At 69.7% G+C, this 112,479-nt stretch carries 111 protein-coding genes and 1 pseudogene (1 of these 112 only partly in view); 47 read left to right on the forward strand and 65 right to left on the reverse strand.

Annotated features, from left to right (window positions below):
* A partial coding sequence (locus V7S47_RS20795; protein WP_336563358.1) for a translation initiation factor IF-2 N-terminal domain-containing protein occupies positions 1-464 on the reverse strand: 464 nt, incomplete at its 3' end.
* Between the two features lie 103 nt (positions 465-567).
* Positions 568-957: a YlxR family protein gene (locus V7S47_RS20800; RefSeq protein WP_336563359.1), complete on the reverse strand. Its 390-nt coding sequence runs from the start codon at positions 955-957 to the stop codon at positions 568-570.
* 78 nt (positions 958-1,035) lie between these two features.
* Between V7S47_RS20800 and V7S47_RS20805 the strand changes: the two genes are divergently transcribed.
* Positions 1,036-1,800, forward strand: coding sequence for a glycoside hydrolase family 16 protein (locus V7S47_RS20805; RefSeq protein ID WP_336563360.1), 765 nt, complete (start codon positions 1,036-1,038; stop codon positions 1,798-1,800).
* Here the strand turns inward: V7S47_RS20805 and V7S47_RS20810 are convergent.
* The 3 genes from V7S47_RS20810 to rimP form a co-directional block, all read right to left on the reverse strand.
* Positions 1,786-2,991 carry a S1C family serine protease gene (locus V7S47_RS20810; RefSeq protein ID WP_336563361.1) on the reverse strand — a complete coding sequence of 402 codons (1,206 nt, stop codon included), beginning with the start codon at positions 2,989-2,991 and terminating at the stop codon, positions 1,786-1,788. The genes V7S47_RS20805 and V7S47_RS20810 overlap by 15 nt on opposite strands.
* A gap of 148 nt (positions 2,992-3,139) precedes the next feature.
* Complete coding sequence (nusA, locus tag V7S47_RS20815; RefSeq protein ID WP_090852588.1) at positions 3,140-4,123, reverse strand: transcription termination factor NusA; 984 nt, start codon at positions 4,121-4,123, stop codon at positions 3,140-3,142.
* Positions 4,123-4,617, reverse strand: coding sequence for a ribosome maturation factor RimP (gene rimP / locus V7S47_RS20820; RefSeq protein WP_336563362.1), 495 nt, complete (start codon positions 4,615-4,617; stop codon positions 4,123-4,125). Before rimP ends, nusA begins: the two co-directional genes overlap by 1 nt.
* A 99-nt stretch (positions 4,618-4,716) precedes the next feature.
* Here rimP and V7S47_RS20825 point away from each other — a divergent pair, with 99 nt between their 5' ends.
* Both V7S47_RS20825 and V7S47_RS20830 read left to right on the forward strand, forming a co-directional pair.
* Entirely contained in the window at positions 4,717-5,214 is a 498-nt protein-coding gene (locus tag V7S47_RS20825; RefSeq protein ID WP_336563363.1) for a hypothetical protein, read from the forward strand.
* A complete protein-coding gene (locus V7S47_RS20830; RefSeq protein WP_336563364.1) occupies positions 5,211-5,627 on the forward strand; it encodes a DUF4439 domain-containing protein in 417 nt (138 codons plus the stop codon). Before V7S47_RS20825 ends, V7S47_RS20830 begins: the two co-directional genes overlap by 4 nt.
* A 178-nt stretch (positions 5,628-5,805) precedes the next feature.
* Here V7S47_RS20830 and V7S47_RS20835 read toward each other — a convergent pair whose 3' ends face one another.
* Positions 5,806-6,465, reverse strand: a complete 660-nt coding sequence (locus tag V7S47_RS20835) for an HNH endonuclease (RefSeq protein WP_336563365.1) — start codon at positions 6,463-6,465, stop codon at positions 5,806-5,808.
* Between the two features lie 95 nt (positions 6,466-6,560).
* Between V7S47_RS20835 and V7S47_RS20840 the strand changes: the two genes are divergently transcribed.
* The 4 genes from V7S47_RS20840 to V7S47_RS20855 all read left to right on the forward strand — a co-directional run bounded on the left by V7S47_RS20840 (position 6,561) and on the right by V7S47_RS20855 (position 9,968).
* Entirely contained in the window at positions 6,561-6,821 is a 261-nt protein-coding gene (locus V7S47_RS20840; RefSeq protein WP_336563366.1) for a helix-turn-helix domain-containing protein, read from the forward strand.
* A 725-nt stretch (positions 6,822-7,546) separates the two neighbouring features.
* Positions 7,547-7,861, forward strand: a complete 315-nt coding sequence (locus tag V7S47_RS20845; protein WP_336563367.1) for a hypothetical protein — start codon at positions 7,547-7,549, stop codon at positions 7,859-7,861.
* On the forward strand, positions 7,858-8,271 hold the full coding sequence (locus tag V7S47_RS20850; protein WP_336563368.1) for a hypothetical protein: 414 nt from the start codon (positions 7,858-7,860) through the stop codon (positions 8,269-8,271). Before V7S47_RS20845 ends, V7S47_RS20850 begins: the two co-directional genes overlap by 4 nt.
* A gap of 137 nt (positions 8,272-8,408) precedes the next feature.
* Entirely contained in the window at positions 8,409-9,968 is a 1,560-nt protein-coding gene (locus V7S47_RS20855) for a hypothetical protein (RefSeq protein ID WP_336563369.1), read from the forward strand.
* A 48-nt stretch (positions 9,969-10,016) separates the two neighbouring features.
* Here the strand turns inward: V7S47_RS20855 and V7S47_RS20860 are convergent, their stop codons facing one another.
* On the reverse strand, positions 10,017-10,577 hold the full coding sequence (locus V7S47_RS20860) for a hypothetical protein (protein WP_336563370.1): 561 nt from the start codon (positions 10,575-10,577) through the stop codon (positions 10,017-10,019).
* Positions 10,578-10,652: 75 nt separating this feature from the next.
* On the opposite strand from V7S47_RS20860, the gene V7S47_RS20865 reads away from it, so the two are divergent.
* The 4 genes from V7S47_RS20865 to V7S47_RS20880 all read left to right on the forward strand — a co-directional run bounded on the left by V7S47_RS20865 (position 10,653) and on the right by V7S47_RS20880 (position 14,386).
* A complete protein-coding gene (locus V7S47_RS20865) occupies positions 10,653-10,817 on the forward strand; it encodes a hypothetical protein (RefSeq protein WP_336563371.1) in 165 nt (54 codons plus the stop codon).
* A gap of 2,076 nt (positions 10,818-12,893) precedes the next feature.
* Positions 12,894-13,307 carry a hypothetical protein gene (locus V7S47_RS20870; RefSeq protein WP_336563372.1) on the forward strand — a complete coding sequence of 138 codons (414 nt, stop codon included), beginning with the start codon at positions 12,894-12,896 and terminating at the stop codon, positions 13,305-13,307.
* 47 nt (positions 13,308-13,354) lie between these two features.
* Positions 13,355-13,927 (forward strand): hypothetical protein, encoded by a 573-nt coding sequence (locus V7S47_RS20875; RefSeq protein ID WP_336563373.1) that lies wholly within the window; start codon positions 13,355-13,357, stop codon positions 13,925-13,927.
* Between the two features lie 141 nt (positions 13,928-14,068).
* Positions 14,069-14,386 (forward strand): hypothetical protein, encoded by a 318-nt coding sequence (locus V7S47_RS20880; RefSeq protein ID WP_336563374.1) that lies wholly within the window; start codon positions 14,069-14,071, stop codon positions 14,384-14,386.
* 738 nt (positions 14,387-15,124) lie between these two features.
* Here V7S47_RS20880 and V7S47_RS20885 read toward each other — a convergent pair.
* Positions 15,125-16,063: a hypothetical protein gene (locus V7S47_RS20885; protein ID WP_336563375.1), complete on the reverse strand. Its 939-nt coding sequence runs from the start codon at positions 16,061-16,063 to the stop codon at positions 15,125-15,127.
* A gap of 52 nt (positions 16,064-16,115) precedes the next feature.
* Here V7S47_RS20885 and V7S47_RS20890 point away from each other — a divergent pair, with 52 nt between their 5' ends.
* The 6 genes from V7S47_RS20890 (at position 16,116) to V7S47_RS20915 (ending at position 21,276) form a co-directional block, all read left to right on the forward strand.
* On the forward strand, positions 16,116-16,385 hold the full coding sequence (locus V7S47_RS20890) for a hypothetical protein (RefSeq protein WP_336563376.1): 270 nt from the start codon (positions 16,116-16,118) through the stop codon (positions 16,383-16,385).
* A gap of 1,208 nt (positions 16,386-17,593) precedes the next feature.
* Positions 17,594-17,848, forward strand: coding sequence for a hypothetical protein (locus V7S47_RS20895; protein WP_336563377.1), 255 nt, complete (start codon positions 17,594-17,596; stop codon positions 17,846-17,848).
* On the forward strand, positions 17,845-18,204 hold the full coding sequence (locus V7S47_RS20900) for a hypothetical protein (RefSeq protein WP_336563378.1): 360 nt from the start codon (positions 17,845-17,847) through the stop codon (positions 18,202-18,204). The genes V7S47_RS20895 and V7S47_RS20900 overlap by 4 nt, the downstream gene beginning before the upstream one ends.
* A gap of 99 nt (positions 18,205-18,303) precedes the next feature.
* Positions 18,304-18,762, forward strand: a complete 459-nt coding sequence (locus V7S47_RS20905; RefSeq protein ID WP_336563379.1) for a hypothetical protein — start codon at positions 18,304-18,306, stop codon at positions 18,760-18,762.
* A 400-nt stretch (positions 18,763-19,162) separates the two neighbouring features.
* Positions 19,163-20,344 (forward strand): tyrosine/phenylalanine carboxypeptidase domain-containing protein, encoded by a 1,182-nt coding sequence (locus V7S47_RS20910; protein ID WP_336563380.1) that lies wholly within the window; start codon positions 19,163-19,165, stop codon positions 20,342-20,344.
* A 254-nt stretch (positions 20,345-20,598) separates the two neighbouring features.
* Positions 20,599-21,276 (forward strand): hypothetical protein, encoded by a 678-nt coding sequence (locus V7S47_RS20915; RefSeq protein ID WP_336563381.1) that lies wholly within the window; start codon positions 20,599-20,601, stop codon positions 21,274-21,276.
* Between the two features lie 4 nt (positions 21,277-21,280).
* On the opposite strand, the gene V7S47_RS20920 is transcribed toward V7S47_RS20915, so the two are convergent.
* Positions 21,281-22,933 (reverse strand): helix-turn-helix transcriptional regulator, encoded by a 1,653-nt coding sequence (locus tag V7S47_RS20920; RefSeq protein ID WP_336563382.1) that lies wholly within the window; start codon positions 22,931-22,933, stop codon positions 21,281-21,283.
* Positions 22,934-23,257: 324 nt separating this feature from the next.
* Here V7S47_RS20920 and V7S47_RS20925 point away from each other — a divergent pair, with 324 nt between their 5' ends.
* The 4 genes from V7S47_RS20925 to V7S47_RS20940 all read left to right on the forward strand — a co-directional run bounded on the left by V7S47_RS20925 (position 23,258) and on the right by V7S47_RS20940 (position 28,223).
* Positions 23,258-23,479, forward strand: a complete 222-nt coding sequence (locus V7S47_RS20925; protein ID WP_336563383.1) for a hypothetical protein — start codon at positions 23,258-23,260, stop codon at positions 23,477-23,479.
* 1,209 nt (positions 23,480-24,688) lie between these two features.
* On the forward strand, positions 24,689-25,591 hold the full coding sequence (locus V7S47_RS20930) for a hypothetical protein (RefSeq protein ID WP_336563384.1): 903 nt from the start codon (positions 24,689-24,691) through the stop codon (positions 25,589-25,591).
* Between the two features lie 467 nt (positions 25,592-26,058).
* Positions 26,059-27,579, forward strand: a complete 1,521-nt coding sequence (locus V7S47_RS20935; RefSeq protein ID WP_336563545.1) for an RNA-directed DNA polymerase — start codon at positions 26,059-26,061, stop codon at positions 27,577-27,579.
* Between the two features lie 209 nt (positions 27,580-27,788).
* Positions 27,789-28,223 (forward strand): hypothetical protein, encoded by a 435-nt coding sequence (locus tag V7S47_RS20940; protein WP_336563385.1) that lies wholly within the window; start codon positions 27,789-27,791, stop codon positions 28,221-28,223.
* Positions 28,224-28,311: 88 nt separating this feature from the next.
* Here V7S47_RS20940 and V7S47_RS20945 read toward each other — a convergent pair whose 3' ends face one another.
* Entirely contained in the window at positions 28,312-30,258 is a 1,947-nt protein-coding gene (locus V7S47_RS20945) for a ThiF family adenylyltransferase (protein ID WP_336563386.1), read from the reverse strand.
* Positions 30,259-30,448: 190 nt separating this feature from the next.
* Here V7S47_RS20945 and V7S47_RS20950 point away from each other — a divergent pair, with 190 nt between their 5' ends.
* On the forward strand, positions 30,449-30,685 hold the full coding sequence (locus V7S47_RS20950; protein ID WP_336563387.1) for a hypothetical protein: 237 nt from the start codon (positions 30,449-30,451) through the stop codon (positions 30,683-30,685).
* A gap of 99 nt (positions 30,686-30,784) precedes the next feature.
* Here the strand turns inward: V7S47_RS20950 and V7S47_RS25705 are convergent.
* A pseudogene (locus V7S47_RS25705) lies at positions 30,785-31,252 on the reverse strand (SMODS domain-containing nucleotidyltransferase); the annotation flags it as partial.
* Positions 31,252-32,277 (reverse strand): CBASS cGAMP-activated phospholipase, encoded by a 1,026-nt coding sequence (locus V7S47_RS20955; RefSeq protein WP_336563388.1) that lies wholly within the window; start codon positions 32,275-32,277, stop codon positions 31,252-31,254. The gene V7S47_RS20955 and the pseudogene V7S47_RS25705, both read right to left, overlap by 1 nt.
* A gap of 479 nt (positions 32,278-32,756) precedes the next feature.
* Between V7S47_RS20955 and V7S47_RS25710 the strand changes: the two genes are divergently transcribed.
* Both V7S47_RS25710 and V7S47_RS20960 read left to right on the forward strand, forming a co-directional pair.
* Complete coding sequence (locus tag V7S47_RS25710; protein WP_442945370.1) at positions 32,757-33,017, forward strand: helix-turn-helix domain-containing protein; 261 nt, start codon at positions 32,757-32,759, stop codon at positions 33,015-33,017.
* 354 nt (positions 33,018-33,371) lie between these two features.
* A complete protein-coding gene (locus V7S47_RS20960) occupies positions 33,372-33,920 on the forward strand; it encodes a GNAT family N-acetyltransferase (protein WP_336563389.1) in 549 nt (182 codons plus the stop codon).
* A gap of 11 nt (positions 33,921-33,931) precedes the next feature.
* On the opposite strand, the gene V7S47_RS20965 is transcribed toward V7S47_RS20960, so the two are convergent.
* The 4 genes from V7S47_RS20965 to V7S47_RS20980 all read right to left on the reverse strand — a co-directional run bounded on the left by V7S47_RS20965 (position 33,932) and on the right by V7S47_RS20980 (position 38,352).
* On the reverse strand, positions 33,932-34,435 hold the full coding sequence (locus V7S47_RS20965; RefSeq protein ID WP_336563390.1) for a DUF4411 family protein: 504 nt from the start codon (positions 34,433-34,435) through the stop codon (positions 33,932-33,934).
* A gap of 3 nt (positions 34,436-34,438) precedes the next feature.
* Entirely contained in the window at positions 34,439-35,605 is a 1,167-nt protein-coding gene (locus tag V7S47_RS20970; RefSeq protein ID WP_336563391.1) for an XRE family transcriptional regulator, read from the reverse strand.
* A gap of 681 nt (positions 35,606-36,286) precedes the next feature.
* A complete protein-coding gene (locus tag V7S47_RS20975; RefSeq protein ID WP_336563392.1) occupies positions 36,287-37,054 on the reverse strand; it encodes a hypothetical protein in 768 nt (255 codons plus the stop codon).
* Positions 37,055-37,641: 587 nt separating this feature from the next.
* Positions 37,642-38,352, reverse strand: a complete 711-nt coding sequence (locus tag V7S47_RS20980) for a hypothetical protein (RefSeq protein WP_336563393.1) — start codon at positions 38,350-38,352, stop codon at positions 37,642-37,644.
* A gap of 236 nt (positions 38,353-38,588) precedes the next feature.
* Here V7S47_RS20980 and V7S47_RS20985 point away from each other — a divergent pair, with 236 nt between their 5' ends.
* Complete coding sequence (locus V7S47_RS20985; RefSeq protein WP_336563394.1) at positions 38,589-39,983, forward strand: tyrosine-type recombinase/integrase; 1,395 nt, start codon at positions 38,589-38,591, stop codon at positions 39,981-39,983.
* Between the two features lie 350 nt (positions 39,984-40,333).
* Here the strand turns inward: V7S47_RS20985 and V7S47_RS20990 are convergent, their stop codons facing one another.
* Together V7S47_RS20990 and V7S47_RS20995 are read right to left on the reverse strand one after the other, a co-directional pair.
* The gene (locus V7S47_RS20990; protein WP_336563395.1) at positions 40,334-41,269 is read right to left on the reverse strand and encodes a zinc metalloprotease; all 936 of its coding nucleotides are present in this window, start codon (positions 41,267-41,269) and stop codon (positions 40,334-40,336) included.
* 130 nt (positions 41,270-41,399) lie between these two features.
* Positions 41,400-42,104, reverse strand: a complete 705-nt coding sequence (locus tag V7S47_RS20995) for an HAD family hydrolase (protein ID WP_336563396.1) — start codon at positions 42,102-42,104, stop codon at positions 41,400-41,402.
* A 23-nt stretch (positions 42,105-42,127) separates the two neighbouring features.
* On the opposite strand from V7S47_RS20995, the gene V7S47_RS21000 reads away from it, so the two are divergent.
* Entirely contained in the window at positions 42,128-42,814 is a 687-nt protein-coding gene (locus V7S47_RS21000) for a hypothetical protein (RefSeq protein WP_336563397.1), read from the forward strand.
* Positions 42,815-42,821: 7 nt separating this feature from the next.
* Here V7S47_RS21000 and V7S47_RS21005 read toward each other — a convergent pair whose 3' ends face one another.
* From V7S47_RS21005 to V7S47_RS21045, 9 genes are all read right to left on the reverse strand, one after another.
* Positions 42,822-44,606, reverse strand: coding sequence for a proline--tRNA ligase (locus V7S47_RS21005; protein ID WP_336563398.1), 1,785 nt, complete (start codon positions 44,604-44,606; stop codon positions 42,822-42,824).
* A gap of 44 nt (positions 44,607-44,650) precedes the next feature.
* On the reverse strand, positions 44,651-45,016 hold the full coding sequence (locus V7S47_RS21010) for a DoxX family protein (RefSeq protein ID WP_336563400.1): 366 nt from the start codon (positions 45,014-45,016) through the stop codon (positions 44,651-44,653).
* 12 nt (positions 45,017-45,028) lie between these two features.
* A complete protein-coding gene (locus V7S47_RS21015; protein WP_336563401.1) occupies positions 45,029-45,874 on the reverse strand; it encodes a GNAT family N-acetyltransferase in 846 nt (281 codons plus the stop codon).
* A gap of 55 nt (positions 45,875-45,929) precedes the next feature.
* Positions 45,930-46,409: a hypothetical protein gene (locus V7S47_RS21020; protein ID WP_336563402.1), complete on the reverse strand. Its 480-nt coding sequence runs from the start codon at positions 46,407-46,409 to the stop codon at positions 45,930-45,932.
* 49 nt (positions 46,410-46,458) lie between these two features.
* Positions 46,459-47,610, reverse strand: a complete 1,152-nt coding sequence (ispG, locus tag V7S47_RS21025; RefSeq protein ID WP_090852622.1) for a flavodoxin-dependent (E)-4-hydroxy-3-methylbut-2-enyl-diphosphate synthase — start codon at positions 47,608-47,610, stop codon at positions 46,459-46,461.
* Positions 47,611-47,647: 37 nt separating this feature from the next.
* Positions 47,648-49,072, reverse strand: coding sequence for a polysaccharide pyruvyl transferase family protein (locus V7S47_RS21030; RefSeq protein WP_336563404.1), 1,425 nt, complete (start codon positions 49,070-49,072; stop codon positions 47,648-47,650).
* Between the two features lie 78 nt (positions 49,073-49,150).
* Positions 49,151-50,512 (reverse strand): M50 family metallopeptidase, encoded by a 1,362-nt coding sequence (locus tag V7S47_RS21035; protein WP_090852629.1) that lies wholly within the window; start codon positions 50,510-50,512, stop codon positions 49,151-49,153.
* A complete protein-coding gene (dxr, locus tag V7S47_RS21040) occupies positions 50,509-51,603 on the reverse strand; it encodes a 1-deoxy-D-xylulose-5-phosphate reductoisomerase (RefSeq protein WP_336563405.1) in 1,095 nt (364 codons plus the stop codon). The genes V7S47_RS21035 and dxr overlap by 4 nt, the downstream gene beginning before the upstream one ends.
* Complete coding sequence (locus tag V7S47_RS21045; RefSeq protein ID WP_336563406.1) at positions 51,579-52,175, reverse strand: hypothetical protein; 597 nt, start codon at positions 52,173-52,175, stop codon at positions 51,579-51,581. The genes dxr and V7S47_RS21045 overlap by 25 nt, the downstream gene beginning before the upstream one ends.
* 45 nt (positions 52,176-52,220) lie before the next feature.
* Here V7S47_RS21045 and gabT point away from each other — a divergent pair, with 45 nt between their 5' ends.
* From gabT to V7S47_RS21065, 4 genes are all read left to right on the forward strand, one after another.
* Positions 52,221-53,567 (forward strand): 4-aminobutyrate--2-oxoglutarate transaminase, encoded by a 1,347-nt coding sequence (gabT, locus tag V7S47_RS21050; protein ID WP_336563407.1) that lies wholly within the window; start codon positions 52,221-52,223, stop codon positions 53,565-53,567.
* A gap of 45 nt (positions 53,568-53,612) precedes the next feature.
* A complete protein-coding gene (locus V7S47_RS21055; protein WP_336563408.1) occupies positions 53,613-55,430 on the forward strand; it encodes an N-acyl-D-amino-acid deacylase family protein in 1,818 nt (605 codons plus the stop codon).
* A complete protein-coding gene (locus V7S47_RS21060) occupies positions 55,427-55,876 on the forward strand; it encodes a nuclear transport factor 2 family protein (RefSeq protein WP_336563409.1) in 450 nt (149 codons plus the stop codon). The genes V7S47_RS21055 and V7S47_RS21060 overlap by 4 nt, the downstream gene beginning before the upstream one ends.
* 71 nt (positions 55,877-55,947) lie before the next feature.
* Positions 55,948-56,823, forward strand: coding sequence for a hypothetical protein (locus V7S47_RS21065; protein WP_336563410.1), 876 nt, complete (start codon positions 55,948-55,950; stop codon positions 56,821-56,823).
* Positions 56,824-56,858: 35 nt separating this feature from the next.
* Here the strand turns inward: V7S47_RS21065 and recQ are convergent, their stop codons facing one another.
* Positions 56,859-58,685 (reverse strand): DNA helicase RecQ, encoded by a 1,827-nt coding sequence (recQ, locus tag V7S47_RS21070; protein WP_336563411.1) that lies wholly within the window; start codon positions 58,683-58,685, stop codon positions 56,859-56,861.
* Between the two features lie 127 nt (positions 58,686-58,812).
* On the opposite strand from recQ, the gene V7S47_RS21075 reads away from it, so the two are divergent.
* Positions 58,813-59,463 (forward strand): DUF5701 family protein, encoded by a 651-nt coding sequence (locus V7S47_RS21075; protein WP_336563412.1) that lies wholly within the window; start codon positions 58,813-58,815, stop codon positions 59,461-59,463.
* 3 nt (positions 59,464-59,466) lie between these two features.
* Here the strand turns inward: V7S47_RS21075 and V7S47_RS21080 are convergent, their stop codons facing one another.
* Entirely contained in the window at positions 59,467-60,378 is a 912-nt protein-coding gene (locus tag V7S47_RS21080) for a homocysteine S-methyltransferase family protein (protein WP_336563413.1), read from the reverse strand.
* A 136-nt stretch (positions 60,379-60,514) separates the two neighbouring features.
* Here V7S47_RS21080 and bglX point away from each other — a divergent pair, with 136 nt between their 5' ends.
* Positions 60,515-62,800 (forward strand): beta-glucosidase BglX, encoded by a 2,286-nt coding sequence (gene bglX / locus V7S47_RS21085; protein ID WP_336563414.1) that lies wholly within the window; start codon positions 60,515-60,517, stop codon positions 62,798-62,800.
* Between the two features lie 12 nt (positions 62,801-62,812).
* Here bglX and V7S47_RS21090 read toward each other — a convergent pair whose 3' ends face one another.
* From V7S47_RS21090 to V7S47_RS21100, 3 genes are all read right to left on the reverse strand, one after another.
* Positions 62,813-63,049, reverse strand: a complete 237-nt coding sequence (locus V7S47_RS21090; protein WP_336563415.1) for a hypothetical protein — start codon at positions 63,047-63,049, stop codon at positions 62,813-62,815.
* Positions 63,046-64,260 (reverse strand): saccharopine dehydrogenase family protein, encoded by a 1,215-nt coding sequence (locus tag V7S47_RS21095; RefSeq protein WP_336563416.1) that lies wholly within the window; start codon positions 64,258-64,260, stop codon positions 63,046-63,048. The genes V7S47_RS21090 and V7S47_RS21095 overlap by 4 nt, the downstream gene beginning before the upstream one ends.
* A 157-nt stretch (positions 64,261-64,417) precedes the next feature.
* Positions 64,418-65,851: a gamma-aminobutyraldehyde dehydrogenase gene (locus V7S47_RS21100; protein ID WP_336563417.1), complete on the reverse strand. Its 1,434-nt coding sequence runs from the start codon at positions 65,849-65,851 to the stop codon at positions 64,418-64,420.
* Positions 65,852-65,959: 108 nt separating this feature from the next.
* Between V7S47_RS21100 and V7S47_RS21105 the strand changes: the two genes are divergently transcribed.
* Positions 65,960-66,352: a VOC family protein gene (locus V7S47_RS21105; RefSeq protein WP_336563418.1), complete on the forward strand. Its 393-nt coding sequence runs from the start codon at positions 65,960-65,962 to the stop codon at positions 66,350-66,352.
* Here V7S47_RS21105 and V7S47_RS21110 read toward each other — a convergent pair.
* Entirely contained in the window at positions 66,340-67,959 is a 1,620-nt protein-coding gene (locus V7S47_RS21110) for an amidohydrolase (RefSeq protein ID WP_336563419.1), read from the reverse strand. The two genes, V7S47_RS21105 and V7S47_RS21110, sit on opposite strands and share 13 nt — an antisense overlap.
* A 93-nt stretch (positions 67,960-68,052) precedes the next feature.
* On the opposite strand from V7S47_RS21110, the gene V7S47_RS21115 reads away from it, so the two are divergent.
* Entirely contained in the window at positions 68,053-69,441 is a 1,389-nt protein-coding gene (locus tag V7S47_RS21115) for an aspartate aminotransferase family protein (protein ID WP_336563420.1), read from the forward strand.
* Positions 69,442-69,585: 144 nt separating this feature from the next.
* Entirely contained in the window at positions 69,586-70,527 is a 942-nt protein-coding gene (locus V7S47_RS21120) for a hypothetical protein (protein WP_336563421.1), read from the forward strand.
* A gap of 41 nt (positions 70,528-70,568) precedes the next feature.
* On the opposite strand, the gene V7S47_RS21125 is transcribed toward V7S47_RS21120, so the two are convergent.
* Genes V7S47_RS21125 through V7S47_RS21140 form a run of 4 tightly spaced genes read right to left on the reverse strand, consistent with a single transcriptional unit; the run spans position 70,569 to position 74,516 of the window.
* The gene (locus tag V7S47_RS21125; protein WP_336563422.1) at positions 70,569-71,366 is read right to left on the reverse strand and encodes an ABC transporter permease; all 798 of its coding nucleotides are present in this window, start codon (positions 71,364-71,366) and stop codon (positions 70,569-70,571) included.
* Positions 71,363-72,223 (reverse strand): ABC transporter permease, encoded by an 861-nt coding sequence (locus V7S47_RS21130; RefSeq protein WP_336563423.1) that lies wholly within the window; start codon positions 72,221-72,223, stop codon positions 71,363-71,365. Before V7S47_RS21130 ends, V7S47_RS21125 begins: the two co-directional genes overlap by 4 nt.
* A 3-nt stretch (positions 72,224-72,226) precedes the next feature.
* The gene (locus V7S47_RS21135; protein ID WP_336563424.1) at positions 72,227-73,390 is read right to left on the reverse strand and encodes an ABC transporter ATP-binding protein; all 1,164 of its coding nucleotides are present in this window, start codon (positions 73,388-73,390) and stop codon (positions 72,227-72,229) included.
* Positions 73,374-74,516, reverse strand: a complete 1,143-nt coding sequence (locus V7S47_RS21140) for a polyamine ABC transporter substrate-binding protein (RefSeq protein WP_336563425.1) — start codon at positions 74,514-74,516, stop codon at positions 73,374-73,376. The genes V7S47_RS21135 and V7S47_RS21140 overlap by 17 nt, the downstream gene beginning before the upstream one ends.
* 214 nt (positions 74,517-74,730) lie before the next feature.
* On the opposite strand from V7S47_RS21140, the gene V7S47_RS21145 reads away from it, so the two are divergent.
* The 3 genes from V7S47_RS21145 to ddaH all read left to right on the forward strand — a co-directional run bounded on the left by V7S47_RS21145 (position 74,731) and on the right by ddaH (position 77,375).
* Positions 74,731-75,204 carry an Lrp/AsnC family transcriptional regulator gene (locus V7S47_RS21145; RefSeq protein ID WP_090852699.1) on the forward strand — a complete coding sequence of 158 codons (474 nt, stop codon included), beginning with the start codon at positions 74,731-74,733 and terminating at the stop codon, positions 75,202-75,204.
* An 89-nt stretch (positions 75,205-75,293) separates the two neighbouring features.
* A complete protein-coding gene (locus V7S47_RS21150; protein ID WP_336563426.1) occupies positions 75,294-76,589 on the forward strand; it encodes an NAD(P)/FAD-dependent oxidoreductase in 1,296 nt (431 codons plus the stop codon).
* 27 nt (positions 76,590-76,616) lie between these two features.
* Entirely contained in the window at positions 76,617-77,375 is a 759-nt protein-coding gene (ddaH, locus tag V7S47_RS21155) for a dimethylargininase (protein ID WP_336563427.1), read from the forward strand.
* A gap of 31 nt (positions 77,376-77,406) precedes the next feature.
* Here the strand turns inward: ddaH and V7S47_RS21160 are convergent, their stop codons facing one another.
* The 4 genes from V7S47_RS21160 to V7S47_RS21175 all read right to left on the reverse strand — a co-directional run bounded on the left by V7S47_RS21160 (position 77,407) and on the right by V7S47_RS21175 (position 80,189).
* Positions 77,407-77,838 (reverse strand): hypothetical protein, encoded by a 432-nt coding sequence (locus V7S47_RS21160; protein WP_336563429.1) that lies wholly within the window; start codon positions 77,836-77,838, stop codon positions 77,407-77,409.
* A 79-nt stretch (positions 77,839-77,917) separates the two neighbouring features.
* The gene (locus tag V7S47_RS21165) at positions 77,918-78,292 is read right to left on the reverse strand and encodes a hypothetical protein (protein WP_336563430.1); all 375 of its coding nucleotides are present in this window, start codon (positions 78,290-78,292) and stop codon (positions 77,918-77,920) included.
* 73 nt (positions 78,293-78,365) lie between these two features.
* Positions 78,366-78,707: a hypothetical protein gene (locus V7S47_RS21170; protein ID WP_336563431.1), complete on the reverse strand. Its 342-nt coding sequence runs from the start codon at positions 78,705-78,707 to the stop codon at positions 78,366-78,368.
* Between the two features lie 54 nt (positions 78,708-78,761).
* Positions 78,762-80,189: a M1 family metallopeptidase gene (locus tag V7S47_RS21175; RefSeq protein WP_336563432.1), complete on the reverse strand. Its 1,428-nt coding sequence runs from the start codon at positions 80,187-80,189 to the stop codon at positions 78,762-78,764.
* 103 nt (positions 80,190-80,292) lie between these two features.
* Here V7S47_RS21175 and V7S47_RS21180 point away from each other — a divergent pair, with 103 nt between their 5' ends.
* The 3 genes from V7S47_RS21180 to V7S47_RS21190 all read left to right on the forward strand — a co-directional run bounded on the left by V7S47_RS21180 (position 80,293) and on the right by V7S47_RS21190 (position 83,939).
* The gene (locus V7S47_RS21180; RefSeq protein ID WP_336563433.1) at positions 80,293-81,666 is read left to right on the forward strand and encodes an MBL fold metallo-hydrolase; all 1,374 of its coding nucleotides are present in this window, start codon (positions 80,293-80,295) and stop codon (positions 81,664-81,666) included.
* Between the two features lie 307 nt (positions 81,667-81,973).
* Positions 81,974-82,843, forward strand: coding sequence for a serine protein kinase RIO (locus tag V7S47_RS21185; RefSeq protein WP_336563434.1), 870 nt, complete (start codon positions 81,974-81,976; stop codon positions 82,841-82,843).
* 10 nt (positions 82,844-82,853) lie between these two features.
* Complete coding sequence (locus V7S47_RS21190) at positions 82,854-83,939, forward strand: LOG family protein (protein ID WP_336563435.1); 1,086 nt, start codon at positions 82,854-82,856, stop codon at positions 83,937-83,939.
* Here the strand turns inward: V7S47_RS21190 and V7S47_RS21195 are convergent.
* The 3 genes from V7S47_RS21195 to V7S47_RS21205 all read right to left on the reverse strand — a co-directional run bounded on the left by V7S47_RS21195 (position 83,926) and on the right by V7S47_RS21205 (position 87,241).
* Positions 83,926-85,071: an alpha/beta hydrolase gene (locus V7S47_RS21195; RefSeq protein ID WP_336563436.1), complete on the reverse strand. Its 1,146-nt coding sequence runs from the start codon at positions 85,069-85,071 to the stop codon at positions 83,926-83,928. The genes V7S47_RS21190 and V7S47_RS21195 overlap by 14 nt on opposite strands.
* 22 nt (positions 85,072-85,093) lie before the next feature.
* A complete protein-coding gene (locus V7S47_RS21200; RefSeq protein WP_336563437.1) occupies positions 85,094-86,221 on the reverse strand; it encodes a glycosyltransferase family 4 protein in 1,128 nt (375 codons plus the stop codon).
* A gap of 63 nt (positions 86,222-86,284) precedes the next feature.
* On the reverse strand, positions 86,285-87,241 hold the full coding sequence (locus V7S47_RS21205; RefSeq protein WP_336563438.1) for a hypothetical protein: 957 nt from the start codon (positions 87,239-87,241) through the stop codon (positions 86,285-86,287).
* A gap of 209 nt (positions 87,242-87,450) precedes the next feature.
* On the opposite strand from V7S47_RS21205, the gene V7S47_RS21210 reads away from it, so the two are divergent.
* The gene (locus V7S47_RS21210) at positions 87,451-87,990 is read left to right on the forward strand and encodes a YaeQ family protein (protein WP_336563439.1); all 540 of its coding nucleotides are present in this window, start codon (positions 87,451-87,453) and stop codon (positions 87,988-87,990) included.
* Positions 87,991-88,082: 92 nt separating this feature from the next.
* Here V7S47_RS21210 and V7S47_RS21215 read toward each other — a convergent pair whose 3' ends face one another.
* Positions 88,083-88,436 carry a hypothetical protein gene (locus V7S47_RS21215; protein WP_336563440.1) on the reverse strand — a complete coding sequence of 118 codons (354 nt, stop codon included), beginning with the start codon at positions 88,434-88,436 and terminating at the stop codon, positions 88,083-88,085.
* 288 nt (positions 88,437-88,724) lie between these two features.
* Positions 88,725-89,636, reverse strand: coding sequence for a hypothetical protein (locus V7S47_RS21220; RefSeq protein ID WP_336563441.1), 912 nt, complete (start codon positions 89,634-89,636; stop codon positions 88,725-88,727).
* A gap of 544 nt (positions 89,637-90,180) precedes the next feature.
* Here V7S47_RS21220 and V7S47_RS21225 point away from each other — a divergent pair.
* Both V7S47_RS21225 and V7S47_RS21230 read left to right on the forward strand, forming a co-directional pair.
* Positions 90,181-90,411: a hypothetical protein gene (locus V7S47_RS21225; protein ID WP_336563442.1), complete on the forward strand. Its 231-nt coding sequence runs from the start codon at positions 90,181-90,183 to the stop codon at positions 90,409-90,411.
* Between the two features lie 25 nt (positions 90,412-90,436).
* The gene (locus V7S47_RS21230) at positions 90,437-90,643 is read left to right on the forward strand and encodes a hypothetical protein (RefSeq protein WP_336563443.1); all 207 of its coding nucleotides are present in this window, start codon (positions 90,437-90,439) and stop codon (positions 90,641-90,643) included.
* A gap of 15 nt (positions 90,644-90,658) precedes the next feature.
* On the opposite strand, the gene V7S47_RS21235 is transcribed toward V7S47_RS21230, so the two are convergent.
* The 5 genes from V7S47_RS21235 to V7S47_RS21255 all read right to left on the reverse strand — a co-directional run bounded on the left by V7S47_RS21235 (position 90,659) and on the right by V7S47_RS21255 (position 96,909).
* Positions 90,659-91,450, reverse strand: a complete 792-nt coding sequence (locus V7S47_RS21235; RefSeq protein WP_336563444.1) for a GNAT family N-acetyltransferase — start codon at positions 91,448-91,450, stop codon at positions 90,659-90,661.
* Positions 91,451-91,455: 5 nt separating this feature from the next.
* Positions 91,456-92,601, reverse strand: a complete 1,146-nt coding sequence (rlmN, locus tag V7S47_RS21240; protein WP_336563445.1) for a 23S rRNA (adenine(2503)-C(2))-methyltransferase RlmN — start codon at positions 92,599-92,601, stop codon at positions 91,456-91,458.
* 198 nt (positions 92,602-92,799) lie between these two features.
* On the reverse strand, positions 92,800-94,518 hold the full coding sequence (locus tag V7S47_RS21245; RefSeq protein ID WP_336563446.1) for a glycerol-3-phosphate dehydrogenase/oxidase: 1,719 nt from the start codon (positions 94,516-94,518) through the stop codon (positions 92,800-92,802).
* Complete coding sequence (glpK, locus tag V7S47_RS21250; RefSeq protein ID WP_336563447.1) at positions 94,518-96,035, reverse strand: glycerol kinase GlpK; 1,518 nt, start codon at positions 96,033-96,035, stop codon at positions 94,518-94,520. The genes V7S47_RS21245 and glpK (V7S47_RS21250) overlap by 1 nt, the downstream gene beginning before the upstream one ends.
* Before the next feature lie 43 nt (positions 96,036-96,078).
* The gene (locus tag V7S47_RS21255; protein WP_244509294.1) at positions 96,079-96,909 is read right to left on the reverse strand and encodes an MIP/aquaporin family protein; all 831 of its coding nucleotides are present in this window, start codon (positions 96,907-96,909) and stop codon (positions 96,079-96,081) included.
* A gap of 138 nt (positions 96,910-97,047) precedes the next feature.
* Between V7S47_RS21255 and V7S47_RS21260 the strand changes: the two genes are divergently transcribed.
* Positions 97,048-97,806, forward strand: coding sequence for an IclR family transcriptional regulator (locus tag V7S47_RS21260; protein WP_336563448.1), 759 nt, complete (start codon positions 97,048-97,050; stop codon positions 97,804-97,806).
* Positions 97,803-99,317 carry a glycerol kinase GlpK gene (gene glpK / locus V7S47_RS21265; RefSeq protein ID WP_336563449.1) on the forward strand — a complete coding sequence of 505 codons (1,515 nt, stop codon included), beginning with the start codon at positions 97,803-97,805 and terminating at the stop codon, positions 99,315-99,317. The genes V7S47_RS21260 and glpK (V7S47_RS21265) overlap by 4 nt, the downstream gene beginning before the upstream one ends.
* Here the strand turns inward: glpK (V7S47_RS21265) and V7S47_RS21270 are convergent.
* The 9 genes from V7S47_RS21270 to rpsB all read right to left on the reverse strand — a co-directional run bounded on the left by V7S47_RS21270 (position 99,314) and on the right by rpsB (position 106,736).
* Positions 99,314-99,664, reverse strand: coding sequence for a hypothetical protein (locus tag V7S47_RS21270; RefSeq protein ID WP_336563450.1), 351 nt, complete (start codon positions 99,662-99,664; stop codon positions 99,314-99,316). The two genes, glpK (V7S47_RS21265) and V7S47_RS21270, sit on opposite strands and share 4 nt — an antisense overlap.
* Positions 99,661-100,056, reverse strand: coding sequence for a hypothetical protein (locus tag V7S47_RS21275; protein WP_336563451.1), 396 nt, complete (start codon positions 100,054-100,056; stop codon positions 99,661-99,663). The genes V7S47_RS21270 and V7S47_RS21275 overlap by 4 nt, the downstream gene beginning before the upstream one ends.
* 8 nt (positions 100,057-100,064) lie before the next feature.
* Entirely contained in the window at positions 100,065-100,934 is an 870-nt protein-coding gene (locus V7S47_RS21280) for a phosphatidate cytidylyltransferase (RefSeq protein WP_336563452.1), read from the reverse strand.
* A 27-nt stretch (positions 100,935-100,961) separates the two neighbouring features.
* A complete protein-coding gene (gene frr / locus V7S47_RS21285; protein ID WP_211752795.1) occupies positions 100,962-101,516 on the reverse strand; it encodes a ribosome recycling factor in 555 nt (184 codons plus the stop codon).
* Positions 101,517-101,574: 58 nt separating this feature from the next.
* Positions 101,575-102,288, reverse strand: a complete 714-nt coding sequence (pyrH, locus tag V7S47_RS21290) for a UMP kinase (RefSeq protein ID WP_170866962.1) — start codon at positions 102,286-102,288, stop codon at positions 101,575-101,577.
* Between the two features lie 86 nt (positions 102,289-102,374).
* Complete coding sequence (locus V7S47_RS21295) at positions 102,375-103,502, reverse strand: hypothetical protein (RefSeq protein WP_336563453.1); 1,128 nt, start codon at positions 103,500-103,502, stop codon at positions 102,375-102,377.
* A 31-nt stretch (positions 103,503-103,533) separates the two neighbouring features.
* The gene (locus tag V7S47_RS21300) at positions 103,534-104,649 is read right to left on the reverse strand and encodes an SPFH domain-containing protein (protein ID WP_336563454.1); all 1,116 of its coding nucleotides are present in this window, start codon (positions 104,647-104,649) and stop codon (positions 103,534-103,536) included.
* Positions 104,650-104,847: 198 nt separating this feature from the next.
* Positions 104,848-105,660 (reverse strand): translation elongation factor Ts, encoded by an 813-nt coding sequence (gene tsf / locus V7S47_RS21305; RefSeq protein ID WP_336563455.1) that lies wholly within the window; start codon positions 105,658-105,660, stop codon positions 104,848-104,850.
* 95 nt (positions 105,661-105,755) lie between these two features.
* Positions 105,756-106,736: a 30S ribosomal protein S2 gene (rpsB, locus tag V7S47_RS21310; protein WP_336563456.1), complete on the reverse strand. Its 981-nt coding sequence runs from the start codon at positions 106,734-106,736 to the stop codon at positions 105,756-105,758.
* Positions 106,737-107,146: 410 nt separating this feature from the next.
* Here rpsB and V7S47_RS21315 point away from each other — a divergent pair, with 410 nt between their 5' ends.
* Complete coding sequence (locus V7S47_RS21315; RefSeq protein WP_336563457.1) at positions 107,147-107,725, forward strand: murein hydrolase activator EnvC family protein; 579 nt, start codon at positions 107,147-107,149, stop codon at positions 107,723-107,725.
* 136 nt (positions 107,726-107,861) lie between these two features.
* Here V7S47_RS21315 and V7S47_RS21320 read toward each other — a convergent pair whose 3' ends face one another.
* From V7S47_RS21320 to V7S47_RS21340, 5 genes are all read right to left on the reverse strand, one after another.
* A complete protein-coding gene (locus tag V7S47_RS21320; protein WP_336563546.1) occupies positions 107,862-108,761 on the reverse strand; it encodes a tyrosine recombinase XerC in 900 nt (299 codons plus the stop codon).
* A 77-nt stretch (positions 108,762-108,838) separates the two neighbouring features.
* Complete coding sequence (gene dprA, locus V7S47_RS21325) at positions 108,839-109,984, reverse strand: DNA-processing protein DprA (protein WP_336563458.1); 1,146 nt, start codon at positions 109,982-109,984, stop codon at positions 108,839-108,841.
* The gene (locus tag V7S47_RS21330; protein WP_336563459.1) at positions 109,981-111,582 is read right to left on the reverse strand and encodes a YifB family Mg chelatase-like AAA ATPase; all 1,602 of its coding nucleotides are present in this window, start codon (positions 111,580-111,582) and stop codon (positions 109,981-109,983) included. Before V7S47_RS21330 ends, dprA begins: the two co-directional genes overlap by 4 nt.
* Positions 111,582-111,947 carry a YraN family protein gene (locus V7S47_RS21335; protein WP_336563460.1) on the reverse strand — a complete coding sequence of 122 codons (366 nt, stop codon included), beginning with the start codon at positions 111,945-111,947 and terminating at the stop codon, positions 111,582-111,584. The genes V7S47_RS21330 and V7S47_RS21335 overlap by 1 nt, the downstream gene beginning before the upstream one ends.
* Positions 111,948-112,065: 118 nt before the next feature.
* Positions 112,066-112,479 carry the final stretch of a pilus assembly protein TadG-related protein gene (locus tag V7S47_RS21340; RefSeq protein WP_336563461.1) on the reverse strand. The gene runs 1,326 nt beyond the window's last position, so only the last 414 of its 1,740 coding nucleotides appear in the window; its start codon lies off the right edge, out of view; its stop codon occupies positions 112,066-112,068.

The raw sequence follows: 112,479 nt of genomic DNA on the forward strand, positions 1-112,479 counted from the left end.
CGATGATGCCCAAGTCCCCGGCCGCCTTCGGTGGCGGCCCCGGCGGTCGTGGCCCCGGTGGCCCCGGTGCCGGTCGTGCCGGCGCGCCGGGGCGCGGGGGGCCCGGGGCCGGGCGGCCCGGGGGGCCCCGGCGCGGGGGGGGCGGCGGGGGCGGCCGGGGCGGCGGGCGCCTCGGCAGCAGCAGGGGCCGTCGAGGCCGGGGCCTCGGCAGCCGGGGCAGGCTTCTTCGCGGCCGGCTTCGGGGCCGGCGCGGGGGCTGCGGCGGGCGCGGGCGCAGCCGGGGCCGAGGACTGCTCGGCCTTCAGCTTCTCGCCGTACTCCTTGCGGAAACGCATCTCCGCCGGCAGCTCGATGGTCGAGCTCGCCGACTTGACGAACTCCCCCATCTCCTTGAACTTCTCGAGAACGAACTTGCTCTCGACGTCGAACTCCTTGGCGAGCTCGTGAACTCGGGTCTTGGCCACGCTTCTCCTTCTGGCCTCGAGACCCGCGAGCTCGGAAGTCCGGGGGTGTTGCTCGAGACCGTTAGTGGTTGTGCAAACTCATCGGGAAGTACTCATCGAGTGCTCATGAGCTGCTGCTCCAGTTTCTGTCGGTCGGTGGTGATGGATCGTGGTGCTGTACGTCGTGCTGTGCATCGCGCTCGGCGAGGTGTAGCGCCAGCGGCTCGGTGGACAGTCCCGCCCCGCCTGCGGTGAACCGCAGAGCACGGGCGAAGGCCTTCCTCCGCACCGCGAGCTCGTAGCACTCGGTCGTGGGGTGCAGGTGCGCCCCTCGGCCAGGTGCGGTGCCGCGTGGATCGGGCGAGACGGCTGGTCGGCCGTCCGCGTCCGAGCCGACGGTCACCCGCAACAACTCGCGCTTGGCGGCTCGCCCCCGGCATCCGACGCAGGTCCGGACCGGCCCCAGCGGGGTCGCGGTGTCCGGGCATGCCGAAGATGTCTGTTGGCGGGCCACTGCTCCTCCACCTTACCCGCAACCGGGGTGCTAGTCCGAACCGGGCGCGGCGTCGGTGGCCGACCTTAGGGTTCAACCGTGACTTTCTCGGACCGATTCCCGGGGCCCGGGCTCGACCGCGACAGGTGGTTGCCGCACTACCTGCCCGCGTGGAGCTCGCGCGCCGCGTCCGCCGCCGCCCACCGCGTCGGCCCCGAGGGCCTGGTGCTCGAGCTCCCCGTCGATCACCCGGTGTGGTGCGCCGGCGACCACGAGCCGCCGATCCGGGTCTCGGGCCTGCAGTCCGGCAGCTTCTCCGGCCCGGTCGGCAGCACGCTCGGGCAGCAGCCGTTCCGCGCCGGTCAGGTCGTGCGGGAGGAGCAGCCGCGCTTCGAGGGCCGGCTGCTGGCAGCGCCGGCGGAGGCCGCGATCCGCTGCCGGATGACGCTGTCGCCCCGCTCGATGGCGTCGCTGTGGCTGGTCGGGTTCGAGGACCGCCCCGAGCGGAGCGGCGAGATCTGCGTCTTCGAGGTCTTCGGACGCTCCCTGCGCACCGGACCGGACGGCGCCAGCGCCGAGGTCGGCCACGGGTTCCACGCCTTCCGCGACCCCGACCTGGCCGAGGACTTCGCCGCGCCCCGGCTGCCCCTCGACGTCTCCGCGTGGCACACCTACGCGGCCCGGTGGGACGGCGACGAGGCCGTCTTCAGCGTCGACGACCAGGAGGTACGCCGGTGCCCGCGGCCCCCGACGTACCCCCTCCAGCTGATGCTGGCCGTCTTCGACTTCCCCGCGTGGTCGGCCGGTGACGACGACCACCTGGTCCCGCGACTCGAGGTGCGCGAGGTCTCAGGCCGCGGGTGACGAGCCGAGGGTGACCGTGGCCTCCTGGGTCGTGCCGTCGGCGTCGAGCCAGGTGAGCGTGACCTCGTCGCCCGGCTCCAGGTCGGCCAGCACCTCGCTCAGCGCGTCCAGGTCGGCGACCGTCGTACCGTCGACGGACCGCAGGGTCGCGCCGGCCTCGATGCCGGCGTCGGCGGCGGCGGTGCCGGCCGCCACCGAGCCGACCTGGAGGCTCTGGTCCACGCCGACCCCCAGGTACGCCGACGCACCGATCCGCACCGTCCCGGACTCCTCGCCGGACTCGACCTGCGCGACGACGGCCAACGCGTCCTCGATCGGCACCGCGTAGCTCTCCGCGACCCGGGTGCTGCTGGAGGCAGCGGTGGTGATGCCCACCACCTCGCCCTCGTCGTCGAGCAGCGCGCCGCCGGAGTAGCCGCCCACGACGTAGGCGTCGGTCTGGATCAGCCCGGTCAGGTCCTCGCCCTCGATGCCCTGCTCGGCCGCGGTGGTGATCGACTCCCCGAGGGACGTCACGGCGCCCGTCGAGGCGGACAGGTAGCCCTGCCCCTCGGCGTTGCCCACGGCCGTGACGGCCTCGTCGACGCTCACCCCGTCGTCGTCCAGGTCGACGACCGCGAGGTCCTCGGCCCCGTCGAGCTGCAGCACGGCGACGTCCGACTCGGGGTCGGCGCCCAGCACCTCGGCCTGGTAGGTCGCCCCGGTCGTCGCCACCGTGACGCTGACCGCGGTCGCGCCCTCGACGACGTGGTAGTTGGTGACCACGACCCCGGACGCGTCCAGCACCAGTCCGGTGCCGGCGGCCTCGCCGGCCGCGGTGACCGTCTCGATCAGGACCAAGCCGGTCGACTGGGCGTCGGTCGCGTCGGTCTCCGTGTCGGTGGTCCCACCCACCGCCGCCTCGTCGTCACCGGACGGCCCGCCACCGGCGGCGCTCCAGTCCGGCCGCGAGCCGCTGCCGGGAAGCGGCCACGTCTCGGTCGTCGTCGTGGTCGCGCCGCTCGCGGTGGGCGAGACGGTCGGCTCGGCCGCCACCACCCGCCACGTCAGTGGTACGGCGACCGCCGCGGCGAGCACGCCGCCGGCCAGGCCGCCCGCCACGACCGAGCGCCAGCGGCGCCGGGCGGGAGCGGCAGGAGCGGTCGCGGGGACCGGAGCGGGAGCGGGGGTCTCGGGAGTCGTGGTGTCCATGGGGACACCTCACGTCGGGGACCTGCGGGATCTCGGTGTGCTGGCTGTGCGGGGACTGAGTCTGATCGCGAGACCAGGGTCGGTCTCGCGCGCCGGCTTCGGTCCCTTCAATACGACGCTCGTCCCTCACGTCACTCGGGACACCGCCTCAGCCGTCGCTGGCCGTCTCATCGTCCGAGCGGATGTCGATGCGCCATCCGGTCAGCCGCGCGGCGAGCCGGGCGTTCTGGCCCTCCTTGCCGATGGCCAGGGAGAGCTGGAAGTCGGGCACCACGACGCGCGCGGAACGCGCGGCCAGGTCGATTACCTCGACCGAGTGCACCCGGGCCGGGGACAGCGCGTGCGCGACCAGCTCGGCGGGGTCGTCGGACCAGTCGACGATGTCGATCTTCTCGCCGTGCAGCTCGGCCATCACGTTGCGGACCCGCTGGCCCATCGGGCCGATGCAGGCGCCCTTGGCGTTCACCCCGGAGGTCGTCGACTTCACCGCGATCTTGGTGCGGTGACCGGCCTCGCGGGCGATCGCGGCGATCTCGACCGTGCCATCGGCGATCTCGGGGACCTCCAGCGCGAAGAGCTTCTTGACCAGGCTCGGGTGGGAGCGCGACAGGGTGATCTGGGGTCCGCGCATGCCCTTGCGGACCGAGACCACCAGGCACTTGATGCGGGTGCCGTGGGAGTAGTTCTCGCCGGGGACCCGCTCGCTGACCGGCAGCAGCGCCTCGAGCTTGCCGAGGTCGACCATCACGTCGTCGGGGTTGCGACCCTGCTGGATCACGCCCGAGATGATGTCGCCCTCCTTGCCGGAGAACTCGCCGAAGCGGATGTCGTCCTCGGCGTCACGCAGCCGCTGCAGCATGATCTGCTTCGCCGTGGTGGCGGCGATCCGGCCGAAGCCCTGCGGCGTGTCGTCGTACTCGTCGCCGACGTGGTTGCCCTCGTCGTCGGTCTCGCGCACCAGCACGGACACGTGCCCGCTCTTGCGGTCGAGGACGACGCGCGCGGTCTCCTGCGCGCCCGGCGTCTTGTGGTACGCCGTCAGCAGGGCCTGCTCGATGGCCTCGACGAGCACCTCGAAGGAGATCTCCTTCTCGCGCTCCAGCATCCGCAGGATGCTCAGGTCGATGTCCATCAGTCAGTCTCCTCGGTGGCACGGTTGAACTCGATCTGGACCAGGGCCTTGCTGACCTCGGCGTAGGGCACCACGCGCTCGCTGCCGTCGACGTCGAGGGTCACGGCACCGGCCGGGTCCTCCTCGGACGACCGGATCCGGCCGACCAGGTCCGAGCCGTCGGTGAGCACGACCCGCGCGAGACGGTCGGCGTTGCGGCGCCAGTGGCGCGGGAGGGTGAGCGGGCGGTCGACGCCCCGGGAGGTCACCTCGAGCGTGTAGGGGTGCTCCCCCATCACGTCGGAGGCCTCCAGGACCCGGTCGACCTCGCGGGTCGCCTCGGCGACGTCGTCGAGGGTGACCCCGCCGTCCTTGTCGACGGCGACGCGCAGCACGCGACGCTTGCCGGCCGGGGTGATCTCGACCGCCTCGACATCGAGCTCGAGCGCCTTCAGGGGGTCGGCGAGCTCTGCCTCGATCCGGTCCCTGATGGTGTCCTGGCTGGGCCTGCTCACGGCTGCGCGACCTCCCTGTTCTGTTGTCTGGTGCCTGTCCTGGTCGCCCACCCTAGCCTCTGCGCGACGTGGTGACATCTCGGCGGATAGGGTCGCGCCGTGCCGCGTCGTCCCCCCTCCGTCACCCGTCGTACGACGGTCGGCGCGACCCTCGTCGGCCTGGCCGGGCTGGGGGTGCTCAGCGGCTGTGACCTGGACGACCTCGACCCCCGCTCGGACCCCGCGGACCCGGACGACCCGGCCGTCTCGGCTCCCCCGCAGGACGCCGACACCGTCCTCGTCGCGAGCGTCGTCGCCGACCTGACGGCCACCCTCGCGGCGGTCCAGGCGCTGCCGGCGACCGACCGAGCCGGCTTCCGGCCGCTGGTCCGCCTCCACCGGCGACACCTCGCCGAGCTGGACGCACCCGCGGAGGAGCCGACCATCCCGTCGGCCTCCCCGACCACCGCGCCCGTCGCCGCCGCCGAGGTCGTGCGCCAGGAGCAGCGCCTGCAGCGCCGGTTGGTCACCGCGGCCGTCGCCGCCGAGAGTGGCGATCTCGCCCGGGTCCTGGGCTCGATGTCCGCCGCCGTCGCTCAGCAGCTGGCGGTCCGGTGAGCGACGTCGAGGTCCTGCAGACCGTGCTCGCCGCCGAGCACGCGGCCGTCTACGTCGTCGGAGCCCTCGGTGCTCAGACCTCCGCCTCGGCCCAGCCGGCCCTGTACGGCGCTCTGCGCGACGCCTACGTCGCCCACCGCGACCGTCGCGACGAGCTGGTGGACCGGCTGCTGCGGCTCGACGCGGCCCCGGTCCCGGCCGCGGCCGCCTACGAGCTGCCGGCCGACCTCGGGACGGTCGCGGCGGTCACGGCCCGGGCCCGCGAGCTGGAGACCGGCTGCGCCGCGACGTACGGGTTCCTGGTCGGCAGCACGAGCGGTGCGCTGCGCCGGTGGGGCGTCGGGGCACTGACCGACGCCGCCGTGCGGGGGCTGGCCTTCGGGGCCGACCCCGAGCCCCTGCCCGGCACCTGAGCGGTCCGGACATACATCAGCGGCCCGGTGCTGGTCGGTTGCGGGGAACTCCCGAGATGCTCCCCGGTTCTGGAACAGAACTCTTCTAACGCTCCGTGTCGCCGCTGATGAGCGCCAGGAACCCTCGGTTTCCCTCGCTCAATCTCGATAAGTAGGACACGTTAGGACACACCGTGTCCTAACTCGTGACCTCGTGTCCACGCACCCATCGCTGCCAAGCACCCGGCTCACCCCACTGGGCGGCATCGGAGTCCTGGAGAGGCTCCGGGCTCACAACCCGAACCTCGATCTCAAGGATGAGTCGCTTCGTTGCGATGTCGTCGTCCGCGACCGGGCGGAAGTGTGATTCGGTGACCTTCTGATGGCACCGGTGGCACAGCAGCCGCAGGTTCTCGAAGTCGGGGCTCGACCCGTCGATGTGGTCGATCTCTTCGCCGGGCTCGCCGCAGTGGACACAGAGCCCACCGTCGCGTTCCCAGACCTCGGCTCGCCGGTCGTCAGACAACCGACGACCCTGTTGGTCGTAGCCAGTGGCACTCAGGGCGAACGCCATCTTGGTACGCACGGCCTCAAGGACGTCCTCGGGTGGGCTGTCGCCGAACCGCTCGGCGACGCTGCGTCGGTAGCGGACGGTGTCGGCGATCTCCTTGCAGCGGATCGAGCAGAACGCCTTGAGCCGGTGATGAGAAACGTGGACTTCGCAGTTGGCGCACTCGAAGGTCCGGTCAACCTTCGGGTTCGGAACATAGCGCGTGGGTTTGCGCGGTGACCTACTGCGCGGCTTCGGCTCGGGGCGCGACTGCTCGACGACGGAGAAGGTGAAGGCAGCACGCTCCATATATAGAGAGTGCCCTCCCCCGATGCTGCGGCGCAGCGCTTCAGTTAGACCCGGCGGTCCCCGGTCGTGCTCAAATCACGCCGATAGCCGCCTGCATGACTATCCCCTCCCCCTCCGCGACGGACGTGTCGCCGGTCGTCCTGCCCGCCTCGACCCTGCCCAACGGCCGAGTCCGACTCTCAGTCCAGCAAGCCGCCGACGTGCTCGGAATGGGCAAGAGCACCCTGGAGCGGCACATCAACGAAGGTGTCATTCAGAGCCGCAAGATCGGTGGCCAGCGGTTCATGCTCTGGCCCGACGACATCGACGCGGTACTCGACGCGGCCCTGCAACCAGCGTCCCGCAAGTCCAAGTAAGAACGAATAAGAAAGAGTAAGAAGGGCCCGGCACCACCCCCTCGGGGTGCCGGGTCCTCCTGGTCTCCGCAGCGCCTGCCCTTCACGCGCGAACCGTGCCGTGTCGTCAGTCAGACGCCCTCACCGGGGATGAGAATGAGGTCAGGCCGCCTGCGCCTGACGGGCTAGGGTCCGAGCCTGGGGCCCCCGTCGCACACCACGGTCGACGCGTGGGAGTCGGGGCACGACGCCGCCAGGAGCCCAGGCTTCGATGGTCTGAGGAAGCCAGTAGGGAGTGGCACCGAGGCGACCGTCGGCCTCAGGCATGCGGCCCTGAGAGAGGCGGCCTCGCAGGTTCTCGTGGGAGAGCCCGGTCAGAGCAGCGATATTCGCATAGGTCAACACGCTGTTTTCCATCGCAATCATGTCGTTTCTCTAACGGGTCGCAACACGTATCGGCATCGCCTTGGCCTATCTGAACCCTAGACGCAGCCACCGACAGAACGGGACCCGAACGAATCCTGAAAAATATCCTCACGCGCCGTACATTCTTCGATTCGGTGAGCCGATATGGAGAACACAGGCCGGACAGGTCATCCCCCGACTCCCCCGGCACCCCCTCTTGAAAGGCAAAACCATGCACGAGATCTGTGCACACGGCCTCCCCATGACACCCGGCACACTCCACGGCGACCACTGCACACCACTATCCGTCTACAACGCCGAGATGGGCTGGTGACTCGACGATGACTCAGCAGATCGAAATCAGCCACGACACGGCTATCCGAATCGACGAAAACGGCACCCTGTTCCTCGTCGATATGACCGATGCGCACGTGGACGCCGACACAGGTACCTACTCCTACATGGAGACACCCGTCGATGCCGACTTCGCCGCTCCGGCGATGAATGCAGCCTCGCCTGGCCTCGCCCGCCAGGTCCTCATTCCTGCTGCCCGCGACATCGAGACGGCTCGCGCAGGCTCACTCGTCGGTTTCAGGGCTGCCCTCAACACGCTTCACGCCGTCACCGAGATCATCGCGAAGGAGCAGGGACGATGAGTTGGGCAGAAGATGTCCTTTTTCGGTGGATCGAGGTCGATGACGAGAATCTCGGAATGCTGTGGACCGGCGCTGCGGAGCCGGACTTCTCCGGCGAGCCCGAGATTACGTTCCCGCGAGAATGGGCTCCGGAGATTCTCGCAGTGGTGCAGCCTCACAGGCCAGAAGACATCGACCGAAACGGGACTGTCTGGGAAGAGGACTGCGACTGTCTTCCGGTCGGTCACGACGACTACGTCGACTCGGATTCAGAGGGGCACCTGGACTGGCTGTGCATCGGCAACCGTGACGGTCACCCGATTCTCACGTGGCAGGGATGCCAAGCCCCATTCTCGGCCCGTGCCGCCATCCGTGACGCCGACCTTCTCACCTTGCAGATCTTCGCGGCGGCAGTCATACAGGCTGCGTAACCCGCCCAAACAGAGCGGCCCCCACCAGGAGTCAACTGGTGGGGGCTGTGGCGCTTTCCGGGGAATCGAGGACCCATCCAGCACTGCTCTCTGCGAACTCTATCGGCACCACCCACTGATGACTTGAGGTCTTCCTTGTGCGCGAGCCTGCCGATTCACAGAAAAACTACCCCCTCGGCCTCAAGGTGTTCATCACGAGCACCGAAGTGAATTCCCGGAGCACCTACTCCACCCGGCTAGTCACCGGGCAAACGCCCCAGAATCGAGATTCGCGCATGTCTGCACTGCCGTTCCCTGAGACACCTTTCGACCCGTCCGCAGCCGACGAGGATGACCTTCGGGCCATTCGTCGCGCTATCCACGCCCAGACAGTCTGGGTTGATAGGACGCTCGCTGCAGGTCACCTGCACCCCATGAACGCGCTCAAGGCGGTCGCTGGCCTGAGCCGCCGCGACAACACCACCAAGTCCCTGGTGTGGCGCAGCGCGGAGATCTCCGCACGCTGCGGCACAACATCCGCCAAGAACGGCATGCAGGTGCTGGATGCACTCGCCAAAGCAGGAGTAGTCGCGGCGTACAGCCAGTCGAACGCCGGTGCCCCCTACGACGTGACTTTCACCGACCCGGGCTATCGCCAGCGCCTCGAGATCCCCCAAGCGGCCCTCTGGGTCTACAAGTGGGTCCACGGGGCTGTTCAAGGCCCCCGCTACGGCGGTCGGGACACCGCCCAAGTGCTGCGGTGGCTTCTCGCGGTCGCCGCTGCTGCCGACTTCGAGCCTGGAAATCTGCGCTTCACTCACGACAGTGGCGCAGCGGACATCTGCGCTCGTTCTGGTCTCAGCCGGGAAGCCTACGAGCGGTGCTGGTCGGTGGTGCGCCGAGTCTGCAAGGAGAACCCGTGGATCACCTGGGAAGAGCAGTATTGGGAGGACGGTGGCGGCCAGGCCCCCTACATCATCACGGTCGATTGGACACTGCTCCCGGCATTGCTGGACCCGCCGGTAAGGGCTCGTGTGCTTCGCCGGAAGGTGAGCCTCATTAAGAAGACCCAGGTACTATCCACAGGTAGGGGGGTGGCACTTTCCGCAGGTACCCCGGTGACACTTTCGGTAGGTACAGGTGAACAGTTTTCGCGGAAGCCTTTTTATAAGGAAGCCAGTTCTTCAGAAGAGTTCTATTCCTCCAGTGCTGCCCTCCCACCCCCGGCGAGTAAGTCCAACGCAGCCGACGCCACGGCGGGGAGGGCCAATAGAGCCGAAGCAACCGTCGAAGAAATTCGCCTCCAGGACATTCTCTCCAAGGGCCTCGACAGTCAGCATGCAGGAGACGCAAGCACGGACAACTCGACGGCCGACTTCGAGTCCTGGGTTCACACCCTCGTCGCGGCGCTCGTGGACCGCAGCACCGCGAACCGTTTCCCGCTTCGACGCACTGACGTGCCCGAGGTCGCAGCCCTGGTTAAAGAGCAGTACGAAACAGGCTGGCAAGCCACCCTCCTCGCCGCGAACCTCACCAGTCGGCACTCGCCGACTATGGACGCAGTGGGTGCGCTGCGCTGGCGCATCGAGCACGACCTGACCGACATCGTGAACTTCGTGCCCGGGACAGCGTCCAAGAAGGCAGCAGCCGAGGAGAAGGCGTACCGCGCCCTCACGGGTGGACGGGACGCGGTAAGGTACACGCAGCGCGAGATGTAACCGCCAGGGGTGCGGACAGCGGCCTGACTGTCCGCACCCCTGGGCATGTCAGTCGTCGATGTCTCGGTGAAAGACTTCGATGACCCCGAGGTCGCAAAGCGAGTCGAGGAGATCCTCCTCCCCGCCGAGGCCCGGGTCGATGACCCAGACGTGCTTTCCTCGGGGCATCGGCCGGTCCAAGTAGCCTGTCGAAACGATCAGGAGCGGGACGGCGGCGGTCCACCAAGGCTCCCCGAAAAGGTCTTCATCGAGGCCTGCGGGCTGCTCGTGGCGGGGGCTGAGCAGCATCTCCTTCTCGGAATCGCGGAGACGGTCCCAGTCGCCGGTCTGCTGAGCAGCGTGAATGACCTCGGTCTGCACCTTGACGGAGATGCTAATGGCTGTACGGATGCGCTGGACGAGCCGCTCCTGCTCGCTGACGGCCTCGAGGTAGGCGTCGGGGTTGCCGGTGAGGACGGCGACGAGTTCCTCGACATCGTCAGCCCAGCACCACTTCCATCCGCCCCCGAAACGCATGGCAAGGGGCCACGGTTCGCCGGTCTGCGCGTTGAGAGGTGCGGTGGGTGCGGGCTCGTGCTCGCAGGAATTGCGGGTCAGTGCAAAGGCCACGGCTGGTCCTCCCGGTCGACGGACGGGGAGCCTAGAGGCGAGCACCGACAACTCGGTCGGGCTACGGTGACGGGTATGGACGAAGGAGAGCACGCAACCGGCCTGGGGCGGCTCGTCGACGCCCTGGTCACTGTCCACGGCATGCCGTCTGATGAGGCTCTCGAGCATGCTCGTCGGGTGGTGCATGAAGCGGTCACGGAAGACGGCGCACTGCCCGACCAGGAGCCACCGCAAGCCTGACCCCTTACGCCGATGCATATAGGGCCCTTACGCGACACGCGAGACGCGGTTCCGACCCTGACGTTGACGCGGGCGTAAGCCCTCCCCGCAGCATTGACGAGGCGTTTTCGCAGGTCAGGTCCCTTACGTGACCAATTCCCCGCATGCGGTTTAGTCGGCGATTAAACGTGGGGGGTGCCAGGGCGGCGTTCACGGTGATGGCGAATCTTGCGAGGGCCTGGTCGGGAGTCGCGAGCCCACAAATCCACATCTGGGGCCACTCACGCATTGAGCCGTTAGTGACGAAGCATGAGCACTTCTGCCCGCCTCTCGGTGGACTTGGACCGCAAAGTGCACCTGGCACTCCGCCGCGCCGCCCTCGACGCCGAAACTGACGTCTCGACAATCGTTCGAACCCTGCTCGGGCGATATCTCGCTGACCCAACCATTCTCGTCTCGGTCCCGGCTGTTCAGGTCAATCCAGTTCGTCCTGGCCTGCCTACCGCACCGCCCAACCGGGGTGCGTGATGGGTGTCCGTGTCACAGGGATGAGCAAGCCCAAACGGCTCCCTGGAAACCGTCCGGCGGTTAGCCCGTGGCCGACACGACTGATGATGCTGTGGGCAGGAGGCGGTGTCCTCTGCTGCCTCTCACGAGGCAGCGTCGAGGGCGTCATCGCGGCAATTCCGATGGTGCTCCTGGCGGTGCTGTGGATGGTGAGCAGCAGCGATGCCTAGGACCTTCACTGCCCGCTTCCCTGGGAGGTGCGGGACGTGCCGTCAGCCCATCTCCCGGGGCGACCGGGTAGCGAGCGGGACCTCGGGGGTAGTGCACGACCACTGCCTCCGGGTACTACCCGCAGCCGCCGCCCCTTCGGTGTGCTGGGACTGCCACCGGGAGCGGGAGTCTGATGGCTCCTGCGGGTGTAGGGACTGACGCGGGTGTCTACAGATGTGGACGGGGCGACCGGGTCGACCCCTTCCCTGCCCGCAGCCCAATCAGGCAGGTCATTGAGCGGGTTCCCCCTCGAGGGGGTCGACTCTCTCATTGACCCTGCCCCGCCCCTCGCTGGGGTTGAGGTGCTCCCCCTACCCGCGCGGGACCTACTGCCTGGGATGCAGATTATCGTGGAAGGCGGGCTTGTCCCCCTGGCGTCTGTGCGGCGGGGGCGCAGGAAGTCGGGTGTACCCGCTGTCCTCGTCACCTTAGAGGACTTCCATCTACCAGGGGACGAGGGAACTACCCACCGGGTAGCGGGTATGTCCCTCACCTTCGACGCCGATGACGTCATCGGCGTAGTCCCCCGGACGGGGCTCTCTTCTGAGCCGACTACCCCCTCCCGCAGCACCAGAGGGAGGGGGTAGTCGGCACGCCCGGACCACACCTCAGAAAAACGCCGAAAAGATTTTCTAACGCGGCGTTAAGTCGCCTGGAATCACTCCGATAACAACATTACCCCCGCCGAGTGGTCAGCACCCTCCACCTCCCGGAGGAGACCAATCCACACACCCCCACAGAAAGCCTTGGAAACCATGCTGCCAACAACAACTGCACCAGAGGGCGTAGACGCGCTACGCGAACTCCTCAACGCACAACCCATCCAAGAGACCAGCGAACAGTGGCTCGGAACTCCCACACCACACGGTGTCATTCTCGCGAACACAGCCGCCAAGGACGACAGCGGCCGAGGCCTCGAACTCTGGGTCGAATTCGTGCGCGCTATCAAGCACTGCCCCCGGAAACCCGACACCGGGCTCTTGCACGGAAACCAACTGCGCGTCTACTGCGCAGACCTTTTCGGTATCGACGACAAGCAACGACTAGCCTCCTTCTACACGCCCGCCGAACGAGCCGGTCTCATCCGCCGAGTAGACGAAGAGCAAAACAACCAGCCTGGCCAGGGCCGAAAGGTCGCCGGAATCTTCGAAGTCAACGAAGCCCTAGTCAACGCAGCCATCCATGAGCCCGAGCGATTCGCCCCCAAGGCAGTTCTTCCCCACATTCCGAAGAAGCGCCTGTCTGACACGGTCCGCGCGAGACCACGCCCCGTGTGCCGGTCACCCCGGACTACAACGAGTCCGAAGGAGCGCTGTTCTGATGAGCACGATCACCACTGAGCGCTTCCTGGGGGCACTCTCGGGCGCGGACCTCGCCATCGCCGCCGCCCACAAAGAGCACGTCACAGGGCTCTCACTGCACTGGGCCCAAGCACTTGCTGACACCTGCGACATCGTCGACGCGACCACATCCGCGACCGAGGTCGTGCAGGTCGCCCGCGAGGCCGCCGCCGCGCTTGCCTCGGACATTCTCGATGGCCGCGAGCACCACGCAGAGGACCTTCAGTGGGCTGACGCCGACGAATGCACGGACGACTACTGCCCCTACTGCTACCGCCTAGACCTCGACGAGGTGCGCGCGGCCCTCCTCGCCATCCTCGACACCGCTCGCACCACGTGCTCGACCTGCGACGGCCGGTTCGACGAGGCCCTGCGATGTGCCTGCGACGACTGACCACCATCCACTCGGCCCCACACCACGCGCACAGAGAGCCCACGACCATGAAGCGCACCATCGCCGCCCTCGCCACCACCATCGTCGTCACCATCAGCCTGCTGACGTCCTCGACGCCCACGGTCGCGGCATCTGCTGCGCCTGCTGTCGAGCCGTGCAGCATGGACACCAGCCTGCTCCCCGCAGCCACCCGCGCTCGCTTCAGCGACGCGACTCTGGACCGCATCCGGGCCGACGCACTCGCCTACATGACCGCGTTCACAGCGGGTCACGCCGGTGCACCTAGCCACCTGCCATGGAGTCCCGGGGTGACCCAGCACGGGCTCACCTACGCCCCATGGGAGACGACCTGGATGACGGAAGCCCGGCAAACCGGTCAGCAGGTCAACCTGACGCTCCTGACCTGCGAACGCATCATCTTCGCTGGCCTCGAAAGGGAGTCCGCTGCTGGGGAGGCCTACGTGAGCATTCACCCGAGACTGATGGCCGACACGGGCACGTACCGGAGCGTCGTCCTCCCCCGCATGCAGTACCGAGTCATCCCCGCTGCCACCAGCCAGGGGTACGCGGTCACCGCCGACGCCACGCTCTGGCAGCCCGGTCAAACCATCGCCCCCTGACCCGCCTCACCCCCTGTCAGACCAACGGTGCGGGGCTGACGCCGTTCGAGCCTCACCATGGCTTCCCCGAAGTCCCGATGCCCCGACTGCTGCGAGCCCGTGGGTGACTGCTGCTGCGACCTCGACGACTAGATTCCAGTCGTGGAATCGTCAGCCGTCTTTATCAAAGACCCGCCAATTCAACCCCCACCGGCCTGGGCCTGGCACCTGATGGACCTCTGGCGCGTTCCAATGCCTTCCCTGGGCAAGGGGGCGTCGATCAGCATCATGGTGTGCCCTGGGTGCGGGACTTGGCAGGTTGAAAACGAGCACGCCTTCTCACACGGCCTGCTCGTGACGCTCCAGACGCTCGACGCAGTAGACAACCTCATCCACGACCACCGAACCGAGTGCCCCGGACTGGACATGCTGCTCGGTCTCGCCGGGCTCACCCGCGAGGAAGACCACCAGCCCATCTAGCCACCCCGCAGCACGCCGATAACGCGTGCATGACCGAGGACTCCTTGCTCGCTGCCCACTCCGGGCTCATCGCTAAGACTGCCGCCTGCCTTCACCGCACTTGCGGTCATCACATCGAGCACGACGACCTCCTGCAGGAGGTGAGCATCTGCTTCCTCGAAGCGGATGCTCCTGGGACCCGACAGGTGGGGCCGCTCTCGCTAGCCATGCCCAGACTCGCATGCGAGGCCGAGTCCTCGACGAACTCCGCCGACAAGACCCTGCTGGCCGCCACCAACGCGACCGCATCAACGCCATCGCACGAGGCGAGACCAATGGATTGACCGTGGAGCAGGTCAGGGAGGCGCACGCAGTCGCCCAGCGGTCCCTTCCGGCCTTCACTCTCGACGGGCCAGCACCTGGCCAGACGGAGGCGAACGTGACCCTCGGGGCACTCCTCGAAGCCGCCGAGCGGCCGGTCGACGAGCAGGTCGAAGAAGACCTGGCGAACCGGGCACTCCAGGAAGCCATCGCTGGCCTCTAAGACCGCCACCGGGACGGTCCTGGCGCTCTACTACGAGCACGAACTCACCCACAAGCGCCATCGGGCTAGCGCTCGGCCTCTCGACACCTACGAGCAGCACCTCGACGAAGTCGCGGACCGTCCAAACGCGGCGGCTGCTGCGCAGGCCATCACGGCGCACGCCCTCGAATGCACGCCCTTCGCGGCTGTCGTCGCGATGGCCCCCTGACCTCACGTCAGGTCGACGCTCCACCCGTGTTGTCCCGCTCCGCCTGGTCATCGTGCAGCCCAGGGATGGACTCCAGTGCCTCGAAGACGTCGTCTGCTGGCGCGAACCCGCCCGTCGGGACATCCTGTTGGCCCCTGAAGGTCCTGAATACGGCGTCCTTCGAAACGCCTGAGACCACGACGCTGTGCTGGACACGGTTGGGCCCGTCGGGGGCCGCATGCCGCTCAACCGGCTGCCCATCGACTAGTTCGTCTGGCACGTCGAGTTGCAACACATAACCCCATGCGCCGCCCTCCGGGATATCGACCGGTTCACCGGTCCGCTTCTCCAAGTCGGTGATGTCCGGCGGCATCCACACCGCATCAGGGAGCGCCTCCACCTCCTCCGGAGTTAGAGCCTTCGCCTGCTCTAGAACAGAGGCACGCGTCCTCGCGATGAGGGTGTTCACGACGACAAGGAGTTCGGTCGCGAGGTCTGTCAGCAGCCGGAAGGTCGCAGGCGCGCTTGTCTGTTTGAAGACGCCTTCGTTGATGCCCCACACGCTGAAGTCCGGCCGGACCACGATGCTGGCGATGCCCGTCTCGTAGGGCGAAACGGCGTGCGCCAGGTGCTTATCCCGCGTCCGCATGAGCAGCCGGTGGACGTTCGCTGCGGCGTCCGCGTTGACCCCCGCTGCCTGACGGACATGCTTCACGTCGAGGCGCGTGCGGACCCCGCCCTCGAAGCACCTCGCATAGGTGATGAGCGCGGACGTCGTCAGCGCATAGAGCATCGTCCTGCCCCGGGCATCCAGGTGCACCGCGTTGTCCGGATTGCCCCCGATAAGCAGCGACCCCTCACGACAGAGGTCCAAGACGACGTTCAGGTCCTCCTTGACGCCCGCCAACCCGACCAAACGGGCCGCGCCACGCAGATGATTGCCGCTCTTGCAATCGAAGACAGGCATAGGGAGACGGTAGGCCGTTCGACGGTCCTACGCGGGCACTTAGGCTGCCCACGTGAGCGAGCCCAGCCCCTGGATCCTGAGGATAATGGTCGCGGCTGAGGACCTTGAAGACGGACACGACGCCTATCTATGCCCCGGCTGCGAGTCCTGGCAGGTGGAATACACCTATGACCCAGCCGACCATCCCGGCGATGGCGGCTTCGCGATGATGGTCTTCATGGGCACGGTGGAGACCGCTGAAGCCCTCGCTCGGGCCCATCGGGCTGAGTGCCCGCCGTTCGACCTGCTGGCTGGCCTCCGAGGCGTCCCGCTCGACGTCTGAGGGACACTGGCATGGTGCCCGCGTTCTTCCCACCCGGCGGTGGGTTGCTGCTCGCTCTGATGGACCAGCCAAAGGCTCCGGCTGGTTGCCAGGTTTTCCGGTGCCCCGGATGCGGCAGTTGGACGGTCGAGTACGACGACCGGCTCCCCACGGACATGGATTCCGACCCGCGCTTCGACGCGGCCTTCGAGGACTACGAGGAACTCGTTCGGTCGGCTGACGCACTCGCCACGGAGCACCGTGCCGAGTGCCCACCATGGGACATGGTCGTCGGGCTCTCAGCCGCTCCATGAGGGCGAACGACGGGACGGGCACCAAGGGACATCCGGTGCCGGAGCATGTGTGGATGTCGCCGGACGGGTGTTGGCATGAGCGGAGTCCTGGGGTGCTGCTGGACTGGCGGCAGCGAGGGGGCGGCTGGGAGGCGCTGGTCTTCTGGGGCTCGGGCGGCGGCAACGTGTCCGTGTCCGCGTGGCAGGCCTGGCTCCCGGCTGAACAGGAACGCCCCGCGACTAGCGCTCGCCGCGCTCCCGCAGCAGGTCCTCCGACGAGACGCCTGACTGAACCCGGTCCATGGCCTCGAAGTCGAAGGTTGTGCTCGCGGGCCGGTCTAGCGCCGGTGGGTGGTGCACGATGAGGTTTCCGTCCTCGTCGGCCTCCGAGTACGACTCCCCAGCCGCTCTGAAGGCCCGCTCGTAGTTGAGCGACGCCCTCAGTGCGGCCTCACGCTCACGCTGAACAGCCAGGCCCTCCGGGTCATGTCGCAAACCATTGAGACTAGGCCTCGGCCGTCCAACCAGCCAGGGCCACTGGAGGACTGAGCAGAGCGACCACGGGCGCGTCGCCGACGCCCTCAGGCCTGGCTGCTTCGCGGGCAGCAAACCAACTCCAGAGTCCTCACTGAGTTACGCATGGATTGCGTGGCCTCATCGACGACGAACTCCTCAACCGAGGCCTCGGTCTATGGGGTCGACGTGAGGAACTTTGCTGCGTCGCATTAGCGCCTCGCTGATGACCCAAGTTGAGTCGGCAGTGTGCCGACCACACTTCAATGTGGTTGAGGTAGACACACGTCGAGTGCACGAGCGCCTCGCGCTGGGCGGGGACTGTGAGCGCTGAGCCCAGTTCGCTGTGGGCACGTCAAGTGGCTCCCGATCGCACGGTTCCGCTGATCTACCGTCGTGGAACCCGAGGAGGTGAGCCCACCCGTGTACCGACCGAACCGCCGAGAAGAAGCCATCGCGCACCATCACATGGTCACCGCCATGGCATTGGCCGACACCAAGGCGCTGGACCTGCAAGCCGCCGAGATGCAGGAGCGTCAACGAATCAAGGGCAACGAACTCATGGACGTGGCCTTCAACCGTCAAGAGCGGACCGAGATGCGAGCGGCCGAAGCCGACTGGCGCTCGACCTTGTACCGCACCAACCATCCGCCTACCCAGCAAGGAGCCGCGTCATGAGCAGCATCGAGCCCGTCCGCCGAACGGCCACTCCCAGTACCTCGCCCATGCCGCTGTCGCGGGCATGGCGCGAAGAGCGCCAGGCGGTCGCGAACTTCGTGTCGAAGGAGATCGCGCACCGTGACGCCGTCGCCGACGTACAGCGCACCGGGGAGATCAACCAGGAGCGCGCGACGGCTGCGGGCAACCTCGTGGCTCGCAACGCCCAGATCGTTGACCGGCTCGGCCAGTTCCGTGAGCAGGTCTTCGCCGAGTCCGGTGACTCGCTGCGCAGCAAGGACGTCGACGACATTGTCGCCCAGGGAGTCCAGCAGATGGCCGCCCTGCAGGCACGCAGCATCCAGCGCCTGGGCTGAAACCACGGCGGGTCTGGGACACGGGCTCATTCGGTGGCCCAGACCCGCCTCACAGCATCGCCCCCAGTCGAAGTCGTTCAGTCGCGAAGGAGAGTTGGCATGTCACACCTGTCACCCGGGTCCGCCGGAGGAAACGACTGCGACCTCAACATCGACACCAACCTTGACATCGGTACGGGACTGAACCTCGGACTCGACGACCGCGAAGGTCCCGCGCGGCGCAAAGGACAGGAAGCAGCCGTGGATCGCGACGCACTCGACGAGTCCTTCGCTATGGCTCGGACCGTTGCCGAAGCAATGACCGGGGCTGCACTGATCGACGCAACTGTCCGAGCCGACATACGGCGAACGGTCCTCGATGACCACGCGCGCTACAGCCCTCTCGAGGACTTGCCGCCTGTTGTTGTCGCGCCGAGTGTTGCAGGGCCACCATCGGTGCGGCCTGCGCCGTCACGCCGCGACCGGTTCAACTCGCGGACCCGGGAGGCTGTGGACCGGCTGACTGACGCCCAGTTGGCCCGCCTGCGCGCAGTACGGGACATCCAGACCAACCGGTGACCATCCTCGACCTATCTCAGAACCCAACCCACTTCGGAGGCTGGGAACGATGGAAGAGCAGGAGACTCCCATGGGTCAGCCAACCCCACCCGAACAGCCGGACCAAGCAGCAGAGACCCCGGAGGTAACCGCGAGAGGCAAGGGTTACAGCGGTCGCTCCGTGACGATGCGCTCCACGACTCCGCGTGCGTCTACCTCACGTCTCGCGGTCTCTGGTCTCGCGGGCTCCGACCTGACGGCGTTCGGTATGACGCCGGGTGCCGCGTCTGACGAGCCGGAAGGACTCGGCGGTCGCGAGTCCACGTTGCACTCGCCTACGCATGTTCACTCACGTGACCAGTCGCGGTTAAACGCTCCACGGTTGAACGCTGAGGAATTCCGTACACGCGCAGGCCACGTAATGCGCACCCAGTGGTGGCTCGCGGAAGGATCGCGCGCCGATGCTCCGCTCGCAGAAGTCCGTCGGGCAGTCTCGACCACCTCGTGGCTCACTGTGCCCCACTACGAGCAGGTCATTAACGACCTCGCCGCCGGTCGATCCTTGAACAGGAAGAACTGGCACTACGAGCCAGCCTTCTTCGACCGCGCCCACGAGAAGATCCGCGAGGCCGCCGCCCAGTTGCACAACCTTGACCACCCCGCTGCCGACCTCGTCCACCACTACATTCAGCAGGCGACCCACGTCGTCGACACGTTCACGCACGTACGCACCGACAAGGTCCACCCCGCCGAGGCCAACCAGACGTTCACCGACTGGTCATCCACGAAGTTCGGCCTACCCGAGCAGTCAGTTATCCAGGAGGCTTACACCCTCCTGGAGGCCCACCCCGCCTCTGGAGTCATCCGCACAACCAGACGCGCCAAAGAAGCGGAAACGGCTGCCAGTGAGGAACTGGGGCAGGTCGTCGAGCGGTGCCAGCGTCTTCTCGACGAGGTGACGACGGATTGGACGGTCTCAGTGAAGCCGATGCTGCCGGACTCGGTGGTCTCGTCTGCCCGCAAGGTCGTCTGGCTCTCTCAGCACCTCCGAGACTGGCCGACCCCCGAGGTCGCTCGGACCCTCGTGCACGAGATCGGCACACACGCCTACCGCACAATCAACGCCCAGTCCGCCTCGGGCACCATCGCCGGAGTCTTCCTAGGTCCGGATGCTCACCTGACCCAAGAAGGGCTGGCTGTCTGGTGGGAGTACCGACTCGGTCTCGGGTCGGTTGCCGCCCGTCGCTACGCCGCGCGAGTCGTCGCAGTCGACATCGCCCTTCACGGGTCCATCTATGACGTCTTCAACGTCCTCAGCCGCTACCTGCCCTCGCGTCTCGCCGCGACAACCGCGCTACGCGTCAAGCGTGGGCTCGCCGACCCGACCCTGCCGGGGGCGTACACGAAAGACCATGTCTATGCCTCAGGCCATCGTCTTGTCCGGTCCTATATCGCCGACCACGGCGAGGGAGTGTTGCCGTTGCTGATGTCCTCGAAGTGGGGCCTGTCGTGTCTGCCTCTCGTGGAGCAGATGCACACCGACGGCATGTTTGAAGGTGCAACCCGCGCCATGCCGACCGAACGCCTCCGCAACGGACTTTAGAGACCCGCTCTCAACCAGGTCCCTCAGATGAGCCCGCCGACACTAAGCCGCGTGGAGTGCTGAGTAGTGCCTCGACGACAAAGTGACCTAAGAGGTGTCGAGCGGGCAGCAGCACGCGACGCCGTAGCAGTCGCTGCAATCGTCGCGGAGTACGTCTACCTGCGCACCCGAGTCGTCCGCAGCCCAGACGCGCGGCGACGTCTCAAAGAAGCCACCGAACAAGCCCTCCGCCGCATCGAAACAAGGAGCAGGTGATGGACTTTCAGACCACCCGTGACATCAACCGGCTCCGCGACGCCGCCACCCGCTCGCGCCGCGTCAAGAACACGATCCTCGTCACCGTGACCGTGTTGTCTGTGCTCGGCCTTGGCGTGACGGCGTTCATCATCGCAGCCGTCGAGCATCGCACCGGCGCAGTCTCAGAGGTCTTCGCCCCCGAGCCAGCCGAAGCCACTAGCGCCGCAGCCGAAGGGGACACGCTCCCCAAGGTCGGCGAGTCCTCGATTCGCATCTGGTCCTGGGCCTACAACAAGGATGACAACGAAGTCATTGCCAACGTCATCGTCCGACGCCCCCGCAAAGAACAAACATCCGCGCAGGCCGTTTGGGCGCTCACCCCGGGCGAAGGTAAGCGACAGGTCGTCATGGGCGACACCACCTATAGCGCCAGAATCGTCCGGTCGACCGTCCGGTGGTGGGGTGACAAGGAACCCCAAGCCGAGTTCGCCTACGGAATCACCTGCCACCCTCGCGGTGAGTGGGTCGCTTGCCAAGGACCAGTGCTCGTCAAGAACGTCACCGAGGACCAACTCGGCGACCTGCGCTTGGCCACCGGTACCGCACCGTCCGTACGACCGACCGGGGTGACCGCCAGCATCGGGCTCAACCCTGAACGCGAGACCACTCCCTGTGCGGTTGCTTACTGCCCCTAGAACGTCAGCGGATAATTAGGTCTACAACCCGAGCGCGTGGTGGGAGACTTCTAGGGTCCGGGCGTTGACCGAACTGCTGATTGCACTCGAGCCAGCCAGCCGGGTCCCTCCATAGTTCCCCGCCAGTGGCGGCCGCGAGGACGTCGCGGTACCGGTCTAGCACTGACGCGCGGTGAAAGGTCTCTCTCGCACCAGACCCAGTCACCGGACGACCACGGCGCAACGCGACAGCAATCTCGTAAGCGGTGCGCAGAATGGTGTCCCCGTTCACCGGGTGGATGAACCAGCGCGCCGGGTTGAGTTCGTCCTCGCCGACAGGTGCGCCACCATTGAGGTGAGTTGCTTGCACTTCGGCCATATACGAACCCGTAACGTTCTCCGCCAGGTCAACTAGTTGGCTCATCTGCCGCAGCGCGACTCTTTCAGTGGCTGACTCATGCGCCTGTGGCTTCCCCCGCCCGTACCGGATGCGGTCCTCCCACAATGCGCTCGACGCGTTCCCCCGGTCATGAGACAGCAGGACGGGCAACACTCCCGGCGACCGGAAGAGCATCTCCACGCCCGGCAACATGACCTGCTCCGTTTCCCCGGAGGGTCCGGGTAGAGAGGTGAACAGGTACCGGTAGTTGATCGACACCACCAAAGGTGGCGTCGTAGTCGGCAGCGCAGTCAGATAACGCAGAACACGCTCGTCATCCTGGGTTCGTCGAGCCACCAGTGACGACCGATGTCCCGTCAGCGCGTGCGAGAGAGTCCGGTTCGAGGCGTGCCGCCACCCCAGCGCTTCTGCGATACGTGTCGCCGTCCGAGTTGGGGACAACGACCCGGGTCCGACAACCAGGATGAGGTGGACGTCGGGTCGGGCCAATGCGAGTGGGTCCTCCGGCACCGACATTGTTGGAGGAAGCGTCATCAGATGACGGGCGTTGATGACGACCTTGTTCCGCAGAAGAGCCGTGCCCCCGTGTCCCCAGCCACCGATGAAGTCAGCCTGCGAGGCTCGCAACGGCTCGACGATCCTGGCGATAAGTTCCATCCGCTCCCAACGAAATGCGTCCCACCGCACAAGGCGCTGGGACTCGTCCTCCTCGTCTGGGAGGAACCCCGGCGGCGGAACCGCCTTCTGCAACTCCCCGCCTACATGCTTCTTCCATGCATCTTCCGGCCCAGGGATGGAGTCGAGAAAGTCGTGCGTGCGTCGCGGACGGCGGTCAACCAGGGCATTCGGGCCGTACCAGCGCAGGAACTCGACACCCTGCCCACCGAGGTATGGCATGTGCCAGCCATGCACGATGTCGAACACCCTCGCCCGCCACCTGCCGATGTCCCCCGACTCTCGACACGACTGCAGGAGGGTCCTCGTGAAGTCCAAACCGTCGGGCTCAGTCTTCGACGCATCGACGACCAGTTCGTTGAACTGCTCCACCAGACCCACCAGGGAATTGCGCGGGTGCCAGACCGGGACAACCGGCCGCAACTCCTCATCACCAATATCGCCGAGGTCCATGATCTGCTCGGCGATGGGATAGAGACCGGCCTGGTGAAGTCGAAGCAGAGACTCCACCTTGGGGGCGTCTGGTCGAGGCTTCGGTCCCACCCAGTTGCCGACCGTGTTGATGCTCACCCCGAGCAGGTCAGCCAGTTCCTTCTGCGTCATCCCAGAGCCCTTGACAACCTCCCGCAAGCGAAGCCGCCACCGAGCAATGCCGTCCTGGATATCCACTGAACCTCTCCCCAGGCTGACGCGCCAGCGAAGGCGACACCGTCAATCCGTGTGCCTCACAGCGTCCCTTTGCCCGAGGTGGTCCAGCGCGCTGTGGTCGGGAACCTAGTGCACACGCAGTCGTTCGCGCCGAAAAACCCAACAGTCTGGGGGTGCCGAAACTGGATCCCAGCAGGGCCTGTGACTACTTCTAATGTCCCTAGTGAGGGACCACCTCCGGGGGCCAGGCCCGGAGCCTCACACGAAGAGGAGAGCGTCATGACGATGCGCAACACCGGCAACAACAAGTTGAAGTTGAACGGCAAGTTGGAGACCAGCGGCCGTACCGGCGACGGTCAGAAGAGCAAGATCGTCACCAACCGCGCCGACAACCGCACCGACACCTATTGGGGCGGTAAGGGGAAGCCGGACGGCAAGGGCCACGGCCACACGTGGGACAACCGACGCGACGGCGAGTCCGGGACCCGCAAGCCGCGATGACCCCACGTGACTGAACACTGACTCAGGCTCAAGCGTCGGGGGGGGGGGGGGGGCCCGGGCCCCCCCCCCCCCCGACCTGCTGTCTCAAGACAAAAATGCAGGCTCCGGCGCATGGCAGGAACTGGGAGTGAGTGGTTCAGCGATTCGCTCGCGCGCGGAGCATCTCCTCTCCTGTTCGACACCTCGAAACCCGAAAGGCCCGCCCGACCTGGCGTCTAGGGCGTGGCCTTCAGCGGGTAGTGCGCGCTCGTGGTGACTGTCGCGGTCCTCTTGCGGCGCTGCGTGCCGCCGCCTCCTACCGGAGAGTCGAGCGGAGCCGCAACGGCGGGGGCTGGCCCGGCAGCAGTACCAGTGCCTCTCCGATCTGCGCTGCCGTTGTTGTCGAGACGTGCGGAACGGAACTGACCCTTGGCGCACGGTCGACAGGTTCGCTCACGTGGCGCGCGGTGGGACGAGATGCGGAAAGTCGTACAGGCGAGGTGCTAAGAACCTTCTGTGCAGACTCCGGCTATAAAGCAGGCTCAGGCAGCCGGTCAAAGGTTGCGCTCATTGGTGCAGCGCCTCCTGTCCTGGCGTGCTCCGGCGCAGAGCGCACAGCCCGTCGACGGAGGTGTACAGAGGCGGCCTGTATGTGTGACGTACGCAGATGATGGGGTGCGCACAGTCTCGTGGGAGGTCAAGACGGACTCGGGCACGACGGTGACCGTCAAGCATCAGTATCCGGACGCGTTGCGCCACCACTATGCGCCAACTGGGACGAACCAAGACGTTCCGCTGTACGCCGGGCCTTTCAGGGTGGACGACGACCCGGATTCATTGATGGGCGTCGTCCAGTGGCGGTGGGGTCCGCGTCCGCGCATAGAGGCGTCCGGCCAACGAACCACCCGCGTCAAGGACATCAAAGACTTGCTCTCTGGGGCGAGCAGCGGTGACATGTGGACATCTCAATCTGTCCTCGATATCGACATGCCAAACGGCGTGCTGCCACCGACGTCGGGAGGAGATGAGCGCACTGAGGTGCCATCCTTGCCTGGCACGACGTCAACCCGCGTACAGGTTGAGCAAGAGGTTGGCCAGCAAACCCAACTAAGTCGGGCCACATTCGTCGTACCAAATGGATGGTTTGGTTTGGACGGCGGAAGGGTCTGTGACGCCCTAAGCCGAGAGGTTTTCTGGCGGGGGCGAACGACATGCACAGGCGCGGGGTGGGTGGTGACGCTCGACCGTGTCGGCGCGATGTCTGGCGACCAAGGGTTCCAAGCCCTCAAGGATGAGCAGGGGTTTCAGTTTACCCATGTCGGTGAGATCCGCCGGGCGGATGGTTCGTTGTTCGAGTCCGCTGATGTGTTCGGTGTGCTGGAACGCGTTCGGATCGGCCTTGACTTGGCCCTAGGAAGACGAGTCACCTGCGCGCTCCCCGTCGGCTACGTCGCAGACAAGCCTGTTTGGGCTCGGTGGCGGACCACGCTGCTGCACCCTTACCGCCACGTCGGGCAGGTTCTTGACGACACTGTCGCCGACGCACAGATCGCGAGCATCGTGAGTCTGATGCTCGAGGCGACCTCCGACGCCGTTGCGCTAACGGCCTTGAAGGCGGCCGTCGGCTACTACACCTCAGCGAACAATGATGTGACAACCGACCTGAGCGTTTCATTACCTGTCTCAGGTTTACAATTGATGGCTTACTACCATTTCGTAAGCAGCAACGCTGCCACATACTCGAGATCCCAATGGCGGACGGCTACTCCGAAAACGTCCGACGAGATCGGGCTCTTACTCGATGACCTCAAGGTCGATAGGGCAATACCGGCACACTTTCAGAATCTGATGGCGGCGCGCGCATCTATGTCTGCGCCGAAGCAATCCGGGGACGCACTGTCCACTATAATCGAGATGCGGAACGTCGTCACGCATCCCACCCGAGACCTGCCTGCCGAAACGTATAACCCGTACATGTGGTTTGAAGCGTCGACGCTCGCGCGGTACTGGTTGTGCCTTTCGGTGCTAAAGGAGATCGGCTACGCCGGTCCGCTAGCGAAGATTCATCAGAAGGGGCCGAGGTGGACCGGCCAGATTGTTAATCCGCCTTGGGCACCTTCACCGTCACCTTGACTTGGCAACGCCTGGACCCGTTCGTAGAGACGCCCCTGGTCGCGGCGGCGCGGCGAGTCGAGCGACCCACCCTCACCTCCGTATTGCGATGGTCGCGCTGGCGCGCGAAAGCGCTGCCCTCATGTAGGGTCAACTTCTCGAATCGAAGAGTAGGTGGCGTCTTCAGGCGCAGTGGGCAGATCTGGAGGCCTGGACACCACAGTCTCTGGTGGCCTGTGAGCACGCTGGGATTCCCACCCGCTCCTACGGTATCGCTGGACCGCTGGACCTGCATTCGTCGAAGGAGTGAGTGGATGAAGGTGCCGTCAGATCTCTTGTTGGAGATCGACTTTCAAGCCGTAGTTCGGGCAGAGTTGAGGGTGCGCAACAGATATCTTCCACCCAATGTCGCGGACGGCGCTTTGCGTGCTCATATAACTGAGGTCGCGCAGTGGCTCCGCACGGTACTTCGTCGTGAATTCATCCCCATGCAACAAGACATCGTACTCGCAAGGAAGGTCGGGGGTGGGTCACGCCCACTTCCGTTCTTGGGCTTGCGGGAGCGACTGGCGTATCGCGCGTTGATTGGCCTAGTCACTACTGTGGGCGACGGGTCTCGCGGCGATCATGGAGCATTCAGGAAGGCTCCGCTGGAGGTGGAAGATTGTCGGTATGTCTTGAAGACCGACATCGCAGCGTTCTATCAGTACATCGACCATGAGCGGCTGGTCGACGAAGTCGTGGCGCAGACCGGTGACGATCTGGCGATCAGTACGGCGATCGAATTGATGCAGGCCAGCAGCGGACGACGTTTCGGACTCCCCCAGATGTCGGTTGCCTCCGACGCACTAGCGGAGGTCTACATCGATCCGATGCGCCGCGACTTGGTTCGCGCTGGATATTCCGTCTGGCGCTTTGCAGATGACTTTCGAGTGGCGTGCCCGAACTACGGCTCGGCCCTCGCAGCACTCGAACTCTCGGAGCGTTCGGCCTATTCACTGGGCTTGGTGCTGAATGAATCAAAGACGTCGACGCCTGGACGCGATACGTACGCGGAAAGCCTGTCCGAGGTTGATCGCGCCGAGCGCGAACTGTTTGCCCTCGCGCACGGGGAGACGCCGTCCGCTGCAGATACCGAAGGCGAAGACAAAGACGAAGAAGACGACCAAGAGAGCGAAGTTCTGAGTATTGAGAACTTCTTCATGCTCGCTCTCCAGGACTACGACGATCTTGAAGACGATGAAGAGGAGTCGCTCGGTGACGTCGGCGGCGACGACGAGGACAAGGGCGTAGACACAGAGGACGCTGACGAAGAGGAGGCGGAGGATCCGGAGCCTCCATCCGAGCGTCAAGTGAGAGCAGCCCAGCATCTGTTGGAGTTGTGGGCCGACCGCCAAGACGACGGAGAACTTGCTTCCGAGATCGACTGGAGTCGCGCTGCCTGGTCGGTTCTGCTACGTAAGGCGCTCGCTGTCCTAAGCGATGCAAAGGATGAGGTCGGCATCGAGTACGTGTCGTCCCTGTTGGTTTACGAGCCAGACATAACGCCTCAAGTGTGTTCGTACATGAGCGCACTGGCCGACGCCTTTCCAAGCAGTGTGTCGTCAATCTTGGACGAGGTGTGTGAACGGCAGGTCGTGAGCGCATGGCAGTCCGTGTGGATCGCGTATTGCGCGGGCGCGGTGTCTACTCCCCGGGGCGGGGATCAACCAGGTCACGTCAGTTGGTTGCGAACACGCCTCAACGACTCTCATGGCTCAGTCGCCGCACAGGCTGCGCTGACACTTGCACAGCGTCGGCTTCTGGACGTCACCGAGGCCACTGAGACCTACGCGAGAGTCCCGGCCGTGCACAAGCAAACTGCGTTCCTCGCAATGGCAGCGGCGTCCGGTCAGGTCGGAAAGGAAGCGCCTAGCAACGATAAAATCGAGGCACTCCTCGCGGCGTGGGTGCAGAGCCAGCAGTGGGGTAGACCCGTCATTCCACGCACCTCGAAGAGGCGGAAGTAGGTCTAGCGTTGACCGCTTCCCCGCCCGTCGTAGTCAACCCTGATTGCGAGCGAGTCATCCGACTCATCATGATCACTGTCGCTCAACATACGAGGGCCGAACAAGCACTTGCAAGCAGCCTTCCAGTCGTGGGACGCCTAAGTGTCTTGCCCGCAGCGACTCAGTCGCAGCGAATTCGACGAGAGAGCGTCCTAGTCCGGCTCACCTCCTTGACTGAGGCGTTCACCTACGGACAACTGCAGGAGCGACTCGAGCGGTACGCTCCAGAACCTCGAAACAAGTTCGTTGACGGGTTGTACGCAGACGAAGAGCGCAAGGCCACGGGCAGTTGGGACGCGGCAAAGAAGGCGTTCAACACGTGGGGGCCCGGAGTGCAGTTGGGAGAATTCAAGCGCTGGAATGAGGTACTGGCCGTGATCGACGCGAGGAACGCCGTCGTGCACGGATTGGGTCAGTTCACCCGGCTGCAACGAAGAAAGCACTCCGCTCTGGCCGAGAGCAAGAAGCGTCTAGTGAAACTCGGCTATGCGATCGACGAATCGGACAACCGACTCATCACGACCTCGGTAGCGCTCCGCAACACTGGCGATCTTCTTCGTCAGTTCCTCGAGCATCTCGACGGGCAACTCACTGCCCACCCCTAGGTGACCTTCCCCACGCCAGGTCGGTCCTTCCGCGCTCACGTCTGCATTGCCCTCTCGTAATCCCGCTGCCGCCGTCGGGTCCGGTTGATCAGGTGCCAGCCCCAGCGACGTCCAACGAGGCCTCCCCGAACACGTCCATGGCGAGGTACTTGTGGCTGGGTTGGACGTCGGAGTGGGGCAGCGCGATGAGGTGTGCGCCGTGGGCGCGCAACGTGAGGTGTTTGGCGATGAGGGTGGTGAGACTGCCGCTGAGGGCTGCGAGGTCTGCTGCTGAGCCGTGGAAGGTAGGGGTGGAGCAGCCCCGTGTGGGGACGAGTTCGTCTTGGGGGTCGGGTTCCTCCCAGAAGTATCGGTAGCGCTCGAGGGTTCCGTCGGCACGGACGGTGTCGCGTAGGTGGTGGTCCATTTGGGTCATGGTGCGGGTGTCGCCTGGCGGGTTGATGGTGGCGTAGCCGAGGGTCCCTGTTCGTGCGTCGGTGGCGACTTGGGCGATGACGGCTGTGCGGTTCGGGTTGGCTGCGACGATGTTGAGTTGGTTGGTCATCTTGAGGCTGATGGTGGCGTCGATGATGAGGTCGCAGGTTGTGGCGAGGTAGGTCATATCGGCGATGGTGAGTGCTCCGGCCATCTCGATTTTGACGGTGTCGCTGATGGCGTCGAGGCGTTTGGCGAGGCCCGTGATTTTGGCGGCTCCGTCGTCTGTTTCGACGTAGTTTTGGCGAACGAGGAGCCCGCCTGTGACGCGGCCGTTGTCGCTGATGATGACCTTCTCGGCTCCGGCGCGGGTGGCGAACTCGGCGATCCAGGAGCCCAGACCTCCGCAGCCGAGGACTGCGATGGTCTTGTTGAGTAGTGAAGAGACGGGGCGGCTGGTGTCGCGTCTGGTGGTGACGTCGGTTCGTTCGTCCGAGACGTAGCACCACTGGATGGGGGCGCGTCCTTCGATGTACTCGGGGACGTACTCGATGAGCGGTTCGGTCCGCAGGGCTGCGAGTTGTCGAAGTTCGTCGGCTTGTTCCGGTACGAGTTCGAGGGCTAGCAGGTGCCGGGTCTTTCCTATGGGGTGTGGGACGGCGAGGAGTAGCCGTTGGGGGGTGCCGGGCGGGTTGCGGGTGGCGCTGGCGATGAGTGCGGTGACGAGTGCGGCGTCGGGTGTGGTGATGTAGGGCCTTGGTGGGCGCGGGAGGTTGTAGGTGGGTGGCCACTGCTCGCATGTGTAATGGCGTGCCTTGACGCGCGCTTGCTCGTACGGGCTCGGCCACTGGGTCAGGCTCGGGTCGATGGGTGGCTTGGCGTAGCGGTCGATGCCGAACGGTCTCGGGTTCTTGATGAGCGTGAGGAGTTGGCCGAGTGCATGGTGTCCGGCTCCGAGTGGCATGTCGGAGTCCATGAACAAGACCGGCACATGGGTGGTCTCGGTGGTGTCGCTGTCGTCGGCGGCGTTGTTGATGGTGAGGTCGAGCCGGGTCGGTGTGCGGCGATGTAGATAGGCGGTGGCGACGCGTGCTTTCGGGGTGGGTAGTCGTCGGACGACGATGGCTTGGCTCCGCAGCGTGACGTGCGGAACGCCCCCGACTGCGTGATAGAGGGCTGTGGTCGGGTTGAAGTCGTTCTGGGTCGCCTTGGTCATCCAGTCCCAGAGACGGTCTAGGACGCCGTCTTTCCCGTTGATACCCACGTCGGGGTTCCACTCGCGGGAGACGTCTAGGTAGAGGCAAAGGTAGAAACCGGAGAGGACGTGCGGCGTCCCCATGAACCGGTAGTGGTCCATCGTGACCGTCGGGGGCTGATCGTCGGTCGGAGCGATGAGAAGGACGAACTCCTCTACGGGCTTGAACGTGAACCCATCTGGCTTGGGGGCAGGTAAGTCGCCTGTCGCTAGCGAGAACTGGACCCAGAGGTTGCCGTCGGGGTCTGGGTGTTGGGCACCGACTGTGAGGAGGTCGGGTTGGTTCTTGGCTTGGGCGCGCAGGTCTGCCAGCGCTCGCCGTTGCCAGTTGGTGAGCGCTGGCTGTGTGTTCTTCTTCCTGGTCACCCGGCTTTTCCGCTGCGACCGGACGAGGTCTCGGCAGCCCCGGCACCTGCTGCGCCTGCGCCGGTGCTGGGGACTTGGTGGACTCCGTGGAGGTCGAGGACGTGGCCTTGAATCCGGTGCCGAACAGTTCTCGCCAGAGGTGGAGGCTCCAGGTCTCGTCGGTCTCGTCGAGTGCTTTCGAGACCTTGGCGTGGAGGTTCTGGATGTCGGTGCAGAATTGCTGGTACTCGTGGTCCTTCCACCGGTGCTCGAAGGTGGTGCCTTCGTTGGCCTCGACGACCGGGATGGTGGGGTTGTTCTTCGTCCAGGCGGCGAGGTCGGAGACGACGCGGGCGAGTGTGACGGGGATGTTGGAGTAGCAGTCGGCGTCGTCGAGGACGTTGTCCTCGGTGATGGTGTTGCCGACGATGGTGGTAAGGATGATTGAGACGGTGTCCTCGTACCAGCCCTTGTGGTCGCGGAGGTACTTCAGGAGTCGGATGACTCGCCGCATGTTGCCGTTTGCGAGTTCGTCCTTCTCCTTCATCCAGGCGGTGAACCCGTCGGAGTCGTTGGCTTCCCACTCGTCGGTCTCGGCGTTGATGATGTGCTCCCCGCCGTCTTCGAGGTTCACGTAGGGGACGACGTCGACGTGCATGTCGTTGGCGTAGGTAACGCGGACGCACCGGTTCTTCGCCTGGACCATCGATCCGTAGACGGCGTGGTCAGCGAGGGCCTGGTGGGCTGCGTCGTTGTAGTCGGCGGGTGACCAGCCTTCGATCTCTTCGAGTTCGAGCATGAAGTCCGCGTCGAACTCGACGTCCTTGGGCGGGTTGATGATGGTGCGCTGCGCCCACGACCCCTGCCGCTTCTTGCCGAGCACCGTCGCATCCGTGTCGGCGGCCTTGATGGCGGCGAAGATCGCGTCGACGCGGGTGCCGAGCAGTGCCAACTTTCCGTCGGGGAGGTTGACGGTGTCTTCGAGGAGGGACTTGAACTTCCCGGGGTGTTCCATCAGAGCGGCTCCTTCGTGAGGGTCGGGGCGCTTCCGTCGCGCCCCGGAGGGGCCGTATAGGTGGGTGCGACGTGGTCAGCGAACTTCGCGTCGAACTCTGGGCTGAGGTTTCTGCTCGCGCTTCCGGCGTGCCCGGCGACGTCGTCGGGGTCGATGCGGTCCAGGGCGAAGTCGCCGGGCGGGACAGTGACGTCGAGTTGAACGTAGTTGTCGAAGCCGATGAGGTGTCGGGCGATCCCGGTGGCGCTCGCGCTGCTGGCGGTGAGGATCATCGGCGTAGCGACCGTGGCCCACCGTCCGAGCCCGGCGTTGTCCAGTCGCTTCGAGTGATCGTTGAACGGCGTCATCGTTCCGACGTTCAGGACGCGGATCGCCTCGAGTGGGACGCCGAGCATGCTGCGCGCTTCGGCGATCGCGAGTACGGATGGATTATTCGCGAAGACGCCGCCGTCGACCAGGCGACCTCCGTCAACCTTCGCCGCCGGGAAGTACGTCGGCGCAGCCGACGTGGCGAGCGCGACGTCGACCATGGGGACTCGCCAGTCGCGGGTCAGGCGTGGACTGTGTGGGGTCTTGAAGATGTGAACCTCACCAGCCTGGACATCCCAGGACGGGATGAGCAGCCGCTTGACGCTCTGCCCGAGGATCTTGTCGCCCAGCACATTCGCGAGAGTCCCGCGCAGGACCTCACCGGAGTAGGCGGGGCGGGCGAGCCGACTGAGCCGCCACTTGCGCTGTCTCCGACGCGGGAACACCTGCCCGACCAGGTCGCCGTAGTGCTTGGCGATGTCGGCCGGGCGCAGGCCTGCCCCGAGTCCGAGCGCAATGATGCCCCCGGCCGACGTACCGGCGATGAGGTCGAAGTGGTCGACCACGCGAACACCGAGGTCTTCCTCGAACCTGGCGAGAACGTGAGCGGTGAATAGCGCCTTCGCTCCCCCTCCATCCAAGGTGAGGATCTGGAAGCGGTCACCTTCGAACGGCTCGGGAGCAGGACCAGTGGATGAGTGCCTGGGAATGGTCACCGATTCTCCTTTGCTTCGTCGGCGTCACTTGGAAGGTAGGGACTGCCACCGACAGTTCTGCGTGCCATCGGCATGCTCGGGTTGTGGTCGTACCGCGTGTCGGCGAGGTCGAGGCGCGGGCTGTCGCTAACGTTTGATTCGTCCCAGACGAGGCGCTGTCGCGGTAGTTCAGACATGCGGGCTCCCCAAGGCCGATGGCGTGGGGAAGAGACGCCTACGTCAACGACGCGATCGCGTCATCACCTTCGATGACAGCATTTCCGACGCGCGAATCTCGGCGACACGCCGACAGACGGTTCATTGAGGACAGTCGGGGATGTGGTTCCCACCGCGCTGCCACGTAGGAAGCGGCTGCCCGCAACGACCACACGTACTGCGGCCCTCGCGATCAACGTCGGCTGCTGTTTCTGGCTGGTTCCGAGCGCTTCTATGCGGTTTCGTCTCTGGCTCCTTGAGGCTCAGCCACATGGGGTGTGCTCATGGTTGCTACCGAAGCAGACGACGACGCCGCCTTCGCGGCTGCACGTCAAGAGTTCGGACGACGCGTCAGAGTGGCACGGCAGGCCAAGGGCGAGTCCTTGGAGAGGTTGGCCGAGGGCAGCAAATTGCTCTGGTCGTTCGTTTCCCGAGTCGAGCGCGGGCAAGGCAGCGTCACTCTGCGCAGCCTTCTCCGGCTCGCCTCAGCACTCGAGGTGGACCCTGCCGTGCTTGTTGAGGGACTTGTGGGCGCTCAGGATTGAGACTGGTGCCAGTGAGACGTCGCGGGTGATTCCAGAGCCGAGGCGGCGCTCGCCGCCGAGGCAACGGTTGCCCGGGGTCATGAAGGCCGAGGTTGATGCGACCCGCCGAGCGAGACGTCAACTTGACCTTCCTAAGTGGCTGTTCGGGTTTGGTCTGAGATGGTGTGGCTCGCCCGCTGGGATGCCCCGGCAGACGGGTCCACTTCCTGTCGTCGTCGAGTGCAGAGTGGAACTCACGACCCCGCTGATCAGGACATCGACGCCGTCCGGACCATCCACGACCACATCTAGCGCCGCATCGAGGAACTCATCAACTCCGTCACCAAGCCCAACGTCACACGCAAGACTGACCTCATGGCTGACACCAACCCTGCTGGGCCGCTGCGTGACGACGAGTTCGTCGTCATGGCGCTCACCGAAACAGACTGGCCCGCTGTCACGGCGATCTACTCGGCCGGGATCACCACCGGGCACGCGACCTTCGAAGCAGAACCACCCAACTGGGAGAACTTCGACCGCACCCGCCTACCCGACCACCGACTCGTCGCCATCGACGCAACGGGAACGGTCCTCGGTTGGGCTGCTGTCGTCGCAGTGTCCGACCGTTGCGTCTGCGCCGGAGTCGTCGAGCACTCCGTCTACGTCGCGCCAGGCTCCCAAGGCCGGGGCCTGGGAAGGCAACTCCTCGAAGCGATCGTGGAGTCCACCGAGCAAGCGGGCATCTGGACCATCCAGTCCGGCATCTTCCCGGAGAACAAGGCGAGTCTCGCCATCCATGCCGCAGCGGGCTTCCGAGTCGTTGGCACTCGGAGCCGGGTCGGCAAGATGACGTACGGCCCCATGGAGGGTAAGTGGCGTGACGTCGTCCTCGTTGAACGCCGCAGTGAACGCGTCGGGCTCTGACGGCGGCGGGATCAGACGCCTAGTCGCAAGGTCCAGTCCTGGGCATCAACGAACTGCGGGAGCGTCATCCAGGGCACACCCATCTCCTCACACACGTCAGGGATCCTCGGTTTGTTGATATTGCGAGGGGTCTCTTGAGTCACGACGGTGCCGTCGCGGGCGTAGGCCAAGGCGATGACGAACGGGTCGGCCCCGTTGCGGGGGCCGCCGCCGCTACCTAGAAGCCGGGGGTGTCTAGCGAGGATGTCGCGGGTGGCGAGTTGGATGTCGCGTGAGAGCGGAACGAACATGTCGGAGCAGCGCTTGGCCCAGACGGTGGCCTCGTCTGACTTCCGTTTGAGTTCGCGTTTGACCTCGTCGACCGCGCGTACCTGGCCGGTGTGGATCATGCCTTCGATGGCGTCCCAGATGGGCCCGAAGGTCGTAGGGATGAAGATGTCGCGGCGTCCGTTGATGATCGCACTCGTGTCGAACGAGTAGGTCTCGAACAGGGTCGGGGTGTCGTCCTCCGGCAAGGGCTAGATCCTTGCCTTCGCGGCGAGATCGGGGATCTGGTTGACCTTCACGTCGAGATAGGTAGCAGCAGTTGTAGAGTCGATGAGGGCGCGGCGGTGGGCTCCGGTGACGGTTCGGACGTAGCCCTTGCCGAGGTCGCGGGCCTTGTTGATGTAGAAGTTCCCGCCGCCGGGTTTGGCGCGATGGATCTCGTCGCGGCGGTAAGTGTCGCGGAACCTCTGGTACTGGGTTGCTGGGACCCGGCCGAGGGTGACGAGCCGCCGCAGGAACGACTCGGCGCTGACTCCATAGGGCTTGGCGGCGTCAACGAGGTCGGCGAGGGTCCAGGGCTCGCCGGGAGAGTGGTTGGCGACGAGGTCGGACGCGAGCACCGTGGCGGCAGGCATGAGAATGTCGGCAGCGATAGCGTTGCAGCGGGCTTCGACCTGGCGGTTCTCGCTGACAGCCCGCTGGTCGGTGCGGGTGTCGCAGAGTCCGGCTGTGTGGAGCAGGAGATGGGCGTACTCGTGCAGGAGTGAGAACAGTCGACCGCGCGGGTAGTCAGCCCCGTTTAGGACAATGACCGGGATCTCGTCGAAGTAGAGCGAGAAGGCACGCATCTCGTCCGGGGAGACGCGCCCACCTGCGGTGTGCATGACGAGCACGCCGGTCTCTTCCAGTGCGGCGGTCCAGTAGCCGAGGTGTGTGTACTCGTCGGCTGAGGGGCGCGGGTAGGTCAGCGGCGCTCCCCCCTCAAGGAGGTCGCGGGCCTCGCGGGCGATGGCTGTGTTGTCGGCAATGTTGTCGGCAATTGTGAGCCGCCACGCCCGGGAGGCGGGCTGGTGGTCAAGTTCGGCGATCTCGAGCAGGGCGTCGCGTTGATCGTGAGCCCGTCGGTATTCGGCGTGCAGGTCGGCCGACCATTCGCCGGATGATCCGAGCGCCAAGCGTCGGAAGTCGCGCAGCGTCTCAAAGCCCTGCGGCGGCTCAGGCAGAAAGAACACCCCGAGCGGCCGGTTGTAGACCTCACAGGCGCGACGCAGTTCGGCGATGGTGGGGGCGCGTTCGCCTGTCTCCCACTGCTCGACCCGCCCATCGGGCACCCCGATCTTTCGGTCAGCAGCCTTGGGCTCGAGGTTCGCGGTGCGGCGAGCCCAGATCAGCAACTGGGGCTCGACGAGTGCCTTCACGGACGCCACAGGATGCATCTTGGGCACAAGACGGAGCCCTGTCTCAGGATTTCGGCGTCGTGGTTCTACGCGTCGTAGAGATTCGGGACGATGAAGAACGTCGTTTGTCTTCGTACGACGGTCGAAGAACTCACTCCCCCACCCACGGCCCCCAGGGCAGGCCCTCCGCTGGAACTGTTCCCAAGCGCGACAGTCGGCTTACCCGCACCAACTTCTGGCGTTGGAACTGACCGACGTAATGACCAGGGCTCCGCCGGACATCGTGACGCCGTGGGTGAGGGTGATCGCTCGGACACAATATGGATGGAAACTCTTCCTGGAACTCCGCCCGAGCCAGTGGTCAAACAGGCCATTGATTGGCTACTTCGGGTTCTTCCTGTCCGCTAGGATCGGCTCTACGTCCCATTCGATGCAGGACCGTTGCCACCGGCCAACATCGCCGCCCTCCGCAGGGACAAGCCAGAATTCTGGGTGCCCGAAGGTTGTGCGGCTGTGGGTCGCGATGACCTCTTTGATGTCGTCGCTGTCCTGGGCTTCGCTCGGGTCGATGAATCCCGGGCGCGGTTGCCAGATGCGGAACGCGGTGCGCCCACGGCCCTGCCGCCTGAGTGCGTGAGCGTGGGGTTCCCGCTTGCCCGCAGGTGAGTCTGTCGGCTGCGCGTGGTTCATGGTCGTGTCCCTTCAAGACGCGTTGCGGGCGCGGAAGACGTCAACGTAGGCGTCAGGGCTCTCGCACGTCACAATCGCTGGCACGGTGCGCCACACGACATCCGTCTGGATGGCTCCGGTGGCGAAGTCGATGCTGGTCACCTTCACCGTCTTGACGCGTGCTGTGCCGGTGGCTGTCGTGGTCCGCTCCACAGTGAACGGGAAGCCTGGCGCTCCTGCGTGCTGGTAGGCGAAGCCCCACGAGCGCACGTCACCGTCGAGCCACGACTCGAGCCGGTGCTCTGAGACGAAAGGTTGGTCACCCGCGCTGGCGCTACTACCGCTCCGGTATGGCGACCCCTCCTCGAAGCGCATCTTGGACTCCACGCTGCTGATGGATGCAAACCCGCTCGGCTTGAAGGGCGGATACCGGAACGAACGCGGCTTGCCATCAGCGAAGGTCTGCGCCGGACGGTCGGGATTCGTCGCGTCTCCTCCCGCGTAACGAACGGCGTCATCGGCTGTGCGGCAACGGATGGGACCGGTGTTTTCCTGTGCGCAGGCATCCCAGGTCCAGAACGGGCGGGTGCTGGTCGCTCCCGCCCCGGTCGTCCATCCCCAGCCTGACGGAGGCTGGCAGAAGACCGAGCCGAGGATGGTCTTAAGGTCATCTTCGGCACCGCCACAGCGAACGATTCGGTCAGGACGGTCTGTGCCGGGGTAGGCGCGTGACACGCACGGCAGCCGACGCGAGAGCAGGTCGACTACGTAGAGCCCGAGGTTATTCATCACCGTGTCCACACGCAGCGCGTCTTCGCTTCGTGCACAGGCAGCAGCGGAGCCCTCGCCGTACCGGTCGCCCGCCCAAGCGGTAGTACGGGACTTCGACACCATGAGTCGCGTCGCCGAAGGTCCCTCGGCGTTGGTGATGGTTCCGGAGACCTTTGCGCTGCACCAGACGGGGGTGTCGACTGGCCGTGGAGGGTAGTTGCAGCCGGTTGTGATGGTGCCGGGGACGAGAGCACCGTCGGCGTCTACGGCGGCTTGCCACCATGCTGCTGTGGCGTGCCAGTCGGCTTGCCCGCCGACGTTCCGTGGTGGGCATGAGAAGTGGACCCATTGGCCGAGAACCATGCTGTCTGTCGCCCAGCCGCTGTGCTCGATGAGGAAGATGCTGCCCAACCGCCAGGCGCAGCCGTCGCAGGGTGGCGCGGTGGGTGCCCCGCCACCCCGCCTGGTGGTGGTTGCCCTGTTCCTGGATCTGGCGTGGTGCCGGTGCCTCCACCGATGGGCGGAATGCCGCCGTCAGCGTTCGCGGGCGTGGTGAGGCCTGCGAGGAGCAGAATGGTGAGCAGGGTGACGATAACGGTCTTGATGGTGCGCATCGGTCAGCCCTCCACGGTGTCAGCAGGGCTGACGGAGTAGTTGACGACGTACCAGGGAGCAGCCTTGTCGCCGGAGGGCAGCACCCACAGCAAGACGTCCTGGGTTAGTGCCTGCTCGGCTGTGGCTCCGGCTTCGGTGTAAATCCAGGTCGCGGTGGCTTGGAAGGCGAGCCGGATGGCCGGTGCACCGGCGTGCGTGCTCATCTCGATGTCCGGCGTGGTGACTGAGTTGAGCACCGCACCCGTGCCCGTGATGGTCTTGGTCCGCAGGTTGTCAGGCATGACCTCGAGAGCCGGGCACATCTCGACGGTGACGAGGCCAGCCGCCTCGCACTGGGCCTTGCGGGACACCTTCTTCATCAGTGCCTCCGAAAGAGGCAGGGCCGCGACAGCCTCGAAAGGCTCCTGGCGGCCAGCGACCACGTCGCCGTTGCCGAGGGTCAGGCCGCCCCAGCGCAGCGCCAGGTCCTCGAGGCCCTCGGTCGTGCCAAAGACCTTCTCGACCTCGGCGTCAACGACAGCGGTCGGAGCAGGCTCAGGAGTGGTGATCGGTTGTGCACCCGGGGCCGGAGTGCTGTGCACCGGTGCGGGCGTGCTCGGCGCGGCCTCGACTGGCGGAGTCGTCGGGCTGGTCAAAGCGACGCCTGCGACGAGAGCCGCAACGACGCCCGGGATGGCAACGACTGCCGCCACCAGGCTCTTCTTCATCTTCACGGGGGTTGCCTTCCTAGGCGGTGACCAAGATGCGAATCATCTTGTGTGCACAAGATAAGTCAATTCACCGACAGGTGGTCGACACCGCTTCGGACGCCTACAGCGCTAGACCTGCAGGCGTCCGACACCGCCAGGACGCCGTGTCCTGTCGGTGTTCCCCGGTACCGTCCCGGATCTGCCGATGACCAGGTCAGACGCGCTGGACAGGTCAGCGCAACCGCCCTGAGGACAACCCCATGACAACGACGAACACGAACGAGCCCACGAAGGCGCGCACTCCGCGCTCCCAGTCGAAGGGTGTCCAGGAACTCAAGTCGGGGCGCTTCCGCGCGCGCTATCTCAATCCCGACAAGACTCGAATCACGCTCGGAACCTTCGACACTCGCAAGGAGGCCGAAGACGCAATCCTGCTGCGGAAGGCCTCTCACCTGCGGGGTCAGTGGACTCCCAATCGGGGCACCGAGGTCCCCCTGTCCGCCGTGTGGACCACCTACCTCAGCGACGAGGAGAACGACACGGAGTCAGGGGCCGTGCACCGCAAGCGCGCTCAGTTCGAGCGCCGCGTCATCACCGGCGAAGGGCTAACCCGAGCCGAGAAGGCCGCAATCAAGGACGCTCGCGAGAAGGCAGAGGCTGCCGGGCGAAGATTCGACCCCGCCTCCGTCAAGCACAAGCGCACCGTGCTCGGCGACTACCCGATCACGACAATCACGCTGCCGACAGTTCGCGCCTGGGTCCGCGAGATGATCACGGAGGGTCTCGCGACCAGCACCATCGAGTCTCACTGGGACATGCTCTCGGCGCTACTGAAGTTCGCAGTCGAAGAGGGGCACCTCCCCGAGCACCCCCTGGAGGGACGAACGCCCAAGATCTCGTCCAGCAAACGCCGCGACGATGAACGAGCACCGTTCTTCCTGACGCTGCGGGAGATGGTCGCGATGACCCAAGCGGCGCTTCCGAGAGACGCCCTGTTCATGGAGACGATCTTGTGGAGTGGTTGCCGCCAGTCCGAGGTTCTAGCCCTCGATGGCCCCGATGTTCAGGTCCGGGCAGGACTCGTCCGCATTGACGAGGCCACCACCACCGACAAGGCCGACCGCAACAAGGTCGTCTTGAAGAACACCAAGACGAAGTCGTCTACTCGGAGGGTTCCACTCCCCCGGCCAATCGTGGAGGCCCTTGCTCGTCGAGACGATGGGCCTGGCATGCCTCTCTTCCCTTCGAGGAAGGACCCGGCGAAGCACTGGGACGACCGACGCGCGAGCGATGCATGGACCTACGCCCGGACCCGAGTCGGAGGGGACTTGGTCGGCAACCCGGACCACGACGACCTCGGGCGGCAGCGGCCTGCTCGGGAGCATGACGCTCGCGGCACTGTCACGTCCCTCCTGTTTTCGCTGGGGGCAAGCCTGCCGGAGGTTATGACCTTCGTTGGCCACGGTGACTCGAAGACGACCTTGGAGACCTATGCGACCGTCCAGGAGTGGGACCAGTTCGACCCGCTGGTGCTCGAAGTGAAGGCCATGGGCCTTCCTCTTGCTGAAGCGTGGACGATCCTCTACACACGCGCATGGGAGACTTACGGAGACGACGCGTGGACCCTCGTCGGGGCTGCCGATGAAGGCGAATGACGGTCTAGACCGCCACTCGCTCCGGGGGCCTTAGGACACGTTAGGACACGCGGCCCCACTGGGCACTCAACAAAAGTGGCCCCTGGCCTGCGAACACGCAGGTCAGGGGCCACTTTTGAAGTTGACAACGGCCCGGTGCTGGTCGGTTGCGGGGAACTCCCGAGATGTTCCCCGGAACCGACAAGCACACGGACCGCTGGCGGCCTGGACACGTAGGCCTTCGAAGGGCCGCCCGATGTGGGGACCGACGGCTGATCCTTCTTGCACAAGTCTGCAACACGGGTCCGGTCAGCGCGACCAGGGGCCGTCCTCACAAATGTGCATTGCACAAACCTGCAGTCGAGACGGGGTCAGCCCCGGTAGGCCGACCACATCTGGGAGGCCCGGGAGCTCTGCCCCTCGGTGAACATCGTGTAGCAGCTGTCGTAGCTGTAGTCCATGAAGTTGTGGATGGGGTCGAGGCCGGGCAGTGAGCAGGAGTCGCGGCCGGCGGGGCAGCCGGAGGTGGAGCTGGACTGGGCCGGGGTGTCGGAGACCTCGTCGTTGGTGCTGGTGCATCCGCCCTGGAACGTGTGGTAGAGCCCGAACCAGTGTCCGGCCTCGTGGGTCGCGGTCTCCCCGAGGTTGTAGTTGGTGGCCGAGCCTCCGGGCAGCGACGAGTACTGGACGCGGATCCCGTCGATGTCGGGGTCCGAGGAGTAGTCCCACGGGAAGGTCGCGATGCCGAGGTAGTCGAAGTCGACCAGCCAGATGTTCAACGCGTTCGCGCCCCCCTGGCGGGTCTGGGCCCGGTAGATCTCGCTCTGCTGGTCCTGGTGCCACGCGGTGTTGGAGTACCGGTCGGTGCCGGCGAGATAGAAGCTGAAGCCGGTGTCGGCCGCCTCCGCGGCCTTGCCGCCGGCGAAGCTGACGTTCATGACGTCGATCTGCTCGGCGATCTGCGCGTCGGTGACGTCGCCGTTGCCGGACGCGTCGCGCATCACGTGGACGTAGACCGGCACCGACGCGGCCGCCGCCGACGCCCCGCGACGCGACGTGCCCTGCGCCGCCAGCCGGCCGGCCACGTCCTCGCGGATCCGCTCCTGCTCGAGCGCGCTGATCTCGCGGTGGTCGTGGGCGTGGCCGCCGCCCCGGGCCGCGGCCGCGTCGTCGTGGGCGTCGCCCGCGAGGCACGCACCCGAGCTCTCCGAGGGCACGAGCGCGGTGGCGGACGGTGCGGAGAAGGCCAGGACGCCGACGCCGAGGGCGGCAGCGGCGGCGAGACGGAGGGGGCGGTGGTAGCGCATGCAGAGGGTCCTGTTCCCGAGAGATGCCGCCCCCGGACGGGCGGCGACCGCACGATCGTGCCCTAGCAACTGGTCTAGACGGGAGATCGTCCGGCGTGCGGGTTCCTGCATTGCAGGAACCTGCACGGACTCAGGCCCAGCCGCGGACGACCCCCAGGACGTCGAGCAGCCGGTGCACGACGGCGTCCGGCGTGCCCTCGGTGTGCCCGACCTGCTCGGGCGGGATGACGCTGTGCGGCACGTGGATCGCCCGCAGGCCGGCGTTCTGGGCGCCCCAGACGTCGTCGAAGAGACGGTCGCCGACGTACACGCAGCGGGCCGGGTCGGTGGCGCCGACCGCGGCCATCGCCGCCTCGAAGGCGTGGTGGGACGGCTTCGTCCACGGCACCTCGCTGGTGTAGACGGCGCCGTCGACCAGGTCGAGGACGCCGTCCCGCTCGAAGAAGCCCTCGTGCCACGCGCGCGGCCAGATCGTGTTGGAGAGCACGCCGACCTTCACCCCGTCGGCGCGCAGGGCCTCCCACAGCGGGCGGACGTCGGCGTCGGTCTCGGTGTGCGGCACCCAGAAGTCGTAGTAGGCCTGGAGCAGGTCGGGGTCGTGCGGGAGTCCGGCCTCGGTGAACAGGTCGGCGATGGTGGCGCTCTGCTGGTGGTCGCGGCTGCGGCCCCAGACCGCCTGGTTCGCCGCGTGCAGCCGGACCTGGGAGACCTCGAGGGGGTGGTCGACGTCGACGACGGCCTGCGCGAGCGCGAGCGACTCGGCGTGGAAGTCGACGTCGTGCCAGCGGGTCAGCGTGCCGCCCCAGTCGAAGATCACCGCGTCGATGTGTCCCATGGGCAGCACCTTAAGGTGAGCCGGTGACCGGCATCGGGACCCTCGCCGAAGGCCCGCTGCACGCTGCCGTGAAGCAGTGGCTGGCCCGGCCCGGCGATCGGTTCGAGGTGCCGGTGGACCGGTTCGTCGTCGATCTGGTCCGCGCGGACGGGGAGCTGGTGGAGATCCAGACGGGCGGCTTCGGGCCGCTCGGGCCCAAGCTCGACGCGCTGCTCGACAGGCACCGGATGCGGATCGTGCACCCGGTGCCGGCCGAGCGCCGGATCGTGCGCGTCGACGCCGACGGGGTCGTGCTGTCGGAGCGCCGCTCCCCCAAGGCGGCCTCGGTCCTGGAGGTCTTCGACCGGCTGGTGGCCTTCCCGTCCCTGGTCGGGCACCCCCACCTGGTCATCGAGGTGCTGCTGTGCCGCGAGGACCACGTCCGCGGCCCCGGGCCCACCCGGACGACCGGCAACCGGCGCCGTACGAAGGATCCGGGGACCCGCCACCTGGACGCCGTCCTCGCCCGCCACGAGGTACGACGACCGGAGGACGTGCTCGGCCTGCTGGGGGCCGAGCTGCCCGGCGCGCCGTTCACGACCAAGGACCTCGGCGCCCTGCTCGGCGCGCCGACCGTGCTGGCCCAGCGGGTGGTCTACTGCCTGCGGCTGATGGAGCTCGTCGAGCCGGCCGGCAAGGAGGGCCGGGCCCCGCTCTACGTGCGGGCGTGACCCTCGCTCAGTGGCGGACCAGCCGCACGAGGTGGTCGACCACGTGATCGGCGGAGACGTCCTCGCGCTCGCCCGAGCGGCGGTCCCGCACCTCCACGGTGCCGGACTCGGCCAGGCTCTTGCCGACCACGACGACCGTCGGGACACCGATCAGCTCGGCGTCCTTGAACTTCACGCCGGGGCTGATCCGGCCGGCGCGGTCGTCGTAGAGGACCTCGATGCCCTGGCCGGCGAGCTCGTGGGCGATCCGCTCGGCGGCGGCGAAGGTCGCCTCGTCCTTGCCGGCCGCGACCAGGTGGACGTCGGCGGGCGCGACGTTGCGCGGCCAGCACAACCCGACCTCGTCGAGGGTGCCCTCGGCGATCGCGGCGACGGCTCGCGAGCAGCCGATGCCGTAGGAGCCCATCGTGACCGTGACGAGCTTGCCGTTCTCGTCGAGGACCCGCAGGTCGAGGGCGTCGGCGTACTTGCGGCCGAGCTGGAAGATGTGGCCCATCTCGATGCCGCGGGCGGTCTCGAGCACGCCGCCGTCGCAGTTCGGGCAGGGGTCGCCGTCGCGGACCTCGGCGGCCTCGATGGTGCCGTCGGGGGTGAAGTCGCGGCCGGCGACCAGGTCGATGACGTGGCTGCCGGGAGTGTCGGCGCCGGTGACCCAGCGGGTGCCCTCGACGATGCGGGGGTCGACGAGGTAGCGGATGCCGGACTCGTTCTTCTCCCCCAGCACGCCCGGGCCGATGTAGCCCTTGACCAGGCTCGGGTGCTTGCGGAACTCGGTCTCGTCGAACGGCTCGACCTCGATGGGCTCCAGCTGGCCCTCCAGGCGCTTCTGGTCGACCTCGCGGTCGCCGGGCAGGCCGATGGCGACCGGCTCCCGGGTGCCGTCGGGGTGCTTCAGCATCACCAGGACGTTCTTCAGCGTGTCGGCGCCCGTCCAGGCGCGGTCGGACCGGGGGTACGACGCGTTCAGGTGGTCGACCAACGTCTGGATGGTGGGGGTGTCGGGCGTCTGCTCCGCGTGGGCGGCGGGCGCGTCGTCGTACGACACGGGGCTGGGCGGGCGGACCTGGACGGCCTCGACGTTCGCGGCGTAGTCGCAGGTCGTGCAGCGGACGTAGGTGTCCTCGCCGACGGCGGCCTTGGCCAGGAACTCCTCGGACCGCGAGCCGCCCATGGCACCCGAGGTCGCCTTGACGATGACGTAGTCGAAGCCGAGCCGGTCGAAGATCCGGACGTAGGCGTCGCGGTGCTTCTGGTAGCTCTCGTCGAGGCCGGCGTCGTCGACGTCGAAGGAGTAGGAGTCCTTCATCGTGAACTCGCGGCCGCGCAGGATGCCGGCGCGGGGACGCGCCTCGTCGCGGTACTTGGTCTGGATCTGGTAGATCGACAGCGGCAGGTCCTTGTACGACGAGTACAGGTCCTTCACCGTCAGCGTGAACATCTCCTCGTGGGTGGGGCCGAGGAGGTAGTCGCCGCCCTTGCGGTCCTTCAGGCGGAAGATGTTGTCGCCGTACTCGGTCCACCGGCCGGTGGCGTCGTAGGGCTCGCGGGGCAGCAGGGCGGGGAAGCTCAGCTCCTGGGCGCCCATGCCGTCCATCTCGTCGCGGACGATGGCCTCGATCTTGCGCAGCACCTTCAGGCCGAGGGGCAGCCAGGTGTAGATGCCGGGGGCCGCGCGGCGGATGTAGCCGGCCCGCACGAGCAGCCGGTGGCTGGGGACCTCGGCATCGGCCGGGTCGTCGCGCAGCGTGCGGACGAAGAGGCTCGACATGCGGAGGATCCGGGGGGTGCTCATGGGGCGCAAGGCTACTTCCCGGACTCCCCCGTCAGCGAACCAGTTCACCCTTCCCGGGTCGCCCGGAGCGCCGCACGGATCATCGGCAGCTGGAGCGGCAGCCGGGCGTAGGCCGCGGCCTTGAACGTCGTGTTGCGGGTCTTCGACGCGTCCTGGGCCATCTGCACGTTGCCGGGGAAGACGCCGACCAGCAGCAGCACGCTCGCCCAGCCGGCCAGCCGCCGGGTCCGGGGCACCGCCAGGCCCGCCGCGCACAGCAGCTCGGCGACCCCGCTGGCCAGGATCACCTCGCGGTGGGCCGGCACCCACGACGGCATGATCGGCTCGTAGACCTCGGGCTTGACGAGGTGGATGGTGCCGCTGACGGCGAAGCCGGTGGCGAGCGCCTTGACGCTGATGGGGAGGCTCATCGCGCCACCCTCTCAGAACATGACGGTGGAGAACCGGGCCGTCTCGCGGAAGCCGACCGTGGCGTAGGCGCGGCGGGCCGGGGTGTTCCACTCGTTGACGTAGAGCGACACGACGGGGGCGATCTCGCGCCGGACCAGCTCGGCGACGGCGGCCATGCCGGCGATGGCGAGGCCCTCCCCGCGGCGGTCCGGCGGCACCCACACCCCCTGGATCTGGGCGGCGTACGGCGAGGCGCAGGCGACCTCGGCCTTGAACACCAGCCGTCCCGCGTCGAACCGCGCGAACGACCAGCCCCGGTTCATCAGCTGGGTGACCCGGGCGCGGTAGAGGTCGGCGCCCCCGCCGTACTCCGGGGAGATGCCGACCTCCTCGGTGTACATGGCCACGCAGGCCGGGTAGAGCTCGTCCAGGTCCTGCCGGGTCGTGCGGCGTACGGCGGGGTCCGCGGCGACCAGGGGCGCCTCGCTCAGCTCCAGATGGGGCTGGCCCCAGCGGGTCTCGCGCGGGCGGCCCCAGGAGCCCGCGACGCCGTTCCAGAGCACCCGGACCGCCTCGTGCGGGCCGACGATGGTCGAGACCGTGCGGCCGCGGGTCAGCGCCCGCTCGGCGAAGGTGCGGGCGTCGTCGGCGCTGGCCTGCACCGGGACCAGGTTGGCCCCCACGTGACAGGCCGCGACCAGCTCGCCGTCCTCGAAGCGGCCCCACATCTCGCCGCCCAGCCAGCGCGGCTCGAGGTTGGTCGTCCGGGCGCGGTAGTCGGCGAAGACGTTGATCACCGGGTCCTGCGCGGTGAGGCGGAGGAACGCGTCGAGGTCGGGGGCTCCGAGGGGGCGCACCCCGTGACGCGTCGTCAGCACGGGCTGAGCCTACGTCCCGGTCGCCGGGCCGGGGAGACGGGCGGCACGAGGGGTCTCAGAGCTCGTCGAGGATCGCCCGACGGCGCTCGGCCCACTCCTCGTTGCTGACCAGCTCCTCGTCGCGCAGCCGGTCGAGCCGCCGCAGCCGGTCGGCCACGTCGTCACGGTCGTGAGCGGCGGCGGGCGCCGGGGCCGGCTCGACCTCGCGCCGGCGCATCGTCGAGGCGAGGTACGTCGTCTCCAGCCCGGTCTCGGTGAACAGCGCCATCCGGGCAGCCTCGTCCTCGTCCAGGCCGGACCGGCGGGCCATCGCGCGAGCGGTGCTCACGCGCCAGTACGCCGTACCGGCCGCGACGATCAGGCCCAGGATGATGATCAGCGCGACGAACCCGCCGAACCCGTCGGACGGGTCGCCGCTGTTCTCGAAGCTGCGGTGCCACTCCCCGCCGTAGTACGAGCAGGTCGGCAGCTCCCCGGACTCGTTCGTCTCGAAGCACGAAGGAGGGGCGTCCTCGAGATCACCGGTCCAGAGCATGGCGGAACTCTAGGTCCCGCTCCGGGTGGACCGGGTCGGTTTCGGCCGATCAGCCGACGGTGACCTCAGCGCCCGCGCCGTCGACGGCCTCCATGCCCTCGGCGATGCGCATGGCCTCCTCGATCAGGGTCTCGACGATCTGCGACTCGGGCACGGTCTTGATGACCTCGCCCTTGACGAAGATCTGGCCCTTGCCGTTGCCGGAGGCGACGCCGAGGTCGGCCTCGCGGGCCTCCCCCGGGCCGTTGACGACGCAGCCCATGACGGCGACCCGGAGCGGGACCTCCATGCCCTCGAGGCCAGCGGTGACCTGCTCGGCCAGGGTGTAGACGTCGACCTGGGCGCGGCCGCAGGACGGGCAGGAGACGATCTCCAGCTTGCGGGGCCGCAGGTTCAGCGATTGCAGGATCTGGATGCCGACCTTGACCTCCTCGACGGGAGGCGCGGAGAGCGAGACCCGGATCGTGTCGCCGATGCCCTTGCTGAGCAGCGCGCCGAAGGCGGTGGCGGACTTGATCGTGCCCTGGAACGCCGGGCCCGCTTCGGTCACGCCGAGGTGGAGCGGCCAGTCGCCCTCGGCGGCGAGCAGCTCGTAGGCGCGGACCATCACGACGGGGTCGTTGTGCTTGACCGAGATCTTGAAGTCGCGGAAGCCGTGCTCCTCGAAGAGGCTGGCCTCCCACTTGGCCGACTCGACGAGCGCCTCGGGCGTCGCCTTGCCGTACTTCTCCAGCAGCCGCGGGTCGAGCGAGCCGGCGTTGACGCCGATCCGGATCGAGGTGCCGTGGTCCTGGGCGGCCCGGGCGATCTCCTTGACCTGGTCGTCGAACTTGCGGATGTTGCCCGGGTTGACCCGGACGGCCGCGCAGCCGGCCTCGATGGCCGCGAAGACGTACTTGGGCTGGAAGTGGATGTCGGCGATCACCGGGATCTGCGACTTGCGGGCGATCGCGGGGAGCGCCTCCGCGTCGTCCTGACTGGGGCAGGCCACCCGGACGATGTCGCAGCCCGACGCGGTGAGCTCGGCGATCTGCTGGAGGGTCGCGTTGACGTCGGAGGTGAGCGTCGTGGTCATCGACTGCACCGAGACCGGGTGGTCGCTGCCGACCCCGACCTTGCCGACCTGGATCTGGCGGGTCGGACGGCGCGGGGCGAGCACCGGCGGCGGCGCCGCGGGCATCCCCAGGTTGATCTCGGTCATGCCGCCAATCTACTGGGCGGGGCCGCGGCGCCCCTCATCAGCGCTCGCGGCGACCGGCCCGCCGCAGCACCCGCTCGGCCAGGCCCGGCCGGCCCGCCGGCACGGCCTGGGCCTGCGCCTCGGCCAGGCTCGCCCGGGTCCGCGCGAGCACGGTCCGCGTCTCGTCGAGCCGCGCCTGGGTGGCGTCGAGCTCGTCGCGGATGCCGGGCAGGTCGTGGTGGGCGGCCTCGGCCGCGGCCGCGAGCGCGGCCAGCCGGGTCTCCGCCCGCTCCTCGCGCACGGCGTCGGTGAGGCCGGCCGTGAGCTCGCCCACCCGGTCGGCGATCGCGCGGACGTTCTCGTCGGCCAGCCGCGAGAGCCGGGCCGACGCCTCCCGCACCTCGGGGCGGTTCCGGGCGCCGAGCGCGGCACCCATCGCCTCGTCGAGGTCGGTCACCGCCACGTGGAAGGGCATGTGCTTGTCCCAGTGCCGCGCGTAGCGGGTGGGCTTGGTGCGCTCGAAGGTCACCCGGGGCAGGTCGTACGACGCCGCGACGATCCGGACGTGCAGCGACGTCCCGATCACCAGGCGGGCGTCGCGGATGGCCTTGACGACGTCGAGCGGCTGCCGACCGGTCGCGAACTCGATCTCGGTGGACGGCGAGAGCTGCTGCAGCCGCTCGGCGATCCGCTCGCAGTCGGCGACCGAGTCGTGGCTGGTGGCCAGGCCGGCCATGACGAAGCGGACCTTCGAGCCGCCGAGGTGCCGGCTCGCGGCCAGCTGCTCGGCGATCGTCTCGTGGCCCATCAGCGCGGCGAGCCCGGACGAGACCTGGAGGACGACGACGTCGCTGTCCGGATCCGGCTCGTACGGCTCGAGGACCCGCAGCGTGTGCACGACGTCCGGGGCCAGCGTGTGCTCGACGCCGAGCTCCTGGAGGTACTTGCTGGACGGCTTGTCCCGCACGGAGACGACGTCGGCCGTCTGCAGCACCGCCGCCATCTCGTGGCGGACCTTGACCGAGCGCGTGGTGAGCCCGGCGATCCCGACCGAGTTCAGGACCGAGACCGCGCCGCCGTTGAGCGGGAAGGCCCCCACGGTCGGGACGTACGGCGAGGTGATCGGCGCCCCGGCCACGGCCGCGGAGAGGATCTCGCGCTGGCGCGCCGGCGTCGCGGTCTGGTAGGCGGCGAACTCGCCGGGCGGGACCGCCATCCGGAACGCGCCCTCCAGGTCGAGCGCCCCGACCTGGCCACCGACCGACCAGACGACGTCGTACCGGTGCTGCTGGAGGTGCTCGCCCGTCGCCACGACCTGGCGGTCGAGAAGTTCGGTCATGTCGGCCGCGAACGGGGCGGAGGCCACGATCTCGCTGCCGGTCAGGTAGCGCTCGGTGAGGAGCAGGAAGAGCAGGTCGCCGAAGTTGTCACGCTCGTAGGCACCGACGGTGAGCACGCGCGGGGTGGTGTCGGGGTGGTTCAAGGTTCTCCTCGGTCGGTCGCGACCCCGTCGGTCGCGGATGGTGCACCGTCGAGAAGGCTACCGCCCGCCAGGCGCTTTCTAGCCCTCCAGGTGGAGGGGTACGACGAGGTCGCCGACGATCAGCACGACGCCCATCACCACGAAGCCCATGGCGACGACGTAGGCGATCGGGAGCAGCTTGGCCGCGTCGACGTAGCCCGGGTCAGGTCGGCGCCGCAGCCGGGCGAACCCACGGCGCAGCGCCTCCCAGAGCGCACTGGCGATGTGGCCGCCGTCGAGCGGGAGGAGGGGGACGAAGTTGAGCATCCCGATGAAGAAGTTGAACCCGGCGATCAGCATGACCAGGAACACGGCCTTGTCGACGACCGGGAACTCGTCGTGCGACACGGTCTCGCCGGCCAGCCGGCCGCCGCCGACGATGCTCATCGGGCTGTCGGCCGCGCGCTCCTCCAGCCCGACGATCGCCTGCGCCACGTCCCAGACCTTGACCGGGAGGGTGCCGAGCGCTTGAACCGTGTCGACGGTCATCGTGCCCATCTGGTCGAGGGTGAAGAGCACGCCGCCCTTCTCGGTGACCGTGTGCGTCGTCGGGACGACGCCCAGGAACCCGACCTCGGTCAGCGTCTCGTCGGAGTCGGAGGTCGGGCGGGCCTCGACGGTGGTGCTGGTGGTGCCGGTCAGCGGCTTCCCGTCGCGCTCGTAGCCGATGGTCGCCGTGCCGCCCTTGTTGTCGCGGATGAGGTCGCGCAGCTGTTCCCACCCGGCGATGGCGGTGCCGTTGAAGGTGGTGATCGTGTCGCCGGGCCGCAGGCCCGCGCCGAGGGCCGGGCTGACCGGGTCGGTCTCCTCGCAGGCGCGGCCGCTCTCGGAGTAGGGGATGACGCACTCGGAGATCGCGTCGACCACGGGCGCCCCGGCGTCGACCTCCGAGGTCTTCACGCCGTAGGTGGAGAAGACGAGGAGGAACAGGAAGAAGGCGATCAGCAGGTTGACGGTGGGCCCGCCGCCCATGACGACGACCTTCTTCCACCACGGCAGCTTGTAGAAGAGACGGTCGGTGTCCTCGGGCTTGACCAGCTCCCACTCGGCCGCGCGGGCGTCGGTGATGAGCTGGGTGAACATGCCGGTGTTGGACTTGCGGACCTTGTGAACCGGGTTGCCGTCCTCGTCGTACGTCACGTCGTCGACGAGGTCCTCCGCCCCTGGCGGCAGCATGCCGACGATCTTGACGTAGCCACCGAGCGGGATGGCCTTCAGGCCGTACTCGGTCTCGCCGACCTGCTTGCTCCACACGGTGGGCCCGAAGCCGATGAAGTACTGCGTCACCTTGCCACCGAAGCGCTTGGCGGGAATGAGGTGGCCGAGCTCGTGGAGCCCGATCGACACCAGGATGGCGACCACGAAGATCGCCACCCCGAGCAGGTAGAACAGCGCGGTCATGCGGGTCCTTCGATCAGTCGGGTCGCCTCGGCGCGGGCCCAGGCGTCGGCGGCGAGGATGTCGTCGATCGCCACGCTCGAGGGTACGTCGTGGCGACTGAGAACAGCCTGAATCGTCGCCACGATGTCGACGAACGCGAGCGCACCCCGCCGGAAGGCGTCGACGCAGACCTCGTTGGCGGCGTTGTAGACCGCCGGAGCGGTGCTGCCGGTCTCCCCCGCCGCGCGGGCCAGCGCGACCGCCGGGAAGGCCTCGTCGTCGAGCGGCAGGAACTCCCAGGTCTCGGGCCGCGTCCAGTCGACCGGCGGCGCCGCGTCCGGCACCCGGTCGGGCCAGGCCAGACCGAGGGCGATCGGGATGAGCATGGTCGGCGGGCTGGCCTGCACCAGCGTCGAGCCGTCGACGAACTCGACCATCGAGTGGACGACGCTCGTCGGGTGCACGACCACCTCGATCCGGTCGAAGGGGATGTCGAAGAGCAGGTGCGCCTCGATCACCTCCAGGCCCTTGTTGACCAGGGTCGCGGAGTTGATGGTGATGACCGGGCCCATGTCCCAGGTCGGGTGGTTCATCGCCTCCTCCGGCGTCACGCCGGCGAGCTGCTCCCGCGTCCGCCCGCGGAACGGGCCGCCGCTCGCGGTCAGCACCAGGCGTCGTACCTCCTGCGGCGTGCCGCCGCGCAGGCACTGGGCCAGGGCGGAGTGCTCGGAGTCGACCGGGACGATCTGGCCGGGCTTCGCGCGCTCGAGCACCAGCGGGCCGCCCATGATCAGCGACTCCTTGTTGGCCAGGGCCAAGGTGGTGCCGGCGTCGAGCGCGGCCAGCGTCGGACGCAGGCCGACGGCCCCGGTGATGCCGTTGAGGACGACGTTGCAGGGCCGCCCGGCCGCCTCGACCGACGCGTCCTCCCCCAGCCCGGCGAAGGCCGGCGCGAACTCCTTGACCTGCTGCTCGAACAGGTCCGGGTTCGAGCCGCCGGCGGTCAGCCCGACGACCCGGAAGCGGTCCGGGTTGCGACGGACCAGGTCGAGGGCCTGGGTGCCGATGGAGCCGGTCGAGCCGAGGATCACGATGTCGCGCACACGGGCCATCCTCCCTGGTCGACCCGCCGCCGGGTCCGCCGCCTCAGGACCAGGAGCGCGACCAGGCCGACCACGCCCGCGCCCAGCGCACCCGTCGCCGCCAGGAACGCGTAGGTGCCCGGCTCGACCCCTCCGCCTGCGGCCAGGCACCGAGCGACCCCGGAGCCCTGCGCGGCCGCCTCCCGCACCAGGCGCGCGTCGTCGTCGTACCCGCCGATCGGGACGTTCGAGCAGGTCGGCCCCGGATCGAGCCGGAGCGTCACCCACGTCGCCAGGGCCCCACCCGCGGCGGCCCAGGCCGCGACGGCCGCTGCGACCGGCGACCGTCCGCTCACCGCCGCCCGCGTCACCCGGACGACTGCGACCACGACGACCGCGATGCCGAGGAGCAGCGCCGCCTCGGCTCCCCACAGCGGCAGGGCCGCCCGGTCCAGGCACGCCTCGACCCCGACGTCGGCCTCCCACGAGCCGCGCCACAGGTCGTGCACCCGGCCGCAGACCCGCCCGTCGACGACGACCTCGAGGGTCCGCAGCCGGGCAGCGACCAGCAGCGCCACGATCCCGGCCATCAGGGTCCTCATGCGGGAAAGTATGGGCCGCGGGACCGGTGGTCCTACGCTCTTCCCATGACCTCGATCCCCGCCACGGGCGGCCCCTCGCTCCCGCAGGAGCGACGCCTCGTCACCGCCATCCCCGGTCCCGGCTCGCTCGAGCGGCTGGACCGCAAGAAGGCGTACGTCGCCGACGGCGTCGGCACCATGCTCCCGGTGTTCGTGGTGGCCGCGGGCGGCGGCATCATCCTCGACGTCGACGGCAACGCCCTGATCGACCTGGGCTCCGGCATCGCCGTGACGACGGTCGGCAACAGCGCCCCCGCGGTGACCCGGCGGGTCACCGACCAGGTGGCGGCGTTCACCCACACCTGCTTCATGATCACGCCGTACGACGGCTACGTCGACGTGTGCGAGCAGCTCGCGGAGCTGACCCCCGGCGACCACGCGAAGAAGAGCGCGCTCTTCAACTCCGGCGCCGAGGCCGTCGAGAACGCGGTCAAGATCGCCCGCGCCGCGACCGGCAAGGACGCGGTGGTGGTCTTCGACCACGCCTACCACGGCCGGACCAACCTCACGATGGCCATGACGGCCAAGAACATGCCCTACAAGCACGGCTTCGGGCCGTTCGCGGGCGAGGTCTACCGCGCCCCGATGTCGTACCCGTTCCGCGACGGCCTGTCCGGCGAGGAGGCCGCGGCCCGCGCGATCGACGTCATCGACAAGCAGGTCGGCGCCACCAACCTGGCCTGCGTCGTGATCGAGCCGATCCAGGGCGAGGGCGGCTTCATCGTGCCGGCGCCGGGCTTCCTGCCGGCGATCGCGGCCTGGTGCGCGGCCCACGACGTCGTCTTCGTGGCCGACGAGATCCAGTCCGGCTTCTGCCGCACCGGCGACTGGTTCGCCAGCGACGACGAGGGCGTCGTCCCCGACCTGGTGACCACCGCCAAGGGCATCGCCGGTGGCCTGCCGCTGGCCGCGGTGACCGGCCGCGCCGACCTGATGGACGCAGTGCACGGCGGCGGCCTCGGCGGCACGTACGGCGGCAACCCCGTCGCCTGCGCCGCCGGCCTGGGCGCGATCGAGGAGATGAAGGAGCACGACCTCGCCGAGCGGGCGCGGGCCGTGGGCGAGCGGATGCGGTCGCGGCTGGCGGCGCTGCAGGCCGAGCACCCGGTCATCGGCGACGTCCGCGGCCGCGGCGCCATGATGGCGATCGAGCTGTGCACGCCCGGCACGACCGAGCCCGACGCGGCCCGCGCGGCGGCGGTGTCGTCGTACTGCCACTCGCAGGGGGTCGTGACGCTGACCTGCGGCACCTGGGGCAACGTCTTCCGCTTCCTGCCGCCGCTCTCGATCTCCGACGAGCTCCTCGACGAGGCCTTCGACGTGGTCGCGGAGGCGTTCGCGGCGACCGTTTGACGGGAACCGCTTGACGCGCGTCAACTACGGGAGTTCCATGCCCGTGTGACCTACGACACGATCATCCGGGACGGGCGCTTCTTCGATGGGAGCGGCGGGCCCTCCGCCGTCCGGCACGTCGGGATCCGCGACGGCAAGGTCGCCGCGATCTCCGCTGAGCCACTCGACGAGACCGGCTGCGGGGACGTCGTCGAGGCGGCCGGGCAGTGGGTGCTGCCGGGCATGGTCGACATCCACACGCACTACGACGTGGAGGTCCTCAACGGACCCGACCTGACCGAGTCGCTGCGCCACGGCGTCACCACGATCCTGCTCGGCTCGTGCTCGCTGTCGACCGTCCACGTGGGCGGGGTCGACGCCGGCGACCTGTTCGGCCGGGTCGAGGCCATCCCGCGCCAGCACGTCATCCGCGCGGTCGACGACCACCAGACCTGGCGCACCGCCAGCGAGTACGTCACCGCGCTCGAGGACCGCCCGCTCGGCCCCAACCTCGCGTCGTTCATCGGCCACTCCGACATGCGCACGGCGACCATGGGCCTGGACCGGGCCACCCGCAAGGAGGTGAAGCCCACCCGCGCCGAGCAGGCCCGGATGGAGCGGATGCTCGTCGACGCGCTCGACGCCGGCTTCGTCGGCATGTCGGCCCAGCAGCTGCTCTTCGACAAGCTCGACGGCGACCTGTGCCGCTCGCGCACCCTGCCGTCGACGTACGCCGGCGGCAAGGAGATGCGCGGGCTGCGCAAGATCCTGCGCCGGCGCGGCCGGGCCCTGCAGGCCGGACCCGACGTCGGGCGCCCGCAGACCGTCGTGACGCAGGCCTTCGGCTCGCTCGGACTGTTCGGCAAGCCGCTGAAGACCAGCCTGCTGTCGGCCGCCGACATCAAGGCGATCCCGTTCGTCATCTACCTGCTCCGCGGCCTGGCCGGGGTCGTCAACCGGCTCGGCGGCGACTTCCGCTGGCAGCACCTCCCGGTCCCGTTCGAGGTGTACGCCGACGGCATCGACCTGGTGATCTTCGAGGAGTTCGGCGCGGGCGCGCAGGCCCTGCACCTGCAGGAGAAGCTGGCCCGCGACACGCTGATGCGCGACCCGTCGTACCGGGCCCGGTTCCGCAAGGACTACGAGAGCAAGTACGGCCCGCGGGTCTGGCACCGCGACTTCTTCGACGCCCAGGTCGTCGCCTGCCCCGACGAGTCCGTGGTCGGCAAGTCCTTCGGGCAGGTCGGCCTGGAGCGCGGCGGCGCGCACCCGGTCGACGCCTTCCTCGACCTGGTGCTGGAGCACGGCACCGCGATGCGCTGGCGCACCACCATCTCCAACCACCGCCCCGAGATCCTGAAGAAGATCGCCCGCGAGCCCGGCGTCCAGATGGGCTTCTCCGACGCCGGCGCCCACCTGCGCAACATGGCCTTCTACAACTTCGGGCTGCGGCTGCTGAAGCACGTGCACGACGCCGAGCAGGCCGGCCAGCCGTTCATGACCATGGAGCACGCCGTGCACCGGCTGACCGGCGAGCTCGCCGACTGGTACGACCTCGACGCCGGCCACCTGCGCCTCGGCGACCGCGCCGACCTCTTCGTCCTCGACCCGGCGCGGCTCGACTCGTCGCTCGACGAGTACGCCGAGGCCCCCGTCGAGCAGTACGACGGCCTCTCGCGGATGGTCAACCGCAACGACGCGACCGTGCCGCTGGTGATGGTCGGTGGCCGGACGGTCTGGCGCGCCGGGCGGGCGTCGTCGCTGCTCGGCCGCGAGCGGACCGGACGGTTCCTGCGGGCCGGCGAGCAGTCGCGCGAGCCGCTGACCGCGCCCCGTCGTACGTCGTCGCCGGCCTCGTCGCCGGTCTCGGAAGCTGCTTCGTGACCCGCACGCCCGAGGAGGCGGTGCGCGGGCTGTGGCGGACGCTGTCCGCGCGCGACTACGACGGCATCGCCGACTGGGTCACCGACGACTGCCTCTACCTGGACATGCCGCTGGGCCCCTCCCTCGCCGCACGGGGACCGGTCGACATCGCCAAGCGGCTGCAGGTCGGCTGGGGCGGGCTGACGGCGTACGAGAACCACGACGGGGTGCTCGTCGCCTCCGGTGACGACGTGATGTACGAGCACTCGGAGACCTGGACGTTCCCCTCCGGCGAGGTGGTCACCCTCCCCTTCGCCACCGTGCACCGGGTGCGGGACGGGAAGGTGTCGTTGTGGAAGGACTACTGGGACTACGGCGCGATCATGAACAACGCGCCCGCGTCCTGGGTGGAGTCGCTCGCCACCGCCGACACCAGCTGGGTCTACGACGCGACGGCTGACCTCTGATCCGCCTGCCTCCCGATCCCACCCGGGGTATCGTCGGCGACCCGCGTCCCCGAAAGAGACCAGAGACAGCCATGACTGAGACCCGCTTCCACCTGCACCTCGCGCGCGGCAAGCGGCGCGCCGCGAAGGTCCTGGCCCTCGCGCTGGCCACGGTCCTGGCGGTGGGCGTGCTCGGTGCGACCGGCGCCTCTGCCCAAACTGACGGGATCGCCGGGCGCTCCCAGGGCGGTACCGCCGACAAGGGCGACGAGCAGGACGGGTCCTGGATCCAGCCGACCGAGCAGGTCTTCTTCCCCCATGTCCGGGACGGCTTCAAGGACTTCGCGGTGTTCAACATCGACGATGTCCACTACGAGAACGGCACTGCGGACATCGCCGACGAGAACGGCGACGTCGTCCGCTCCCTGCGCTTCGGTGACGCGCCCCGGGGTTCGAACGCAAGCTCGCAGGCCCGCTGGGACGGAGGGGACGAGACAGGACGGATCGCGGGCGTCGGCACCTACCAGGCGCACATCGCGGCCGACCTGGGCATGTGGGTCGACGGGGAGTACGTCGTGACCACCGTCAGGGAGACTGTCCAGGTGCGCATCGCGTCCGGGATCCGCAACCGCGCCTTCACGATCACCCGCGCCGCCGCGAGGACGTCTCGCCGGACGAGTGGCGAGGGCTGCCGGACCCGGAAGATCGACCGGGACCTGGCGCTGAAGTGCCGGAGGGGCACGTCCGCGTCGGCGTCGTGGCGGGTGCGGCTGCCGAGCCGTGCCACGAAGGTGCGCTGGGACCTGGTCCGCGACTCCGCGAGCCGCCGCGGCGGACCGGGGCGCCGCGTGGAGACGGCGGTCCGGAAGAACCGACGCCTGCTGGTCGTGACCGCCACGGTCACGCGCTCGCGCCACCAGCGCTACGACGCCGTCGTCGTCCGCTACCACCGCCGCGTGCGCGTCTGAGCCCGGATCCAGGCTGAGCGAGCGGGGAGAGCCCGTCAGGCGCCGGTGATCCCCAGCAGCGCGTCGCCGTACTTCTCGAGCTTGGCGGCGCCGAGCCCGGAGACTCCGGCCAGCTGCTCCCGGCTCGTGGGCCGCACCGCGGCGATCTGGCGCAGCGTCGCGTCGTGGAAGACGACGTACGCCGGGAGGCCCGCCTCCTTCGCCGTCGCCGCCCGCCAGGCCCGGAGCTCCTCGAAGAGCGACTCCCCCGCCGCGTCCAGCGGGACGTCGTCGGCCTTGGCCTTCCGGCCGGAGGACGAGGAGCTGCGGGTGGCCGACGGCTTCACCTCGTGGCGCAGCCGGACCTGCCGCTCACCCCGGAGCACGGCGGAGGACTCCTCGGTGAGCTCGAGCGTGCCGTAGCCGTCGTCGCCGACGGTCAGCAGCCGCTGCGCGAGGAGCTGGCGTACGACGCCGCGCCACTGCCGCTCGTCGAGCTCGGTGCCGATGCCGTAGACGCTGAGCGAGGTGTGGTCGAGCGAGACGATCCGGTCGTTGGTCCGGCCGAGCAGGATGTCCACGACGTGACCGGCGCCGTACCGCTGGCGGCGCTGGGCGAGGCGGACGATCGCGGACAGGAACTTCTGCGCGGCGACCGTGCCGTCCCAGGTCTCCGGCGGGGCCGTGCACGTGTCGCAGTTGCCGCAGGCCGGGCCCGCGGGCTGGCCGAAGTAGGCCAGCAGCTGGCCACGACGGCACTCGACGGTCTCGCAGAGGGCGAGCATCGCGTCGAGGTTCGCACCGAGGCGGCGCTTGTGCGCGGCGTCGCCCTCGGAGGTCTGCACCATCTTGCGCTGCTGGACGACGTCCTGGAGTCCGTAGGCCAGCCAGGCCGTGGCCGGGTTGCCGTCGCGGCCCGCACGGCCGGTCTCCTGGTAGTAGCCCTCGACCGACTTCGGCAGGTCGAGGTGGGCGACGAAGCGGACGTCAGGCTTGTCGATGCCCATCCCGAACGCGATGGTCGCGGTGATGACCAGGCCGGGCTCGCGCAGGAAGCGGGACTGGTGCTCGGCGCGCTGCCGGGCGTCCAGGCCGGCGTGGTACGGCAGCGCGGGGATGCCGTTGCGGGACAGGAAGGTCGCCGTCTCCTCGACCGAGCGCCGCGACAGGCAGTAGACGATGCCCGAGTCGCCGGCGTGCTCGGTGCGCAGCAGGTCGAGGAGCTGCTGGCGGGGGTTGTCCTTCGCGACGATCCGGTACTCGATGTTGGGCCGGTCGAAGGACGACACGAACACCCGGGCGCCGTCCAGGCCGAGCCGGGTGACGATGTCGGCCCGGGTCGCCTCGGTGGCCGTCGCGGTCAGCGCGATCCGGGGTACGGCGGGCCACCGCTCCCCGAGCACGGCGAGCGCCAGGTAGTCGGGCCGGAAGTCGTGGCCCCACGACGAGACGCAGTGGGCCTCGTCGATGGCGAACAGCGCGATCTCGCCGCGGTCGAGCAGCGACAGGGTGGAGGGCGCCGAGAGCCGCTCCGGGGCGAGGTAGAGCAGGTCGAGCTCGCCGGCGACGTACGCCGCCTCGACCGCGCGCCGCTCCTCGGAGGACTGGGTCGAGTTGAGGAAGGCGGCCCGGACGCCGAGCGCGCCGAGGGCGTCAACCTGGTCCTGCATCAGGGCGATCAGCGGAGAGATGACGATGCCGGTGCCGGGGCGGACCAGCGACGGGACCTGGTAGCACAGCGACTTGCCCCCGCCGGTGGGCATCAGCACCAGGGCGTCGCCGCCGCCGACGACGGTATCGATGATCTGGGCCTGGTCTCCGCGGAAGGCGTCGTACCCGAAGACTCGGGAGAGGACCTCGGTCGGGGCGTGCGTCGTCGTCATCGCTGCCTATCGTGACGCCTCGGCCCAGCCGGGGGCGAGCCGCCGTCCACAGCGTCGCGGGAACCAACGCCCCGACCGGGTCGTTGGGCCCATGCGCCCCGCTCATCTCACCCTTGGAGGACAGCCCTTGTCGGCACCCACCGCTCTCCCGCCGCTCCCCGACCAGGCCGAACGGCTCGTCTCGCTCGGGCTCGCCGAGCGGGCCGACCTCACCGCCGAGGAGGTACGACGGGCCGCGCGGACCGACGCCCCCGGCGCGCTCCTCGTCGTCCACCCGGACCGGCTCGCGGCGAGCGCGCTGGCGCCGTACCTCCGGCACCGGGAGAAGCCGGGCTTCGTGGTGACCGACATGGGCGACGTGGACGAGTTCCGGCCGATCCCGGAGGCGGCGGTCCCGGACTCCGCCCTCTACCTCGTGACGGACCTCGACCGCGGCGACCACCTCGCCAACTGGAGCCCTGACGAGGCACTCCCCGACGTCGTGGCCGCCGGTCGTACCCCGCTCACCCTCGTCGAGGGTCAGCACTGGCTGCTGCAGCAGCCCGACGTCCTGGAGCGGAATCACTGCTTCATGACGATCGGCTCGCGGCTGCGCAAGGCGGACGGGGAGCTCGACACCCGGACGCCCGCCATCTGGATCAGCAACGGCACCGGGCGCGACGGCGCCGCGAACCGGCACGCGCCCAAGGTCGGCTGGTGCTGGGCCGGCAACCGGCACACCTGGCTCGGCTTCGCCTCCGGCGCCCGGCGACTCGATCCCGTCGACCTCCCGCGGTAGCCCTCACGCCGGGGACGGGACGCCCCAGAGAGCCGCCACGTGCCGGCGGTCGGTGCCGCAGCAGCCGCCCAGCACGGCGATCGACGGGACCGCGTCCCGGACGGTGCGGGTCGACCCGGTCAGCAGGTCCAGATCGCCGGGGTCGAGGGTCTCCATCGCGTCCAGCTCGGCGTGCGACAGGATCGAGGCGTTCGGACGGAACCACGTCAGCCGTTCCTGCCAGGCACCCCCGTCGAGCGCCGCGACGACGTGCGTGGGGTGGGCGCAGTTGACGCCGTACCAGTCGGCCGGAGCCTCGTCCTCGACCCGGGCCAGGGTGCCGGAGACCGTGGTCCCGTCCGGCAGCCGACCGTCGGTCTCGACGGTGAACGAGACCGCCACCGGCAGTCCCGCGGACCGGGCGGACCGCACCACGCCCACCGCCTCGGCCGCACCGGTCAGGGTCATGGCGTGCACCAGGTCGGCGCCGGCCGCGGCGAACGACTCGACCTGGGGACGGTGGTAGGTCGCGGCGGCGTGCGCGTCGGTCCCGCCGGCCAGATAGCCGTCGCCGCGGGGCCCGACGCTGCCGCTCACCAGGGCCCGGCCGGCGCCGGCCTCCTCCACCACCCGACGGAGCAGGGCCACCGAGGCGCGGTTGACCCGGTCGAGCGCCGCGACGTCGTAGCCGAGGGCGCGGCCCCAGTCACGGTTGGCCCGCCAGGTCGGCGTCTCGAGCAGGAGTCCGGCTGCGGCGGCAGCCGCGATGGCGGCGTACTCCGCGTAGTAGCCGGCCAGGACGGCCGCTCCCTCGGACTCCTCGACGAGCGGGAAGGCCGCGAACTCCGGCAGGTCGACGCCGCGGTTGAAGATCAGGTCGGTCTCCAGGCCGCCGTCGGTGACCCAGGTCGATGCCCCGAGCAGGTCTGCGCCCATGTCGCTCCCCTTCGTGCCGGTCGCCGACGCAGGTGGGCGATGCGCCGAGCCCCAGCGATGTGATAGAGGTCACACTAAGGCTCCTCGGCGCTCGTGTCGTCGGAGCGAACGGCTCGGGCAGTTCGAGGAGGCAGACGTGAAGAGGATCTGGAGTGCGGCCGTGGTCGTCGGGGTGCTGGCGGCAGGGTGCCTGACCGCCGGGACAGTGCTGGCGAACGACGGCGGGTCGTCGTCCGACGAACGGGCGCTCGCCCCGACGCGTGGCGCCCCCAGCCGATCGATCGAGCGGCGGATCGACCGGCTGCTGGCGCGGATGACGACCGAGGAGAAGCTGCAGCAGGTGCAGCTGCTCTCCGACGGCCAGATCACCGACGCGGACGCCGCGGCCGGGGTCGGGGGCGTGTTCAGCCTGACCGACCCGGCGAAGATCGACCACTTCCAGCGGATCGCCATGACCCGGTCACGCCTGAAGATCCCCATCCTGTTCGCCTACGACACGATCCACGGCTACCGGACGATCTTCCCGGTCCCCCTCGGCGCCGCCAGCTCCTTCGACCCGGAGGTGGCCCGGGCGGACGCCCGGATCGGGGCCCGCGAGTCGACCACGGTCGGCATCAAGCAGATCTACAGCCCGATGGTCGACGTCTCCCACGAACCCCGCTGGGGCCGGATCGTCGAGGGCAACGGCGAGGACCCCTACCTCGGCTCGGTGTTCGCCGCGGCCCGGGTCAAGGGAGCGCAGGGCGACGACTACAGCAAGCCCGACCGGGCCATCACCAGCGTCAAGCACTTCGTCGCGTACGGCGACCCCGAGGGCGGGCGTGACTACGGCACCACCGACCTGTCGGAGCAGCTGCTGCGCAACCTCTACCTGCCGCCGTTCAAGGCCGCGGTCGAGGCCGGCGCCGACACCGTGATGTGCTCCTTCAACGCCCTCAACGGTGTTCCCGGCTGTGCGAACCACTACACCGAGACCGAGATCCTGAAGAAGGAGTGGGGCTTCGACGGGTTCGTCGAGAGCGACTACACCGCGGTCACCGAGACGATCAACCACGGCACGGCCGCCGACGACGCCGACGCGGGCGCCCAGGCGCTGATGGCCGGCACCGACTCGGAGATGGTCAGCACCACGATCCGCGACCACGGCGAGGAGCTGCTCGCGGACGGCCGGATCTCCGAGCGGCGCCTCGATGACGCCGTACGCCGCATCCTGCGCGTGAAGTTCCGCGCCGGCCTCTTCGAGCGCCCGTACGTCGACCAGGCCGAGGCGGTCGATCCGGCCAGCTTCCTCACGGCCGCCGACCGCCGGGCGGCGCGCACGGCCGCCGCGCGCTCGATGGTGCTGCTGCAGAACGAGGGGCCGACCCTCCCCCTCGACCCGGCGAAGGACACCGCGGTGATCGGGCCGCTCGCCGACAGCCAGCACGACATGCTCGGCACCTGGTCGGGCAAGGGCGAGGACGCCGACGCGGTGAGCGTGCTGACCGGGATCACCGACGGGTCGTCGGGGACGACGACGTACGCCCAGGGCTGCGCGTTGAGCAATGACGAGCCGCCGGCCTACGACCCGGCTGACGACTGCTCGACCGACGCCGGCTTCGCCGCGGCGGTGGCCGCCGCGAGCGCCGCCGACCAGGTCGTGCTGGCGGTCGGCGAGACCAAGGAGATGAGCGGCGAGGCGGCGACCCGGTCGACGCTCGACCTGCCCGGGCGCCAGCAGGAGCTGATCGACGCGATCGCGGCGACCGGCAAGCCGTTCGTGGTCGTGCTCTTCAACGGTCGCCCGCTGACCCTCACCGACGTGGTGGACAGCGCACCGGCCGTGCTCGAGGCCTGGTTCCCGGGCGTGGAGGCCGGCCACGCGGTCGCCGACGTCGTCTTCGGGAAGGTGAACCCCGGCGGCAAGCTCCCGGTGACCTTCCCGCAGCGTCTCGGGCAGGTGCCGATCTACTACAACCACGAGCCGACCGGGCGCCCGTGCGACGTCACCCAGAAGTACAACTCGCGCTACCGCGACCTGCGCTCCTGCGACCCGCTCTTCGCCTTCGGCCACGGCCTGAGCTACACGACGTTCGAGGTCACCGACCTCCGGCTGAGCCGGGCCACGGTCTCGCGCAAAGGCCGCGTCGTCGCCTCGATGAAGGTCACCAACACCGGTGACGTCGCCGGGGACGAGGTCGCGCAGCTCTACCTCCACGACCCGGTCGCGAGCATCTCCCAGCCGGTCCGCCGCCTGCGCGGCTTCGAGCGGGTGACGCTGGAGCCCGGCGCGTCGACCACGGTGCGGTTCACCCTGGATGCGAGCGACTTCGGGTTCTACGACAACCGCGGGAGGTTCGTGGTGGAGCCCGGGGAGATCCAGGTCTTCGCGGGCAGCGACTCGACGGCGAGCCTCACCCGGTCCTTCCGGGTGACCCGGTGAGGCCGCCTCCGGTCAGCGCCGCGCGGACCTGCGCTGGGCGACGACGAGCCCGACCACCAGCAGCACAGCGGCGACCTTCGCGAGCGGCGCCACCGCGTCCGAGCACGGCACCTGCTGGCCGAAGGTGTTGAAGCAGATGCCCTGGTAGGAGTGCAGCTCGGAGTGGATCGCGAGCAGGTGGTGAACGGCGAGGTAGGCGCCGAGCACCAACAGCACGCCGGCCAGATCGCCGACGGCCCGTCGCCTCATGCGTCCAGCTCCTGCTGGCCCCACGGGCTGCCGTACTCGGTCAGCAGGTCGAGGAACGGGACGGCGTCGAAGGCCTCCGGGCCGAGCACGCCGGCTCCGCTCCAGGTGCCGCGGGCGAGCAGCTCGAGCGCCACGACCGGGTTGATGGCGGTCTGCCAGACCACGCACTGGTGGCCGTACTCCTGCATCGTCCACTCGTTGTCGACCACGTGGTAGAGGTACGTCGACCGCGGCGCGCCGTCCTGGCCCTTCCCCGTCACCCACAGGCCCGCGCAGGTCTTCCCCGTCATCCGCGGGCCGACCGTGGCGGGGTCGGGCAGCACCGCGGCGACCACGTCGCGCGGGCTGACCTCGACGCCCTTGACCCGCACCTTCTCGGTGCTGTCGAGGCCGAGGGTGTGCAGCACCTTCAGGATGTTGATGAACTCGTCGCCGAGGCCGTACTTGAAGGTCGCCCGCTTGCAGTCGACCCAGCGCGGCATCAGGAGCACCTCCTCGTGCTCGACGTTGACGCACTCGACCGGCCCGATGCCCTCGGGGAAGTCGAAGACCTCGGGCTCGCTGAACGGCGCCGTCGTGTGCCACGCGCCGTCCTGCCAGACCACCGGCGGGTTCAGGCACTCCTCGATCGTGGTCCACATCGAGAACGACGGCGCGAAGATCTCGTGGCCGTCGTCGTCGGTGACCACCAGGTTGGCGCCGTCGCGGGTGCCGAGCTCGTCGATCTCGCTGAACAGGTGGTCGGCGGCGTACCGCGCGAAGACGTCGGAGAGGCCCGGCTCGACGCCGATGCCGACCAGGGCGAGCCTGCCGGCGTCCTGCCAGTCCTGCTCCACGGCGAACTGCTCGTCGCCGAGCTTCACGCCCGTCTTCTCGTACGGCGCCTCCGGGTGCGGGCTCGACAGCGACATGGCCATGTCGAGGTAGTCGGCGCCCGCGGCGAACGCGCCCTCGAAGATGCTCATGTTGAAGACCGGGTCGACCGCGTTCATCACGTGGGTGATCGCGTGCTCGCGCACCAGCGCGGCCACGGACTCGGCGCTGCTCGCGTCGACCTGCGCGGCGACGTACCGCTCGTCGGGGGCGGCGGCGCGCTCGGCCTTCGCCGCGTCGTAGTCGGCGATCACGATGGTCTCGAAGAAGTCGCGACGGGCGGCGATCGCGGTGAACGCGCCGCCCACGCCGCCGGCTCCGATCAGGAGGATGCGCATGAGGTCAGTCCCTTTCCTCTGTCGACGGTGGTTGAGGTGCGAAGGACGAAGTCCTGAGCCTCGAAACCCGGTGACCCGGGCGTCGGCCTGAGTCGAGCATGCTTCTCGGCCCACCGGGTTTCGAGGCTCGCTTCGCTCGCACCTCAACCACCGGGGGTCACTCGCCGATGTAGCTCATGACGTGCTTGATCCGGGTGTAGTCCTCCATGCCGTACATCGAGAGGTCCTTGCCGTAGCCGGAGTGCTTGAACCCGCCGTGCGGCATCTCCGAGACGAACGGGATGTGGGTGTTGATCCACACCGCGCCGAAGTCGAGCTTGCGCGACATCCGCAGGGCCCGGGCGTGGTCCTTGGTCCAGACGCTGGAGGACAGGCCGTAGTCGACGCCGTTGGCCCAGGTCAGCGCCTGCGCCTCGTCGGTGAACGACTGGACGGTCATGACCGGGCCGAAGATCTCGGTCTGCACCTGCTCGTCGTCCTGGCGCAGCCCGGAGAGGACGGTCGGCTCGTAGAAGTAGCCGCGGTCGAACTTGCGGGCGCCGCCGGTCTGGATCGTCGCGTGGTCGGGCAGGCGGTCGACCATGCCGGTCACGTGGGCGAGCTGGTTCGCGTTGTTGAGCGGACCGAAGTAGGTCGACTCGTCGTCCGGCAGGCCGGTCGGCATCCCCTTCGCCGCCTCGGCCAGCGCGGCGACGAACTCGTCGTGGATGCCGGCCTGGACCAGGACCCGGGTGGCGGCGGTGCAGTCCTGGCCGGCATTGAACAGCCCGGCTCCGGCGATGCCCTCCGCCGCGGATGCGATGTCGGCGTCGTCGAAGACCACGACCGGGGCCTTGCCGCCGAGCTCGAGGTGGACCTTCTTCAGGTCGTGCGAGGCGGCCTCGGCGACCTGCATGCCGGCCCGGACCGAGCCGGTGATGGCCACCATCTGCGGCGTCTTGTGGGCGACCAGCGCGCGGCCGGTGCCACGGTCGCCGCAGACCACGTTCAGCACGCCGGGCGGCAGGAACTCCTGGCACAGCTCGGCCAGCAGCGTCGAGCTCGCGGGCGTCGTGTCGCTGGGCTTCAGCACGATCGTGTTGCCGGCCGCCAGCGCGGGCGCGATCTTCCAGATCATCATCAGCAGCGGGTAGTTCCAGGGCGTCACCTGCCCGACCACGCCGACCGGCTCGCGTCGTACCCAGGAGGTGTGGTCCGTCATGTACTCGCCCGCCGACTTGCCCTCGAGCAGCCGGGCCGCGCCCGCGAAGAACTTGAAGTGGTCCGAGGCGTAGCCCATCTCCTCGTCCAGGGTGATCTGGATCGGCTTGCCGGTGTCGCGGCACTCGACTGCGTTGATCTCGTCGATCCGCTCCTCGATGGCGCCGGCGATCTTGAGCAGTGCGTTGGAGCGGTCCTGGGGCGTGGCGTAGGCCCAACCGTCGAAGGCCGCGTCGGCGGCGGCGTAGGCCCGGTCGACGTCCTCGTCGCCGGACAGCGGCGCGTGCGCGTACACCTCCCCCGTGGTCGGGTCGATCACCTCGTAGGTCTCGCCCGAGGCGGAGTCGACGAGCGCACCGTTGACGACGTTCTGGAAGGTCTGGTCGGCCATGCCCGGAGCCTAGTGAGGGCACAACGAAATCTGTAGCCTCGACGTGTTACATCTGACGGATTTCGTTGAGAAGAGGCCGCCATGCGCATGGGTACGACGATCCCGGCTTTGCCCGTCCGCTCCGTCGAGGCCTCGACCGAGTTCTACGTCGAGCGCCTCGGCTTCGAGGTGCTGCACACCGACGCCCACCTCAGCGTGCTGCAACGCGACGACGCGCAGCTGCACCTGTGGCAGGCCGGCGACACGTCCTGGAGCGGCCGGGCCGACCTGGCCGCGAGGCCGGTCGTCAGCGGCGCCGAGTCGTTCCTGGCCGGTACGGCGAGCTGCCGCATCCAGGTCGAGGGCGTCGACGCCCTGTACGACGAGATGGCCGCCGCCGACGTCCTGCACGGCGTGAGCGGCAGCGGCCCGCTCGACACCGACTACGGCACCCGCGAGTTCCACGTGCTCGACCTCGACGGGAACCTGCTGACCTTCTTCGTGTGGCGTCAGGCCTCGTAGACCGGCTCGCCGTCGACCCACGTCGAGACGACCCGCGCGGCCCCGATCTCGTCGACCGGGCCGGTGAACGGGTCGCGGTCGAGCACCACGAGGTCGGCGGCGAAGCCCGGGTGGATCCGGCCGGAGTCGTCGCGATGGTTCACCCAGGCGCTGCCCGAGGTGTAGGCCGCGAACGCGGTCTCCAGCGCGAGGGCCTGCTCGGGCAGGAACGGCGTCTCGCCGGCGGGCCCGTCCTCGCCGTACGCCCGGCGGTTGACGGCGACGTGGATCGCGGCGAGCGGGTCGGGGGTGCTGACCGGCCAGTCGCTGCCGGCGACCAGCCGGCCGCCGGCACGGTGGATCGCGCCGAAGGGGTACTGCCAGCCGGCCCGCTCCTCCCCCAGGAACGGCAGCGTCAGCTCGACCATCTGCTCGTCGAGGCAGGCCCAGAGCGCCTGCATGTTCGCGGCGACGCCGTACTCGGAGAAGCGGGGCACGTCGTCGGGGTGCACCAGCTGGAGGTGGGCGATGTGGTGGCGGTTCTCGGCCCGCGGCCGGTCGGGGCGCACCAGACCGGCGAAGGCGTCGAGGGCCTCCCGGACGCCGCGGTCGCCGATGCCGTGGACGTGCACCTGGAAGCCCGCGTCGTCGAGCAGCCGCACGTACCTCTTCAGCGCGTCGGGGTCGACGAAGGAGTGTCCGGCGTTGTCGGTGGCGTGCCCGCAGCGGTCGAGGTACGGCGCGGTCAGCGCGGCCGTGCCGTTCTCCGCGACGCCGTCCTGCATCACCTTCACGCTGGTCGCGCGCAACCGCCCGTGGGTGTACGTCGCCCGCCGCTCAACCAGCTCGGCGACCTGCTCCTCGCCGCGGTCGCGGTCCCACCACAGCGCGCCGACGACGTACGCCGTGAGCTCGCCGCTCCGCGCCGCCCGCAGGTACGACGGCGACGCGTCGGCCATGCCCGCGTAGTCGCCGAGGATCGCGTCCTGCCACCCCACGACGCCGAGCGAGTGGAGGTGGCGCTGGCCCTCCAGCAGGCCCGCGTAGTACTCGTCGGGGTGCGTCTCGGGAGCGTGCCGGGCGACGAGATGCATGGCCCCCTCGTGCAGGGTGCCGGTCGGGCGGCCGTCGTCGTGCCGCTCGATCCGACCGTGCGGCGGGTCGGGGGTGCTCGCGTCGATGCCGGCCAGCTCCAGCGCGCGGGTGTTGACCCAGGCGCCGTGGTGGTCGCGGTTGGGCAGGAAGACCGGGCGGTCGGGCACGACCGCGTCCAGGTCGGCGGCGGTCGGCGTCCCGCCCGGGAAGGCGGCCATCGCCCAGCCACCGCCCTCGATCCACGGCCGGTCCGGATGCGCGGCGGCGTACGACGCGATCCGCTCGAGGTACTCCTCCCGCGTGCCGAGCTCGGACAGGTCGCAGCGGGTCCGCTCGAGGCCGCCCTGGACCGCGTGCACGTGCGCGTCGACGAAGCCCGGGGCGAGCAGGCCGCCCTGCAGGTCGACCTCCCGGTCGCCCGGCCGGCCCGCGCCGACGGCCACGATCCGGCCGTCGTCGACCAGCACGTCGGCTGCGCCGCGGTGGTGGTGACCGTCGAAGAAGGAGCCGTTCTGGAAGCGCGTGGAGACCATGTCCGCCTTCCTACAACGAAATCAGTCGAGAATCACCCCTTGTAACAACGGATTCACTTGCTTCTCAGGGGGTGGACCGCGCACCATGGAGACATGAGCGCGGACTACGACCACCTCCAGCAGGCAGCCAAGGACCACCTCTGGATGCACTTCACCCGGCACGACTCGTACCGGGACGCCGACGTACCTCTGATGGTGCGGGGCGAGGGGGCCTACCTGTTCGACGCGAAGGGCAAGAAGTACCTCGACGGGCTGGCGGGTCTGTTCGTGTCCCAGCTCGGCCACGGCCGCACCGACCTGGCCGAGGCCGGCGCGGCGCAGGCCAAGGAGCTGGCCTTCATGCCGCTGTGGTCCTACGCCCACCCCAGCGCCATCGAGCTGGCGGAGAAGGTCGCGACGTACGCGCCGGGCGACCTGAACCGCGTCTTCTTCACTAGCGGCGGCGGCGAGGCCGTCGAGACCGCGTGGAAGCTCGCGAAGAACTACTTCAAGCTCACCGGCAAGCCGATGAAGCACAAGGTGATCTCCCGCGCGATCGCCTACCACGGCACCACCCAGGGCGCCCTGTCGATCACCGGCCTGCCGCTGCTGAAGCAGCAGTTCGAGCCGCTCGTGCCCTCGACGTTCCGGGTCCCGAACACCAACATCTACCGCGCCGACGAGTCCACCGGCGGGTTCCTCGACGGCAGCGACCCCGAGGCCTTCGGCCGCTGGGCCGCCGACCAGATCGCGATCGCCATCGAGAACGAGGGCCCCGACACGGTGGCCGCCGTCTTCCTCGAGCCCGTCCAGAACGCCGGCGGCTGCTTCCCGCCCCCGCCCGGCTACTTCCAGCGGGTGCGCGAGATCTGCGACCAGTACGACGTACTGCTGGTCTCCGACGAGGTCATCTGCGCCTTCGGCCGGCTCGGCCACATGTTCGGCGCCGAGCGCTACGGCTACCAGCCCGACATCATCACCTGCGCCAAGGGCATCACCTCGGGCTACGCCCCGCTCGGCGCGATGATCGCCTCCGAGAGGCTGATGGAGCCCTTCCTCGCCGACGGCGCGATGTTCGCCCACGGCTACACCTTCGGCGGCCACCCGGTCTCCACCGCGGTCGCGCTCGCGAACCTGAAGGCGTTCGAGGAGGAGAAGGTCCTCGAGAACGTCCGTGACAACGAGGCCACCTTCCGGTCGACCCTGGAGCGCCTGAAGGACCTCCCGATCGTCGGGGACGTCCGCGGCGACGGGTACTTCTACGGCATCGAGCTCGTCAAGGACAAGACCACCAAGGAGTCGTTCACCGACGAGGAGTGCGAGCGCCTCCTCTACGGCTTCGTCTCCAAGCAGCTCTACGCCGAGGGCCTCTACTGCCGCGCCGACGACCGCGGCGACCCGGTCGTCCAGCTCGCTCCCCCGCTCATCTGCGGCCCCGAGCACTTCGACGAGATGGAGCAGATCCTCCGTGTCGTCCTCGACAAGGCCTCCTCCCTCCTCTGACCCACCGCCGAGTCAGCAGAAGTAGAGGGCCCAGTCAGCAGAAGTGGGGGGCCGAGTCAGCACCAGTAGTGCTGACTCGGCGTTCTCCACAGGCAGCGGAGGACCCGGTGTAGGGCGTACGTCGTACCGGGCATCCCGTTCGGCATGCCGCTTCCGCTGCCTCATGACTTTCCGCTCCCCCGCCACCTGCCGTTCACCCGCGCCGACGCGCTGCAGGCCGGGTTGCGCGACTGGGGTCTTAGGCAGCTGGCCCGCGAGGGTCGACTGCGACGGCCCGTCCGCAACGTGTACGTCGACGCCTCCCTCCCCGACTCGCTGGAGCTCCGGTGTCGCTCCCTCGGTCTGGTCGTCCCGAAGGACGGGTTCATCTGCGACCTGACCGCCGCCTGGATCCACGCCGGCGAGAAGTCTCTCGCGCCTGGGGACCACGAGCGTGTGCCGCCGGTCTCGTGCTTCCGGCCCAGTGACGGCGGTACGGTGCGCAACGCGATCACCGCGAGCGGCGAGCGATGGGTGCGCCCCGACGACCTGATGGAGATCCACGGGCTCGTGGTCACGACGCCCCTCCGGACGGCCCTCGACCTCGGACGCCTCCAGCGGACCGCGGACATGCGTCTGTGGGGAATGTCGTGCATGGCCGCGGCGGGCGGGTTCACCCGGGACCGGATCGCCTACGAGCTCGACCGGTTCCGGAAGCAGCGCGGCATCGTGCTGCAACGGCTCCTGGTGGAACGGGTCGATCCCGGCCTTGACTCCTTCGGCGAGGCGGCCCTGGACAACCGGTGGTGGGACGCGGGCCTGCCGCCGCCCGAGACCCAGGTCGAGATCGAGCGCGACGACGGCTCGTCGTACTTCCTCGACCTGGGGCTCCGCGAGGAGCGCTTCGCCGGGGAGTACGACGGCCGCGCCTGGCACACGACCGACGAGCAGCGTGAGCACGACCGCGGCCGGCGCGGGTGGATCCGCGACCACCGCGCCTGGCGGATCGAGACGTTCACCGAGGCCAACACGTTCGGACACCACCAGGACGCCGAGCGACTGCTCCGCGACGCCTTCGCCGCCCACCGTGGCGTCCGCTACCTCTGACCTGCCCCTCAACTGGCCCGTCCCGGCGCTGGGCTGGGGGGTCAGGTGAGGGTGGCGCGGCGGCGGCGGTTGTTGACCTCGCCGGCGACGACGACGGCGACGGAGAGCAGGAACATGATCGTGCCGACGACGTTGACCTGCATCGGGACACCGCGCTGGGCGACGCCCCAGACGTACATCGGGAAGGTGGTCTCGGTGCCGGCGTTGAGGTTGGTGATGATGAAGTCGTCGAAGGAGAGCGAGAAGCTCAGCAGCGCGGCGCCGACGATGCCGGGGAGCACCAGCGGGAAGGTGACCCGCCAGAAGGTCTGCGCCGGGGTGGCGTAGAGGTCCATCGCCGCCTGCTCGAGCGTGTCGTCCATGCCCGCCAGGCGGGCCCGCACGGTGACGACGACGAACGACAGGCAGAACATCACGTGCGCGATGAGGATCGTCCAGAAGCCCAGCTGGCCGGCGAAGCCGGCGGCCACGAACAGGGCCAGCAGCGACGAGCCGAGCACGATCTCCGGGGCCGCCATCGGCAGGAAGATCAGCAGGTTGCTGGCCGAGCGGCCGGCGAAGTCGTAGCGGACCAGCGCGAACGCCGCCAGGGTGCCGAGGACGGTGGCGATCAGGGTGGCGAGCGCCGCGATCAGGATGCTGGTGACCAGGGAGTCGCAGAGCCCGTTAGGGCCGCAGAAGTTCGTCCAGTTGTCGAGGGTGAACCCGTCGAAGCGGTAGACGTTGCGGCTGGCCGGGTCGTTGAAGCTCATCAGCACGACCACGAAGATCGGGACGAACATGTAGACGAGGACCAGCAGGCCCAAGAAGAGCACCAGGTGCTCGCGGATCCACCTCACAGCAGCTCCTCCGTCCCGGCGCGACGCACGTAGACCAGCACCATGGCGAGGATGACGATCATCAGCATCGTCGAGAGCGCCGCCGCGGCCGGGTAGTTGTTGGCCTCGACGAACTGGCTCTGGATGACGCTGCCGATCATCCGCTGCCCGGTGCTGCCGAGGAGCTGGGCGTTGATGTAGTCGCCGACGGCCGGGATGAAGGTCAGCAGGGTCCCCGAGACCACGCCCGGCAGCGAGAGCGGCCAGGTGACCTTGAAGAACCCGACGAACGGGTGGGCGTAGAGGTCGCTGGACGCCTCGATCAGCCGCGGGTCGATCCGGTCCAGGCTCGCGAAGAGCGGCAGGATCATGAACGGCAGGAAGTTGTAGACCAGGCCGGCGATCACCGCGACCGGGGTGGCCAGCAGCCGCCCGTCGTCGCCCAGGATCTGCAGGAACTGCAGCGTGTTCACCACGAAGCCGTCGTCGGCCAGGATCAGCTTCCACGACAGCGTGCGGACGAGGAAGCTGGTGAAGAACGGGGCGATGACCAGCACCAGGAGCAGGTACTTCCAGCGGCCGGCCTTGAAGCCCATGGCGTAGGCCAGGACGTAGCCCAACACCAGGCAGATCAGCGTGGCGACGCCGCCGTACACGAGTGAGCGGAAGAGCGGGCCGGAGTAGTCGCTGATCGCGTCCCAGTAGTTCGAGAAGTGGTACGTCATCTCGAAGCCCTCGACGTCCGACCCGCTCGGGTCGTACAGGCTGGTCGCGATGAGCGAGTAGAACGGCAGGACGAAGAACACCAGCAGCGTCAGGAACGCCGGCAGCAGCAGGAGGTAGCCCGTCCTCCCCCGCCGGCGGGTCATCTCGGCCATCGCTCAGTCGCCCTTCTGGGCACCGGCCGAGGCGTCCTGGGAGAAGTCGAGCAGGAAGGCGTACTCGGGACGCCAGGACAGCTCGACCCGGTCGCCGCGGCGGAAGATCCGGGTGCGGCCGGTGTTCTGGGCGAAGACGGCGAGCTCCTGGCCCCAGGGCATCCGGACGAGGTACTGCGTCGAGACGCCGTTGAAGCTGACGTCGGTGACCACCCCGCCGGGGATCGTGTTGCCGGGGGCGTCGAGCGCCTCGCCCTCCTCGCCGATCAGCACCTTCTCGGGCCGGATGCCGATCCAGCCCTTCTCGCCGTCGGTGTGGGTGCGGCCGGTCGGCACCGAGACGCCGATCCCGTGCATGTCGACCGACGTCACGTCCGAGCCCCGCGAGACCACGGTGCCCTCGATCAGGTTGGACTGGCCGAGGAAGTTCGCGACGAACGTCGAGCGCGGGTTCTCGTACAGCTCCTCCGGGGCGCCGAGCTGCTCGATCACGCCGGCGTTCATCACGGCGACCGTGTCGGCCATCGTCATGGCCTCCTCCTGGTCGTGGGTGACGTGGACGAAGGTCAGCCCGACCTCGGTCTGGATCCGCTTGATCTCGATCTGCATCGAGCGCCGCAGCTTCAGGTCGAGCGCACCGAGCGGCTCGTCGAGCAGCAGCACCTCGGGCCGGTTGATCAGCGCCCGCGCGAGCGCGACCCGCTGCTGCTGACCGCCGGAGAGCTGGGTCGGCTTCTTGCGGGCCTGGCTGTCGAGCTCGACCAGCGCGAGCATCTCGCGGACCTGTGCCTCGACGTCCTTCACCTTGCGCCGCTTCAGCCCGAAGGCGACGTTCTCGAAGATGTCGAGGTGCGGGAAGAGCGCGTAGTTCTGAAAGACCGTGTTGACCGGCCGCTTGTAGGGCTTGGCGTAGGTGATGTCATCGCCGGCGAGCCGGATCTCCCCCGACGTGGGCGTCTCGAGCCCGGCCACCATCCGCAGGGTCGTCGTCTTGCCGCAGCCCGACGGCCCGAGCAGCGCGATGAACGACCCACGCGGTACGTCGAGGTCGAGCGCGTCGACCGCGGTGAAGCCGTTCGGGTAGGTCTTGCTCACCCCACGCAGGCGCAGTCCGTCGTACGACGAGTCGCCCACCTGCTCGGTCGGCACGTCAGCCACCTGTGACATTGGCCCAGTCTCCTTCGTACTCGTTGCTCTGCTTGGCGTCGAGCGGCATGAAGTCGAAGGTGTTCGCCAGCATGTCGTCGTCGGGGAAGATCAGCGGGTTCGAGGCCAGGTCGGGATCGATCTTCTCCATCTCCTCCTGCGCCCCCTTGACCGGGCAGATGTAGTTGACCCAGGCCGCGAGCTGGGCGGCGACCGCGGGCTCGTAGTAGTAGTCGATCCACTTCTCGGCGTTGGCCTGGTGGGTGGCTTGGTTGGGGATGAGCATGTTGTCGCTCCACAGCGACAGGCCCTCCTCCGGCACCACGAACTTGATGTCGGGGTTGTCGGCCTGCAGCTGGATCACGTCGCCCGACCAGGCCTCGCAGGCCAGGATGTTCCCGGCCGCTAGGTCCTGGGTGTAGTCGTTGCCGGTGAAGGCCCGGATCTGGCCGCTCGCGACGACCTCGCGCAGCCGCTCGATCGCGACGCCCCACTGGTCGTCGGTGAAGTCGTCGGGGTTCGCTCCGGTGATCTTCAGCAGGAAGGCCATCGTGTCGCGCATCTCGGACAGCAGCGTCACGCGCCCGCGGAGATCGGCCCGGGTCAGCAGCTCCTCGAAGCTGCGCACCTCCCCCGTCTTGGCCGCGTTGTAGGCGATGCCGGTCAGGCCGGTCTGCCAGGGCGCGTGGAACTCCAGGTCGGGGTCCCACTGCCGGTTGCGCAGCGGGTCGATCAGGTTGGCGTGCAGGTTGGGGACGTTGGCCTTGTCGTAGGGCTGCGTCCAGCCGAGCGAGATGAACCGCGCGGCCATCCAGTCGGTCAGCATCACCAGGTCGCGGTCGATCGACGTACAGCTGCCCAGCTGGTTGCGGACCTTGGCGTAGAACTCGGCGTTGTCGTTGACGTCGTCGGAGTAGTCGACGGCGATGCCCGTGCGCTCCTCGAAGATCGAGAGCGTCGAGGGGTCCTCGTCGGCGTCGATGTAGCTCGGCCAGTTCGACACGATGAGCTTCATCTCGCTGGCCGACAGGTCGGTGGCCCGGCAGCTCGCCGGGTCCTGCTCGAAGCCGTCGGTCCCGAAGAACGGCAGCTTCAGCGCAGCCGCGCTGGCCCCCAGGAAGGCCACCGCCCCCACTCCCTGGAGCATGGTCCGACGCGACGTCGCGAGACGGGGTCCCGGCGTTCCTGACGACATGCGGCTCCCTTCGAGCAGACGCTCTCGATTGCTCGGATCGTGCCACCTCAGGGGGGTACCGACAAGCGATCCGGTCGATTGGAAACCTGTTCGCAACGAAATCCTTTGTACGACGTCGCGCGCGCCGCTGCTTGGCCGGACCGGCCCCGCCTGCGAGCATGGCTCCATGAGCCCGAAGCAGGAGCGTGGCGCGGTCCAGCTGGACGACGTCTCCAAGGCCATCATCGAGCAGCTGCAGCAGGACGGACGGCGCTCGTACGCCGCCATCGGCAAGGTGGTCGGTCTCTCGGAGGCAGCGGTGCGCCAGCGGGTGCAGCGGCTCATCGACGGCGGCGTGATGCAGGTCGTCGCGGTGACCGACCCGCTCGAGCTCGGGTTCGCGCGGCAGGCCATGGTCGGGGTCCGGGTGTCCGGCCGGCTGGAGCCGGTCGCGGACGCCATCGCCGCCATCCCCGAGGTCGACTACGTCGTGATCACCGCCGGCAGCTTCGACCTGCTGGTCGAGGTGGTCGCCGAGAGCGACGAGCACCTCCTCGAGGTCATCTCGGGCCGGATCCGCGACACCGAGGGCGTGCTGTCGACCGAGACCTTCATGTACCTGCGTCTGCACAAGCAGACCTACTCCTGGGGCGTCCGCTGAGCGGGTACGCCGGTCTCTCCCTCTGGCACGAGACCACCGACACCGACTGGGACCCGCGCCCGGCCCTGCCGGGCGACCGCGAGGTCGACGTGGCGATCGTCGGCGGCGGGCTGACCGGACTGTGGACGGCCTACTACCTGGCCGAGGCCGATCCCTCCCTGCGGATCGCCGTGCTGGAGTCGGAGGTCGCCGGCTTCGGCGCCTCGGGTCGCAACGGCGGCTGGTGCTCGGCGCTGTTCCCCGCCTCGCTCGACAGCCTCGCCGCGATGGCCGGAGGCGGTACGACGGGCCGCGCGGCCGCCCTCGCCCAGCACGCCGCGATGCGCGCCACCGTCGACGAGGTGGTCCGCGTGGCGGGCACCGAGCACCTCGACGCGGACGTCGCGAAGGCCGGCACCGTGGTGCTCGCGCGCAGCCGCGCCCAGCTCTCGCGCGCCCGCGCCGAGGTCGCGCACGCCCGCTCGTGGGGCCGCGGCGACGACGACCTGCGGCTGCTCGACCGCGGCGAGGCCGACGCCGTGCTGCGGGGCAGCCGCTCGCGCGGCGCGACGTACACACCGGACTGCGCGGCGCTGCACCCGGCCCGGCTGGTGCGCGGACTCGCCGACGTGGTGCAGCGACGGGGGGTCGCGGTCCACGAGCGGACCCGGGTGACCCGGATCGAGCCCGGGGCGGCCGTCACCGAGCACGGCACGGTGCGCGCGTCGACCGTCGTCCGCGCGACCGAGGGCTACACCTCCCAGCTGGCCGGTCACCACCGCGCGGTCGTCCCGGTCTACTCGCTGATCATTGCCACCGAGCCGCTCCCGGCCGAGACCTGGGACGAGATCGGCCTGGCCCGGCGCGAGACGTTCAGCGACCACCGCCACCTCATCGTCTACGGCCAGCGGACCGCCGACGACCGGCTGGTCTTCGGTGGTCGCGGCGCGCCGTACCACCTCGGCTCGCGAATCCGACCCGAGTACGACCGCGACGAGCGGGTCTTCGCCGGCCTCTACGCCAGCCTGGTCGACCTCTTCCCGGTGCTGGCCGGCACCCGCGTCACGCACGCATGGGGCGGCGCGCTCGGCATCCCCCGCGACTGGACCGCCTCGGTCGGCCTCGACCCGAGCACCGGCCTGGCCTGGGCCGGCGGGTACGTCGGCGACGGCCTCTCGACCACCAACCTCGCGGGCCGCACCCTGCGCGACCTGGTGCTCGGCCACGACACCGACCTGGTCCGGCTGCCCTGGGTCGGCCACCGGTCGCAGGACTGGGAGCGCGAGCCGCTGCGCTGGCTCGGCATCAACGCCGGCCTGCGCGCGATGACCCTCGCCGACGCCGAGGAGTCCGTGACCCGCTGTCCGAGCCTGGTCGCCAAGGCCGTCTCGCCCCTGCTGCACTGAGCCCATCCGTCCCGAGGAGAACCAACCATGCGCGCCCTCGTCCGCCGTCCCAGCCCCCGCATGGCCGAGGGCCTGATCACCCACATCGCCCGCACGCCGGTCGACCTCCCCCTGGCCCAGCGCCAGTGGGAGGCGTACGTCGCGGCGCTGCGCGCCGAGGGCTGGGAGACCGTCGAGGTCGCGCCGGCCGACGACTGCCCCGACGCGGCCTTCGTCGAGGACACCGTCGTCGTGTACGGCGACCTCGCGGTGATCAGCCGCCCCGGCGCCGACGAGCGCAAGCCCGAGACCGCCGGCACCGAGGAGACGCTGCGCGGCCTCGGCTACCGGATCGCCCGGATCGAGGCGCCCGGCACCCTCGACGGCGGCGACGTGCTGAAGCACGACGGAACCGTCTGGGTGGGCCTGGGCGGACGCACGAACGCCTCCGGGCTGGAGCAGCTCGCCGCCCTGCTGGGACCGCTCGGCGGGCGCGTCGTCGGCGTACCCGTGGCGAAGGTGCTGCACCTGAAGTCGGCCGTGACGGCGCTGCCCGACGGCACGGTGATCGGCTACGAGCCGCTCGTCGACGAGCCGGCCACCTGGGACTCCTTCCTGCCGGTGCCCGAGGAACCGGGCGCGCACGTCGTCCTGCTCGACGAGCGGTCCGTGCTGATGTCCGCGAACGCGCCCCGCACCGCCCGGCTCTTCGAGGAGCGCGGCCTGCGTGTGGTCACCGTCGACATCTCCGAGTTCGAGAAGCTCGAGGGCTGCGTGACCTGCCTGTCGGTGCGGTTGCGGGGGTAGCCCTCGGCTCCTCGCGTCCACTGCCGGTGTGTCAGTCGACCGCGGCGGCCGCCCGAGCGACGGCACTCACGTACTCCTGACGATCGAACGTGAAGGGTCCGAACCCCTCGTAGTCCCAGCTCGGACGAAGGTCCTGGCTGAAGTGGGACCAGGTGACGTCCGATCCGGTGACGGCGACGCGGGTGGTGAGCGGCCAGCAGCCGACCTCCCCGCAGTCGCAGCCGAGCACCCACGCGTGCCCGGGCCGAGGCCACTGGCGCTGCTCGCGGGCCTCGTAGTAGCGGCTCAGGTCCCCGAACCGGAAGTGCGCCGGGATGATCCCGCCGTAGCCACCCGACGGTTCGTAGCCGCGGCGAGACTCGTAGGCAGCGATCAGGTCGACGAGTGATCGGCCGTCGATCACCGGCACGAGCGCCGTCGCCCCGTCCTCGACCGTCACCTCGAACTCCAGCGCGTTGGCCATGCGGGGATCGTGTCACGCGGGAGGGGCTCCCCTGGTGGCGATCAACCGGCGCGAGCGATGGCCGCCGAGGTGGCGCGCCTCAGTCCCGCCACCAGGCGATGGCCGACCGCCCGGCCGGGGAGGCGAGAAACACGGCGAACGCCGCCACGGCGAGGAGCACGACCAGGTGCAGGCGCCGCGTCGTGTCGCCCAGGTCACCGCGGCGCCACAGCGCGACCGCGCTCGCGAGTCCGGCCAGGCCGGCGGCGACCGGGGCGAGGACGAGCGTGAGCGACCCGCCGAGGCCCCACAGGGCGTCCGTGCCCGCGGGCGGAGCGAAGTCGGTGACGGCGGACGGGAGCACGACGAGGACCGCGAAGCCCACCAGGGCCACCGCGACGACGCCCACGCCCAGGCGCACGTCCGACCCGGCCGCGTGGTCGACGTCGTCGTGCTGCGGTCGCACCGTCGTCATGGACGAATGATGACGCCCACCGACCGGTCCCACAACGGCCGCCGTCCGGCGCGCACGGCGTCCGACCCCGGGTTCAGGAGTCGAAGTACTCCTGGAGCAACAGCCGGGGGGCCCGACCGTGCCGGGCCGTGTAGGCCTCGACGATCTCGCTCTCCACGTCCTCGCCGGCCTGCAACCGGACCAGGTACGGCAGGAGCCAGGACAGCTCGCCCGCGGCGAACTCCTCCTCGAACGACGGGTTGAGGCCGGTGCCGTCGAGCACCCGGGAGAGCGGGACCTGTCCGCCGACGTTCGCCGCGTGCGGACCGATCGAGAAGGACATCCGGGACCGCGGACCGGCGGGGTGGACGGCCACCTCGACCGGATGCGGGTAGTCGCCCGGGCCGGTGCGCGCCACCACGAGGAACGTCAGCAACTCGCCATCACCGCTCGACATGCTCGTGCGCCCCCCTCAGCACGTCCCCGGCACCTAGCCCCGCAGCCCGTTCGCCCGGGTCGCCGCCGGCGCGTGCGGCGCGCGCAGCCAGGCCCGGAAGAACCGGCCGAGGCGCTCGCCGCTGACCTGCTCGGCCAGGTCGACGAACTCGCGGGTGCTGCCGGTGGTCCCCCGGTGCGTGCGTACCCAGCGCCGCAGCAGCCGGTCGAAGTCGCGCTGGCCGATGCGGGTGCGCAGGGCCTGGAGGGCCATCGCGCCACGCTGGTAGACGGGCGTGTCGAAGATGTGCTCCGCGCCCGGGTCATCGACCCGGATCCGCCAGAAATACTCGTTGGCGCGCAGGTCGCGGTAGGTCTGCGCCAGCCACTCCCGGCCGCTGGGCCCGCCGTGCTTCTCGGTCCACAGCACCTCGAAGAAGGTGGCGGGGCCCTCGTTGAGCCAGATGTCGCGCCACCCGCGCACCGTGACCGAGTCGCCGAACCACTGGTGGGCGAGCTCGTGGACCACAGTGAGGGTCGCGTCGCTCGTCATCACCGGGTACGTCGGCCGGGTCTGGTTCTCGAGCGCGAACCCGACGGGCAGCGCGGTGGTCAGTCCCCCGGTGCTGGAGAACGGGTAGCGGCCCAACCGCCGGCTCAGCCATGCCGTGATGGCGGGCGTACGACGCATCAGCCGCATCGAGCTCGCCTGCTGCGCGGGCGACAACCGCTCCGAGACCGCGACGTACCAGGGCAGGCCGCGGTAGGTACCGGACGCGGTCCGGAACCGGCCCGCCGCGAAGAAGGCGAGGTACGGCGCCATCTCCTCCGCGCTGCGCCAGTGCGTGGTGGCCAGCGTCCCGTCGACCGTGCGCCCGGCCAGGGTGCCGTTGCCGACGACGTCGAGGTCCCGCGGGACCGTCACCCGCACGTCGAGCCGCGCGCGGTCGCGCGGGTGGTCGTTGGCGGGGAACCACCACGGCGCCATGTGCGGCTGGTTCATCGCGACCACCTCGTGCTGGTCGGCGAGCCAGTTCTGCTCCCCGGCGTACTCGATCGGCTCGGGGAAGCCGTCGTACGCCACGTCGACCGCGACGGTCCGGCCTCGCGGCACCGGCTGGGCCGGGGTGATCCGGAGCTCATGCCGGTCCGGCTTGTCGAACGCGGCCGGGACGCCGTCGACCCGCACCGACTGCACGGGCAGCAGCAGGTCGAGGTTGAACCGGGACAGGTCCTGGGTGGCGCGCAAGGTGACCCGGGTCTGGCCGCGCAGCCGCCCCGTGGCCAGGTCGTAGGCGACCCGGACGTCGTAGTGGCCGACGTCGATCCCGCCGTTGCCGTCGAGCGGGAAGTAGGGGTCCCCGATCCCGGCCGCTCCGGCGACGGGATCCGCCTGGACGGACACCGCGGGGGCGATCGGAGCGACGAGCGCGGCGGTGCACACGAGGGCGACGAGCGGCCCGAGGACCCGGAAGGAGCGCATCCGAGAAATCTAGACCACCGGGGGCCGTCGGGCTCGCGTTCCCGAGAGCCTGGGTGCTATAACTCTACTGAGTTTATAGACTTTAGATCGGTGGAGGTCCCGGATGCCCGTTCGGATGCACGTGGTCACCCTGGAGGTCCCCGAGCTCGGGAACCGCTGTCACCTGGTCCACGACGGCAGCCGTGCGCTCGTCGTGGACCCGCCCCGCGACCTGGGGATCGTCGAGCGCGCGGCCGAGGAGGTGGGGGTCGAGATCACGACCGTGGCCGACACCCACATCCACAACGACTTCGTCTCGGGCGCCCTCGGGCTGGCCCGCCGGCACGGAGCCGACTACCTGCTCTCGTCCGACGAGCGGGTCGACTTCGAGCGGGTGGGCGTGCGGCACGGCGACGTCGTCCCGGTCGGGAGCCTCGAGGTCCGCGTGCTCGCGACGCCGGGCCACACCCGGCACCACCAGTCGTTCCTGGCCTGCGCCCCCGGACAGCCCGGCGCCCTGTTCAGCGGCGGCAGCCTGCTGCACGGCACCGTCGGCCGGACCGACCTGATCGACCCGCGACTGGCGCTCGACCTGGCCCGGGCCCAGTGGGCCAGCACCCGACTCCTCGGCGACCTCGACCCCGCGACCGAACTGCACCCCACCCACGGCTTCGGCAGCTTCTGCGCCGGCAGCACCCTCACCGCCGGCACCGGCGAGGACGGAGACATCGTGACCATCGGCGACGAGAAGGGCCGCAACCCGGCCTTCGGCAGCGACCGCGACGACTACGCCCGCGAGCTGGTCGCGGGCTACGGACCGATCCCGGCGTACTACCCGCACATGGACCCGCTGAACCGGGCCGGCGCCGGCCGCGCCGCTCCGCGACCGGCCCGTCCGGCCACCGCCGAGGAGGTCTCCGACGCGATCCTGCGCGGGTCCTGGGTGGTGGACCTGCGCGGTCGCGACGAGTTCGCAGAGGGCCACCTCGCCGGGTCCGTGAGCGTGGAGTACTCCGCACAGTTCGCGACGTACGTCGGCTGGCTGGTGCCGTGGCAGGACGACATCGTGCTGCTCACCGACTCGCCGCGGCTGCTGCCGCCCGCTCTGCGCGACCTGGCCCGGATCGGCATCGACGGCGTCGGCACCCACGTCCTGCCGCAGGAGGCGCCGCTCGAGGCGACCTACCGTCGGGCGACCTGGGCCGACTTCCGCACCACGCCCACCGATCGGCGCGTCGTGGTCGACGTCCGCCAGCGAGACGAGTACGAGCAGGGCCACCTGCCCGGGGCCGTGCACGCGCCGGTCCAGGACGTCGAGCTGGTCGCCGCGACCCTGCCCGCCGGCGAGCTGTGGGTGCACTGCAAGTCCGGCTACCGCGCCGGGATCGCCGCCAGCCTGCTGCACCGCCTGGGCCGCTCGGTGGTCCACGTCGACGACGCCTGGGAGCACGTCGCCGAGCAGGGCATCCCCACGACCACCGGCGACCTGGCCGCCTGAGCGCGGCCGGCCCCCGGACCCGTCCCACGATGCGAACGAGGGATGATATCTGTTCCACTTTTTGTCGAGTTTTTAGATGTTATTTATTGACCCTGCGCCCGCTGTTCGGCGTCACCAACCCGAAACCGACCGACTCCGTCTGCTGACTCGGCCGAAAACCGGTTGTGTCGGGGACCGCCGGGGTCGGATGCTGGGGGTCTGCGTCGGCGTCCTGCCGGTGCCCGTCGAGAGGAGCGTGACATGTCCATGACTGTCGTTGGCCTGTCCGCAGACCACCCCCTCCTCTCCCGATGGAGCACCACCACCGATGACGCACGACTTCTCGCACGACCCTCAGCACCCTGAGCTCGACCCCCGTTTCGTCTTCGACTTCCAGACGTACGACGACGTCGCCGACGGCCAGCGCTGGACCACCTGGTACGACGTCGAGCCGCTCTCCCGCGGCCCCGAGCCGCGCCCCGACTGGGTCGTCACGTCCCGCGGGGCGATCGACACCGAGCTCGGCATCCTGAAGACCGGCAAGGAGGCCGACGTCTTCCTCCTCGAGCGGGCCGACCCGCACGAGCCGGGCCGCGGGGTGGTGATGGCGGCCAAGCGCTACCGCGGCACCGACCACCGCACCTTCCACCGCGCCGCGTCGTACACGGAGGGGCGCAGCATGAAGCGCTCCCGCGACGAGCGGGCGATCAAGCGCAAGAGCACCTTCGGCAAGCTGGTCGCGGCCGGCGAGTGGGCGGTCTCGGAGTGGGACGCCCTGAGGCGCTGCTGGGAGCTGGGGCTGCCGGTGCCCTACCCGGTGCAGATCGACGGCACCGAGATCCTGATGGAGTGGATCACCGTCGAGACCGAGGACGGGGTGGACACGGCTCCGCGGCTGGCCCAGACCCGGCCGGAGCCGGCGCTGCTGCAGTCGTACTTCGACCAGCTCCGCGACACGCTGGCCACCCTCGTCCAGCACGGGATCGTGCACGGCGACCTGTCGCCGTACAACATCCTGACCGCCGGTGAGCGGCTGGTGGTCATCGACCTCCCGCAGATCGTCGACCTGGTCGGCAACCTCAACGGGATGGACTTCCTGATGCGCGACTGCACCAACGTCTGCACCTGGTTCCGGGCGCGCGGGCTCGACGTCGACGAGAACGACCTCTTCGCGGAGCTGCTCGCGCACGCCTTCTAACCTTCAGGGCGTGAAGCGCACCCGCGGCCGCATCGTCCACGTCGAGTCGCTCTCCGACCTCGACCGACGGCTGGCCGCGGGGGCGCGGCGGCTCAGCGGCTGGCGGGTGCGGTCGGTCGACCTGACCGACCGCACCGCCGAGCTGCAGGCCTGCCGGGTGGCGGGTGCGTCTTTCCTGGGCTGCCGGTTCGCGCCCGGCGTCGCCGACCGGTTGACGGCGGCCGGCGCGCTGGTGCTCCCGGCGATCCCGGACGTGCCGGTCGACGTGCACCGCGGCGGCCTCTACTCCCCCGCCGACCTCTACGACACCCCGTCCTACGACCGCTCCCTCGACGCCCGCGCCTACGCCTGGGCGCAGAAGCCCGGCGATGCGGAGGCCGAGCTCGCCAAGACCCTGCACGACCACGCGATCGACCAGGCGCTGCAGGCCTGGACCGACCGCCGGCACCTGGTCGGCGTGATGGGCGGCCACGCGGCGCTCCGCGGCGAGCAGGGGTACGACGCCGCCGCGCGGCTCGGGCACCTGCTCGGCGCGACCCACGTGGTCGCCACCGGGGGCGGGCCCGGCGCCATGGAGGCCGCCAACCTGGGCGCGCGGCTGGCCGGCCGGCCCGCGGCCGACCTCGACGACGCGCTGGCCGAGCTGGCCGCGACCCCCTCGTACCGGCCCTCGGTGACGGCGTGGGCCGACTCCGCCCGGGCCGTGGCCGGGCGGTTCCCGACCGACCGCGAGACCCTCGGCATCCCCACCTGGCACTACGGCCACGAGCCGCCGAACCTGTTCGCGACGGCGATCGCGAAGTACTTCCGCAACGCGGTCCGCGAGTCGGTCCTCCTCGAGGTCTGCGACGCGGGCATCGTCTTCCTGCCCGGGGCCGCCGGGACCGTGCAGGAGGTGTTCCAGGACGCCTGCGAGAACTACTACGCCGACGAGGCGTCCGTGGCGCCGATGGTGCTGGTCGGGGTGGAGCACTGGACCCGCACGCTGCCGGCCTGGCCGCTGCTGCAGGCGCTGGCCCGCGGGCGGGCCATGGAGCCGCACGTCCACCTGGTCGACACCGTCGAGGAGGCGGCCGCGCTGGTCAGGGGTGGGTGACCCACCTCAGGGCGTCGCCGAGGGTGCGGCTCCAGGCGATCCACCCGTGGTCGCCGGCGGTCTCGCGATAGGCGTGCTCGTAGCCCCGCTCGGCCAGCGCCTCGCGCAGGCGCCGGTTGGCCTCGACCATCATCGCGCCCTCCAGCAGGCCGACCTCGACGTGGAACCGGACCGGGACCCGCGGACTGCTGCGCACGAGCGCGGTGAGCCACTCCTCGCCGCTCGGCTCGCGCCAGTGCCAGTAGGACCCGGACTGGCTGACCACGTGGCCGAAGACATTCGGGTGCCGCAGCCCGAGGTACGCCGCGTTCAGCCCGCCGTAGCTCTGCCCGGCGACGACCGTGCGCGCCGGGTCGGCCGGCAGGCCCCAGGTCTCGCGCGCCCACGGCACGAGCTCGGTGGCCAACGCGTCCGCGAACCGCTCGTCGCCGACCAGCTCGACCCCGCGCCGGCCCTCCGGGCACTCGTGCAGGACCACCACCGTCGGTGGGAGCTCCCCGCGGGCGACGAGGTCGTCGAGGATCGTGGCGACCGGCGTCGACGCTCGCCACTGCCAGCCGTCGTGCAGCAGCACCAGCCAGGCCGGCTGCCCCTCGTCGTACCCGGCGGGGGTGTAGGACCAGAGCCGTCGGGTGTCGCCCAGCAGCTCGCTCGTGAAGGCGTGCTCGCGCACGGTCCCGCTCGCGGCGGGCGGCGGCACCGGACCGACCTCGGGCCGCAGGTCGGTGACGGAGAAGGTGGGCGTCCACTCGCCCGGCAGCGGCGGTACGTCGAGCCGCGCGTCCGGCCCGGGGTGCTGGAGGCGGGCGTGCGGGTCGGGCCGCGGCGCCTCGTTCAGCGGCTGCCGGTCAGCACCCAGCTCGACGTACCCGTAGCCGTGCACGGTCCGCGCCGGTGCACGGAATCTCGCCGTCCAGGTGTCGGTCTCCCCGAGACGGGTCAGCGGGTGGCGGGTGAAGGTCTCGTTGAGGACGGGGCTCGGCGTCCCGACCATCTCCACGGCGGTCACCGACGGGTCGGTGGCGCGCCAGAGGTAGGTGAGGTCGACCTCGTCGGTCCCGTCCGCGACCGGGTCGACCAGCGGGGTGCCCCGGCGAGTCACCTCGTCCCACAGCGCGTCGGCGTCGTCCACGACGCCCGATCGTAGGACCCGGTCAGGCGGCGAGGCGGGCCACCCGCTCGGAGGCCACGGCCCGGTAGTGCTCCACCAGCCGGTCGTTGACCGAGCGCCACGACCGACCGTTGACGCTGCGACGCGCGGCCAGCCCCATCCGGCGCCGGTAGAGCTGGTCGTCGGCGAGCCGCCCGACGTACGACGCCAGCTCGGCCGCGTCACCGGGCGTGTAGAGGTGACCGGCCACCCCGTCTCGGACGACGTCGACCGGTCCACCCGCCCGCGGCGCGACGACCGGGACCCCGGAGGCCAGGGCCTCCTGGGCCGACTGGCAGTAGGTCTCGTGGCGGCCGGTGTGCACGAACACGTCGAGGCTCGCGTACGCCGCCCCCAGCGCGTCGCCGTGCAGCACGCCGAGAAAGGCGGCGCCGGGGAGCAGGGTGCGTAACCGCTGCTCCTCCGGGCCGCCTCCGACGAGGACCAGCCGGTAGCGCGGGTCCTCGGCCAGGTGGCCCAGCAGGTCGAGCTCCTTCTCGGGCGCCAGGCGGCCGACGTACCCGACGAGCAGCCGGCCGTCGGGCGCGAGCTCCTGGCGCAGCGCGGTGGAGCGTCGTACCGGGTGAAAGGCCTGCAGGTCGACGCCGCGCGGCCACAGCACCGTGCGCGGCACGCCCAGCTCGTCGAGCTGGCGCAGGCTCGCGCTGGACGGCGCGAGGGTGAGGTCGACGCGGTGGTGGATCCGGCGGGTCAGGCCGGCCATCGCCCGACAGCCGCCCGCGATGCCGTAGCGCTCGGCGAAGCCGACCAGGTCGGTCTGATAGATCGCCACGGTCGGGATGCCGAGCTCGGCCGCCGCCCGCGTGGCCTGGTAGCCCAGCGTCGCCGGCGACGCCACGTGCACGACGTCCGGGCGGAAGCGCAGCATCACCGCGCGCAGCCGGCGGCGGGTCTCGAGCCCGATCCGGAAGTCGCGGTAGAACGGCAGGCTGGCGCCCCGCGCGTGGGTCACCGGGAAGCCGGCGTACGACGGCGGACCGGTCGGCGCGACCAGCTCGGCCTGGTGGCCGGTGGCCGCGAGGTGCTCGAGGACCCGGCGCACGGAGTTCGTGACGCCGTTGACCTGCGGCAGGAACGACTCGGAGACGATCAGGACCCGGAGGTTCTCCATGGCCCGGACGCTAGGAAGCGCACCTCAACAACGGCCGAGAGTGACGTGGACGACACGTGAACCTCAGCGTGCCAGCGGGTACGCCGCGCGCCGCGCGAGCGTCGCACCGACCACGGCCAGGCACACTGCGGCCGCGACCAGGTCGCTGAGCAGCTCGCTCCCCGCGGAGACCTCGACGTCGTACGGCTCGTTGAGGAACGGGGCCACTGTCCCCACCAGGAAGGCGCCGATCGCGAGGGCGGTGGTGTGGCGGGAGGTCCACCGTGTGCTCCGCGACCAGGACCCGACGAGGAGCACGACCAGGGCGATGACGACCGCGGCGACCACTAGGGCGCCCGCCCCCTCGCCCGGCAGGTAGAGCAGGTAGGCCGCGAAGCCGACGAGGGCCAGCGCCCAGGGCGGGGGCACCCGGGACGGGCGTGCCGGTCGGGCGGGCCACCGCCACGCGACGAGTGCGAGGACGAGGACCACCCCGAGGGCCACCGCGGTCTGCAGGGGCGCCGCCTGGAAGCCGTCCCCCTCGTCCTGCTTCACGCCGACGTGGTTGACGACGGAGGCCAGGGCGTAGACCACCGCGACCACCCCTAGGGCCCGACGCGAGAGCCACGGCTCCGTGGGCCGCTGCGACCAGGCCTCGGCGACGACGGTCGGCACGGCGATGCTGGCCACGACGTGGCCGGCGACGAAGGCGACCAGGTAGTAGAGGCTGACATCGATCCCCGGCACGTGCACGGGCTGCTGGAAGTCGTAGCGGCCGTACGCCGGGTTGAACAGCGACTGGTCGACGACGCCGGCCTGCAGCACGCCGAAGGCGGCGGCGAACAGGAGGATCGTCGGCCACCCGCGCCCGGTCCGCCGGGCCAGCTCGCGGATCAGCAGCGCCGCGCCGCCGTACAACGCGGCCAGGAAGAGCAGGATCGGCACGATCAGGGTGACCGGGAAGCCGCCCCGGGCCATCTCCGCCGACCACGGGGCGAGCAGCGTGAGCACCAGCACCGGGCCCCACCGCGTCCACCTCATCCCCGCGACGCTAGGGACCGGCGACGTCGCCGGCCATCGGTCGAAGGTCGCCCTTGTCAGTGTCCGAAGTCGCGCACCCACGGTCCGTTGTTGGCAGGATGCACTCCCCCGGCCGTGACTGGATAGTCGGCCGTGCGTCGATTCCGCCGCGATCAGGCGACGGTGATGACGACGCGGAGGTACCCCGTGCCCGGACTAGGCTGAGCCTCATGGCGGCCGGCGCGACGATGCATACCTTCGAAGTCGAGTTGGCCGACACGGATCGCGGCGTCTACGAGGAGTTCACGCTGCGCGCGGCGCGGCACCCGTCAGAGACCGAGGCGTACCTCGTGACGCGCGTGCTCGCCTACTGTCTCGAGTACGAAGAGGGCATCGCATTCAGCGAGGGCATCTCGGCGACCGACGCCCCCGCGGTGCTGGTGCGTGACCTGAGCGGGAAGCTGCTCGCCTGGATCGAGGTCGGCGCACCGGATGCCGCGCGGCTTCACACGGGCAGCAAGGCTGCCGAGCGCACGACGATCTACACGCACCGCGACCCGGCCAAGGTGCTCGCGCAGTGGGCAGGGGCGAGGATCCACCGCGCCGACGAGATCGTGCTGCACAACTTCGATCCCGGGTTCATCGATTCAGCGGTGGACACGATGGAGCGCCGCAACACGATCACGCTCACCGTCACGGAGCGGCAGCTCTACCTGGAGCTGAACGGCGTGCACCTCTCATCGGCGGTGCACGACCACCCGATCAGCTAGCGAGAGCGACGTCCGTTGCCGATCCTGATGCGCGACTTCCAGCGCGCGTCAATGCACCGCGTTCTATGTGCGCGGATCTGCCGAGAAGCGGGCTACTCGGCACGACCGCGGCGGGTGGCTCCCTCTTGCCGGATCCAGACGAGCAAGGTCGCATGCTCAGGGTCGTGCCACGGGGTGTCGTCGTGGGCAAGCGCCTGCTTCTCGGGTTCGGTCAGCAATGCGATGAGACCTCCTGGCCACTCACCGCGCCACAGATCGTGGTGACCCAGCAGGCTGGAAACGGCGTGTCGTGCAAGGCGAATCTTCTCGTCGAGAGGAGCCGCAGGTGCGAGCGTGTTCAACGTCCAGACGACCTCCCAGAGTGCGACGTCGTCGCTCTGCAGGTCGCCGCTAATCAGATAGGCGAGCCGATCGACAGAGGGAAACTCGGCGTTCGCGTCGGGCACCCGCACAGGATGCCCGAGTGCGCGCTCATCTGCCGCGACGGGTGCGGATCGGAGCCGCCTCCTTCCGCCGTTGACCGGACGCACTCTCGTGCCGATCGCCTGGGAACCGTCACAGGGCCCGACGGAGTGGACGCTTCCCGACCCGCCGGAGTGGTTGCCGACCGGCAGACGAGGTCCCGGAGCGGGCGACCACCCCGAGGTTCACCGCACGTATGAGATCTTGCGGCGTACCCGCTGGCCCATGATGGGCGCCCCGAATGCCCCAGGGGCAATCGCCCGGGGGTGGGTTCAGCGTCGCTTCTTGCGGAGAGTCACGGACTTCAGCGCGGTCACGGGGCTGCCGGCGTTGGGCCGGTAGGTGACCGTCACCCGGACGGTGACCTTCCCCTTGCGCTTGAGCTTGCGGGCGGCCGGTCCGCGGGCGGCGATCGGCAGCACCAGCACGCGGGCGCGCGCGGAGTCGACGCTGGCGGTCCGGATGCCCGGCCCGGTCACCGTGGTCGTCCCGATGCCGGGTACGGCGACCGGCAGTCGCGCCGTACCCGCCTTGCGGTTGACCGACGGCTTGCGCACGTCGATCCGGGGGACGGCGCGCGATCCGAAGGCCAGGTCGTCGATGACCTCCGCGCCGTCCCCGCTCAGGATGACGGAGGCGATCGGTCGGTCGGCCTCGATGACGACCCAGCCCATGCTGGGTAGGGCGGGACACGCCAGGTTCCGGGTCGTGGCCGGGCTGCCGTCGGCGTAGGTGACCTTCAGCCCACAGGTCCCCGAGGAGACGATGGAGCCCAGGCGGAAACCGACGAACTCGACGCGACCGGAGAAGGCCAGCGACAGCGAGTCCACGAACTGGAAGCTCATCACCACCGTCGAGGTCAGGCCCTCGAAGCCGGCGGTCCCGGCGCCGACGCCGTACGTCGTGCTCGACGGCGTGTCGAGGGTGACTCCCGGCGCGATGTCCCCCACGTCGTAGCAGGAGTTCGCGGTGGCCGACGAGACCACCGTGGGCCCGCAATCGAAAGCCTGGCCGTCGCCCACCTTCGATCCCTCGAAGTCCTCGCGGACGAGACCCGGGTAGGCGCCGAGCCGCGCAGGGTCGGACGAGACGACCGCGGCGGCCTGGGCCGGCGCAGCCGTCGGGACGACGACAGCGAGGGAGGCCAGCAGGCTCAAGATCAGGGCGGCGGCGAGACGGCGCATCGTCCGACCCTCCCCTGGCGACGACCTGGGGACCATGGCCCGAACGGGCTATCGAACGCGGTCGGCATCCGTGCGAGACCCACCCTCACCCGGCCGGTGAGAGTTCGTCAGTCGAGCAGCGGCTCGATGCGTCCGGGACTGGACCCTCGCCGCTGCGCCACGGAGGTGCAGCAGCAGGGACCGGGGCACCTCGATGTCGTCCTCGTGCAGGTTGTCGCACAGAATCTCGAACGCCACACGTCCTCGCCTGCGTCGAGCAACGACTGAACGGTGTCGGGTGGGTGTCCGTCTCACCGGTTCGATGGTGGACACACGCAGGGGACCTTCAGACGACCACAGCACCGCACAGATGGCGTCGGCCAGTTCACTCACGGGAAGCAGGATGCCTGACGGAAGCTCGCTCATCCCGCCTGGTAGGCCGAGAGCCGAGGCCGCAGACGATCCGATCCGCCCGCGGCTCCCGCGACGAGACGGGCGTCGCCTTCCGCATCGTGGTCGCCTCAGCGGCCTGACCACACAATGCCGGTTCCTCTAGGCTTCGGGCATGGACGAAGACCCGAAGCCGGACGTGCTGACGCTCGTCCAGGCCGCGGGTGGCGCCCTCCTCGCAGTCTGGTGGATCTCCGACGGCGTGGTGGGGCTCGGCGTCGCCTGGTCGGGATTCGCGATCTTGTCGCTCGCCTCGTGGTTCGTACGACGTCGGCCAGGCCGGACTCCGTGGTGGGCACGGCCCGTGTCCTGGGCCGATGTCCGCTCGCGGCTACGTCGCGTCTGATCCGACGGCGCGAGCGCGCGTCAGCGTGAGATCTCGCGTCCTCGGGTGGTGGCGGTGCAACCCGGTCTTCGTCGTCCTGTGGGCCGGCTTCGCCGTCACCTGGGCGCTGAGGCTCCCGGCGTCGTACGGATCCCGGTGGGACTCGTTCCTCGCCGATGCCACCTGGCTCCTGCTGATCGGCTGCGGCGTCGTCGGCCTCGTGGGTCGCCGGAGCAGCAACCGAACCCGGTGACCGGGCCACCCCCGGTCAGAGCGTGAGCCGGTAGTCCCGCTCCTGGCCGTACGACGCGAAGCCGGCCCGCCGCAGGATCGGCCCGGAGGTCTCGACCCGGCCCTTGACCAGAGCCATCGACGCGTCGTGGGCGACGGCGTACTGCAGGCGGGCGGTGAGCACCGAGCGGTAGACGCCCCGGCCGCGGGCGTGCGGCACGACGCCGGCGCCCCAGAGCCGGGCCACACCGTCGACGACCGTCAGCCCTCCGGAGCCGACCGCCGAGCCGTCGACATAGGCGACGGCCGTGGAGCCCCGACCCTCGCGGTGCGCCTCGGCGGTCTCCTCGGCCAGCTCGCGCAGCCGTTCGTCGTCGGGCAGCCCGCCCTCCTCGAACGCCGCGATGCTCACCTCCAGGTGGTCGCGCGTCGCCGGCCGGTCGAGCGCCCAGCGGATCTCGACGTCCTCGGGCGCCGAGACGTCGGGCACCCCGCCGTCGAGGTCGAGCGCGAACACGTCCACGGTCTCCACGACCTCGGCGTCGAGGTCCTCCAGCGTCTCCACCAGCGCGGCCGGGGCGTCGACCCCCACCCGGACCACCAGCTCGGCGAAGCCCCAGGCCTGGACCCGGCCGGCCGCCTCGGCCAGCAGCCGGTCGACGTCGTCCTCGACGTCGGGGCCGGTCGCGGCCAGGTGCATCAGCGTCGGGGGTACGGCGAAGTAGTCCGGCCACCGGACCAGCAGCAGCTCCTCGGTGGAGTACGACGTCGCGTCGTCCGGGAACCACAGCCAGGCGGCCGACGCGGCGGCGACGTCCTCGGGCGTCACCGGAGCTACTCGGTCGCGGCCAGCTGCCCGCAGGCGCCGTCGATCTCGCTGCCGCGGGTGTCGCGGACGGTCGTGGGGATGCCCTTGGCCTCCAGCCGGCGGACGAACTCGCGCTCGTCGGCGGGGTCGGAGGCGGTCCACTTCGAGCCGGGGGTGGGGTTGAGCGGGATCAGGTTGACGTGCACCCAGCCCCAGTCGCCGTACGACTGCAGGACGTCGCCCAGCAGGTCGGCGCGCCAGGCCTGGTCGTTGATGCCGCGCATCATGGCGTACTCGATCGAGACCCGGCGCTTGGTGACGCGGGCGTAGTCCCACGCCGCCTCGACGGTCTCGGCGACGGAGAAGCGGGTGTTGATCGGGACCAGCTCGTTGCGCAGCTCGTCGTCGGGGGCGTGCAGGCTCAGCGCGAGGGTGACCGGGATGCCCTCCTCGGTCAGCTGCTTGATCCGCGGGACCAGGCCGACCGTGGACACGGTGATGCCGCGCGCGGACATCCCGAGTCCGTCGGGCGAGGAGTCGGTCATCCGGCGCACGGCGCCGATGACGGCCTTGTAGTTGGCCAGCGGCTCGCCCATGCCCATGAACACCACGTTGGAGACCCGGCCGGGCCCGCCCGGGACCTCGCCGCGGGCCATGGTGCGGTGGGCGGCGACGACCTGCTCGACGATCTCGGCGGTCGACATGTTGCGCTGCAGGCCGCCCTGGCCGGTGGCGCAGAACGGGCAGGCCATCCCGCACCCGGCCTGGCTGGAGACGCAGACCGTGGCCCGGTCGGGGTAGCGCATCAGCACCGACTCGACGAGCGCGCCGTCGAAGAGCTTCCACAGCGTCTTGCGGGTGGTGCCCTTGTCGGCCTCGAGGGTGCGCAGCGGCGTCATCAGCGTCGGCAGCAGCGCCTCGACCAGCTCGGCCCGCTGGGTGGCGGGCAGGTCGGTCATCTCGGCCGGGTCGTCGACCAGGCGGGCGAAGTAGTGGGTGGAGAGCTGCTTGGCCCGGAAGCCCGGCAGCCCGTGCTCCTCCAGCAGCGCCTTGCGTCCGGCCGCGTCGAGGTCGGCGAGGTGCCGCGGGGGCTTCTTGCGCCCGCGGGGCTCGTCGAAGACCAGCGGCAGCGTCGTGGCGCCGGCGGGCTGGTCGGGGGTGGTGTCAGCCATAGCGCCTCCAGTGTCCCACCCACGACCAGCCCCCGACGAAACCCCGACGCGACCCGGCCCACCCGCTGGTGGAGGTGCGAGCGAAGCGAGCCTCGAAACCCGGCGAGCCGACCTGCGGCCTCGATCGAGGCCGCAAGTCGGCAAGATGGGTTTCGACACGGTTGCTGCGCAACCTGCTCAACCACCGGCGGTGGCACCTCAGCTCAGCGGTACGACGTCCGCCGCGCCCAGCCGGGCCGCGTCGGCGGTGGCGTCGTCCGGCATCTGCTGGCTCTCCAGCTCGGCCGCGACCCGCTTGCGGTAGTGCTCGACCTCCAGCCGCGTCTGGTCCTCGCTCCAGCCGAGCACCTCGGCCACCAGCGAGGCGACCTCGTCCACGACGCCCACCCCGCGGTCGAAGGTCTCGATCGAGATCCGGGTCCGGCGGGTCAGCACGTCGTCGAGGTGCCGCGCGCCCTCGTGGCTGGCGGCATAGACGATCTCGGCCCGCAGGTAGTCCGGCGCCCCGGCCAGCGCACCGCCCAGGTCGGGACGCTCGTCGACCAGCGCCAGCACCTCGTGGACCAGCGAGCCGTAGCGCTTCAGCAGGTGCTCGATCCACACCTCGTGCAGGCCGTGACGGCGGGCCAGCACGTGCCGCCCGTTCCACAGCGCCTGGTAGCCCTCCGCCCCGAGCAGCGGGACGTCCTCGGTCGCCGACTCCGGGATCCGACGGTCGAAGTGGGCCGCGAGCCCGAAGACCGCCTCGTCGACGGCGTCCTTGGCCATCACCCGGTAGGTCGTGTACTTGCCGCCCGCGACCACCACCAGGCCGGGCGCCGGGTGGCCGACCGCGTGCTCGCGGGAGAGCTTCGAGGTGGCCTCGGACTCCCCCTCCAGCAGCGGGCGGAGGCCGGCGTACACGCCCTCGACGTCGGCGCGCGTCAGCGGCGTCTCGAGCACCTCGTTGACGTGGTGGAGCAGGTAGTCGATGTCGGCCTCGCTGGCGGCGGGGTGCGACTTGTCGAGGGTCCAGTCGGTGTCGGTGGTGCCGATGATCCAGTGCCGGCCCCACGGGATCACGAAGAGCACCGACTTCTCGGTGCGCAGGATCAGCCCGGACTCCGAGCGGATCCGGTCCTTGGGCACCACCAGGTGGATGCCCTTCGACGCGCGCACGTGGAACTGCCCGCGCTGCCCGCCGAGCTCCTGCGTCTCGTCGGTCCAGACGCCGGTGGCGTTGAGGACCTGCCGGGCGCGGATGGTCAGCTCCTCCCCCGACTCCAGGTCGCGTACGACGGCGCCGGTCACCCGCTCGCCCTCGCGGACCAGCGCGGTGACCCGGGTCCGCGAGGCCACGTCGGCGCCGTACGCCGCGGCGGTGCGCGCCAGGAACATCGTGTGCCGGGCGTCGTCGACCTGGGCGTCGTAGTACTGCAGCGCGCCGACCAGGGCGTCCTTGCGCAGCGACGGCACCAGCTTGCGGGCACCGCGGCGGGTCAGGTGCCGGTGCAGCGGTACGCCGGTGGGGCCGGCCGCACGCGCCATGGCGTCGTACAGGGCGACGCCGGAGCCGGCGTAGAGCCGCTCCCAGCCGCGGTGCTTGAGCGGGTAGATGAACGGCACCGGGTGGACCAGGTGCGGCGCGAGCTTCAGCAGCATCAGGCCGCGCTCCTTCAGCGCCTCGGCGACCAGCCGGAAGTCGAGCATCTCCAGGTAGCGCAGCCCGCCGTGCATCAGCTTGCTGGAGCGGCTGGAGGTGCCCGAGGCGAAGTCGCGGGCCTCGACCAGGCCGACCCGCAGGCCGCGGGTGGCGGCGTCGAGAGCGGAGCCGGCGCCGACCACGCCACCGCCGATGACCAGGACGTCGAGCTCCTCCTCGCTCATCCGGCGCAGCGACTCCTGGCGGAACTCCGGGGACAGGGCGATGGATCGCATCAGTTAACGTCCACCCAGTCGAGGGTGCGCTCGACGGCCTTCTGCCAGCCGGCGTACCCCTCCGCACGCTGATCGTCGTCCCACTGCGGGGACCAGCGCTTGCCCTCGTTCCAGTTCTTGCGCAGCTCGTCGGTGTCCTTCCAGAAGCCGACGGCGAGCCCTGCGGCGTACGCCGCGCCCAGGCAGGTGGTCTCGGCCAGCACCGGACGGCTGACCTCGACCCCGAGCACGTCGGCCTGGATCTGCATGCACAGCTCGTTGGCGGTCACGCCGCCGTCGACCTTCAGCACCTCCAGCTTCACGCCCGAGTCCTTCTCCATCGCGTCCGCGACGTCCTTGGACTGGTAGCAGATCGCCTCCAGGGTGGCGCGGGCGACGTGGGCGTTGGTGTTGTAGCGGGAGAGCCCGACGATCGCGCCGCGGGCGTCGGAGCGCCAGTACGGCGCGAACAGCCCCGAGAACGCCGGCACGAAGTAGACGCCGCCGTTGTCCTCGACCTGCCGGGCCAGCGACTCGCTCTGCGAGGCGCCCGAGATGATGCCGAGCTGGTCGCGCAGCCACTGCACGGCCGAGCCGGTGACGGCGATCGAACCCTCGAGCGCGTAGACCGGCTTGTCGTCACCGAAGCGGTAGCAGACCGTCGTCAGCAGACCGGCCTTCGAGCGGACCAGCTCGGTGCCGGTGTTGAGCAGCATGAAGTTGCCGGTGCCGTAGGTGTTCTTGGCCTCGCCGGGCTCGAAGCAGACCTGGCCGACGGTCGCGGCCTGCTGGTCGCCGAGGATGCCGGTCAGCGGCACCTCGCCGCGGAACGGCCCGTGCGCGTCGGTCTTCCCGTATCCCTCCGGGTCGCTGGAGGAACGGATCTCCGGCAGCATCGCCCGCGGGATGTCGAAGAGCGCGAGCAGCTCGTCGTCCCACTCGCAGGTCTCGAGGTCCATCAGCATGGTGCGGCTGGCGTTGGTCACGTCGGTGACGTGCGACCCGCCGTCGGTGCCGCCGGTGAGGTTCCAGATCAGCCAGGAGTCCGTCGTACCGAAGAGGGCGTCGCCCTTCTCGGCCGCCGCCCGCACCCCGTCGACGTTCTCCAGGATCCACTGGATCTTGCCGCCGGCGAAGTACGTCGCCGGCGGCAGCCCGGCCCGCTCGCGGATCAGGTCGCCGTGGCCGTCGCGCTCCAGCTTGGAGGCGATCTTGTCGGTGCGGGTGTCCTGCCACACGATGGCGTTGTAGTAGGGCCGGCCGGTGTTCTTGTCCCACACCACGGTCGTCTCGCGCTGGTTGGTGATCCCGACCGCGGCCAGGTCCGCGGCGGTCAGCCCGGCCTTGCCGAGCGCGGTCTGGATGACCGAGCGGGTCCGCTCCCAGATCTCCACGGGGTTGTGCTCGACCCAGCCGGCCTTCGGGAGGATCTGCTCGTGCTCGAGCTGGTGGCGCGCCACCTCCTCCCCCGCGTGGTCGAAGATCATGAAGCGGGTGCTGGTGGTGCCCTGGTCGACGGCGCCTACGTAGGTCGTCACGGTTCCTCCTGTGCTGGTGGTGGGTCGCGGTGGACGGTGCGGCTCAGCTGCGGGCGGGGACGGGCTCGCTGACGGCCTCGTCCTCGTCCTCGTCGAGCGCGGGGTCGGTGAGGTGGTTCTCGATGAGGACCTTGAATAGGAACCCGCCGATCAGGCCTCCGATGATCGGGGCGACGATCGGCAACCAGAAATAGAGATCCCCGTTCTGGTCGTTCATCGCGCCGCCGTACCCGGTGATCAGGGAGGCTAGGCGCGGGCCGAAGTCGCGCGCCGGGTTGATCGCGTAGCCGGCGTTGGCGCCCCAGGCCATGCCGATCGCCACGACCAGCAGGCCGACGACGACGGGGCCGAGGTTGGCCATGGGCGGGTTGTTCCACGCGGTGGTGACGGCGAAGATCACGAACACCAGGATCGCGGTGCCGATGACCTGGTCGAGGAACGCCGTCGAGATGCTCACGTCGGCGCCGCCGTTGCCGGGCAGCGTCGAGAAGATGCCCTGGGTGGCGATGGTGTGGTCGGGGTCGACCGCGCCGATGAGGTCGGCGTACGACGCCCGCACCAGGAGGGCGGCCACGAAGGCGCCCAGCGTCTGGGCGAGGACGTACGGCGCCACCTTGCGCCACTCGAAGCCCTTGAAGGCGGCGAGCGCGATAGTGACGGCCGGGTTGAGGTGGGCGCCGGAGATGCGGGCGGCCACGTAGACACCGAGCGTCACGCCGAGCCCCCAGGCCCAGGCGATCGAGTCGTGGTCGCCGAGGCTGCCGTCGCTGCTGGTGGTCACCTGGGCGACCACGCCGCAGCCGAAGAGGATCAGGATCATCGTCCCGGCGAACTCCGCGCACAGCTCCCCGAGGAGCGGCCGTTGCTTGGTCACGGTGTGGGTCCTTTCCCGAGGGGCGCCCGAGTGACGCCCACCACACAGTGCCCGCTGGCTGCGGCGATCACCACACGCGCCATTCGACATCACCGAACGACTGATCGACGATGTCGAACGGTCTCGTAGGGTGGTGCCATGGCCGGCACCATCCAGTCGATCGAGCGCGCCGCCGCCGTCCTGCACCTGCTGGGGGCGGTCGGCGAGCCGGTGCCGCTCGGCGAGCTGGCCCGCACCCTCGACCTGCCCAAGCCCACCGTGCACGGGATCACCCGCACGCTGGTCGAGGTCGGCTTCGTCGTCCAGGACCCCGAGACCGGGCACTACGCACTGGACCGCGGCCTGCGCGACCTGGGAGCCCGCCTGGATCCCCACCTGCTCCGGGCGCGGGCGGTCAACTGGGCCGACGGCCTGGCGGCCCGCACCGGCCTGGAGGTGCAGCTCGGCGTCCTCAGCGGCACCACGGTCGAGATCGTCCACCACGTCTTCCGCCCCGACGGCTCTCCGCAGCGCCTGCGCACCGGCGAGATCCAGCCACTGCACGCCAGCGCGCTCGGGCAGGTGCTGCTCGCCTTCTCCCCCACCGGCTCCCGGCTGCGCAACCTGGAGCTGCCCGGCCACACCCCCGCGACGCTGACCAGCCGACTGGAGCTCACCCGCGTCGTGCAGTCCGTACGACGCCAGGGCTGGGCCCACGTGGACGGCGCGCTCCGACCGGGGGTGGCCGCCGTCGCCGCGCCGGTGCGCCACCACCTCGGCATCGGGGTGGGCGCCCTCGGCGTCGTCGGCCCCCGCGAGCGGGTCGTCGGCCCGGACGGCGCCCCACGGGCCGGCCTCGCCGAGCAGGTCACCGCCAGCGCCGAGGCCATCGCCGCCACCCTCCAGGAGCGCCTGTGACCGGGTCCCGCTCGTACGTCGCCGCCCTCGACCAGGGCACCACCTCGACCCGCTGCCTGGTCTTCGACCACGCCGGCCGGATGGTGGCGGCCGCCCAGCACGAGCACCGCCAGCACTACCCACAGCCCGGCTGGGCCGAGCACGACGCCGCCGAGATCTGGCAGAACTGCCTGCGGGTGCTGCCCGAGGCCCTGGCCTCGGCCGGCCTGGTCCCGGGTGACCTGGCCGCCCTCGGCATCGCCAACCAGCGCGAGACGACGGTCGTGTGGGACCGCACCACCGGCCGTCCGGTGGCACCGGCCATCACCTGGCAGGACACCCGGGGCGCCGAGATCGCCGCCCAGCTCGCCGCGGGGCCGACCGGGGACCTGTTCGAGGAGGTGTGCGGGATGCGCCCGGCCGGCTACTTCTCCGCGCCCCGGCTGCGCTGGCTCCTCGACCACGTCCCGGGCCTGCAGCGGCGCGCCCGCACCGGCGAGATCGCCTTCGGGACCATGGAGAGCTGGCTGATCTGGAACCTCACCGGCGGCCCCGACGGCGGCGTCCACGTCACCGACGTGACCAACGCCAGCCGCACCCTGCTGGCCGACGTGCGCACCCTGCAGTGGGACCAGCGGCTGCTCGACGTGCTCGACGTCCCCGTCGAGCTGCTCCCCGAGATCCGCCCCAACGCCCAGGTGTACGGCGAGTGCCGGGTCGGCCTGCCCGGCGTCCCGATCGGCGGCGCGTTCGGCGACCAGCAGGCCGCCCTGTTCGGCCAGACCTGCTTCGCCACCGGCGAGGCCAAGTGCACCTACGGGACCGGCGCGTTCCTGCTGATGAACACCGGTGAGCAGATCACAAGGTCCGACCACGGGCTGCTCTCGACCGTGGCCTACCAGCTGGAGGGCCAGCCGACGGCGTACGCGACCGAGGGCTCGATCGCGGTCGCCGGCTCCCTGGTCCAGTGGTTCCGCGACTCGCTCGAGATGATCGGGTCGGCCCCCGAGATCGAGACCCTGGCCCGGCGGGTCGAGGACAACGGCGGCTGCTACATCGTCCCGGCCTTCGCGGGGCTGTTCGCGCCGCGCTGGGACCCCGACGCCCGCGGGGTGGTGGTCGGGCTGACGTCGTACGTGACCAAGGCGCACCTGGCCCGGGCCGTCCTCGAGGCCACCGGCTGGCAGACGGCCGAGGTGGTCGAGGCGATGGCGGCCGACACCGGGATCGCCTTCACCCGCCTGCGCGTCGACGGCGGCATGACCTCCAACCACCTGCTCATGCAGTTCGTCTCCGACGTGCTCGGCGTCCCCGTCGAGCGCCCGCTCGTCTCCGAGTCGGTCTCCCTGGGTGCGGCGTACGCCGCCGGGCTGGCCGTCGGCTACTGGCCCGACCTCGAGGTCCTGCGCGGCAACTGGCACCGCGCCGCGACCTGGGAGCCCGCGATGAGCCCGGCCGTGCGCGAGCGGGAGCGGGCGGCCTGGGGCCGGGCGGTGGACCGGACGCTCGGGTGGGAGCGTGGCGACGCCTAGGCGTCGGTGCTGTAGAGGATCCAGAGGACCAGGCCGGCGGAGGCGAGCACGACCACGGCGGTCGTGACGATGCCGACCAGCATGAACCGGCCGAACCGGCGGGTCCGTGGCGCGACCACCAGTCCGATCGGGATGCCCAGGGTCACCAGCACCAGCGGGAACAGCTCCTCGGCCGTGTCGGTGTCGACCAGCACGCTGAGCAGGGCGGCGTACACGCCGGGCACCAGGATGACGAAGAGCAGGCCGGTGAAGAAGCCCGACAGCGACGCGAAGGTCGGGTGGTCGCGGTGCCACCAGCTGGGCTCGCGCTCCGCCGACGCGCCGGCCGACTCGTCCACGGTGCTCACCCGGCCGACCCTAGGGCATCCGGAAGCTCGATCACGCCCGGCGTGCCGAGCGGCTCGGCGACGGCTCCCGCGAGCGCGACCCAGGCGCTCCGGTGGCCGACGAGCACCAGGTCGCGGCCCGGGTTCTCGCGCCGCAGACCGGCCACGGTGCCGGCGACCCGCTCGCGCAGCGCGACCGCGGGCTCGTCGGGTCCGCTGTCCCGCAGGCCCGGCAGGATCCCGGCGTCGGCCTCGGTCAGCAGCTGGCAGGTCGCCACCGTGGCCGGCTCCGGCGCGCAGAACCAGGCCGCGCCCTGCGGGAGGCGGTCGCGCAGCGCCCAGACGTCGTCGAAGCCGGCCGGGTCGAGCTCGTCACCGAGCAGCCGGCCGTGGTGGACCAGGAAGACGGTCACCGACCGGCTCAGAAGACCAGGTAGTGCAGGAGCAGCCAGATCGGGGCGATCGTCGCGAGCAGCGAGTCGAGCCGGTCCATCAGGCCGCCGTGGCCGGGGACCACCTGGCTCATGTCCTTGATGCCGAGGTCGCGCTTGATGACCGACTCGCACAGGTCGCCGAGGGTCGCCATCACGACCGTGATGAGACCGAGCACCATCCCGACCCACCAGTCGCCGTCGAGCAGGTAGACCACCAGCGCCCACCCGGCGATCAGGCAGAACACGACCGAGCCGCCGAAGCCCTCCCAGGACTTCTTGGGCGAGATGACCGGAGCCATCGGGTGCTTGCCGAACAGCACGCCGGCGACGTACCCGCCGGTGTCGGAGGCGACGGTGATCGCGATGAAGGTGATGATCCCCTGCACGCCCGGGTCGTCGAGCCCGCTGGCGTTGACGCCCCCGCCCTCGGAGAGGAGCAGCGCCACGAACGAACCGAGGAACGGGACGTAGATCAGGGTGAAGACCGACGCGGTGGCGTTCTGGACGTAGCCGTCGATGCCGCGCTGGAGCAGCCACAGCATGATCATCAGCGCGGCGACGGCCGTCGCCGTCACCAGGGCCGGCGCGCCCCAGAAGTAGGCGACCACGACCATCACGACGCCGCCGACCATCAGCGGCTGCTCGGGCAGGTCGATGCCCTTCGCGCCGAACCCGCGGTGCAGCTCCCAGATGGCGACGACCACGGCGATCGCCACGATCACCATGAACGCCGTCTTCCAGAACAGCAGCGACAGCAGGATCGCGCCGACGAGGACGAAGGCGGAGGTGAAGGCGGCGCGCAGGTCGCGCCCGGCGCGGCCGTGGTCCTTCGGCGGCGCGGGGGTGGGAACGGTCATCGGGTGAGCCGTGCGAGCGGGAGGTCGTCAGACCTCCAGCAGCTCGGCCTCCTTGTTCTTGAGCAGCTCGTCGATCACGTCGGTGTGCTTCTTGGTCACGCCGTCGAGCCGCTTCTCGGCACCGGTGACGTCGTCCTTGCCGACCTCGCCGTCCTTCTCGAGCTTCTCCAGGTTCTGCTTGGCCGTACGACGCAGGTTGCGCACCGCGACCCGCCCGTCCTCGGCCTTGGCCCGCGCGACCTTGATGTACTCCTTGCGGCGTTCCTCGGTGAGCTCCGGGAAGTTGCAGCGCAGCATCTTGCCGTCATTGGACGGGTTGACGCCGAGGTCGGAGTCACGGATCGCGCGCTCGATGTTGCCGATCGCCCCGATGTCGTAGGGCTGGATCAGGATGATCCGGGCCTCGGGCGCGGTGAACGACGCCAGCTGCTGCAGCGGCGTCGGCGAGCCGTAGTAGTCGACGACGATCTTGCTGAACATGCTCGGGTGGGCGCGGCCCGCGCGGATCGCCGCGAACTCCTCGCGGGTCGCCTCGACCGACTTGGACATCTTGCCGTCGGCCTCGTTGAGGATGTCGTTGATCACGGCTGCTCCTGTTGCTCGGTTCGTGCGCTCGTCGTGGTGGGGGCGGTGCGGGACGTCAGCCCGCGCTCACCAGCGTGCCGATCTTCTCACCCTGGACGACCCGGAGGATGTTTCCCTCGGGCTCCATGCCGAAGACGACCATGGGCAGCTTGTTCTCGCCGCACAGCGCGAACGCGGTCTGGTCCATGATCCGCAGGCCACGGGTGATCGCCTCGGCGTAGGTGAGGTCATCGAACTTGGTGGCCGTCGGGTCGAGCTTCGGGTCGGCGGTGTAGACGCCGTCGACGCCGCTCTTGGCGACCAGGACCACGTCGCACTTCGACTCCAGCGCCCGCTGGACGGCGACGGTGTCGGTGGAGAAGAAGGGCATGCCCATGCCGGCTCCGAAGATGACGACCCGGCCCTTCTCCATGTGCCGGATGGCCCGGCGCGGGATGTAGGGCTCCGCGACCTGGCCCATCGTGATCGCCGTCTGGACCCGGGTCTCGACGCCCATCTTCTCCAGGAAGTCCTGGAGGGCCAGACAGTTCATGACGATGCCGAGCATGCCCATGTAGTCGGCCCGCACGCGATCCATGCCGCGCTGCTGCAGCTCGGCACCGCGGAAGAAGTTGCCGCCGCCGGTGACGACGGCGATCTGCACCCCGGCCCGGGCCACCTCCGCGATCTCCGCGGCGATCTTCTGCACGACGTCGGGGTCGACGCCGACGTTGCCGCCGCCGAACACCTCGCCCGAGAGCTTCAGGAGCACGCGCTTGTACCCGGTCACCGAGGACCTCCCTGGTCGACGTCGAAGGTCGGACCGGGCGCGCACGCGCGGCCCGGCCACCGGGAGCAACCTATCGGATGACCGGGCTACGGGTTGGAGGAGGTGCTGCCGGAGGTCGTCAGGACGATGGCGACGATCACACCGATCACCACCAGGGCGGCGAGCACGGCCGCGACGATCTTCGGCACGCTCCAGGGACGATCCCCGACGACCTCTCCGGTGTTGGCGTTGACCATCACCTGCCAGGTCTTTCCGCCGTAGAGGTAGGTGGCGATCCACAGGGGCATCAGCACCAGCTTGAACATGGCCTGCGAGTAGGTCACGTCCATGTCGGACACCCGCTGCTCGTCGCCGCCGATGTCGCGCTCGCAGTCGTCCTCGATGACCCGCTGCATCTGCTGGCGGGCGTTGTTCGACCCCGCCTGCGGGTCGACGTCGTAGCGGAGCGCGGAGTAGCCGGTGAGGTACTCCTGCTGGAAGGGCCGGGCGTCCTCCAGGCGCCAGGGGCCCATCTTGTCGAGCTTCTTGCGGTCGAGCCGCTCGGTGCCGGCCACCAGCACGTCGTCGAACGAGCGGGCGACGTGGCCGGACGCGTGGCTCCAGCGGGTACGCCGCTCCTGCCGCGTCTCGGTGCGGGTGCCGCCCTTGCCGTCGGAGACCTGGTGGCTGACCGTGACGTAGTAGTAGTCGCCGCGCTGGCCCTCGTAGTCGGTCTCGGTGTGGGCGTCGTAGGTCCAGTGCGGGACGTAGGTGCCCTGCAGCCCCTCGGTCGACCCGACCTTCTTCAGCGCGTTGGGCGCGAAGCGGCGCGAGCCGACCCACTTCTTGAACTCCTCGCGGGCAGCGCGCTGGTCGACGTGGAACGGCACGACCGCCTCGGGCGCCACCAGCCCCTCGGGTCGGTCCACGGCGATCAGCGCGCCCCCGCAGAACTGGCAGGTCCCGGCCAGGTCGGCGGTCTCGGTGCTGGCCCCGCAGCCCTGGCAGCGCAGCACGTGGGCGCCGAGCTGGGCGACCTGCACGTCGCCGTGCTTGCCCACCCATTCGTCGAACGAGTGCTCGCGGATGGTCGCCGTCGACGCGGCGATCTCCAGCTGGGTGCCGCACGAGCCGCACCTCAACGTCGTCGTACCGGGCGCGTACGACGTCTGCGCGCCACAGCTCGGGCAGGTCGAGCTGAGCGGCGCGAGCGCCGCGGGGGTCTCCTCGGACATGGTGCTCTGGGTGCTCTCTGGGTCGGAGGGGTCAGGCCTGCGGCGGCAGCGGCGGCGGCGTGGCGGCGAACAGGCCCTGGAGCTCGGGCAGCTCGGACGCGGCGGTCCAGGCGCCCATGCCCTGCTGCCAGACCAGGGTGGTCGGGGTGAGCTCGCCGGTGGCGACCTTCGCGGGCAGGTCGCCCACGGCCAGCGGGCCGACCTGCGCTCCCCCGACGGCCAGGAACCACGGCTGGGCAGCACCGGGGACCGGCGGCGGGCCGGCCGCCGCCGGAGCGGCCGCGGTGGGCTGCTGGGGCGCCAGGGAGTCGGCCATCTGCCGGCCCAGCGCCATGCCGACGCCGAGGCCCAGGCCCTCGCCCGCACCACCCGGGTTGTTGGCCGCGTCGCCGATGGCCTCCGCCGCCTGGAACTTGGCGTACTGGTCGAGATTGCCGAGCACGCCCATCTGGGTGCGCTTGTCGAGTGCCTCCTCCACCTCGGGCGGCAGGGAGATGTTCTCGATGATGAAGCGCGGGATGGCGATGCCGAAGTCGGCGAGGTTCGTGGTCAGCGTGCCGGCCAGGGTGGCAGCGATGGTCTGCTGGTTGGCCGCGAGGTCGAGCATCGGCAGGTTGGAGTTGGCGAGCGCCGTACCGACCTGGCTGACGATGTTCTGGCGGAGGAACTCGGAGACCTCGTCGGTGCGGAACTGCGGGTCGGTGCCGACCAGCTGGCGCAGCAGCTTGGCGGCGTCGGTGACCTGCAGCGAGTACGTGCCGAAGGCCCGCAGGCGGACCATGCCGAACTCGGCGTCACGGATGGTGACGGGGTTCTGGGTGCCCCACTTCATGTCGGTGTACTGGCGCATCCCGACGAAGTAGACCTCGGCCTTGAACGGGCTGTTGAAGCCGTACTTCCACCCCTTCAGGGTGGACAGGATCGGAAGGTTCTTCGTCTCCAGCGTGTAGGTGCCGGGCGTGAACACGTCGGCGATCTGACCCTCGTTCTCGAAGACCGCCACCTGCCCCTCGCGGACCACGAGCTGGGCGTTCATCTTGATCTCGTTGCCCTGGCGCGGGAAGCGCCACACGAGGGTGTCGCGACTGTCGTCGAGGAACTCGACGATGTCGATGAACTGGCCGCGCACCTTGTCGAACAGACCCATGGGTTCCCCTAGCGACGCCGATCTCCGCGACCCCGACGGCCGCACCGGGACACTACTCGACCGCAGCGACCCCGAGATGACGAATACACAGCCCGCCTCCCGGGGAGGTCTGGTCCAGCAACGCCGCGAGGCCGGGCCGGAGCTCTCGCTCCGGCCCGGCCTCGGGGGTGCTGCTGGGTGCTGCGGGGGCGCCTCGGATCAGGCGCCGACCTCGAAGCGGGCGAACCGCTTCAGGGTGGTGCCGGCCTCGTCGAGGACCGTCTTGACCGACTTCTTGTTCTCGGTCACCGACGGCTGCTCGAGGAGCACCACGTCCTTGAAGAAGCCGTTGAGCCGACCCTCGGTGATCTTGGCGATCGCCTGCTCGGGCTTGCCCTCCTCGCGCGAGGTGGCCTCGGCGATCTCGCGCTCCTTGGCGACGATGTCGGCGGGGACCTCGTCACGGGTGAGGTACTGCGGGCGCATCGCGGCGACCTGCATCGCGGCGGCGCGAGCAGCGTCGGCGTCGCCGTCGTACTCGACCAGGACACCGACCGCGGGCGGCAGGTCGGCGGCACGCTTGTGCAGGTAGGCGACGACCGGGCCGTCGAAGTGGACGTACTGGCCGAGCTCGATCTTCTCGCCGATCGAGACCGCGAGGGCGTCGACGATGTTGCCGACGGTCTGGCCGTCGATCTCGATCGCCTTGAGGGCCTCGACGTCGGCGGCCTTGGACTCGGACGCGGCGTCGGCGATCTTCTGCGCGGTCGCGACGAAGTCGTCACCCTTGGCGACGAAGTCGGTCTCGCACTTCAGCTCGACCAGGACGCCGGCGGAGTGGGCGACCAGACCGGCCGAGGCCTCGCGCTCGGCGGCACGCTCGGCCATCTTCTTGCCACCCTTGATCCGCAGGATCTCGACGGCCTTGTCGAAGTCGCCGTCGGCCTCGGTGAGGGCCTTCTTGCAGTCCATCATGCCGGCGCCGGTGAGCTCACGGAGCTTCTTGACGTCGGCGGCGGAGATGTTCGCCATGTGTCTCTTCCTCTGGGTCGTTTAGGAACTGCGTCGTGCACCAGCGCGGCGGGCCGTCGTACGTCGTACGCCGGCCCGCCGCGATCAGGTGAACGTCAGGCCTTGGCCTCGTCGGCGGCCGGCTCCTCGGTGACGGCCTCGGCGGCCGGCTCCTCGGTGACGGCAGCCTCGGCAGCGGGCTCCTCGGTCGCGGTCTCGGCGACCTCGGCCGCCTCGGCGCCCTCGGTCGACGCGCCGGTGGCCTCGGAGGCGGCAGCCTCGTCGGCGGGCGCGCCGGTGGCGGCCTCGGCGGCCTGCTCGGCGTCACCGGTCAGGAGCTCGCGCTCCCACTCGGCCAGCGGCTCCGCGGCGCCCGGCGCCTTCTCGCCCTCGCCCGACTTGGCGCCGGAGCGGGCGATCAGGCCCTCGGCGACGGCGTCGGCGATGACGCGGGTGAGCAGGCCGACGGCGCGGATCGCGTCGTCGTTGCCCGGGATCGGGAAGTCGACCTCGTCGGGGTCGCAGTTGGTGTCCAGGATGCCGATGATCGGGATCCGGAGCTTGCGAGCCTCCTCGACGGCGAGGTGCTCCTTCTTGGTGTCGACGATCCAGACGGCGGACGGGGTACGGCCCATCTCGCGGATGCCGCCGAGGGTCTTCTCCAGCTTGTCGCGCTCGCGACGCATCTGGAGGAGCTCCTTCTTGGTGCGGCCGGACGCGGCGACGTTGTCGAAGTCGAGCTCGTCGAGCTCCTTCAGACGGTTGATCCGCTGGTGCACGGTCTGGAAGTTGGTCAGCATGCCGCCGAGCCAGCGCTGGTTGACGTAGGGCATGCCCACGCGGGTCGCCTGCTCGGCGATCGCCTCCTGCGCCTGCTTCTTGGTGCCGACGAACATGATCGTCCCGCCCTTGGCGACCGTCTCCTTGATGAAGGCGTAGGACCGGTCGATGTAGGCCAGCGACTGCTGCAGGTCGATGATGTAGATGCCGTTGCGCTCGGTCATGATGAAGCGCTTCATCTTGGGGTTCCAGCGACGGGTCTGGTGCCCGAAGTGGACGCCGCTCTCAAGGAGCTGGCGCATGGTCACGACTGCCATGTGGGTTCTCTTCTCCTGGTGGTCCGGCACCCGTCTGCGAGCCCTTGAAGCAGGGCACGCCGGGAGGCCGGTCCGTTGTTGTTTTCAGTTCCGTGCAACCGACGGGTGCCGGTCGCCCTGACGCCTGCGCGCGGCCCCACCCGCATCTCTGCGGGACCGAGGACCGTCGCCCGCGGGTGATCGGTCCCCCTCGTTGTCAGAGCGAGGGACCGTCGCGGTCTGCCGGCGTGCGAAGTCGATCTGGGTGCAGGCACCCGGATCGCGTCCGCCAGACTACGGGACCGCAGCGCTCAGGGGCCAATCGCGACCGGCGGGCCGCCGACCGTCCACAGCCACCCTCCACGCCCCGGTTGTCCACCGCTGCTCCGCCCACCCTCGCTGGCCGCCCCGAGGCGACCGAGGCTGGCCCCATGACCCGCCTCCTCGTCGTCCTGCTGGCCCTGCCGATCGTGCTGCTCGCACCCGCTCGCGCGAGCGCCGGGACCGACCCCGTGGGGGTCTGGCCGCTCGCGCCCGAGCCCGAGGTGGTCGCGAGGTTCGACCCGCCCGAGGAGGAGTGGGGCGCCGGCCACCGCGGCGTCGACCTCTTGGGCGCGCCCGGCCAGCAGGTCGTGGCGGCGCTCGCCGGCGAGGTCTCGTTCGCCGGGTCGCTCGCCGGGCGCGGCGTGGTCGTCGTCGACCACGGCCCGACCCGCACGACCTACGAGCCCGTCGCCGCCTCGGTCGCGGTCGGCGACGTCGTCGCGGCCGGCGCCACCCTCGGCACGCTGCAACCCGGCGGCTCCCACTGCCTGCCCCGGACCTGCCTGCACTGGGGCTGGATCGAGGGAACCGAGACCTACCTCGACCCGCTGCGGCTGGTCGGTGGCGGCCCGGTCCGGCTGCTCCCGCTGTGGCGGGACGAACCGGTCGGAGCGGCTCCGCTCGCCCCGCGCTCGCCGTACGACGGCTGGCGACCGCTGATCGCGCTGGCCGATCTGTTCGCGTGACCAGGAGGGGGACTCGACACGCAGGTCGCGGCTTCGTCCCCTTCGATACGACGCTCGTCTCTCACGTCATTCAGGACATCGCCTCGGTCGCGCCGCTCGCTCGACCACCATCGACGAGTCCGCTGACGCGTCCTCGTCATGCCCGGGGATGGGCCTGCTGGTAGGCGCGGCGGAGGCGGTCAGTGGTGACGTGGGTGTAGCGCTGCGTGGTGGCCAGCGAGGCATGGCCGAGCAGCTCCTGGACCGAACGCAGGTCGGCGCCACCCTCGAGGAGGTGGGTGGCGGCGGTGTGGCGCAGGCCGTGCGGACCGATGTCCGGCGCACCGGGGACGTCGGCGATCCGGCGGTGCACCAGGGTCCGCACGGCCCGCTGGTCGATCCGGCCGCCACGCGCGCCCAGGAAGAGCGCCGCTGCCGAGCCCTCCCGCGCGAGGAGCGGGCGGCCCTGGCGCAGCCAGAACTGCAGCGCCCGGGCGGCCGGGCGGCCGTAGGGCACGGTGCGCTCCTTGCGCCCCTTGCCGAACACGCGGACGACGTTGCGGTCGGCGTCCAGGTCGTCGATGTCGAGCCCGGCGAGCTCGCCGACCCGGATCCCGGTGGCGTAGAGCAGCTCGAGCATCGCCACGTCGCGCAGGCCGACCGGGCTGCCGTCGTCGGCGAGCTCCGTCGCCGCGGCGATCAGGTCCTCGGCCTGGTCGGCGCGCAGCACCGACGGAAGGGTCGAGTGCGCCTTCGGCGAGCCCAGGCTGGAGCCCGCGTCGGAGGGGCTGCGGCCGGTGCGGGCCAGCCAGGCGGTGAAGACCCGCGCGGCGGTGGCTCGGCGGGCCAGGGTGGTGCGGGAGCGGCCCATGGTCTGCTGCTTGGCCAACCAGCTGCGCAGGGTGCGGAGGTCGAGCTCGGTCACGTCCGTGTGGCCGAGCCGGTGGGCGTGCTCGAGCAGTCCGGCCAGGTCGGTGAGGTAGGCCCGGACCGTGTGCGGCGCCAGGTCGCGCTCGGAGACCAGGTGCCGCTCGTACTCCCCCAGCACCCGCGCCATCGGCTCCGGGAGCCCAGCGTCGGGCTCCTCGCTCGGCTCGTCGCTCACCCGACCGAGTCTAGGGAGGGACCGACGTCCTACTCGTGCGCCAGCGCGGCGAGCCGCCAGCCGTCCTCGACCCGCTCGACGAAGCCGCCGGCCCGCAGCCGGTCGAGGGCCGAGGCCACGGTCAGCATCGCCAGGCCCGCGGTGCGCGCGATCGAGTCGGTGCCGACCGAGCGCCGGACCGGAACCGCGTCGAGGACCTGCTGGTCCTTGGTCGAGAGGCGGTCGCGCGACCGCTCGCGGCCACGCGGTTCCTCGACGACGTGCTCCCCCATCGGCGCGACGACCTCCAGGACCTCCGCCCCCGACGTCACCAGCGTCGCCGCGCCCGCGCGCAGCAGCTGGTGGACGCCCTGGGACGGAGCGCTGGTGATCGGGCCCGGAACGCCCATCAGCGGCCGCTGGAGGCGCGAGGCCCAGTTAGCGGTGTTGAGCGCGCCACTGCGCACGGCTGCCTCGACGAGCACCGTGCCGGAGGTCAGTGCGGCGATGATCCGGTTGCGACTCAGGAAGCGGATCCGCATCGGGGCGCCCCCAGGAGCGGTCTCCGACACGACCGCACCCTCGCGGGCCAGGTGCTCCAGGAGGTCGCGGTGGGCCTGGGGATAGATGCGGTCGGCCCCGCAGGCCAGCACCGCCACGGTCTGACCACCGCCACCCAATGCCCCACGATGAGCGGCCTGGTCGATGCCGAAGGCGGCACCGGACACGACCGGGCACCCGGCTCGGGCCACCACGGCTGCGAGCTCGGCGGCCGCGTCGGCGCCGTAGGTGGTGGCCGACCGGGACCCGACCACCGCGACCGAACGGGCGAGGGCGTCGAGGCGGAGGGGGCCCTTCACCCACAGGCCCAGCGGCGGTCCGCCGCGCTGCTGGAGCACCGGCACGTGGGCGAGGTCGTCGAGCTGGTCGGGCCACTCCGTGTCCCCCGGTACGACGAAGCGCAGCCCGGCCCGCGCCGCGTCGGCGAGCTCGCCGGCCGGATCCTTGCCGCCGGTGCGGCTGGCCGCGTCGTCCCGGATCTCCCGGCTCGGCCGGTCGGCCCGCTGCTGCAGGACGTTGGCGTAGAGCGCCTGGGCGCCGACCTCACCCACGACGGCGGCGACGCGTGGGTCGCCGGGCTCGGTCAGCAGCGACAGTCCGACCCGGGCCAACCGCTCCGCCTCCGGAGCGCTCACGACGCCTGCCGCTGCAGCAGGGCCAGCGGCAGCGGGTCGCCCCGACGCAGGGCGAGCGCCACCTCGACCTCGGCGAGCCCGGGCAGTCGGTCCGGTGCGTGCCGGGCCCCCAGGTCGTGGACCGTCCAGGCCAGCCGGTGGACCCGGACGGCGCCCCGGGAGGTGATCTTGGCGTCGTAGACGTCGCTGTCGAGCCGGTCCCGGCCCGCAGGGTCGAGCGGCCACCGGTCGCGGAGCGCGGCGCCGGGCACGTGGGCGTTGAGCCGCCACCCGACCTCGGCGTAGCGGTCGCGCTGGCGCTGCCGAGCGCGCTCCACCCGGAGCCGGACCGACGCGGAGTCCTCCGGGACCGTGAGACGGTCGCGGCTCTCGTGGGGGCGCAGGGGCTCGACATGACGCAGGATGTCGACCCGGTCGGCGACCGGGCCGGTGATCTTGTGCCGGTACTCCCGCCGCTTGACCTCCTTGCAGCCGCACCTGTTCGTCGCGGCGGCGGGCGTGTAGTCGCCGCACGGGCACGGGTTGCAGGCCAGCACGACCATGCCGCGAGCGGGCAGCCGGACCTGCTCGTCGGTCCGGGCGACCACCACGTCACCGTTCTCGAGCGGCTGGCGCAACGCCTCGATCGCGTCGCTTCGGAACAGGGGGAACTCGTCCAGGAAGAGGACCCCGGCGTGCGCGAGGCTCACGGCGCCCGGGCGCACCTGCCCCGATCCGCCGCCGACCAGGCTGGCCTTGCTGGCGTCGTGGTGGGGAGCGAGGAAGGGTGGCCGCCGGATCATGCCGCTCTCGGCGTCGAGCACGCCGGCCAGCGAGTGCAGGGCGGTCAGCTCGAGCGACTCCTCGGGGGTCAGGTCGGGCAGGACGGTCGGGATCCGCTCCGCGATGCTCGTCTTGCCGGCTCCCTTGGGACCGGACAGCATCAGGTGGTGGCCGCCGGCGGCCGCCACCTCGATGGCGTAGCGCGCGTCGGACATGCCGATCAGGTCGGCGAGGTCGACCTCCTCCATCCGCTCCTCGCCCCGCCACGAGAGCAGCCGGCTGCCCGAGGCGGCCGCCACCGGGGGCGCCTCGGGCACCTCGTCGCCGCGCAGCAGGGCGACCACCTGGGCCAGCGACCGCACCCCGAGGACGGACATGTCGGGCACCATCGCGGCCTCCTCGGCTTGCGGCTCGGGCACGAAGACCGCGCGGATCCCCCGGTCGGCGGCCGCCAGCACCATCGGCAGCACGCCCTCGACGGGCCGCAGGCCACCGTCGAGCGTCAGCTCCCCGATCAGGGCCACCTGCTCGAGGGCCGAACGCGGGAGACGTCCGTCGGCGGCCAGGACCGAGATGGCGATCGCCAGGTCGAAGTGGGTGCCACGCTTCGGCAGGTCGGCGGGCGAGAGCAGGATCGTGATCCGCTTGGTGGCCGGCCAGGTCAGCCCGGAGTTGATGATCGCCATCCGGCACCGGTCGCGGGCCTCGTTGAGCGAGGCATCGGGCCGGCCGACCATGGTCGTCCCGACCTGTCCCGGCGACACGTCGGACTGCACGTCGATGAGATGGCCGAGCGCCCCCTGGAGCGAGACGGTGCGGGCCGTGGCGAACGGCATCAGCCGATCCCGGGCACGTGGTCGATCTGGGACGGTCCGCGCCGCGGTCGGATCACCGCGACCAGGTCGATGCGGATCTCGACCGGTCCGAGGCCGTGCGCCTCGCGCCAGCGCACCGCGAGGCGCCGCAGCCGGGCGAGCTTCAACTCGGTGATCGCCTCGTGCGGCGTGCCGCACCGGTCGCTGCTGCGGGTCTTGACCTCGCAGACCACCAGCACGTCGCGCTCGCGCAGCACCAGGTCGATCTCGCCCGCGTCGCACCGCCAGTTGCGGTCCAGCAGGATCATCCCCTGGGCCGTCAGGTGGCGTGCGGCGAGTGACTCGCCGTAGGCCCCGAGGGCCTGCTTGGTCGTGGTTCCCGTCATCGCTGACCTCCTGCGGACAGCCTGTCCGCGGGCGGGGACGAGCAGGGCGACGAGAGGGACGCCTGTGGAGAAGCCGTGCCGGAGACCCGCCTGTGGACGACAGGTGGTCCGTGGCGGGCTACTGGCGCAGCCGCGGGCCTCCGCAGACCGGCTCCCGTAGCGCCCAGACGTCGGCACCGGCCAGCTGCAGTCCGAGCAGATGCGCGAGCGGGGCCACGACCGCGGTCTGCAGCGTGGCCAGGAGCGGCTGGACCACCGTGGTGAGCACCCGCTGCAGGATCGGGTCCATGACGCCGGTGAACAGCGGCCCCGCGTCGAGGACGGTGACCTTGGGCGGGCCGATCAGCTGGGGGACGTTGACCCTGATCTTCGCGCCCACGACCGGCTGCACGACGGGGTTGCCCAGGACGACGCCCGAGGCACTCCCCACCGGCGACGTGTACGACGCCGGCAGCGGGAGCTGCAGCAGCGTCGAGTGACCGTTGCTCTGCGTGCCCGCCCCGATGCCGAGCGCGACGTCGACGTCGATGGT

It is taken from the genome of Nocardioides sp. CCNWLW216 (genome assembly GCF_037120545.1).
GTDB lineage: Bacteria > Actinomycetota > Actinomycetes > Propionibacteriales > Nocardioidaceae > Nocardioides > Nocardioides lianchengensis.

Excerpts from the sequence above, each read along its gene's own strand:
- V7S47_RS21260 (WP_336563448.1), top strand. The coding sequence starts at position 97,048 with ATGGCCGGCACCATCCAGTCGATCGAGCGCGCCGCCGCCGTCCTGCAC.
- V7S47_RS20910 (WP_336563380.1), top strand. The coding sequence starts at position 19,163 with ATGCGCACCCAGTGGTGGCTCGCGGAAGGATCGCGCGCCGATGCTCCG.
- V7S47_RS21220 (WP_336563441.1), bottom strand. The coding sequence starts at position 89,636 with ATGCGCCGTCTCGCCGCCGCCCTGATCTTGAGCCTGCTGGCCTCCCTC.
- V7S47_RS20840 (WP_336563366.1), top strand. The coding sequence starts at position 6,561 with ATGACTATCCCCTCCCCCTCCGCGACGGACGTGTCGCCGGTCGTCCTG.
- V7S47_RS20835 (WP_336563365.1), bottom strand. The coding sequence starts at position 6,465 with ATGGAGCGTGCTGCCTTCACCTTCTCCGTCGTCGAGCAGTCGCGCCCC.
- V7S47_RS20885 (WP_336563375.1), bottom strand. The coding sequence starts at position 16,063 with ATGCCTGTCTTCGATTGCAAGAGCGGCAATCATCTGCGTGGCGCGGCC.
- V7S47_RS25710 (WP_442945370.1), top strand. The coding sequence starts at position 32,757 with ATGGTTGCTACCGAAGCAGACGACGACGCCGCCTTCGCGGCTGCACGT.
- V7S47_RS21010 (WP_336563400.1), bottom strand. The coding sequence starts at position 45,016 with ATGAGCCTCCCCATCAGCGTCAAGGCGCTCGCCACCGGCTTCGCCGTC.
- V7S47_RS20960 (WP_336563389.1), top strand. The coding sequence starts at position 33,372 with ATGGCTGACACCAACCCTGCTGGGCCGCTGCGTGACGACGAGTTCGTC.
- V7S47_RS20990 (WP_336563395.1), bottom strand. The coding sequence starts at position 41,269 with ATGCGCTACCACCGCCCCCTCCGTCTCGCCGCCGCTGCCGCCCTCGGC.
- V7S47_RS20865 (WP_336563371.1), top strand. The coding sequence starts at position 10,653 with ATGGACGAAGGAGAGCACGCAACCGGCCTGGGGCGGCTCGTCGACGCC.
- ispG (WP_090852622.1), bottom strand. The coding sequence starts at position 47,610 with ATGACCGAGATCAACCTGGGGATGCCCGCGGCGCCGCCGCCGGTGCTC.
- V7S47_RS21035 (WP_090852629.1), bottom strand. The coding sequence starts at position 50,512 with ATGACCGCGCTGTTCTACCTGCTCGGGGTGGCGATCTTCGTGGTCGCC.
- rpsB (WP_336563456.1), bottom strand. The coding sequence starts at position 106,736 with ATGGCAGTCGTGACCATGCGCCAGCTCCTTGAGAGCGGCGTCCACTTC.
- gabT (WP_336563407.1), top strand. The coding sequence starts at position 52,221 with ATGACCTCGATCCCCGCCACGGGCGGCCCCTCGCTCCCGCAGGAGCGA.
- V7S47_RS21005 (WP_336563398.1), bottom strand. The coding sequence starts at position 44,606 with ATGAGCACCCCCCGGATCCTCCGCATGTCGAGCCTCTTCGTCCGCACG.
- V7S47_RS20985 (WP_336563394.1), top strand. The coding sequence starts at position 38,589 with ATGACAACGACGAACACGAACGAGCCCACGAAGGCGCGCACTCCGCGC.
- V7S47_RS21140 (WP_336563425.1), bottom strand. The coding sequence starts at position 74,516 with ATGCTCCAGGGAGTGGGGGCGGTGGCCTTCCTGGGGGCCAGCGCGGCT.
- V7S47_RS21080 (WP_336563413.1), bottom strand. The coding sequence starts at position 60,378 with ATGGGCGCAGACCTGCTCGGGGCATCGACCTGGGTCACCGACGGCGGC.
- V7S47_RS20810 (WP_336563361.1), bottom strand. The coding sequence starts at position 2,991 with ATGGACACCACGACTCCCGAGACCCCCGCTCCCGCTCCGGTCCCCGCG.
- rlmN (WP_336563445.1), bottom strand. The coding sequence starts at position 92,601 with ATGGCTGACACCACCCCCGACCAGCCCGCCGGCGCCACGACGCTGCCG.
- V7S47_RS21175 (WP_336563432.1), bottom strand. The coding sequence starts at position 80,189 with ATGCGCTCCTTCCGGGTCCTCGGGCCGCTCGTCGCCCTCGTGTGCACC.
- V7S47_RS21045 (WP_336563406.1), bottom strand. The coding sequence starts at position 52,175 with ATGAGGACCCTGATGGCCGGGATCGTGGCGCTGCTGGTCGCTGCCCGG.
- V7S47_RS21145 (WP_090852699.1), top strand. The coding sequence starts at position 74,731 with ATGAGCCCGAAGCAGGAGCGTGGCGCGGTCCAGCTGGACGACGTCTCC.
- V7S47_RS21100 (WP_336563417.1), bottom strand. The coding sequence starts at position 65,851 with ATGGCCGACCAGACCTTCCAGAACGTCGTCAACGGTGCGCTCGTCGAC.
- nusA (WP_090852588.1), bottom strand. The coding sequence starts at position 4,123 with ATGGACATCGACCTGAGCATCCTGCGGATGCTGGAGCGCGAGAAGGAG.
- V7S47_RS20935 (WP_336563545.1), top strand. The coding sequence starts at position 26,059 with ATGCAACAAGACATCGTACTCGCAAGGAAGGTCGGGGGTGGGTCACGC.
- V7S47_RS21205 (WP_336563438.1), bottom strand. The coding sequence starts at position 87,241 with ATGAGGTGGACGCGGTGGGGCCCGGTGCTGGTGCTCACGCTGCTCGCC.
- V7S47_RS21300 (WP_336563454.1), bottom strand. The coding sequence starts at position 104,649 with ATGGGTCTGTTCGACAAGGTGCGCGGCCAGTTCATCGACATCGTCGAG.
- tsf (WP_336563455.1), bottom strand. The coding sequence starts at position 105,660 with ATGGCGAACATCTCCGCCGCCGACGTCAAGAAGCTCCGTGAGCTCACC.
- V7S47_RS21315 (WP_336563457.1), top strand. The coding sequence starts at position 107,147 with ATGACCCGCCTCCTCGTCGTCCTGCTGGCCCTGCCGATCGTGCTGCTC.
- V7S47_RS21065 (WP_336563410.1), top strand. The coding sequence starts at position 55,948 with ATGACTGAGACCCGCTTCCACCTGCACCTCGCGCGCGGCAAGCGGCGC.
- V7S47_RS21200 (WP_336563437.1), bottom strand. The coding sequence starts at position 86,221 with ATGGAGAACCTCCGGGTCCTGATCGTCTCCGAGTCGTTCCTGCCGCAG.
- V7S47_RS21135 (WP_336563424.1), bottom strand. The coding sequence starts at position 73,390 with ATGTCACAGGTGGCTGACGTGCCGACCGAGCAGGTGGGCGACTCGTCG.
- V7S47_RS20915 (WP_336563381.1), top strand. The coding sequence starts at position 20,599 with ATGGACTTTCAGACCACCCGTGACATCAACCGGCTCCGCGACGCCGCC.
- V7S47_RS20870 (WP_336563372.1), top strand. The coding sequence starts at position 12,894 with ATGAGCACGATCACCACTGAGCGCTTCCTGGGGGCACTCTCGGGCGCG.
- V7S47_RS20905 (WP_336563379.1), top strand. The coding sequence starts at position 18,304 with ATGTCACACCTGTCACCCGGGTCCGCCGGAGGAAACGACTGCGACCTC.
- V7S47_RS21280 (WP_336563452.1), bottom strand. The coding sequence starts at position 100,934 with ATGACCGTTCCCACCCCCGCGCCGCCGAAGGACCACGGCCGCGCCGGG.
- V7S47_RS21110 (WP_336563419.1), bottom strand. The coding sequence starts at position 67,959 with ATGGTCTCCACGCGCTTCCAGAACGGCTCCTTCTTCGACGGTCACCAC.
- V7S47_RS21120 (WP_336563421.1), top strand. The coding sequence starts at position 69,586 with ATGCCGCTTCCGCTGCCTCATGACTTTCCGCTCCCCCGCCACCTGCCG.
- V7S47_RS21295 (WP_336563453.1), bottom strand. The coding sequence starts at position 103,502 with ATGTCCGAGGAGACCCCCGCGGCGCTCGCGCCGCTCAGCTCGACCTGC.
- V7S47_RS20850 (WP_336563368.1), top strand. The coding sequence starts at position 7,858 with ATGAGTTGGGCAGAAGATGTCCTTTTTCGGTGGATCGAGGTCGATGAC.
- V7S47_RS21130 (WP_336563423.1), bottom strand. The coding sequence starts at position 72,223 with ATGGCCGAGATGACCCGCCGGCGGGGGAGGACGGGCTACCTCCTGCTG.
- V7S47_RS21160 (WP_336563429.1), bottom strand. The coding sequence starts at position 77,838 with ATGGCCAACGCGCTGGAGTTCGAGGTGACGGTCGAGGACGGGGCGACG.
- V7S47_RS21245 (WP_336563446.1), bottom strand. The coding sequence starts at position 94,518 with ATGCGATCCATCGCCCTGTCCCCGGAGTTCCGCCAGGAGTCGCTGCGC.
- V7S47_RS21095 (WP_336563416.1), bottom strand. The coding sequence starts at position 64,260 with ATGCGCATCCTCCTGATCGGAGCCGGCGGCGTGGGCGGCGCGTTCACC.
- dxr (WP_336563405.1), bottom strand. The coding sequence starts at position 51,603 with ATGGCCCGTGTGCGCGACATCGTGATCCTCGGCTCGACCGGCTCCATC.
- V7S47_RS20920 (WP_336563382.1), bottom strand. The coding sequence starts at position 22,933 with ATGACGCAGAAGGAACTGGCTGACCTGCTCGGGGTGAGCATCAACACG.
- V7S47_RS21020 (WP_336563402.1), bottom strand. The coding sequence starts at position 46,409 with ATGCTCTGGACCGGTGATCTCGAGGACGCCCCTCCTTCGTGCTTCGAG.
- V7S47_RS21225 (WP_336563442.1), top strand. The coding sequence starts at position 90,181 with ATGGACGAAGACCCGAAGCCGGACGTGCTGACGCTCGTCCAGGCCGCG.
- ddaH (WP_336563427.1), top strand. The coding sequence starts at position 76,617 with ATGCGCGCCCTCGTCCGCCGTCCCAGCCCCCGCATGGCCGAGGGCCTG.
- V7S47_RS20875 (WP_336563373.1), top strand. The coding sequence starts at position 13,355 with ATGAAGCGCACCATCGCCGCCCTCGCCACCACCATCGTCGTCACCATC.
- V7S47_RS20995 (WP_336563396.1), bottom strand. The coding sequence starts at position 42,104 with ATGGGACACATCGACGCGGTGATCTTCGACTGGGGCGGCACGCTGACC.
- V7S47_RS20925 (WP_336563383.1), top strand. The coding sequence starts at position 23,258 with ATGACGATGCGCAACACCGGCAACAACAAGTTGAAGTTGAACGGCAAG.
- V7S47_RS21330 (WP_336563459.1), bottom strand. The coding sequence starts at position 111,582 with ATGCCGTTCGCCACGGCCCGCACCGTCTCGCTCCAGGGGGCGCTCGGC.
- V7S47_RS21335 (WP_336563460.1), bottom strand. The coding sequence starts at position 111,947 with ATGACGGGAACCACGACCAAGCAGGCCCTCGGGGCCTACGGCGAGTCA.
- V7S47_RS21185 (WP_336563434.1), top strand. The coding sequence starts at position 81,974 with ATGACGCACGACTTCTCGCACGACCCTCAGCACCCTGAGCTCGACCCC.
- recQ (WP_336563411.1), bottom strand. The coding sequence starts at position 58,685 with ATGACGACGACGCACGCCCCGACCGAGGTCCTCTCCCGAGTCTTCGGG.
- V7S47_RS21320 (WP_336563546.1), bottom strand. The coding sequence starts at position 108,761 with ATGGCGCGGGTGCTGGGGGAGTACGAGCGGCACCTGGTCTCCGAGCGC.
- V7S47_RS21210 (WP_336563439.1), top strand. The coding sequence starts at position 87,451 with ATGGCGGCCGGCGCGACGATGCATACCTTCGAAGTCGAGTTGGCCGAC.
- V7S47_RS21180 (WP_336563433.1), top strand. The coding sequence starts at position 80,293 with ATGCCCGTTCGGATGCACGTGGTCACCCTGGAGGTCCCCGAGCTCGGG.
- V7S47_RS21165 (WP_336563430.1), bottom strand. The coding sequence starts at position 78,292 with ATGACGACGGTGCGACCGCAGCACGACGACGTCGACCACGCGGCCGGG.
- V7S47_RS21090 (WP_336563415.1), bottom strand. The coding sequence starts at position 63,049 with ATGAGGCGACGGGCCGTCGGCGATCTGGCCGGCGTGCTGTTGGTGCTC.
- V7S47_RS21115 (WP_336563420.1), top strand. The coding sequence starts at position 68,053 with ATGAGCGCGGACTACGACCACCTCCAGCAGGCAGCCAAGGACCACCTC.
- V7S47_RS20845 (WP_336563367.1), top strand. The coding sequence starts at position 7,547 with ATGACTCAGCAGATCGAAATCAGCCACGACACGGCTATCCGAATCGAC.
- V7S47_RS20900 (WP_336563378.1), top strand. The coding sequence starts at position 17,845 with ATGAGCAGCATCGAGCCCGTCCGCCGAACGGCCACTCCCAGTACCTCG.